This window comes from Thalassospira lucentensis MCCC 1A00383 = DSM 14000 (assembly GCF_000421265.1).
Classification (GTDB): Bacteria; Pseudomonadota; Alphaproteobacteria; order Rhodospirillales; family Thalassospiraceae; genus Thalassospira; species Thalassospira lucentensis.
Genome location: NZ_ATWN01000006.1, coordinates 115,344 through 230,686 on the forward strand (window position 1 = coordinate 115,344; position 115,343 = coordinate 230,686).

Genomic DNA, 115,343 nt, shown 5'->3' on the forward strand with positions numbered 1-115,343 from the left:
ATGAGCCGCACGACAAACGCATCGGATGGTCGCAATGGCGCAGACCGCCTGTGGTCGATTGCGTGGCAAGTCTGTCGCCGGGAATTACGCGGCGGCTTGTCCGGCTTTTGGATTTTCCTTGCCTGTCTTGCACTGGGCGTCGGCGCAATTGCGGCCGTGGGAAACGTTTCGGAATCCGTTCTATCGGCACTTGAGCGTGACGGGCGGAAGCTTTTGGGTGGCGATGTTGAGTTGCGCCTGACCCATACGGATGCCACCCCCCAACAGCTTGAATGGCTTAGCGATAATACCGAACGGGTTGGGCAACTTGCGACCATGCGGACCACCGCCTATGGCCCCGATCAACGCCGTTTGGTTGAGCTTAAAGCCGTTGATGATGCCTATCCGCTGTTTGGCGAGATGGAACTGGCCGATGACATTCCCTTTGCCGGAAGTCTTGATCAAAAAGACGGTGTTTGGGGGGCTGTGACCGAGGCCGGATTGCTGGAACGCCTTAAGATCAAGGTTGGCGATACGGTGAAACTCGGTGACATCGACGTGCAAATTCGCGGCGTCATCACCACCGAACCCGACAAGGCCGTTGGCTTTTTCAACTTTGGTCCGCGTTTAATGGTGTCCAAGGATGCATTGATGCAAACTGGGCTGGTGCAGCCCGGAAGCCTGATCCGCTATTATTACGCTTTGGATTTGAATGACAGTGAAACACCGACCGCGTTTCGTGAACGGCTTGATGAACAGTTTGAAGATGCCGGGTGGCGCGTGCGCGATACCGCCAACGCCAATCCGGGACTGCGCCGGTTTATCGAACGGTTGACCCTGTTTCTGACCCTTGTTGGATTGTCCGCCCTTCTGGTTGGAGGGATTGGGGTGGCCAATGCGGTGCGCAGCCATATCGAAAGCAAAACATCCGTGATCGCCACCTTGAAATCGGTGGGCGCATCGCATGGGCTGGTGTTGCGGATTTACTTCCTGCAAATCCTTGTACTGGCCGTTATCGGCATTACGATTGGTCTTTTGATCGGGGCAGTGACCCCGGCCGTTGTCGCCCCGCTTCTGGCCGGACGGCTGCCGATTGATGTCACATTGGGCCCGGCCTTGCCGTCGCTGCTTATTGCGACCAGCTTTGGCATTCTGACCACATTGGTCTTTGCCCTGCCGTCGTTGTTGCGGGCGCGTGAAATTCCCGCCGCACGTTTGTTCCGGGCCAGTGCCGGATTGCTGGGTGGCAGCCCGGTACGCAAACGCGACTTGCCCTATATCGGCGCGCCACTTGTGCTGTTGCTGATTTTGACCGTAATGACCGCCACTGATAAGACCATCGCCCTTGGCTTTATCGGCGGGTCGGCAGCAGCGATTGTGATTTTCACCTATGCCGGGCGGGCAATTGTATCCTTATCGAAACGGTTCACCACCGGACGCAACGCCTTTTCACGGCTTGCCCTCACCAACCTGCATCGACCAGGCGCCAGCACGGTTCCGGTCGCCCTGTCGCTTGGGCTTGGTCTGACACTTTTGGTGACTATTTCGGGGATCGAGGGCAACCTTGATAACGAGATTAATGAGAACCTGCCGGAGTCTGCCCCGGCGTTCTTCTTCCTTGATATTCAACCTGACCAGATTGAGGCGTTCCGCACCCAGCTTCTGGCAAAGGATAATGTTTCGGATGTCGAACAAACACCGATGTTGCGCGGGCGTGTCACCGCAGTTGATGGCGTTAAATCCGAAGATGTCGGACCGGGCGATGATCGTTGGTTCCTGCGCGGGGATCGTGGGTTGACCTTTGCTGCCGTACCGCCGCCCGAAACCAAACTGGTACGCGGCGATTGGTGGCCGTCAGATTATAATGATGCCTCCAAACCGCTGGTATCGATCAGTGCGGACATCGGCAATGCCTTTGACCTTCAGCCGGGCGACACATTGACGGTGAATATCCTCGGGCGCGACATCACCGCCGAGATCGCCAATTGGCGCGAAATCGAGTGGCAGAGCCTGCGGATGAATTTTGCCATGGTGTTTTCGCCGGGCCTGATCGACAAGGCCCCCTATAGCCTGATTGCCACCGCCCATATGCCACGCGACATGGAAGAACCGGTGGATCGCATGATTGGGATCGACTTCCCCAATGTGTCGGCCATCCGGGTGCGCGAAGCCCTTGAAGCCGCCAATGCCATTCTGGCCGGAATTGGTACCGCGCTTAATGCGACGAGCATGATCGCGATTGTTGCCGGTGTGCTGGTGCTGGCCGGGGCGGTTGCCGCAGGGCGGCGCAAACGCATCTATGATGCCGTGGTGCTTAAGACACTGGGCGCAACACGGGCCAACATCCTTTATGCCTATGCGCTGGAATACGGCATTCTTGGGCTGGCGACCGGGGTTTTGGCCGCGCTGGTGGGCTCCATTGCCGCATGGTCGGTGCTTGTGCTGGTGATGGGGGCGTCCTGGACGCTTCTACCCGCGACAATACTGGGTCCGATTGCCATCGGGCTGTTTGCCACCCTGTCAGCTGGTTTTGTCGGCACGTGGCAAGCGTTGCGCAGTCCAGCGGCACCGTTACTGCGTAACGAGTAACACAGCACGCACATGAAAAGGGCCGGTCACATCAATGACCGGCCCCTTTTGGTTTAGGGCAATGCGCATTACGCCAAATCGCGCAAAGCCCGCCGAACGACCTTGCCTGTCGTCGTCATGGGCAGTTCATCAAGAAAGGCAATTTCGCGCGGGTATTCATGGGCGGCCAGACGGGTTTTAACGAACTGCTTGATGTCGTCTTCAAGCTCGGCACTTTGGGCAAAGCCATCGGCCAGAATGACAAAGGCCTTTACGATTTGCCCGCGCTGGGGATCAGGTTTGCCTATAACCCCGGCCATCCGGACAGCCGGATGGGCAATCAGGCAATCTTCGATCTCGCCCGGACCAATCCGGTATCCCGCTGAACTGATGACGTCATCGTCGCGTCCGACAAAGCGGATATAGCCGTCTTCATCGACACAGCCCATATCGCCGGTCAGCAACCATTCACCGATGTATTTTTCCTGTGTGGCGTCTGGATTGCGCCAATATTCCAGAAACATCACCGGATCGGGTGCACGCACAGCAATCCGGCCCATCTCACCAGCACCCAGCACATTGCCATCCAGATCAATCACCGCAACATCATGCCCCGGCACTGGACGGCCCATGACACCGGGCTTGGGATCCATGATCGACTGGCAGGAACTAACCACCATGTTGCATTCGGTCTGACCATAAAACTCGTTGATCGTGACACCGAAAACCCGATGTCCCCAATCAAGAAGTTCCGACCCAAGCGTTTCACCACCACTTGCGATAGAGCGTAAATTACAGTTGAATTTTTGCGCCACATCATCACCCGCCGCCCGCATCATCTTTAACGCGGTTGGCGGCAGGAAGGTATTGCGCACGCCGAACTGCGCAATCAGTTCAAAGGCAGCCTCGGGGGTGAATTTTTCAAACCGGTGGGCGACGACTGGCACCCCGTGATGCCAAGATGGCAGAAGCACATCAAGCAACCCACCGATCCATGCCCAGTCGGCGGGCGTCCACATGACGTCATTGTCCTTTGGAAAGAAATCATGTGACATTTCGACACCGGGCAAATGGCCCAGCAATACCCGGTGCGCATGAAGGGCACCTTTGGGCTGGCCGGTGGTTCCTGATGTATAAATGATCAGGGCTGGTTCATCGGCACGGGTTTTAACCGGCTCGAACTGATCACTGGCCTCCGCCGACAGGGCCTTGAAATCAAAACAACTATCGGGCGCACCATCAATCACATAGACATATTCCAAGGCGGGTAAAAGATCGCGAATTTCCGCAATTTTTGCCGCTCCTTCGCGGTCAGTGACAAGTGCCTTGGCCGCACAGTTGCCCAACCGGTATTCCAGCGCATCAACGCCAAAAAGGGTAAACAGCGGCACAGCAATGCCACCCATTTTATAGGTCGCAACATGGGCAATCGCGGTTTCGGGACTTTGCGGCAGTAAAATCCCGACCCGGTCGCCGCGGCGAATACCATGGCGGCGCATGACATTGGCAAAGCGGTTTGAAAGTCGTTTGATCTGGGCAAAACTGTAATCACGGCGGGACCCGTCCCGCCTGCGATACATCAGCGCCAGCCGATCCGGATCGTCGGCCCATTTGTCACAGACATCGACACCAATATTGAAATAAGTCGGCACATCCCAGACGAACTCCGAGCGCACCGTCGCGTAATCATCACGACAGACCAGCATGTTTCCTCCCTGTATCTGCCACTGTTATTTGTTTTTTGGCTGCGGCAGATTTTCGCAGCATGCTAGTGCCAATCAGAGAAAATTGGAAGGTCTGTCTGAGCAACGGTCAGCTCAGTACCCTCAGCGTGCGGGATCGAGCAGAAACGTAAAGTTGGCCGTTTGCCCGGCGTCGGTTACCGCATTGACATGGCAGCCAAGGCAGGTCGCATCACTATGATGCTGGATAAAGCTTTCAAGGGCACTGTTGGTTAGAAAACGCGGCACTTCGCCAACACCAAACGGTGCCCCACCCGGATTGCCGATCCATTGCGTGCCCAGCAGCATGTAATTTGCCCAAACCGTGCCTTCCAGTTTGGCTTGCCAGACAAAGTTGGCTTCGGCCGTTCCGGAAAACAATCGCCAACACCGAACAATATCGGGCGGCACCACAGCCCCCCCCGACGCTGTGCGGGCATATGGTGCATGATCATCCCACCGAAGGTCCGCTTGAACGGACTGATTGGCCCGCCCCCCTGCCCCGGTTCGGCCCCCATAAAAAAGGAACCCGTCGGTCGGGGTTTGGAGCCCGGCCGGATCGGGGGCCAGACAGCCATCGGCAAACGGTGTATCGGTGATGATGCTATTGGGGCGTCGCGCGTTGGCTGCCAGCGGCACCGTGCCAACATGTTCGAAACTCGACCAGATCCAGCGATCCCCATTGCCACTGGTCACACGTTCAACCAGATGCATTCCGACAAGCCCGACCGTCACATCAAGGCAGGCTGACTTGCCATCGAGAGTAACATCCCCATCCAAGGCAATGCGTGCCGCACGGGTGAAATAGCGATCTCCTGACAGTCCATCGGGCAAAATACGCCAGGCAAATTTCAAAAGCTGTGCGCCCATGACACTGTTTTTGCGCGCATCAACAGCCGCATCGGCAACCACAGCATCAGCAGAGTGAGACGCCGAAGCCGTCTTGATCACGCCTTTGGCAAAACTGCCGGTATTTGAAACGCGGGTGTTGGGACCATGCCCCATGGGGAAAGCAACCGGTTGCCCGGCATTGGCAAACTCCAGACGTCCGGATTCGTGGTCCAGTCCGTTTTGACGAATGTAATTGGCCGCGACCGGGTTGATGCGGGTTTCATACAAAATGAAATTCCCGGCCTGATCGACCAGAATGTCACCGCTTGATTGGACATGACTTGCCAGCAGCAGGGCCCCGTCGGGCAGACCATCCCGGCAGGCCGGGTTTGGCATGGCAACCTCGGAAAACAGATCCCGTCTGGTGGGATATGTTTCCCACCGCGCAAGACCGTTCCCAGTTGGATCAGACGAGGTTACGGCAACAAAGGACTGCCAGGAAAACCGGTCAAAAGGTCGTTGGGCTTCGTAGGCCAAAAATCGGTAAATGAAACTGGCGTCAAATTCAGGCACATCGACCGGCGCAACAGAACAGGGTGCGGCCTGATCGGGATCAGCACAAAATTCGGATTGAGGATATTTGTCGGTAAAAACCGGAATGGCGCCCGAATCCGGGTTCGCCGTCAGATTGGCATTCTGGGCCCGACCGCCATTTGGCAAGACAATACAAAACAACGCCAAACCCGCAAGCGCAGCCATGCTTAAACCCGATAAACGCCAAGACAGGCGCTCGGTGATAAGGTTTTGAAGTCGCTTAACGTTTTTGATCAAACTTGGCCCGGACATGGCAGATTGAGCCTTTGTGTCTTGCTATCACTGCGCGATTACCCCCTGCATTCAAGCATATTAGCGCTTTTTTGAACGATTGTCGCGTCCAAGCGCGAAGTGAACAAGATCACAACATATATTCCCGCAAGGGGCATCAATCGGGCAAACCGTTGCTTTTCGTGGAAATTCTGCCATATTTTGACCATTGCAGGATACTATCAGTATTCTGCTCACAATTGGATCAAAGAGGGATTTCAATGGCTTTTGAAACGCGTCAACGCGGCTATGACGTCTCGGTTGGCCGGTCGGCGGCCGAGATCGATGCAGGTCTCCGCGCCTATATGCTAAGTGTTTATAACTACATGGCATCCGCACTGGCTCTGACCGGTGTGGTCGCGATGGCAGTGTCCACCAGCCCAACCCTGATGCAGGCTATTTTCGGTACAGGACTGCAGTGGATTGTGATGCTGGCCCCGATCGGGCTGGTGTTCTTCCTGAGCGCGCGCATTCACAAAATGAGCTTTGGCGCTGCACAGACGACGTTCTGGATTTATGCCGCCCTGATGGGTCTGTCGCTTTCATCGATCTTCCTGGTTTATACCGGTGAATCGATTACCCGGACCTTCTTCATCACCGCAGGTACTTTTGGTGCGATGAGCCTGTTTGGCTACACCACCAAGAAAGATCTGTCGGGCTGGGGCAGCTTCCTGTTCATGGGTCTGATCGGCATCATCATTGCCATGGTGGTCAACATCTTCCTCGCGAGCACGATGTTGCAGTTCATCATCTCGGCTGCTGGTGTACTGATCTTCACGGGCCTTACCGCCTATGACACCCAGCGCATCAAGGAAGAGTATCACGAACATGACGACACCGCGACTTCGGGCAAGAAAGCCCTGTTCGGTGCCCTGCGTCTGTATCTTGACTTCGTGAACCTGTTTATCATGTTGCTGCACTTCTTCGGCGCAAGCCGCGAGTAGAATGCGTCACGCATTCGCAGTCAGAAACCCCGCAGTGCAAGCTGCGGGGTTTTCTTTTGCCTGCATGAAATTTGTCCCAAGGGAAACCGTCGCGACATCGTAAAAACAGGATGCCCAAGATCAAGCCAATGATCGATCAGGACCCGGTGGATTCCTGATTGTTCTCACCCCCGGTCGCATCCATCACGGCCTTGCGATGGGACAACTGGGACAGCATGTTTTCCGCCCGCGTATAGCCACCCGATGCGGCGCGCGCAGCACCCTTGGCCCCGGCATCGGTAAAAGCTTCGTACGCTTGCGAGAAGCTGACACGCGCCAGCCCCGTCATCTTTGAATCTTTGCCCTGGCTGCCATTCATCAGTTGAACCGAGGCCAGTGCAAACATTGTCCGCCCCCAGATATAGGGCTGATCACGCCGGGCACAGACCTTGAGCGATGCCTGATACACAGGAATGACCTGTTCATCGGGAATATGGATATCATTGATCAGGGCCGATGCGACGATGGACTCCGCCAGACCATAAGCCGCAATTGCATACAGTGCCGCATGCGACCGGTTGCTGATCATGCCAATTGCCCGGCGAAACTGCACGACACCACTATCGGCGAGTTTGGCGTTTTCGGTTTCTTTGGCATGAGCAACCAATGCTTCGCCCCCCCGGCAAATCGCCGTCGCACAGTCGGCGGCCGATCCGCCAGTCAATTCAAAGCGCCGGACAAGGAACTTCCAAAGTGCGATGGCCAAGGTTCCCGTACTTGCCTGCATGTTGCTGACCAACGACCAATTCACCAACCCGCCATAAAGCGCAAGAATGGCTGTTTTCTGGCAATCGACCTTGTCAAAATCGCTGATTCCGGCAATGAGTTCCTCGGTACTGGCTTCTTTGACGACGACTTCCTTATGGTGCAGTTTTTCGCCCAGCAGCCCCGATGGCGCCGCAGCCTTCACGACAGCCTTCTCGACAGGTTGATCCCCGGCGGCCTTAAGAATTTGACGGATTTGGGGTTCAATCACGCGCATCGCCGTCGCGCAATATTTGCGATCACCGGTTTCAGCCAGAACGTAAGCCGCAAAGGCATAGGCCGTTGCCACGCCGGGCCCCGCAGCATCAAACGTATCGCCCTTCTGAATGCGTTCCTGAATATCTTCAAGGTGCGAGGTCAGGCGCGCCATCTGCTGGGACCGCATTTCACTGCCGCGCGCCTGATGAACAAGTTCCGCGGAAAGTAAGATACGCAGGGCTTCTGTCGTATCGTGATGTTCAGGCAGCTTGAAACAATGGGTCAGCGGCATGATCAGGCCATAAAGCGACGATGCCAGTTCATCGCTGATCAGGTGAACTTCAAGCTGGCCGGTGGCATCGTTTTGCCTTCCCCAGAACATTGCTTGTGCATCACGCTGATGGGCAACGTTCAATGCGCCAAGCTTAGTCTCACGTATGGCCTGAAAGGGATCCGCAACATCGGGGTTCGGCGCAAAAAACTGATTTACCAGAACGACCTGACTGTCTGGAATCGATGCAAGACTGCGCGAAAGAATATTGGCAATGGCATCAGGCTGTTCCGGGCTGGTCGGTGTTGCACCCCCTGCAGCACTCGCATTAGCAGGATTGGCATTGGCAGGGTTAGCACCGGAAAAGCGCGCAATGGCATAGCGGTATGACGGTTCCGGTTCTGACGTTGTCACATCAGAATCAGATGTCACAACGTCGTCAGTATGCCCGTTTGCGTCTTGGCCTGCGAACAGCGATTTGATCGCAAGACCAACGACAGACCAGAAACCAGCCATTACATCCCTTATCCGTGATCATGCATTGCGAATTGGAAAACAAAAGCCCGACAAAGAGTTACGGGACCATTGTCTGCCGCGAGTCAATTGGGGTCAATGCACTCAATACCGGTTTTCACGATACTGAAGGATAGGAGTTCGCCACCCGAAAACATAATCAATACTGACAAATGTCTGATAAATCGGCATTATTTTATGTTTTAGTTCCAAGGGCGTCTTCGTTGTCGACGGGCATTCTGATTGCGAGACTGTGTCTGCCACGGCCCAGAATGGGCAGGTTGATCAGCTGTTTGATCTGTCACCGGAACAGTCATGGCCTTAAGACGGGCAATGCGGTTGGCCATATCGGGGTGGGTTGAAAACAAACTGTCCATCCCCTTTCCCGACAGTGGGTTGGCGATATACATGTGCGCGGTTGCCGGGTTACGTTCTGCATCCTGATTGGGGATGGTGTGAACGCCTTTATCAAGCTTGTTCAAGGCACTGGCCAGCCATAACGGATGGCCGCAAATCTCCGCGCCCATTTTATCGGCTTGGTATTCGCGGGTACGTGAAATCGCCATCTGAACCAACATCGCGCCAAGCGGGGCCAGAATGGCGACCAAAATCATGCCAAAGCCGCCAAGCGGATTGTTGTTGTCGTTCCGATGACCGCCAAAGATACCGGCAAACATTGCAAAATTCGCCAAGGCAGAAATGGCACCGGCGATGGTCGCGGTAATTGTCATGGTCAGGGTATCGCGGTTTTTAACATGGGCCAGTTCATGGGCCATGACCCCGGCGATCTCGTTCCGATCCAAAAGCTTGAGCAATCCGGTGGTTGCCGCCACGGCCGCATTTTCCGGATTACGCCCGGTGGCAAAGGCATTGGGCTGTGGATTTTCAACCACATAGACCTTGGGCATCGGCAAACCGGCATTCTGCGACAATTCACGCACCATCGAAACCAGTTCCGGTGCCGTGCGGTCATCGACCTGGCGGGCGCTTCGCATCCGAAGCAGCATCGCATCCGAGTTCCAATAGGCAAACACGTTCATCGCACCAGCAAAAAGCAAGGCGATGATCATGCCCTGCTGCCCGCCAATCATCATGCCGACCACGCCAAACAGCGCGGTCAACCCGGCGAGTAACAAACCTGTACGGATGTAATTCATGCTCAAGCGCCCTTCAGACAACGACATCGGGCAAAAGATAGGCATAAGTATTCACATGGCAAGGCATGCCGAAGAAAGGTGAGATCGAACTCACATCATGTCGTGCTAGGGCAGCGGACAGGCTTTGCGTAAATCCTAGTGAATCATCTTTCGATCAGGCCCGTGGGCGGAAATCAAAACACGCTATCAGAAAAAGGAAGAAACAGCCGGACCTACGGGGGTCGGGGGGGGGAAGTTGGCCCGGCTGTTTCTGCAACGATTCCGTTTACTCCGCAGACTGATTGGAATCAGCCCCATCGAGTGAACGGACTTCGTCGCGCCGGCCAATCATGCGCACGAGCACATAAAAGACCGGAGTCAGGATCAGGCCAAATATCGTCACACCCAGCATGCCCGAGAAAACGGCAATACCAATCGCGTGGCGCATCTCGGCCCCGGCACCACTGGACAGAACCAGCGGCACGACGCCCATGATGAAGGCCAGTGATGTCATCAGGATCGGGCGCAACCGCAGGCGGCTGGCCTCGATCGCAGCCTGAAGCGTTGTGCGGCCCTGATGTTCAAGTTCGCGGGCGAACTCGACAATCAGGATCGCGTTCTTTGATGCCAGTCCGGCGAGAACAAACAGACTGATCTGGGTGAAGATGTTGTTATCCCCGCCAAACAGATAGACACCAAAGACAGCAGAAAGGATGCTCATCGGGACGATCATGATGACCGCCAGCGGCATGGTCAGGCTTTCGTACTGGGCCGCCAGAACCAGGAACACCAGAAGGATACAGATCGGGAAGATATACATTGCTGTATCGCCCGCCAGAATCTGCTGATAGGTCAGCTCTGTCCACTCATAGGACATACCCGGTGGCAAGGTTTCATCGAGTATCTTGATGATGGCGGCTTCTGCCTCACCACTGGAATAACCCGGTGCCGCATTGCCGTTCAGATCCGCCGACCGGAACCCGTTGTAGCGCATGGCCGTATCGGGCCCAAACGTTTCGGTAACGGAAAGAACACTGCCAAGCGGCACCATATCGCCATCCGCATTACGCGTTTGCAGACGCAGGATGTCTTCGGGACTGGATCGATAAGGCTTATCGGCCTGCGCAATCACCTGATAGGTACGGCCAAATGTATTGAAATCATTGACATACATTGACCCCAGATAGACCTGCATGGTTCGGAAGATTTCATCAACTGGAATGCCAAGTTGCTGCACCTTTGTACGATCAAGAGACGCCTGAAGCTGCGGGACGTTGATGTTGTAGCTTGAGAACACACCGGTCAGTTCAGGTGCTGCCCATGCCTTGGCCAGAACCTGTTTCATGGCATCATCAAGGGCGCGATACCCCTGATCGGAGCGATCCTCCACCTGCAGCTTAAACCCGCCAACCGTGCCAAGACCCTGCACCGGCGGTGCGGGGAAAATGGCAACGAAGGCCTCATCAATCGCTCCAAACTTCTGTTGAAGTTTGCCCGCAATCGCCAAGCCCGACAGATCGTCACTTTTGCGTTCGGCAAAGTCGGTCAGGGTGACAAACACAATGCCCGCACTTGAACTGTTCACAAACCCGTTGATCGAGAGCCCCGGGAAAGAAACGGCACTTTCAACACCGGGTTCCTTAAGCGCAATGTCAGACATTTCACGAATGACATCTTCGGTCCGGTCCAGCGTTGCGCCCTGTGGGAGTTGGGCAAAACTGACAAGATACTGTTTGTCCTGAATTGGGACAAAGCCGTTCGGCAATATCTGGAACCCCTGATAGGTCAGGGCCAGCAAGCCGACATAAAGCACCATCATGATTGATTTCACACCCAGAAGGCGCTTAACCCCCCCGGCATAAAGATCAGTACTACGGTTAAAGAACCGGTTGAACCCACGGAAGAACCAGCCAAAGACAAAGTCCATGCCGCGTGTCAGCCAATCCTTTGGCGCATCATGACTGCGCAACAAGATCGCCGACAGAGCCGGGCTTAAGGTAAGGGAATTGATCGTCGAAATGATGGTTGCAATCGCAATGGTCAGAGCAAATTGCTGATAAAACTGGCCGGTCAGGCCACTGATAAAGGCAATCGGCACAAACACACCGGTAATCACAAGCGAGGTTGCGATGATCGGCCCGGTCACTTCGCGCATGGCCGCAACCGTTGCATCGCGCGGCGACAAGCCGCGTTCGATGTTTCGTTCAACGTTTTCGACAACGACAATCGCATCATCGACCACGATCCCGATGGCAAGGATCAGACCAAACAGCGACAGCACATTGATCGAAAAGCCCATCAACAGCATCAGCGCAAAGGTCCCGATGATCGAAACCGGCACAGCCAGCAGCGGAATAATTGACGCCCGCCATGTTTGCAGGAAGATCGTGACCACCAGAACAACAAGGGCAATGGCCTCAAGCAAGGTCATGATCACAGATTTGATCGAGCCGCGTACAAAGACGGTCGGGTCATAGACAATGCTGTAATCAAGGTCCTCGGGGAAGTTCTGCTTGAGTTCCTCCATCGCGGCCCGAACGTTGCTTGAGATATCAAGCGCGTTTGAGCCGGGCGATGCAAAGATCGGCAGGGCGACGGCGGGCTTGTTATCAAGCAGGGAGCGCAGCGCATATTGCTGTGCCTCCAACTCGATCCGTGCCACATCGCCAAGACGGGTAATCGTGCCATCTTCACCGCGTTTGATGATGATGCTTCCGAACTCTTCGGGTGTTTCCAAACGGCCACTGATGTTGATCGGCAACTGGAACTGCACGCCGGTGTCATAAGGTGCCCCGCCAATGATCCCCGCAGCAACCTGAACGTTCTGGCTTTGGATGGCGGCAACCACCTCACCCGCCGTCAGGTTACGTTCGGCAACCTTGTCCGGATTGAGCCAGACACGCATGGCGTAATCGCCCGACCCAAACAGCCCTACCTGCCCGACGCCGCCAATACGTGCCAGACGGTCCCGCACATTCAGCGTCGCGTAGTTGCGCAAATACAGCATGTCATAGCGTTCATTGGGCGACCGCAAATGCACGACCATGGTCAGGTCGGGTGACTGTTTTGATACAGTCACGCCAAGCTGACGCACGACATCGGGCAGACGCGGTTCGGCCTGCGATACGCGGTTCTGGACTTTTTGCTGCGCCAGATCCGGATCGGTCCCGATTTCAAATGTCACGGTCAGCGACAGGTTGCCATCGGTTGTCGCCAGCGAGTTGATATAAAGCATCCCCTCAACCCCGTTGATTTGCTCTTCAAGCGGGGAGGCAACAGTTTCGGCAATCTCGGCGGGGTTTGCACCGGGAAATTTGGCTTGGACCACGACGGTTGGCGGCACGACTTCCGGGTATTCGGAAATCGGCAAACGCCACATGGCAATCAGGCCAGCCAAAAGGATAAGAACGGACAGGACGCCGGCAAAAATCGGGCGATCCACGAAAAATCTGGATAAGTTCTGCATGACGGTCAGCCTTGCTTATGCGCGCAGTAAAGCACCCCTCAGGATGCTGAGGCCTGCAGAATTTCGGGGGCGACGGACATACCGGGACGAACCTTCATGATGCCGTTCACAATGACAAGTTCACCAATCTCAAGACCGGATGTGACAATCCGCATGCCGTTGAGTTCTGACCCCAGCATCACCTGACGGTAGGCAACCGTGTTGTCGGGCTGAACGACATAGACGAATTTACGATCCTGATCGGTGCTGATCGCCTCAGGCGGGATCATGATGACCTCTTCCTTGGCAAGCGTGCCAAGTTCCAGACTGGCAAAGGTGCCCGGCAGAAGGGTGCCATCAAGATTGTCAAACAGTGCCCGGGTCCGGATGGTGCCGGTGCGCGCATCAATGCGGTTGTCAAAGCTGTGTACGTGACCAGAAACATGCCGGCCGTTCGACAGCGTCATATTGACCGGGATGCTTTGCGCGGCATCATCAATCTTGCCACTGGCGCCAAGGCTGGCAAAGAAGGTCTGCTCATCAAGGTCGAAATCGGCATAGATTTTCCCGGTTGAGACAATGGTGGTCAGAACCGGGGCGTTTGGACCGGCATTGACCTGGTTGCCAACGGTCATTTCGACACGGCTGACACGCCCGTCAATCGGGGCTTTGACATAGGCGTGATCAAGTTCGATTTCAGCCAGTTCAAGCTGTGCCTGCGCACGGGTGACCTGACTTTGTGCGACCTGATGGGTGCTAAGCCGTTCGTCATAAACACGTTTTGACACCGTGCCATTGGACACCAGCTTTTCCGCACGTTCCTTTTCCTTGGAGGCCAGCGACAGGTTTTGACGGGCAACGGAAAGTTCTGCGCGTGCTTCATCGACTGCGGCCTGATAGCTGCGCGGGTCAATCACGGCAAGAATATCGCCCTGCTTGACCAACTGACCGTCTTCAAAACCGATTTTGACGATCGCACCACTGACCTGCGGGCGCAACTGGACTTCTTCGACAGCACTCAGACGGCCGGAAAAGTTGCTCCAGAGACGAACAGAATTACTTTTTACATCGGAAACGGTGACCGGTGTTGCCATGGGTGCGGACTGAACCGCGACCTCATCGGCGGCGGAACCGGTGACATGCAAGCCATATCCACCGGCGGCAACTGCCAGCGCCAGAACGGCCGCGGGCAGCAATATTTTGCGTTTTGATCGAGACTGCATCTTTCCATCTTCCAAAAGCGTGAGCCGCACATATTGCGGACTGTTTGACCGATAGATGCATACCGATCGGTTTGCTTGCAAGGGGAAGAAGGCAAAAAAGTGGTTATTTTTTAAATTATTTTAGAACGCATCCGAAACATCAGGCCGCGTCAGAAGAGCTTACATCCCTGAATTTACATTGTAAATTGAGGATTCGACAGATGCCTTCACGCAGATCAGACCGAACAGTATCAAGATCATTAAAAACCTTGCCATAGGTCAAAAGCCCGTGGACATACTGGAAAATCATGCGCGCCAGTGTTGTGACGTCTCCATCCTCGCTGAGCATGCCCTCGCCTTTGAGACCACGCACCATGGATGCAAGGTATTTGATCTGTTCTTCGGCCAGTTCGCGTGAGCAATCCTGAATTTCGATGTCTTCGGGGCCGACCTGACCGCCTGCGGTGAAAATCGGACAGACACAGACTTCGCTTTCACCGGGGATTGCGTATTTTTCCTGTTTGCTGCAGACCAGATCGATATAGCGGTTCAGTTGCTCAATCGGGGAAATATCGGGCGAAAAGATCGAACGGAGCTCGTCCTTGCCCTTTTCCCAATGCTGTCGCGCAGACGCGGCAAACAAGGCGGCCTTGCTGTCAAAGTGATGATAGAACGCGCCCTTGGTGACACCGGCATGTTTGCAGACGTCGCTGACGCCGATATCGTGGTAACTACGGGTCGTTAACAGCTCCATGGCTGTCTCAAGCAGCTTGATCCGGGTTTCTGCAGCGTTCCTCATGGCTTTGACCTAATTTTTTTTATGTATGTAACGAATATACGAACCGGTCGGTATTTTTCAAGTAAATGACCGGATATATTGTCACTTCATCATGTAATAATGGCAACAGGATGACAGTAATGTTTGCAAATTCAAAGCGCTAAGCCGTGATGAGTTAAAAACGCATAGCAGCCGTCATAGCGGTATTTTCCGCCGTTCTGCGACACCACATCGGCCAAATCTGCCCGATGACCACACAAAAGAAAGGAGGGCCCGAAACGCGCCCTCCTGACATAGATACTGACATAAACTGTGACGCGTGATCAGGCGCCGGTCAAAGCCCTGATCTGACGGTTGGCAACCGTGATCATGGAAAGATCAATCTGACCTGCGGCCCGCAGTTCATTGATCAGTTCATCACAGCGTGCACAACCCCGTTGATGGGCATCCACCCACTTATCAACCAGTTCGGCACCCGATGCGCCCTTTTTGCCCGCACCAAGAACCGCACGGGTCAATTCACGCTGATGACCATAAAGATCGTCAACCACCGCCGCACGGGCGAGTTTCTGCCAATGGGTTTCGGCTTCGATTGAATCGGCGGCTGCCCGCATCAGGCCAAGCTGGAACCGGGCCCCCACTGCAAAGTAGGTGGCCCCGACTTCGATCACATCCCGGCCCGTGGCCTCGGCAATACGGACGACATCACAAATCGCCACCATCTGCGCCATGGATGCCACGCGGCGTGCCAAATCTTCGGGCACACCCTGTGCGACCAGGGATTGTGCCTTTTGATCCAGCGACGTTCTGAAACCGGCATCAACCGGCACGATATCGTCAAAGGCATCAATCACCTTTGACACTGCCGGGCGGAACATCTCGATCTTGGCCCCAACATTAAGTTCCTCGCAATTGCGCAGGAACCATTGGGTGACATGATTGACCATCCGGTTGATGTCGCGGAACATGCCGATCTGAAGCTTGGCCAGAACCACGTTATCAAGGGCCTCAATCCCGGCCCAGATATCACGCAGACCAAACACCGCACGGGTAATCAAATACCCGCGCGACACATCCACAGCCGAAAGACCCGTGGCTTCCATCATGTCATGAACAAAGGTGCCCCCGACCCGGTTGACCAGACTGTTGGTCGCAACGGTCGCAATGATTTCACGCTTCAACCGATGTTCTGAAATCGCATCGGCGTATTTCTTACGCACCGGCGTCGGGAAATAGCGCACCAGTTCTTCGACCAAAATCGGATCGTCTGGCAAATCAGATTCCAGCACCTCGTCATACAGCCAAAGTTTGGCATAGGGCATCAGAACCGAAACTTCGGGCCGTGTCAGGCCTTCGTGGTTGCTGGCACGTTTTGCAAGTTCTTCGTCATCAGGAAGATATTCGATCTCGCGGTTAAGCCGTCCTTCGCGTTCCAGCATCCGGATCAAACGCACCTGTGCATCGAGCACATCGGCACTTGCCGCATAGGTGTTCGAGATCGCCTGACTTTGCAGATAATTGTCCCGCAGAACAAGATCACCGACCTCATCGGTCATTTCGACCAGAAGCTTGTTGCGCTGCTTTTCGGTCATGTCCCCGGCGGCGACAACTTCGCCAACAAGGATCTTGATGTTGACCTCATGGTCCGAGCAATTCACACCCGCAGCATTATCGATGGCGTCAGTATTCAAACGACCACTGGCATGGGCATACTCGATACGGCCCCGCTGTGTGGCGCCAAGGTTGGCCCCCTCACCAATGACCTTTGCGCGAATTTCACGGCCATTGATGCGAATGGCATCATTGGCACGGTCGCCTGCGTCGGCATTGGTTTCCATCTGCGATTTGATATAGGTCCCAATCCCGCCGAACCACAGAAGTTCAACATCGGATTTCAGGATGGCCTTCATCATATCAGCGGGTGTTACCTTGCCCGTCTCAAGGCCCAGCAACTTGCGGACTTCTGGCGACGGATCAAGGGTTTTGGCTTTGCGATCAAAAATATCCCCGCCTTTGGACAGGGTCTTTTTGTCGTAATCGCCCCAGCCGGATCGCGGCAGATCGAACAGGCGTTGGCGTTCAGCAAAGCTTTTTGCCATATCCGGGTCCGGATCGACAAAAATATGCATATGGTTGAAGGCGGCGGTCAGTTTGATTTGCTCAGACAGCAACATGCCGTTGCCAAACACATCGCCTGACATATCGCCAACACCGGCCACGGTGAACGGGGTTTTCTGGATGTCCTTGCCCATTTCGCGGAAATGACGCTTGACAGATTCCCACGCCCCACGCGCCGTGATGCCCATTTTCTTATGGTCATAGCCCTGCGAGCCGCCCGATGCAAAGGCATCGTCAAGCCAGAAGCCATAATCACGCGCCACACCATTGGCGATGTCTGAGAACGTCGCAGTCCCCTTATCGGCGGCAACCACCAGATAGGGATCATCTTCATCAAGACGACGTACCCGTTCGGGGGCAACAATATCACCGGCAACAATATTGTCGGTGATATCGAGCATCCCGCTCATCAGTATTTTGTAACAAGCAATGCCTTCTTCAAGGAAGGCTTCGCGCGTACCATCGACCGGAGGGCGTTTGACAACAAAACCGCCCTTTGACCCGACAGGTACAATCACCGCGTTCTTGACCATCTGGGCTTTGACCAGACCGAGAATTTCGGTCCGGAAATCTTCTTGACGGTCGGACCAGCGAATACCACCACGGGCAACCGGCCCCCCGCGCAGGTGAACGGCCTCGACCCGCGGAGAATAGACAAATATTTCGCGCCACGGACGCGGAAGCGGCAAATCTTCGACCATGCCCGAATTGAATTTAACCGATAGGTACGGTTTGGGATTTCCATCCGCGCCGTACTGGAAGAAGTTGGTGCGCAAGGTTGCCTGAACCAGATTAAGGAAGGCGCGCAAAATGCGGTCTTCGTCCGGGTTCATCACATCTTCAAGCTTGGTAATGATATCGCCTTCGATGGCTTCGGCCTCGGCCGCCAGCCCCGGATCGCGATCCGGGTCAAAGCGGGCAACAAACAAGGACACAAGGGCCGATGCCAATGTCGGATTATTGGCAAGGGTCTTGGCCATATAATCCTGCGAGAAGGCCGATCCCATCTGACGCATGTAGCGCGAATAGGTGCGCAGGATCACGACTTCGCGCCAATCCAACCCGCCCAGCAGGACAAGACGGTTAAAGGCGTCATTTTCCACTTCGCCGTGCCACATGCGGACAAACAGTTCCTGGAACTTGTCACGCACGTCATGCAGGTGGAATTCACCATCCACAACCACGCCGAAATCATGGATACGCACATTGATATCAACGTCGCGCGGTTCCACCGTGAACGGGTTCTCGGTGATGACCTTAAGCCCCATGTTTTCAAGCATCGGCAACACATCGGACAGCGGCACAGGCATGCCCGGATTATAGATTTTAAACCGGAGCTCGTTCTCGGCCGCCTCAATCGGGCGATACAGGTTCACCCGGATATCAAAGGCCTTCATCACGTCTTCGATGCGCTCAACATCAAGTGCGGCACTTTCAACCGTGAAACGATCACGATAGTCGCTTGAGAAGCTTTCGCCGTATTTGCGATACAGTGCTAAGCCACGTTCTTCGCCCATTTCACGCACAAGAACCTGACGCAACGTATCGGCCCAGTCGCGTGCAGTTTCAACAAGCTGACGTTCGATGTCGGTCACATCGTATTCCGGCAATTCACCCGGCGTGGTTTTCACCAGCAGGTGCAACCGCGCAAGCGGACTGTCGCCAATCAGGGTATAATGAGCTGAAACCTTGCCCTCAAAGGCGTCTTCAATGACCTTCTGGAACTTGATCCGCAATTTGGTCGAGAAACGATCACGCGGGCAGAAAAGCTGACAGGAGACGAACCGTTCAAACGCGTCACGCCGGACAAAAAGCGCAATCCGTTGGCGTTCCTGCAGGTGCAATATCCCCATGCAGGTATGATACAGATCATCAAGTTCGACCTGGAACAGCTCATCACGCGGGAAGGTTTCAAGAATATTGACCAGTGCCTTGGCGTCATGACCGGCGGGCGGGAAGCCGGCGCGGGCAATCGTTTCATCCAGTTTTTTGCGCAAAAGCGGGATCAAACGCGGGCTGAGGTTATAGGCAACTGAGGTAAACAGGCCGACGAACAGATGCTGACCAATCACCTTGCCTTTGGTGTCGAACTGTTTGACGACAATGGTATCAAGATGAACAGACCGATGAACTGTCGATTGTTTATTGGCTTTGGTCACCATCAAGAGACTGGGTTTGGTGACAAAATCCTTTACCTCGTCTGACAGGTTGCCGATCTGGCGCAACTCGTCAAAAACATGCGTGCCTTCGCGCGCCAGAATGCCCAACTGGTTCTGAACACTTACGTCACCACCGGCCTTTTTGGCGCCACCGCCAAATTTATATTCGCGGTAGCCCAGGAAGGTGAAATGGTCGTTATGCAGCCAGCCCAGGAATTCCTCGGCTTCCTTACGATCATCGGTCGGAATGGTTTTCGGGGCTGTTTTAATTTCATCCAGAACGTCGGTGACTTTGCTGAGCATCTGTTTCCAGTCACGCACAGCAAGACCGACATCGGTCAAAACATCATCAAGACGTGCGCGTACTTTATTAAGCACGGCTTCGTCGGTTTGTTCGTCAATCTCAAGATGCATGACCGATTCACGCGGCGCATCGGAGTCTTCGACCGAGGCAACGACGTCAAGTTCTCCCTTGCCGTCGCGCTTGATCCGCATGATCGGGTGAATGACCAGATGAACGGTCAGATCAAGGTCATGCAGGGCGGATGTAACCGAGTCGACCAGAAACGGCATGTCCGTATTGATCATCTCGATCACGGTGTGATCTGATTTCCAGCCGTGCTCTTCGAGATCAGGGTTATAGACCCGGATCTTGGCCGCATCAGCCGAAGGACGCTTTTGTGCGAATTTGTAAAGCGTCAACGCCGCGCCATAAAGCGAGTCGATAGATCGACCCGCCACGTCGTCGGGCGGAACATCCTTGTAAAAAAGGCGAACGAACGCTTCTGCATCCTTCGCCATTTTGCCTTTTAAACGCTGTTGGATTTGTTCGACAACTTTGTCGATGACTTCCCGTTTCGGGTCGTCTTTACGGGCTTTCATGTCCAATTTCCCTTTTTCCCGGTCCTGTTTGCCAGAACCGAAACACTGACCTTTTGCGGTCAGCATCACACACCACGGATGTCACATTTAATTGGGAAGGAAATCTGGGGTTTTCCAAGGTTGGAGCATATGGAATTCCGAAGATTTCCTCCAAGGCTACACATAGCGGATGATCTGCCTAAAAACTATGCTTCTGCACAAAAAAAATTCATTTAACCAACAAGCTAGCCTTTCACCGAAACATTAATTGTCTGGCTGCGATGTCACAGAATTTTGTTCTTTTTGCATCGCAAGATCGAGTTAAACTTGGAATACTGCCCCAAGCGATTATCATCTTCGCAACCGCACAATGAAAATTCGGAGTCTCATGATGCTTGCAGGCAAAAAAGGCCTGATTGTCGGTATTGCCAATAAAATGTCCATCGCTTGGGGATGTGCCCGCATTTTCAACCGCGAAAGCGCTGAACTGGCGATCACCTATCAGAACGCAAAAGCCGAAAAGTATGTCCGCCCGCAGGCCGAAGAACTTCACGCCCCGATCATCTGCCCGCTTGATGTCTGTGACGAACAGCAAATGGACATATTGTTCGCACAGATCGAGAAACAATGGGGAAAGCTTGATTTCGTACTGCATTCAATCGCCTTTGCCCCGGCAGATGACCTGCATGGGCGGGTGACGGACTGTTCACGCGACGGCTTTTTGATGGCGATGGATATTTCGTGCCATTCGTTTCAGCGCCTTGCCAAACGGGCAGAGCCGTTAATGACCGATGGCGGCGCACTTTTGACGGTGACCTATATGGGCTCAGAGCGGGTGATTGATCATTACGGCGTCATGGGCCCGGTCAAGGCGGCCCTTGAAAGCACAACCCGTTATATGGCGGCCGAGCTTGGTCCGAAAAACATTCGCTGCCATGCGATTTCACCGGGGCCACTTTTAACCCGTGCGGCATCAGGCATTGCCGAGTTTGAGACATTGATGGATCAGGCAACCCGTCGTGCGCCGGGCCGCAGATTGGTCACCATTGATGAAATCGGCGAGCTGGCAGCTTTTCTTGCCAGTGACCGCGCCCGGTCTTTGACCGGGGATGTCGCTCATATTGATGGCGGTTACAATATCATGGGTTAACGACGCTTTATCGCGCCTCATGTTAGCGACGCTTTATCGCGTCTTGGGCCCGTGGCGCGACACGTTTGATCTGGCGCTGTAACGCAAGTTTGGTTTCGGCATCAGGATCAGGGGCCATTGCGGCAAACAGATCGGGCACGTCACCGCCGTTCAGCGCGACCATGCGCTGTTCGGTTTCGGACTGATGTTCAACGCCCCCTTCGACCAAATGGCAAAGATCAAACCCGGCGGCCTTTAGTGGCGGGGCAATCAGCAACGTCCGATGACAATCAAGCGGATCCTTTTCCGCACACATCAGACAGATGCGATATTTTTGCGCACCGCTGATCAAACGGGCAATGCCATCCTGAAATTCCGGAAGCTGTACCATCAGATCATAGTCCAGCTGCCCGTCAGGATAGAGCTCAGGCACTTGCGGCTTGCCACCCATTACATCCCCCATAAAAACATAGGCAACGCCCTGTGCCCGCAAAAAGGGGCCAAAACTGTCGGCATCAAACGCCGTCCAGTAGCTGGATCGTTTAAACGTCCGAACATCGGCCACGGCCGTAATGCCGTGCGCCTTAAACAGCGCAAGCAAACTGTCGCGGTCATGACCGGCATAGCCGACCGTGAAGATGGTTTTCGGATCGGGTCCGGGTACGTTTGGCGGAGCATCCTGCATAGGGTGCAGCACACGATAAAAAGGCCCATAGCGCAAGACGGAAAAGCAAAAGGCCGCCCCGAAGGACGGCCTTTGAAACTTTCATCATGGAGCGGGCGAAGAGATTCGAACTCTCGACCCTAACCTTGGCAAGGTTATGCTCTACCCCTGAGCTACGCCCGCATCATCATGAAAGCTGATGCCTTTGGAAAGTGACCTGATGGAGCGGGCGAAGAGATTCGAACTCTCGACCCTAACCTTGGCAAGGTTATGCTCTACCCCTGAGCTACGCCCGCATTCATCAGTATTTCCTGCCCCTGTGGAGCGGCGCGGATAATAGCCCAACAAAGAGCGATTGCAACCCTTTTTTCCACGAAAGTGCCACATCGGAAATTTTGGCGGTTTTCCTTGACTTTACTGGGTCCAATCGCCGAAATCCGACCATCGTTGCGCAAATTTGCGTCCGGTTTTCAACTTGGGTATCTTCTGGCATCACATCCACAAGGAAAACAGCATGAGCGATCCATCAACCCTGCTTTTCGAATATCTGGAAAAACTGGAAATCGAAACCACGACTCACAGCCATGAGCCGCTGTTCACAGTTGAGGATTCGCAGAATTTGCGCGGCGACCTGCCCGGTCTGCATTCCAAGAACCTGTTTGTCAAAGATAAAAAGGACGCTCTTTGGTTGGTGGTGGCCGAGGAAAACACGCAAATCCGTATGAACCATCTGCACAAACGGCTTGGATCGGCACGCCTTTCGTTTGGTAAACCAGAACTTCTGATCGAAACGCTTGGCGTGACACCGGGGTCGGTAACGCCCTTTGCCCTGATCAATGATCAGGATCGCGTGGTTAATCTGGCACTTGATGCCAAACTGGCCAGTGGCGACAAATTGAACTTTCACCCCTTGCGGAATGACCGAACCACGACAATTCAGTCTATGGACCTGTTGCGGTTCGTCTCGTCACTGGGCTATGACGCAAAGATCATTGATTTTGAAAACGAATTAGATGACCAATCGTCTAACTAAACGTCTGAGAAACCTTTTAGTCCTTTATATTGACGTATAATACACGCCTAATATTGCCATTACACCTCTTGTCGGACGGCAATGGCAACATCATCTTAAATCCTGAATTAGTGAGTTAAAGATAATGTCCATCATTCTTGACGCGAACGCGCCGGAAGCTGCCACCAACACGACGCCCGACCTGATCAAGGACGGATCTGTCGAAACTTTTGTGCAAGACGTCATCGAACCGTCTATGGAAGTGCCTGTTGTTGTTGATTTCTGGGCACCTTGGTGCGGTCCATGCAAAAGCCTGACGCCGACGATCGAAAAAGTCACCCGCGAAGCCGGTGGACGGGTGAAGCTTGTCAAAATCAATATTGACGAGAACCAGGAACTGGCAGCGCAGTTGCGCATCCAGTCCGTCCCGACCGTCTATGCCTTTAAGGATGGCCGTCCGGTTGATGCATTTCAGGGCGCACAGCCCGAAAGCGAAGTGCGCGCATTCTATGAAAAACTTGCTGGCGGCCCGATTGAAAGCCCGATTGAAGCCATTCTTGAACAGGCGGCCACAGCCCTTGCCGAAGACGACCACACCACCGCACATAGCCTGTATGTCAGCGTGCTTGAACGTGAACAGCAAAACGAAGTCGCCATTGGCGGCATGATCCGCTGCATGGTTGGCATGGGTGAAATTGAAGAAACCCGCCACTTCGTTGACAACATGTCTGATCTTGATCGCCTCAAACCCGCGATTGCGGCTGCCATCAGTGCGCTTGAACTGGCTGAAACCGGATATAGCCCGGAAGACCTTGAAGCCGCGCGCGCCAAAGTTGCGGCCAATCCTTCTGATGTGCAGGCACAATACGATCTTGGCATGGCCTGCTTTGCGACCAACAAACGCGAAGATGCCGTCAAAGCCATGATCACCATCATTCGCACCGACCGTGAATGGAACGAGGATGCCGGGCGCACCCAGCTCCTTAAATTCTTTGAAGCATGGGGCCCATCAGACCCCGCCAGCGTCGCCGGACGCCGCGCATTATCAACGGTGTTATTTTCATGAGCATATGCGGTCCCTTCGATCCGATGTATTCGGACTTGCCAAACACCATGCCGATTTTCCCGCTGGGTGGCGCTTTGCTGCTGCCGCGCGGGCATCTGCCGCTTAATGTTTTTGAGCCGCGGTATCTTAATATGGTGACGGATGCATTGGGTCAGGACCGCATGATTGGCATGATCCAGCCAAGGCCGGATCAGCGTGCCAGCCTTTTGGTTGATCAGGATAATCCGCCGGTTTTCAACACCGGTTGTGCGGGACGCATTACCGCCTTTAGCGAAACCGATGATGGACGTTTTTTAATCACATTGACCGGTGTTTGCCGGTTCAATGTGGTGGAAGAATTGCCCGAGAATGAGGGCGGTTACCGCACTGTACGCGGTGATTTCAGCGCATGGAAAGATGACCTGGACATTCCCAGTGTCGACGCACCGATCAACCGTGATCGCCTGCGCACTGCCCTGGAAGTCTATTTTGCGCAGCATTCCTTAAGGTCATGCTGGGATACACTGGCCGACAGCGATGATGAAATGTTGATCACCACCATTTCGATGGGCTGCCAGCTTAGCCCGCTTGAAAAACAGGCTTTGCTCGAATGCACAACCCTGTATGATCGCGGCGATATGCTGACAACCTTGCTTGAAATGGCGGCACATGCCAATCCAAAGCACGCGCACAGCAATTCAAACTAAGCCAAACAGACCTGTCACACGACGCCCACCAAACCGAAGGCCACATTATGACCGCGACCCACAGCCCGGTAGACCCGAAACTTCTTGAAATCCTTGTCTGCCCGGTCACCAAGCAGGCACTTGAGTATGATCGCGACAATAACGAACTGATCAGCACCAAAGCCGGTCTGGCCTATCCGATCCGTGACGGCATCCCGATCATGCTGCCTGACGAAGCCCGCGCAATCGACGATTAAGGCAGCTTAACTTCATGGCCAAAGACGGTTTCACACCTGATTTCACACCGGTTGAAATCAATTATCTGCGCGATGAACACATTCTGGAAATCGTCTGGGATGATGGTGTTTCGTCGCGCTTTAGTGCGGAACTGCTTCGGGTTGAAAGCCCATCGGCCGAGGTGCAGGGCCACCATCCGTCGGAAAAGAAAATCATCCCCGGGCGGCGCCATGTCGGGGTTATCGATATTGTTCCGGTTGGCAACTATGCCATCCGCATCAGTTTCGACGACCTGCATGACAGCGGACTTTTCAGTTGGCACTACCTGCGCGAATTGCACGACACACAAGATACCCTGTGGGCAGATTACCTTCGTGCACTCGAGGCCCGCGGCCTGTCACGCGACCCACGCAAACCTTCCTGACACCCGCCCCACACCCATTCCCACTTACCGAAAATACAAAAACGGCCCCGTCAGATGACAGGACCGCTTTTAGGATTTTTCGTTCTATACCGGCCGGGGAGGCTGCGTCGCCGCCCTCTGGCACATTCGATCCGCTTTCGAGAAGACTTAGAAGCGATACCCAACACCGACACCAAAGACCCATGGATCAAGATCGACATCAACTTTGGCAGGCGATGCGCCGCCAAGGTCTGCTGTAACATCGGTATTGAGAAAGAGCTTTTTCACATCGACGTTCAACGACCACGGGCCTGAGATGGCATAATCAAAACCGGCCTGGAACGCATAGCCAAAGCCATCGTCGTATTTGATCGAATTCGCGGCACCGGATTTCTCATTGTAGAACATGGTGTAGTTCAAACCCGCACCAACATACGGACTGAAACGCTGATCAGCCATAAAGTGATACTGCAAGGTCAGGGTCGGCGGCAAAAGATTGACCGAACCAAGGTCAACATCCGGATTCTGCCATTTCACATCATGCTTGGTGGTTGCGGCAATAAGCTCCAAAGCTATGTTATCGGTCAGAAAGTAGGAAAAATCGACCTCAGGAACGTAGTCGTTATCCACCTTGGCTTCGCCGGTTGCAATATCCCCCGTAGAGGAGTCTTCCTGCGGAACCACCCCGATGACACGGCCACGGATCAGAAAATCACCGGCCTGTTTGGCCTTAAAGCCTGCGTCCTGTGCCTGAGCGGCACCACCGGCAACCATGGTTACGCCAAAAATTGCCGCCACAGCAGCCGACAACATCAGTTTATGGGAAAATGTCATGTCCTGTCCCCTGTCATTAAATTTAACTCGAGGGGAACCTGCGCCTAAGCCATTGCTGACTTGTTGATACATATCAACAAGGGTTCATAAAAAAAGACAACATTTTGAATGACTTTAAATGACCATCAAATATTAAACCCAGACGCGTGATAGAAACACCCTATCTCTACCTTTGCATCTCTTTTAATCACATTGGGTCAGAGGGCACGACGCAGATCGCCTAGCTAAAGGGACTTTCCCTGCATCAGTTTGGGCAGAGTCCCGGCATATCCCATGGCATGTGACATGAATGTTTTCTTAAGCGGCGGGATTTTCTGAACCACGGCAAGGCCAATGTCACGCGCCCAGCGGATCGGGGCGATATCATTGGAAAACAGCCGGTTGGTCACATCTGTTACCGCCAGCATCACCGTATTATCAAACCGGCGCCATTGGGCATATTCGGCCAAAACATCAATGCTGCCAATATCACGCCCCAGACGACGGGCATTAACCAGAATTTCGGCCAATACCGCAACGTCACGAATGCCCATATTAAGGCCCTGCCCGGCAATCGGGTGCATGCCGTGCGCAGCATCCCCGATCAGGGCGATCCGGTCATCGGTGTAGTGATAGGCGTGCTGAAGCCCCAGCGGATAGCAAAAGCGCGGGCCAATCACTTCAAGATCACCAAGATAGCCATCAAAGCGACGGTGTAATTCGTCGGTAAAGGTTTCTTCATCGAGATTAACCAGATAATTGCCAAGGTCCGTGCTTTCGGTCCAGACAATCGAACACCGGTTTTCTGTCATCGGCAGAATGGCAAACGGACCCGCAGGCAGGAAATGCTCAACCGCAAGGCCGTTATGGGGCTGCTTGTGCTTGACCGTGCACACAACTGCACTTTGCTTATAGCTCCAGTCATATGTCTTGATCCCCGCCCAGTCGCGCAGCATGGAATTGCGGCCTTCTGCCCCGATGGCAAGTGGCGCACGCACCGCACGCCCATCGGCAAGGGTGATGGTCATGCCGCCCTGATCGCGCGCGATATCCTCAACCCGTGCCGGGGCCAACATCTCGATCAGGTCGTTTTCGGCAATGGCCCGGTACAAGGCACCGCGCGTCACAAGGTTTTCAACGATATAGCCCAGTGGCGCGTCGCCAAGATCAGCATGATCGTAATGCAGGAACAGCGGGCTTTGACCATCGGCAATGCGGATATCAAGGATCGGCTGGGCCGCGTCAGCCATATTTTTCCAGGCACCAATAACCTCAAGTACGGATTTTGATGCGGCGGCAATTGCGCACGTCCGGCCATCATAATTGGCACTCAGGATGGTTTTGGGATCGGCAAAGTCAATCACCACTGATTTCATCCCGCCGTGCGCCAGCGACAGCGCCATGGCCGCCCCGTTCAGACCACCGCCCAAAATAATGACATCAGTCTTCATCACGTCCTGATCATGCATGGCCCAAAATCCCTATCCTGTGGGGTCAGACCGACAGGTGAACCTGTTTTGTCTGACCTTGTATCCGTTTGGCACATGTTTACCCGGCGTCGCCATAGCGGGCAAGAAAATGCAGGAAATTATACCCCTGCGAACAAGGCCGCAGTGTGAGCAACACCTTAAGGAGAATACGCGATCCGTTGGCGATTGGGCCACTCCCTGCGGGGTAACTTTCCAAAGTCGGCACTTTATCGACAACCCTGCGACAGAGCCTTGACCTAAAACAGATTTTTCTGACGCTTTGGTTGATTAAAAAATATGCACATTTTTTAAACAACCTTAGATTCTGTGCATATTTTAATCCTGCGCCTTGCCATGGCCTCCTGATCCCCAATGCCTAAATTAGACATTTTTTCATTATAAAACAAACACTTACATTTATTATTTTGAGTCTGGCACGATTCTTGGTTTGAGGGTTGAGACTGCGAAATCGTGATTACCACGTTGGTACTCAACGGATATGCCGGGAGGTCGCACAATATGAAACTTGTTACTGCTGTCATCAAACCGTTCAAACTCGACGAAGTCCGCGAGGCGCTTAGCGCACTGGGCGTTCAGGGGTTAACGGTCACCGAAGTAAAAGGTTTTGGCCGTCAGAAAGGCCAGACCGAAATTTATCGTGGTGCTGAATACATGGTCAGCTTCCTGCCGAAAGTGAAGCTGGAAGTCGCCATCACGGATAATCTGGTCGATCAGGTTGTCGAGGCTATCACCAAAACAGCTCAAACCGGGAAAATCGGGGACGGAAAGATTTTCGTTCTTGATGTGAGCCAGGCGGTCCGTATCCGCACAGGCGAAACCGGCGACGACGCCCTGTAAGTCCAGAGACAAGGGGAGACACAATGAATATTCCTATGAAGAAAACCGGCCTTGCCGCTCTTGCAGGCACCGCCGTTCTCGCAATCGCTTCTCCGGCCTTTGCTCAGGACGCTGGCGTTTCGGCCGAGACTCAATACATTCTGAACAGCTTTAGCTTCCTGTTCAGTGGCGCACTGGTCATGTGGATGGCAGCTGGCTTTGCCATGCTGGAATCCGGCCTGGTTCGGACGAAAAACGTTTCTACCATTCTGCTCAAGAACATCTCGCTCTTCGCGGTTGCAGGCATCATGTACTACCTTATCGGGTATAACCTGATGTACATGGATGTAACCGGCTGGATCGGTTCTATCAGCCTCTGGAGTGCTGATGATGCAGCTGCTCTTGCAGGTGATTTCTCGGGCGGTTATTCCGCAACATCTGACTGGTTCTTCCAGATGGTGTTTGTTGCAACCGCAGCGTCGATCGTTTCAGGTACTGTTGCTGAACGTATCAAACTGTGGCCGTTCATGATCTTCGTCGTTGTTTTGACCGGCGTTCTGTATCCGATCACCGGGTCCTGGACGTGGGGCGGCGGCTGGTTGGCCGAAATGGGCTTTGCTGACTTTGCTGGCTCGACCATTGTTCACTCGGTCGGCGGCTGGGCTGCTCTGACCGGTGCAATCATCCTTGGTGCACGTAAAGGCAAGTATGGCGCTGACGGATCGGTTCATCCGATGCCGGGCTCGAACCTGCCGCTTGCAACGCTTGGTACTTTCGTTCTGTGGCTCGGCTGGTTCGGCTTCAACGGTGGTTCCCAGCTTGCGATGGGCACGGGTGCTGATGTCATCGCGATTGCCAACATCTATGGCAACACCTCGATGGCGGCTGCTGGTGGTGTTGTTGCCGCAGCGATCCTGACCCAGATCCTTTACAAAAAGGTCGACCTTACCATGGCACTTAACGGTGCACTGGCTGGTCTGGTCTCGATCACGGCCGGTCCGGATACCCCGACCATCGGTTCGGCGATCATCATCGGCGCAATCGGCGGTGTTCTGGTTGTTGTTGCAGTTCCGCTGCTCGACAAACTGAAAATCGACGATGTCGTTGGCGCGGTTTCGGTTCACCTTGTTGCTGGTATCTGGGGCACGCTTGCTGTTCCGTTCACCAATGACGGTGCATCGTTCGGTGTTCAGCTGACCGGTATCGTTGCAATGGGTGCCTTCACCATCGTTGCCTCGAGCATCGTGTGGTTGATCCTGAAGTTCACCGTTGGCATCCGTCTTTCCGAAGAAGACGAAGCAATGGGCAGCGATGCTGCTGAGCTTGGCCTCGAAGCTTATCCGGAATTCGGTAAAGGTTCGCAGCGCTTCTAAGCGATACGATTTCCTGACGGGTACCGTGTTCGCACGGTACCCAGCCTGTCAGACCACTGACCCGCCCGGCGTCTTTCGCCCGGCGGGTCTTTTGTTTGTGTGCTGCCTTTTTGGGCAGCATTTTGATCACTGCAAAGGCAGAACCGGTTTTGAGCCAACCTGCCTCATCCGCCATTCCCCTGATCGAAAAAGCATCCTCACGCCTAGAAGAATATCGCCTGCACCCGGTTCAAATGCCTGTTGGCACAGAAATTGATCATGGCAGCCCGAACCAGAGTCCGACTGCCCCGGCAAGAACGGACCGAGAGGAAACGCTTTTTAATAAACGGGGGGATGCCTTATGGAGGCTTTCCAGACTGCCTCGGACGTGTTTTTCGTCCTGATGGGCGCCATTATGGTGCTTGCGATGCATGCCGGTTTTGCCTTCCTTGAAGTTGGCACCGTGCGCAAAAAGAACCAGGTCAACGCACTGGTTAAAATCATTGTCGATTTTGCGGTATCGACCATTGCCTATTTCTTTGTCGGGTATGGCGTTGCCTATGGGGTGAATTTCTTTGCCAGTGCAACCGTTCTTTCCGGCTCCGCCATGGTCGATGGACAGCATCTGTTTGCCTCAAGCGGCTATGACCTTGTTAAATTCTTCTTCCTGCTGACCTTTGCGGCGGCCATTCCGGCCATCATTTCAGGCGGCATTGCCGAACGCGCGCGGTTTTATCCCCAACTGTTCGCCACTGCCATTCTGGTCGGGGTTTTCTATCCATTGTTTGAAGGCATGGTCTGGAACAATAATTTCGGGTTTCAGGACCTGATCGAAGCCACCTTTGGCGCGCCGTTTCATGATTTTGCCGGATCAATTGTTGTCCATGCCGTGGGGGGCTGGATCGCACTTGGTGCGGTCATCTGCCTTGGTGTGCGGCGCGGACGCTATAGCAAAACCGGCAGTCTGATTGGGATTCCGCCATCCAACATCCCGTTCCTGGCCCTTGGGTCGTGGGTTTTGTGTGTTGGCTGGTTTGGCTTTAACGTCATGTCCGCCCAATCGGTTAGCGGCATCACCGGGCTTGTTGCGATTAATTCACTGATGGCAATGGTCGGCGGCATTTTAACCGCCCTGCTGGCCGGGCGAAATGATCCGGGCTTTGTCCATAACGGCGCACTGGCCGGACTGGTGGCAGTTTGCGCCGGATCGGACGTCATGCATCCGATTGGCGCCCTTGTTACCGGCGGGCTGGCCGGGGCTTTGTTTGTCTGGGGCTTTAACCAGTGTCAGGCGAAATGGAAAATTGATGACGTGCTTGGCGTCTGGCCGCTCCATGGGATGTGCGGTCTTTTGGGCGGCATTGCCTGTGGCGTCTTTGGCCTCGAAGCCCTTGGCGGTATGGGTGGCGTATCATTTGGCGCCCAGTTGGCGGGATCGCTGGCTGGTGTTGTTTTTGCCGTCATTTCCGGGTTTGCTGTCTATGGGATATTGAAGAAAACCATTGGCATTCGCCTGTCTGAAGAAGACGAATTTGATGGCGCAGATGTATCGATCCACAAGATCGGTGCGTATCCAGAGGATGACTTGCGCGCCAGCTAGTCGCAAACCTCCAAAGACATAACCATAAAATCAAAAGCCCGGAAAGCGCACCTTTCCGGGCTTTTTACGTTCAGACACGCCACTTCTTAAATCTTTCTTTGCACTTTTGGCATAGGGGTAGAGTGAGGGGAAATTGCCCATATTAAACCAACATGCATCCGCATCATGGCTTTCGCACTGATGCGCCACAGATCAAGCTGGAATGACGTCAACCATGTTTAACGAACGCCTCGATCAATTGCCTGCTTATCCATTCCCAAGATTGGCGGCCTTGCTTGACGGTATTGAACCGGGACAATCACCGTTGGTGATGTCAATCGGCGAGCCGCAGCACGAACCGCCGGCGATGATCACCGATGCGATGGTTAAACATGCAAACCTTTGGCACAAATACCCACCGGGTGCCGGTACGCCGGAACTGCGTGAGGCAATAAAAAACTGGCTTGATCGCCGGTATGATCTGCCCACCGACATGCTTGATCGTGATGACCATATCCTGCCCGTGGCGGGCACGCGTGAGGCGCTTTATCTGATTGCGACCACTGTCATCCCGCAGGACACACCCGGCCCCAAGCCCAAGGTCCTTTTGCCCAACCCGTTTTATCAGGTCTATTGCGGGGCTGCCGTACTTAATGACGCGGAAATGGTCCCGCTTGCAGCCGGTCCTGAAAATGGCTTTTTGCCCGATCTTGATCAGATCGATACCGAAACGTTAGACGCGTGCCGCCTGTTTTTCCTGTGTTCACCGGCCAATCCGCAAGGATCTATTGCCTCGCGTGATTACCTTGAACGCATCATTGCACTAGCCCGCAAACATGATTTCGTGCTGGCGATGGATGAATGTTATGCTGACATTTATGATCGATCCGCACCGGTAGGTGCGCTTGAAATCTGTGCAGCACAGGGTGGAAACATGGATAATGTCCTTGTGTTTCACAGCCTGTCGAAACGATCGAGCGCACCGGGATTACGATCAGGTTTCGTCGCAGGCGATCGCAAAATCGTCAAACGGTTCACCGCACTGCGCAGCTATTGTTCGGCCACCATCCCGATGCCGGTAATGGCCGCATCGGTCGATCTTTGGAACGATGACGCCCACGCGCGCGAAAACCGTGATCTATATCGGGCCAAAATTGACATTGCCGAGGAAATCTTTGGCAACCGGTTCGGGTTTTATCGTCCACCGGGGGGCTTTTTCCTGTGGCTTGATGTTGGCGATGACGAGGCCGCGACCAAGAAAATCTGGCGCGAAGCCGGGGTCAAAGTCATTCCGGGCAGTTATCTTTCGATCACCGATGCCAAGGGAAACAACCCGGGCAAACAGTTTATCCGCATCGCGCTGGTGCATGATTTGGCAACCACGCGCGACGGGCTGACACGCATTGCACAGGCACTGGAAAACTGACGTTACCCGTGCCGACATAACACCGACCAAATGATCGACGACACTATCGCGCAAGATACCGACCATAACCAGTTACGGACACCCAGATGAGCAGTCAGTCAAACATTCTTGGAACCGCCTTCATGCCCGGCAGTCTTGTGATGCTGTTGAAACGAAGCGGTTTGCGAATTTGCGGACTTGGGCTGGTCCTTTTGGCCATTACCCTGTTCATCATGCTGATCGGGTTCCATCCCGGTGATCCGTCGTTTAACCATGCCAGTGACCGGGCGACGCTATTTAATCCGCTGGGTATCGTCGGGGCGTATGGCGCGGACTTGATGTTGCGCACCCTTGGTTTGGCGTCCGCATTGCTCACTGTGCTGTTGCTGGGCTGGGGCATGCGGCTGATTGCGGTTAAACCGTTTAACTGGATGTGGGTACGCTTCCTTGTCTTGCCGCTGGCACTGTTGCTGGTGGCGACCTCCGCTGCTGCCATCGAACCGGGCATGCATTGGCCGTTAACAGTTGGCCTTGGCGGGTTTGCCGGTGATTTGCTGCTTTCGAAATTGCAAGCCGGCTTTGCCATGATCGGCATTCCCGGGGCGCGTGCGCTGATTGCCTTGGCCTCCATGGTGTTGGGCATGGTTTTGACCATCTTTTGCATGGCCTATTCGCTGTCTGACTGGGCGCGCCTTGGGGGTGTTCTTTCCTATGCCGCCGGTAAGGTCGTATCAGGCACCCGGGCCGCCATTCCGGGATCAACCAACGATGAACCGGGGACCAAACGCACGGCACGGTCGCGGCAGGAACCATCGATGGATAGTGGCAAAGGCAAAATGGGAACCTCCATTTCCACCCGCCGGTCCGAACCGCCCGCTGGTCACACCGGCGATGACGACGGATATGACGAGCTTGACGACGACGTAGATCACGAACCGCCGGTTCATATCGTCGCCGCACCGGCGGCAAAACTGCAACCCAGTGACAAGGCTTCCGCCCAGCGTCAGGCATCCTTTGACCTTGGATCAGAAGAATACCGTTTCCCGCCGCTTGATCTTTTGAGTGAGCCTGACCCGGCCGACGCCAACCAGATTGATCAGGAAGCACTGGCGCAAAACGCCCGTCTTCTGGAAACCGTGTTGCAGGACTTTGGCGTCAAGGGCGAAATCGTTCAGGTCCGCCCGGGCCCCGTTGTGACCCTCTATGAACTTGAACCTGCAGCCGGGGTGAAATCATCGCGCGTGATTGGCTTGGCCGATGATATTGCACGCTCCATGAGTGCGATTGCCGCCCGTGTTGCTGTGGTACCGGGTCGTAACGTTATCGGGATTGAATTACCAAATTCGCGGCGTGAAACCGTGCATTTGCACGAAATTCTGGCATCGAGTGATTTTGAAAAAAATACCGGCAAGCTTAATATGAGCTTGGGCAAGGATATTGGCGGAACCCCGGTGATTGCCGATCTTTCGAAAATGCCGCACTTGCTGATTGCCGGGACCACCGGCTCGGGTAAATCGGTTGGTGTGAACGCAATGATCCTGTCCTTGCTGTATCGCTTAAAACCCGAAGAATGCCGCTTCATCATGATCGATCCGAAAATGTTGGAGCTGTCGATTTATGACGGTATCCCGCATCTTCTGACCCCGGTTGTCACCGACCCGCACAAGGCGGTTGTCGCGCTTAAATGGGCGGTGCGCGAAATGGAAGACCGCTACCGCGCTATGAGCCAGGTCGGGGTGCGTAACATTGCCGGGTACAACAAACGCATCAAGGAAGCGGCGGCCAAGGGTGAACAGCTTACACGGCGGGTTCAAACCGGGTTCGACCCGGAAACCGGCAAGCCGATCTTTGAAGATCAGGAACTGCCGATGGAGCCGCTGCCGTTTATCGTCGTGATTGTCGATGAGATGGCCGATCTTATGCTGGTGGCGGGCAAGGATGTCGAAGCATCGATCCAGCGACTGGCGCAAATGGCCCGTGCGGCTGGCCTACATCTGATCATGGCGACACAGCGTCCGTCGGTTGACGTGATCACCGGCACGATCAAGGCCAACTTCCCGACCCGTATTTCCTATTCCGTAACGTCCAAGATCGATTCCCGTACCATTCTTGGTGAAATGGGCGCCGAGCAGCTTCTGGGTCAGGGCGATATGCTTTACATGGGCCAAGGCGGCCGTTTGCAGCGTGTCCATGGCCCGTTTGTATCGGACGAGGAAGTCGAAAGCATCGTCAAGCACCTGCGTGATCAGGGCGACCCGACCTATCTTGAAACCGTTACCGAAGAACCCGAAGAAGACCCGGTTGCCGCCTATATGGCAGGCGGCAATGCTGGTGCGGGGGGCGGAAATGGATCAGACGATGATCTGTACAATCAGGCGGTCGGGATTGTGCTTCGCGAGAAGAAAGCATCCACCAGCTTTATCCAGCGCAAACTGTCGATTGGCTATAACCGGGCCGCACGCATCATCGAACAGATGGAAGAAAACGGCGTCGTATCCGGTGCCAACCATGTTGGCAAACGCGAAGTGCTGATGGAAAATATGGATGGTTCGCCTTACGAGTATTAATCAGAGCACATCTTTGAACGGATGAACGAAAAGAAGGCGACAGATATGTCCGCCTTCTTGCGTTAATTGCGTTCCGTCTCAGCCACTTACCAGCAATGCGTTCTGGAATTCGTTGCTGCTGCGGCATTCAATTCCGGGTCGATCCAGTCACAGGATGCACCTTGTGTGCTGGCTGCAGCACTCATCTCCTGATCAATGTCTTCAGCCGCATTTACATTCTGCGCCAACAACACCCCACCATTGATCTTCCAATTGGCCATGACATCGCCGGTGGTATTTGCCATCACGTTCATATTTCTCATCCCTGAATTGCATAAGAAAGAACTTACTTTCCAATGAAAATATAACCGGACAGACAAGTCAATTGGGGAATACAGGGCGTCACGCGTGTGCGGCACGCACCATCCAAACAGATGTAGGAATACGGCGTGGTTTAGAGCACCACCATATCGATAAACACGAAGTGCTGATGGAAATATCGATGGTTCGCCTTACGAGCATTCAAGTCCGTGGCATTTGAGAGGGGTGGGCCATTGTCACGGCCCACCCCTTTTCAAAACGTCAGCTGGCGAAGTCGATGTCCGCACATGGCAAGTCTGCAAGACCACCGTCAGTCGACCCGGTTAGGAAGCTGCACACCTGAACTGATGCGATCCTTGCGCAGCACTGATTTCCAAAGCAGTTACCCGCTAACCGCACCGAAGTTGAGGCCCGAGGGACCCAGCAGAACTTTGGATTTCCGGATTAAACCCAGTCGGGCAGCTCGGACCACCGGTCGTGCTTGCCGCAGAGGCCAGATGCTGATCAGAACGCACAATGGGTGCGTTCATCGGATCTGTCAATGCGCCACCACTCGCCTGCCACGCACTTAATTTGTTCGCGACTCCTTGAACTGTGTTTTCCATACATATAACCCTTGATTTCTGTTTATTCAGAATAATAGCGCTTTGATTGAATATCAGGACACGAATCCTGTCAACTTGTGCCTTTATAAAACCCTGAAATTCAGCCAAATCATGCCAGTGTCAGTACAGGTCTGATTTCCCTTGGGGCGCCAATTTCAAGAAGCGCCTGTCCAATGCCCGGCAAACCTTGCATCAAGCCGGTCTGAAAGTCGCGGTCGCGCGTCATCATCCCGACAGCATCGCCGTGATCAAGCCGATTGATCCACGCAGATAAACGATGATTGAAATGATGCTCCAGATCATCGGCGCCACACCCGAGTTCCAACGCATATCGTAACATTGAAAACCGCCCGGCATGACCACAGCATAGATTATCACGTCCGCCGTCCTGTCTTGCCAGAACCGCTGCAATTGCCGTTTCAATTTCGTCGCGAATGGTCGGGTCATCCAGCACATCAAGGGCCGCCATCCGGGCAAATCCGATACCTGCTGCCCCGTGACACCATTGGACCGGATCACGAACCGGTTTTTCGCCGCGCAAATCGGGCCATCCATTTTCGACCGGATCAAACAGGCTGCGTTCAAACGCAAGACCACGTTTGGCCAAACTCAGAAATGCCTCATCACCGCAGGCCTGATAGAGTTTCAGAAGGGCCAAAACCGACTCGGCTGCGCCATGGGACATGCCTGCCAGCGCGCGATCCCCAATACCTGTCCATGCTGCCGGGTCTGCGGGAAGATGTTTTCCGCACATTATTGCCCGATCCAGCACGGCCTGATCGCCGGTGTCACGGTAAAGCGCCAGCAATCCCAGTATCGCCCCTGACACCCCGCTTATGACATCAAGTGCCTTGTCCGCATCAACAGCGACATCATCAATCCATTCGGACATGCGGACGGCTTCATCGCGCAATTCAGGTGCATCAAGCAAGTCGGCACAGCGTACCAACACATAAACAAGGCCGCCAAATCCCTCAAACCCACCGACTGACCCCAGCTGAGCTGTGGTCGCGCGCGGGGCTTCAAGTGCTGCCAAAGCCAGTGTTTTCCACTCCCCAGCCGGATCAATCGCATGGCATCCGGCCAAGAAAATGGCCACTCCGGCCGTGCCTTCATAAAACTGCTCGCCCATCGCGGTGACCTGAAGGGCTGCGCCATCCGGTGTGGCATCTGCGGTCATCCAGCACGCAGCGCCATCACACAGGATCGCCTGATTGGCAACATATCGTGCGATGGACAGTGCTGATTGGCGGGCGGCGGCCGCGATATCGTTGCAAAGGGGCGTATCTGCCCATGGTCTGTGCGGCGGCAGGTCAGTAAACCGCGTTGAAAGAACAAACTGACGAATGATTGCACAATCATATTCCAGATTGGCTTTTAGGTCAGCGAGGCGATCACGAAGGTTGGGTAACACGGCCGACGCGGTAAAATCGGTGGAAACAAGCATGCCATCGGCCCACACACCATCCTGATCAGTCTTGCCGCTAAAAAGTGGCACGTCCATTCTGGTTAATGCTGTGCGTTCGTGGGCAAGAATACCCCAACCCGGATAGTCATCAATATCCCAACGCGCACGACGTGCGAGTCTTTCGAAATGCAGGCTCCAGACAAAACCATCCTGCTGATTTTGCGGCGTACGGATGGTGTATTCGAGTTCCTGATAATAGGCGGTTGGGCGCAACACATGGCGAATGCGCACATCCTTAAATCCACCAAGCGGCCCGTCTTTGGCAAGGAACGCAGCGCTGTTATCAGACAGGAAATTAATGGTGTCGCAGAACCCGTCGATAATCTCTGTAACGTGATCAGCCGCATCGGCTGGTTGCCCACCAAAGGTAATGCCCAAGCCGGCAAGTGGCTTTTCCTCTGTGACGGTTTCAAAGACCATATTGCCCTGATTAATGTTCATTAACCGGACATCGCGCACCGGCTTTGGCACGGATGAGGCAAGCCCCCCGTCATCAACCCAATGCCCGGCAATGTTTTTACGTTGCGCCAGCAGCCCCACAGCAATCACGCCTTTGCCAAAGCTATGGGTCGCAAGCTCCTTTGCATGCAGCGCCGGAGTTCCGCCCGGCAGATGACGCAATTCCGGCTGAAACAGTGTTTCCAGATCAATGACCACAGGGCGCCCATCTGCAATCACGACGTTTTCATGATGCATGTCACTGCCCTTCAGACAGTAAAGCAGCGCAAGCAACTGACCAGATGCGCGATAGAAAACTGACGCCCGGTCCGATGACAGGGCTGCGTCATGGTCGACATAGGCCATCCAGCCATAATCTGGCAGGCACCAGGTTTGCACAGCACCAAGCCGGATGTCCGAGCCGTTATTGACCAACCAGTCCGACAGGCACTTCCAGGCCTGCTCTGCACCGATTGGGCGCGGCTTATACACAAGCTTGGCCCCTGTATCGAATTCAAGGATCAGGACTGAGCGCCCATGATCGTGAGAATCTGAAATCCCGCCGGTAATCGCCCGAACAGCTGTCACACCCCGAAGTTCCGGGAAATGGTCCCCAAACGCGGCCATATCACCCACCAAACGGTCAATAAACTCGCCTACTGTCGCAATCCACTGATCGACAATGGTTGCCAGCAGGCGGATCATGACAGGGCGGTTTGACACCAGATTGGCAAAGGGTCCGCTGCGCAGTGCAGATGTGAAGGCGTCATAGACTTCTGGCCCGGATGTGTCTTCCGGCTCGATACCAACGGCCTTACGAAACGACTCAAAGCTTTCATAAAGTGTGTGCGTATAAACCTTGGCCAAGCGCCGGATCAAAATACGATCAAGGTCGTGTCTTGCATCCGCACTCAGTAGGGCCGCATCAAAACCCTGAACCCTTGCCCGTGCAGCAACGACAACCGGCCAAATCAAATCTGCAAACGGCACGTGTGTCTGGATATCAGGGGGGGCAGTCCCCGGTGGCATCACCGCCACCAGATACAATCGCGTCAAACACCCAACGCGCGGTCGCAAGCCATTTCGGAGGTTCTTCCCCGGCACGGAGCACAACATCGCCAAGATACGGGGCAACGTCATTTGCCTTTAGACCGTCTCTGGCAAGACGTCGGGTAAACAGGTCAGCATCCCCGTTAGAAGCAAATTCACACCATTGCTGCAGAAATCGCTGATGAGTATCGGCAAGCTCAGATTCAGATGCAGAGTGTGCTTCATCTTTGCCAGAGTCAGGAACATATTTTCCAGAAAGACGCTCATCTATGGTGGCGGCCTTTGCCGCGATTGATGCCCAAAACGGACCGATATCCATCTGTTCCCCTTGACCTTTTGGCATATTAAAGCGCTGATAGTTAAAGCTAAGACCCTAATTGTGACCTTAAGCCAAGAGAAGTTTTGAGCAACATGCAACTTGTCGCCATCACGCGGGAAAACATCGCGCCCTATGTCGCGTTGCGCATGGAAATCGCCGACGAAGAAGGACGGCGGTACTACCAAACCATTGATCTGGCGACCGCCATTCTGACGCAAGGCAGTGACTATGTGCTTCAGGACGAAGACGGCAAGATGCAGGCGGCTGTCACAATCCGGCGTAAAGAAACCCGTGAGGACGGCCTTCTGGTGATGATGTCGGCCGAAGGCAAAGACAAAAAACCCGAAACAAATGCAAGCTTACTGCGCGCAGTTCTTGCGACGGAAAACACGAATATCGCCACGCGTGACACCCGTTACCACGTTTACAACCCGTCTGAAGTGACTTTGCCGCACACAGAAATGACAGAGATGGGGTTTGCCGAGATACCCGGAACCTATCGCTATAAGCGTGAACCCGGGCCACCCCGGTCCGGTGAATTCCCACATGCGGACCGGGCGGTTGAACGCGGATATAAAACACTTGTGATTGACGATTCTTATGTCGCTTCTGATCCGGAAATCTTTGAAAAGTTGGCGGACATCTATAACCGCGCCTTTTCAAATCGCGAAAGCGTTACCCCATCCACACCTGAGCGCATGCGCAAGAACTATGAAGCTGACGCCAATGATATCATCATCGCCAAACTCGGTGATGAAGTTACAAGCAGTATTACCCTCAGCTATCTGGGAGATTCCGTTCTTTCACCGCAATATACCTGCATGCGACGCCACTGGGGAACCGGGTCGGTTGACCTGATGTGTCGACATCTGGCCCAGTTGGTCGCAGACCGGTGGAACGTTCCGATTATTGGCTATGCCGAAGCAAGAAATGCCGCGTCGTGGAAGGCGCTTGAACGGTTCGGGCTAACGCGGGTTGAAGAACTCATGATCTGGGAACGCCGTATTCCGGCAGGCGAAGCATTTACGATATAGACCCGTACACATGAAAAAAGGCGGGCTGAAATTCAGCCCGCCTTTTTAAGTTCTGGTCCGATCAAGCGATCAGATCGACTGGTTGATCCAGTCAACAAGTGCGCTTTTCGGGAGTGCGCCGACTTTCATCGCTGCAACTTCGCCGCCCTTGAAGATCATCAGGGTAGGGATGCCGCGCACACCGTATTTTGCCGGGGTGTTCGGGTTTTCGTCGATATTCACCTTGGCGATCGTGAGCTTGCCGCCCAGTTCACCGGCGATTTCATCGAGATATGGCGCAATCTGCTTACACGGACCGCACCATTCTGCCCAGAAATCGACCAGAACCGGGTCGTTGGAACCCAGAACGTCGCTATCGAACGAACCGTCGGAAACTTTAATCGTGGTCATACTTTCAGTATCCTAGTTGTTACGAGGCTTGGGGTCGTCCCCCACACACCTCGATCCGCTGTATGAGGCCAAGGTAGGCAGCACTGACGCAAACGTCAAGCGCATTGGGCGATCTGCTGCGATGTCACCGGCGCAAAGCCAAGACTTCTGCAGAGTCGCAGCCTTTAGCCAAAATTCAGAACATGATCGGGAAGCTCAACCATCCACGGCCCGTTGGTCCAGAGGATAAAGCACCTGACATTCTTGCCCGGATACATCTGCCGCAAAGCCGCACGATAGATCGACATTTGACGGCGGTATGCCTTGGGCGTGCCCTCCACATCGCGCGGCGGCGGGCGGTTGGTTTTGTAATCGACAATCATGACCTCATCGTCGCACACCACAAGACGGTCAATCTGGGCGGAAACAACATCGCCACCCACAACACCGACCAACGGCACCTCGGCGCGCGAGCCTATGGCAAAGACCGGGGCAAAGTCGGGATTTTCAAAAATGCGAAGGGTTTCATCGGCAATTTCGCCCTGCTGATCGGGCTCAAGACCATGGACCGATTGCGCAAGGAACCGTGCGGCGGCTGCACGGCGGGCGTCCACTGGAAGGTCTGGCAACAATTCCAGAAGCTTGTGGATCAAAAGACCGCGTTTAAAGCTTTGGCCCTGATCACCGCCCAAGGGCGACTGGAAAACCTCGTCGTCTTCGATCATTTTACTGGGTGCCAGCGGCTTGGGCGGGAAGGTTTCAACCGGTGCCGTCGCACGGATCAAAGTTCGTGCACGGGGCTGTTCCTGCGCATCATTTTCCGCCACACGGTCTGGTTTGGGGGCCTGACTTTGATCGGTTTGCCATATCCAGCCTTCACCGGCCCAGCCCGACCCGGAATAAGCGCCAAGATCAATCTGTTCGGACTTGGCATAGCCTTCCATCGCCTGCTCACACAGATTGTACCAGCAATGATCCGGCGCCTTGCGGCGCCCCTGCCAGCCACAGATATAAAGCCGGTCTTCGGCGCGTGTCAGGGCGACATAGAGCAACCGGTTATATTCCTGATCGCGTTTCACCGCGATGGCATCGCGCAGCCGCGACACCACATCGGTTTCCAGTGCCACACGCGGCAACCAGAACATCAGATTACGGTCTTCCTGCCAAAACAGGTTCGGGGCCTGTGTCGGTACCTGCATGGTATCGGGCAGGAACACAATCGGCGCCTGTAGCCCCTTGGCCCCATGCACGGTCATAATGCGGACTTCATCGCGCCCGCTTTGTTCAAGGTCACGCTTGATTTCCGCATCGCCCGCCATCAACCAATGCAAGAACCCTTGCAAGGTCGGGGCATGATCGGCCTCATACCCCATGGCAAGGTTGAGGAACTCATCAATCGGGTCGTTGGCCTCAATCCCCAGCCGCCCGACCAGGCGCGCACGCACCCCACGGGCATCTTCGCCCCGCCCACCCAGCAATTCGGCAAACAGTTCAAACGGGCGTTCGTAATCGACCCGCCCCAGCCATTTGAACAAAAATCCATAAGCGCGTGCAAATGGTGAGTCGTCCTCAACAATGGCGGCCTTTTCACGCAGCGCATGCCAAAGGGTTCTGGGCCGGTTGTGGGCAATTTCAAACAACTGATCATCATCAAGCCCGATCAACGGACTTTTCAAAACTTCGGCCAGTGTCAGATCGTCCTCGGGCATCAGAAGGAACCGACCAAACGCCACCAAGTCCATTACCGCCAACTGATCGGTGATTTGCATACGGTCAACACCGGCCACCGGCACGTTCCGTTCCTTAAGCGCCTTAACCACTTCATCGACAAAGGCGGTCCGGCGGCGCACCAAAATCATGAAGTCACCGGCCCGCACCGGACGCCCGCGTGACGTCAGGATTTCGCCTTCATCAATCGCATGTCGAATGCGCCCGGCAATAACCCGGGCCAATCTGATTTCCGGGTCTTCAAGGCGCACAATCCGGGTGGGTGGCGTCCATGGGTCTTCAGGCGTGCGTTCTTCGGGTTCGACCGCAGGCCAAAGTTCAATCCGGCCGGCCTGCCCGACGCGAAACGGGCTGTGGGCGACATCATCGCCTTCATCGCCAACGCCCTGTTTGGCAACCGGCCCGGCAAAGACACGATCCACCGTGCCCAAAACCGCATCGGTGGACCGGAATGAGATGTTCATCGGCACTTCGCGCCATGCAGCTTCGATTTGCTGGGCCCGTTCGCGGAAATAGCGTCGCATTTCGGCGAATTTTTCCGGATCGGCCCGCTGGAAGCTGTAAATCGATTGTTTCGCATCCCCAACGGCAAAGATGGTGCGGGGTTTATCGGCATGACGCCCGGCATCGATAAAGAATTCTTCGGCCAGAATACGCACCACTTCCCATTGTTCGGGGTTGGTATCCTGCGCTTCGTCAATCAGGATGTGATCAAGGCCTTCGTCGAGTTTGAACAACACCCAGCCCGCCATGCCGGCCTGACGTTGCAGCAAACTCAGGCTGGTCAGGATCAAATCATCGTAATCAAGGCGGGCATGCAGGGCCTTTTTCGTCGCATAGCGGTCCAGCATCGCATTGCCAATGGTGATCAAGGCCGCCGTCGCCCCGGCCATCGCCGCAGCCTTACGCAGGCGATCAATTTCAATCAGCCGCGCGCCTTCGTGCTCAAGCGCATCAGCCCCCATCGGGTGGTTTTCCGCCGCCCCCTTGGTGATCAGTTTGGCACGCGGTTCCCCCGCAGCGGTAAAGAACACATTGCGATACTCACCAAATACCGAAAGCCGGTCTTCGACATTGGTTTTTTCCAAAAACTGCGCCAAGGCTGGCACACGTGCCTGATCGGTCTTGGTTCCGGCCTCAAGGGCGGCTAACCCACGCATCAAACCATCGCGGTCAAAGGCATCGTCTGACAGGGCCTTTCGCAAAATCGCGTCTTCGCTGACCCCGACCGGCACACCAAGGGCCGCATAGACCGCATCGCGCATGCGATCCGCCCCGCCAAGATTGGCCAGCATGCGTTTAAGACGGCCCCGTTCGCGGGCAAGCTCGCTCATGACCTCGCCAAAGGCACCTTCACGAACCTGTCCGGTCACAACCGAAAGCGCACCTGCCAAACCCTCATCGCGCCCGGTTCGGGCAAAGGCCAAGACTTCTTCCTGCACGGCGGCCATGGTTTCGGCGGCTGTTCGGTCATCCATGATTTCAAAATGCGGTGCGAGCCCAGCTTCAAGCGGAAAACGCCGCAACAGCGACTGGCAAAAGGCGTGAATGGTCTGAATTTTCATACCACCCGGCGCATCAAGAACCCGTGCGAACAATTGCCGCGCGCGCATGGTTTCGTCTGAGCTGGGGGGGGCTGCACCCGAAAGACTGGTCAGATCGTCATGAAGGGCGCGGTCCTCCATCGTGGCCCAATGCCCCAAACGCTCATTAACCCTGTTGGCCATTTCGGCCGCTGACGCCTTGGTAAAGGTCAGACATAAAATCCGATGGGGTTCGGTGCCAGAGAGCATCTGACGCAAAACCCGGTCTGAGAGAACCTTGGTCTTGCCCGCCCCGGCCGATGCCGACACCCAGACAGACGCACTTGGATCAGACGCGCTGCGTTGTAAGACATTGGGATCAGTTCCACGCATTTCGGTCATGACTTATCCTCAGGCACAGCCTTGATGTTAGCGCTAACATCGCCATCCTCGACATTCTCAACATCTTCGCTGCCCATCCATTCGCGCCGACGTGAAAGATGAACATAGTCGGAATATTTCGGCGCATGGTCAGGATGCGGCACGCTGAGATACGGTGTCGCCGGATCGGCAAAGGCCGCGGCCAAATCATTGACCCCATCGACCGCCTCATGTGCCAGTGCGGCGGGCGTGGTTTTCATGCGATTGGTATTGATCTCGACAATCTCGCCGGCTGGATCACCGCCGGAAAGCTTCCAAAACGCCATTGACGCCGGGGGACCCGCAGGCACATCGCCAAAGCCCCCCTTTTCGGCAATCGCGGCTTCAAGGGGTAATTGCGGCGCAAAGCCGTTTGCCACATCCCCCTGACTGGGCGGTGCGCCGGTTTTATAATCAATGATCGCAATGCCCCCATCGCGAAGCGCGTCAATCCGGTCGGCACGGGCATACACCTGAAACCCGCTTGGCGTATCAAGGGTACCTGATTGCTCGGTATAGGATTTACGCACATCGCCGCGCCGGGTGGCTTCGGTCTGGATGAACCATTTGGCAATCCGTTCGAACCGCGGCCACCAGAACGCCCAAAGCCCCGGTCGGGCGGCCAGGGGTTTGAATACGTCGCGGCCAATGATCAGCAGTTCCTGTTCACCGTCGGGCGGTAAATGATCGGGATGGCGCGCGATGAATTGATCAAGGGCGTCATGGATCAGATTGCCATAATCGGCGGCACCGGGGTCTTCGTCCACACCGTCAAGCTTGCGCAGCCCCAAAATATGCCGCGCATAGATCGCATAGGGATCACGCATCCATGTTTCGATCTGGGTGACGGACAAACGTTGCGGGCGGGCCGACACCGGCGGTTTGGGGGCCGGGCGACCAATTTTACGGCGCATCTCGTCGGCGGGTTCATCAAGTGTTTCGGCCAGTGCGCGCCATTCGGCGGCATCGGCGGTTTCCATGGAAACACCGGATTTCCGCAGAATGTTTTCAATGCGTAACAACCACCGCGATGGCACGGTTGGTGTGCCTTCAACACGCAAAGCACGCGTCATCACGACATTGGGCGAACAAAAAAGCTGCTGAAAATCATGGGCCGATTGCCCGACCCGGTGTTCGGGGGCAGGCAGGCCGAATTTTTGGCGCATCGGGCGACTCATCCATGGGTCGGCCCCGGCTTCGGGGGGCCAGACGCCTTCGTTCAGACCGCCAAGGATTGTCAAATCGGCTTGCTGCATCTGGGCTTCGACCGTGCCCCAGATAAACAGGCGCGGATGTTTGCCATAACGCGGGCGCACCGCCCGGTCCGCCATCAGCGCATCCAAAAATGCGCCATATCGGTTGCCTGGCATGGCCACGAACTCGCCAAGGGCATTGAGCAATTCATGGACGAAATCGGCCAAGGCCTCGCCCGCCTCCCCGCGCCACAGGCGATCCGCACCGGGTTGGGTATCACTGGCGGCCAGGGCTTCGGCGGCCATGATGTGGCTGCGCAAGGCACCGACTGGCGACAGCGTTTTATCGGCATTCAAATCGGCAAGCGGGGTGAGGCATTCCGCACAGCGTGCCACCAGATCGCTCAACCGCGCATGATCATCGCGGGTGCGTTCAATCCGGGCATGGGCATGTTCCGAACCACTGTTTTTCATCCGTTCAATGAACTCGTCGCGCCAGCCATCAAGGGCCGTTTGCAACCCATCCAGCCCCGGCCCCGGGCGCGCCCCGCGCAAGACATGCTGTTCAAGCAAACGGGTCAACACACGAAAGGTTTCAGGCGGAAGCCCCGCCGCCGACAACGGATGTTTCAGCAATTCAAGCAACGGTACAGGCGCGAATTCTTCCTGTACCGCGCGTACCACCAGACGCAGATAAATCGCCGGTGCGGTGTCATGAAGCGGGATCCCCGCCGAGTCATCAATTTCAACTTCCCAGCGGCGAAGTTCAGTTGCCACACGCCGCGCAAGGCCACGGTCCGGGGTCACCAGCGCACAGGTCATGGCGGGATTTTCAAGGGCGTCGCGCATCATCAGCGCAATGGTGGTGGCTTCTTCGCGCGCACCCGAACAATCCACCCGCAGTACGCCGCCCAAAACGTCTGGGGCGAACCCGGTAATGTGACGCCAATGATGGGTGGTTTTGGCCGGGCGCAGGGCTTCGCGCGCCAAACGGCGGCGTTCAATCGTGACATTACTGTCGCCCCCCAACGCAGGCCAGGGCAAAACACTATCCGCACTGCGCCCGATATGGCGCAATGTCTTGTCCAAAAGATGCTGGGGATGGGCCGCGTCATCTTGAATGGCGGTCCAGTCTTCATGGCTAACCCCCGACATCAGGCCGGGCAAAACCACGCGCCCCTTGGGCATGGCAAGAACCGCCGCCATCAAATCGCGCAAGGCCGGGAACGGCCCGGTGGAGCCGACAATCAGAACCGGTGTTTGCGGAATATTGTCCTGCCACAGTTCAATCTGTGCCTTGATCAGCGCATTACGCCGCATCGCCCGGTCGCTGACGTCCTGAGTTGCCAGAATACCCGGCCAATGCAGGGTCAGGATTTGCAGGAATTCTAACGTCAGTTGCCAATGTTCGGCGAATTCCTCGGGGACTAGACCTTTGAGATCATCAAACTGGCAGTTTTCCGTTTGAACCTGATCAAGAAACCGGGCCAGTTCCCCGGCCAGACGGGCGGCCTGATCGGCGGTTGGTTTTTCACCGCGATGATCCGACCGGGTCATGATCAGGCGGGTCAGCAGCAATTTGCGTTGCAAATCCGGGATGGCTGGCGGCAGATCAAGGGCAGCCTGTTGCCCGCCCGCACCATAAACCGCCAGTTCATCCTCGTCCGCCTCGCCGAGTGGGCGAATGGTCGGCAATAACGTCACCGCCCCGCCCGACTGGCGTAAAAACGCATCGCGCATCACCTTGGCCGACCGGCGATTGGGCACCATCAAAACGTAATCGGGCAGTGCATCGGGCTGATCGGCGGTTTCGGCCATCAGCTGTTTGGCAATCAGGTCGGCAAAGGCCTCGCCCGGCGGGATAAAAAACAGATTTTCGGGGTTCGCCATGTCCTGGGCGAAGGCATCAGATGCGTCCATATAATCAAACAGGTCGGCCATTATAGCTCCCCGACTGTTGCCTGTTTGGCCCGTTCATCTTCCAATGCACCCGCAATGATCGGTTCGGCCTCGGCAAGTGCGTCTGGCGTACCGATATGGAAATGACGCCCGTCATGCACCAGACCATAGCATCGTCCAGCCGCAAGGGCCTTGTCATAAACCACATTCAGCGAAAAGGACCCATCAGGCGTATTTTCAAACAAACGCGGCGATAAAACCTGCACACCGGTAAAGAAATAGGGTGCGGACGGCGCGTCCCCACGTCGTTTTAACCGTCCGTCAACCTGCCAGAAGAAATCGCCCGCCCCGTCATAACCAAACGCCCCCGACACGGGATAAAGCGCCAGCAACGCATCCATATGTTCGGGATCAAAAGCCGCCATCAACCGATCAAAAAGCGGTTCGGCCCCTTCGGTCCAGAACACATCGGCATTGGCAACCAGCACCACATCACGATCAAGCATCGGCAGGGCCTTTTTCACCCCGCCACCGGTTTCCAACAAATCGGATTCCGGCGATGTCAGAACCTTGGGCGCGCTGCGCATTCCGACATGATCAACAATCATCTGTCCCAAGTAGTGGCTGTTGACCACCGCCTGATCGAACCCGGCATCGGCCAATTTGTCGAGCACATGATCAAGCATCGGTTTGCCCGCAACCGGCACAAGTGGCTTTGGCATCGTATCGGTAATCGGGCGCATGCGTTTGCCAAGACCGGCCGCCAGTACCATCGCCTGTGCTTTCTGTGTGCTGCCGGTCATTGAGGCGCCTTTTTGTTTGAATGCGTTGGGCTCGGGCTAATGTTCGGGGCCTTGCGGGCATCATAAGGAATGTGGGTTTCCACCCAGTGATGCAAGGCAGGCAACCCATCGACCGCCCCGCGTAGAATAAGATCCCAGCAGCGCGGGATAAAATCGAAATAGCGCGTTTTTCCGGCCTTGATCGCAAGCCAGCCAAACCGGCCCAATATGCGGAAATTGCGCACCATCGAATTGGCAACATAGGCCGTTTCGAAATCGGAATGATCAAGATTTGGGAAGGCCGCCAGATAGAACTGCTTCATCCGGCTTTCCAGATCCGGGCTGATGTCGTGGCGCACATCGCGCAACAGCGACGCCAGATCATAGGGACGTGGGGCAATGGCGGCGTCCTGAAAATCAATGATCCCGCAATCATCCCCGCCATCGCCGTTCTCGACCAGCATCAGGTTATCGACATGATAATCGCGGTGAATGATCGCATCCCCAACCCGCCAGCACAGCGGCAAAACATCATCAAGCAACCGATCAAAATCGACCATCGCAGCATCACGCTTCTGCGCATCTGGGATGATCAATGGCAGATAATCGGTTTTGAAACTGGTCAGCATGCGCCGGAAATTGTCGGGCCCATAGGTCACCAATCCGCAATCGGCCACTGCGCCAGCATCACAAAACCGATGCAGCCCAATCAGCTGATCCACCGCACGCAGATAAAGCCCGTCCTGCCCGACCCCATCCATCATCCCGCCCGACTGAAGCGCACGGGTAAAGGTGACATCACCAAAATCTTCGATCAGGACAAGCCCGCGTTTCACATCAGACGCATGGATTTTTGGCACCCGCCATCCGGCGCGTTCAAACAAGGCCGTCGTCTGTAACACCGGCTCAACCGATGCCGGACGTTCCGGGTTTTCGTAAATGCCGTGTGGGTCAACATGGATCGCACTGGGCGGAAAATCCATCAAAAGGGCGGTGTCATGTTTGCGTTCAAGCCGAAAATATTTCCTCGCTGACGCGTCATCGACCAAGGGCATGACCTGTGCCGTCTGCCAACCACAAGCGCCCAGAAAATCCTGACGATCTGCGTTGCGCCGCCCCTGTTCGACTGTCGTGCCCGTCATTGGGTTTTCCCCGTCATATTGGCAATCCGCGATTCCCAATCTGCGCCATGGGGTTCAAGCACAAACACGCGCGCATCCTCGTTCGGTCCGGGTTCGATATGAATATCCAGCCGGTTTTGCGGGGTCAGATAATCCAACCGGTCAGGCCATTCGATCAGGCTGACCGCATCGGCAAAGGCATCTTCGATATCAAGCTCATGGACTTCTTCCGCGTCAGACAAACGATAAAGATCAAAATGCCAAACCGGCAGGGGATCAAACTCGTAAACCTGCACCAGCGTAAAGGTCGGACTTGGGACTTCTTCATCCGGGTTCCCGGCCACTGCGCGCACAAAGGCCCGGCAAAACGCGCTTTTTCCCATGCCCAATGTGCCATGCATCAGGATCACATCCCCCGCCTTGGCGATGGATGCAAGCTGCGCGGCAAGGGCTTCGGTCCCGTTTTGATCACTGACAGCGACTGTCTTGCTCATGATGTCCGTTTATCGATTGGCAAATGGATGTTGTATGGTCCCCTTTTGTAGGGGGTGAAGCCGCCCGTTCGCAATGATTTTACGACGTGGCGATAAAGGTCACATCAAAACCGGGCAGTGGCGGCAAATTTGGCCGGTTTACATTGCGATATTCTGCCCCAAATGCTATTTCGCCCATATTCGTTTTCCCGCTGATCGCCGGGCTCAGGGTCTGGACCGAGCCCCAAATTCGATATTATTTGGATGGAATAAACATGTCAGACGCCTCAACCAGCACAGATATTGCTATTATTGGCGCAGGCCCGGTTGGGCTTTTTGCGGTTTTCGAAGCCGGTATGCTGGGGCTTAAATCCCATGTGATTGATGCGCTTGGAATGGTCGGCGGCCAGTGCAGCGCGCTGTATCCTGAAAAACCGATCTTTGATATTCCGGCCCACCCGCAGATCGCCGGTCAGGACCTGATTGATCAGCTTGCCAAGCAGGCTGCTCCGTTTGAGCCGACGTACCATTTGGGTCAGCAGGTCACCAAACTTGAAAAACGTGATGATGGCCGCTTTACGCTGACCACCAGCACCGGCAAGGTAATTGACGCTGGTGCGGTTGTCATTGCGGCAGGCTGTGGTGCCTTTGGCCCGAACAAGCCGCCGATGGATGGTCTTGACGATTACGAGGATTCCGGCGGGGTTCAATATTACGTCAAACGCCGGGCTGATTTTGCGGGCAAAAAGGTTGTGATTGCCGGTGGCGGGGATTCGGCGGTTGATTGGGCATTGTCGCTGCATGATGTTGCCGAAAAGGTCATGGTGGTCCACCGTCGCCCGAAATTCCGTGCCGCCCCGGACAGCAGTGCAAAACTTCAAGCATTGGCCGAAGCCGGGAAGATCGAGATGGTCATCCCCTATCAACTCAAGGGCCTTCGCGGTGAAAACGGTGTGCTGTCGCACGTGGTTGTCGCAACGCTTAAGGGCGAAGAACGCGAACTTGAAGCCGATCACCTTTTGCCGTTCTTTGGCCTTGCCATGGAACTTGGCCCGATTGCCGACTGGGGCCTGAATGTCGATAAAAACCATATCGGTGTGACACAGGCGACCATGGAAACCTCGGTTCCGGGCATCTTTGCCATTGGCGATATCGCCCATTACGAGCATAAATTAAAACTGATCCTGTCGGGCTTTGCCGAAGGGGCAAGTGCGATCCATGCCGCGCGCAGCTACCTGTTCCCGGACAAGGAATTCCACTTCGAATATTCGACCACCACAGGTGTTCCGAACGAATAACCCAAAGGCATTTCAGGAAAGCGCACCATGACCACAAATACCCCGATCCATGTTGGTGGCTGTCTTTGTGGCGCGGTGCGCTTTTCTGCATCTGGCGACCCGGTTGGTGCCAACCACTGCCATTGTGGCATGTGCCGCAAGGATAGTGGATCGGGTGTTTCCACCTTTGTCAGCTTTCGGACCGATGCCGTCACATGGGACGGCACACCGACCGATTACGAAAGCACACCGGGTAAATATCGCGGATTTTGCCCCAAATGCGGGTCCAGCCTGACATGGTGGAGCCGCGAAAGTGCTGACACCATAGATCTGCGCCTTGGCAGCTTTGATGACCCGACCCCTTTTAAGGCGAAAAAACATCTTTGGGTCAGCACAGCCCTGCCCGAATTTTCCGGACTTGATCCCGACATCGATCATTTCGATCAGGGCAGCTAAAACATCCCCTGCTTAAACCTGACCTCTTGAAACACTTCAAAAATAAGGGCTTTTGGCTCTGGCCCTTAAGGTGCATTCATGTCAGGCTGCTAAACTCCACTGACAGTCAAAATCTGCACACACCACCATCAAGGGGGCCTTTATGAGTGACCAACGTCAGGAAGACCAAAAGAACCCGAGCTTCATTACAAATATGCATAAGCTGATTCTTTTTGGCTCAGGCACCTTGCTGCTGGGAACTTTGCTGTTGATGGTGACGTTTCAGGCCGCAATTGAAATGATGATGTATGGCCGTTCGGCGGGCAGCTTTGTGGTTGTCATTGGCACAGCCGTCGCCATCGGCCTGCTTGTTGCCGGCTCGACCATCATTTCGAAATGGGTCTCACGCAAAGTGCAGGCGATCCTCGAAGAATAAACTGTCCAGTTGATCCCCTCCGGTAGCCCGGTGCATGGATCAGGGTCAGACCACATCGACCTTTAAGAAGTCGGCAAGCACACCAACAATCATTGCATGATCCTCGGCGGAGGCCAGCCCCGATACCGTAATCGCCCCGATTACACCAACACCGGAAACCCGGATCGGGAAGCTGCCGCCGTGATCGGCATACTCAGCGAAATCAAGGCCATGATCGGCAAGCGTTTTACCCTTGGTTTGCAAGGTCACGCCAAACCGCATCGAACTTTCATGTTCGCGTAAGGTCACATTGCTTTTACGCCGTGCCCAGCCGTCATTTGCCGGTTTGGCACCGGGAAGGGATGCGTGAAACAGGGTGCGGTCCGGGGTGCGGATATTGATGGCAACCGGTGCGTTTTGCGCCTGAGCCACCCCCACCAGTTTGGAACCGATTGCCCATGCTGTGTCTTCGTCAAAGCGGTCAAACACCAGTGCTTCTTCCTGTTTGATCAGACGGTCAAGCTCCATGGGTCGGCTCCTGCGATATGTGTTGCGGTTGGATCATCCATAGCGCAGCGAAGGTACTTCTGAAAACAGCAAAGAAAAAAGGCTCCAACCCCAATGGGATGCAGCCTTTGTTTTGATATCGAAACTTCGGCAATCGCCTATTTATCGTCGCCCATCTTAAGCGCATTGATAAAGGCCGACTGTGGAATTTCCACCTTGCCGAACTGACGCATCTTTTTCTTACCGGCCTTCTGCTTTTCCAGAAGTTTACGTTTACGCGACACGTCACCGCCGTAACATTTTGCCGTCACGTCTTTGCGCATTGCCGATACGGTTTCACGGGCAATCACCCGCCCGCCAATGGCGGCCTGAATGGCGACCTTGAACATCTGGCGCGGAATAAGGTCCTTAAGACGTTTGCAAATCTCGCGACCGCGATATTCAGCCGCCGAACGGTGAACCATCAATGCCAGCGCATCAACCGGATCTTCGTTGACCAAGATGGATACCTTAACCAGATCGCTTTCGTCATAGCCTGCAATTTCGTAATCGAAGCTGGCATAGCCACGCGAAATCGATTTCAGACGGTCATAGAAATCAAACACCACTTCATTGAGCGGCAATTTATAGACCACCATTGCGCGGTTCCCGACATAGGTCAGGTCGAGCTGAACACCACGGCGTTCGGTACACAATGTCAAAATCCCGCCAAGATAATCGTCTGGCACCATGATCGATGCCTTGATCCATGGTTCTTCGATCTTGGCGATCTTGGTGACATCGGGGAAATCTGCCGGATTGTGCAGCAGGATTTCTTCGCCCTTGCTCATGGTGATCTTATAGGACACCGACGGTGCGGTCGTGATCAGATCAAGCTCGAACTCGCGTTCAAGACGTTCCTGAATGATCTCAAGATGCAGCAGACCAAGGAAACCACAGCGGAAACCAAGACCAAGGGCGGTCGAGTTTTCCGGCTCGAACTGGAACGATGCGTCATTGAGATGCAGCTTTTCAAGCGCATCACGCAGGGTTTCATATTCGCTGGTATCGACCGGGAAAATGCCACAGAACACAACCGGAATGGACGGTTTGAAACCGGCCAGCGGTTTGGCGCACGGGCGTTTGTCTTCGGTTATGGTGTCACCGACTTCGCATTCGGCAACAGTTTTCATACCGCAGTTGATAAAGCCGACTTCGCCCGGCCCCATTTCTTCGAGCGCGATCGGTTTTGGCGTAAACACCCCGACACGGTCAATGGTGTGGGTGACCTTGGCGTTCATGAAACGGACCTTCTGGCCGCGCTTAAGCGTACCTTCCTTGACCCGCACCAAAATCATCACACCGAGATAGGCGTCATACCAGCTATCAACCAGCAAAACTTCAAGCGGTGCCGTCGCGTCCCCGGTCGGGGATGGAAGACGGGTTACCAGTGCTTCAAGCACGTCTGGCACACCAAGGCCGGTTTTGGCCGAAATCATCACTGCATCGCTGGCATCGATGCCAATCACTTCTTCGATCTGTTCTTTGACACGGTCGGGTTCTGCCGCAGGCAGATCAACCTTGTTCAGAACCGGAACGATTTCATGATTGTTTTCAATTGCCTGATAAACGTTGGCCAGCGTCTGGGCTTCGACACCCTGTGCGGCATCCACCACCAGAAGTGATCCTTCGCAGGCGGCAAGAGAGCGCGACACTTCATAGGCAAAATCGACGTGACCGGGCGTATCCATCAGGTTGAGGGTATATTCAACCCCATCCTTGGCGGTGTATTTCAAACGCACGGCCTGTGATTTGATGGTGATGCCACGTTCACGTTCGATATCCATCGAATCGAGAACCTGCTCAGCCATTTCACGGTCGGTCAGGCCGCCGGTCAACTGGATCAGACGGTCGGCCAGGGTCGATTTACCATGGTCGATATGTGCGATGATCGAAAAATTACGAATATGCTTAAGGTCGGTCATATGGCTGCTTCTGGCACTAAAGTTGGCTCGCATTCGGCCAAGGGGCAAAACAATATCGAAACGCTGTGATTGTCGTTGTCTGACTGTTGCGAAACCCGTCACACGCAAGGTTCAGCCGAAAGCATCCATCCCGGTCTGCACACCATGTTCTGGCAGCGACGCTGGGATGAAACACATCGTCTAAACGATGTGACACTTACAGGAAAACCCGCCATATGTGATCCGCAAAGCAGTCAGGAAATTGAACAAACAATTCCCCCGATCAATCACCAGCGGGTTTATAGGGGTTTTTGCCTGCAAATAGAAGCGTTGTGTTGCAAATGCCCACCAGTGTTTTGCAATGCCATCACGACCGAAGACCACCTCGATCCACCTGCCATTGCGTCAAAGGTGCCACCGCACTCATCAAATCCCTGTTTGCAGACGCAATTTCTTTGTCGTTACATAAGATTTAGACCATCTACGCGCTTTTCAACCGCAGAAAAAGAACATAGGTTTTAGTCAGAGCTCACCCCATCTAACAAGGATGAGCCGAAACAGTCCGAGTGGGAACGCCTGCCAACATGTTCATGACCTCAATCGAGCAAACCCTGTCTCGTCGCAGCTTGGCAAAGCTGCGCAAAAGGCTGGCGCTCTTGACCATGACCGGCGTGTTTGTCCTGCTGTTTTCGTTCTTCTTCATACAGAAAACACTGTATGACAGCGCCGTTGACCAAGCCAGCAGCCAACTTGAAGCAACTGCATATCGTTTGGGGTTGATGCTGTTACAAAACAGCACAGTCGATCTGCAAAAGATCGTTGATGATAATTCAGACATCACAGTCGGATTGCTCAATGGGAAGCTTGATCAGGTTAGTGGGTATATCCCGCCACACCTGATTGGCGATCTGGCGGAATACATTGTCAATCAACCTGCAGATCGCGATTCATTGCTGTGCGTCCATGGGCAACAGGTCATGATTCTGGCCTATAGCAAGCTGCCTGATCTTGATCGGATCCTGGTTGCCTATACCCCACGATCAAAACTGATGGAAAACTGGCGCCAGGCCATCATTTTGCACGCGCTTTTGTTTGTCATGGCCATGACCATCCTGTGCGGATTGGCGATCTGGCTGTGGCAACGCCTTAAGCGCCAGCATTTGCGCGCCGCCCATTTGGCCGAACATTTCAGCGAGACGGAAAATACCCTGTCGGAATGTGGCTGTGCGGTCATAAGTTGGCCGGTCGATACTGCTGATGGGAAATTAGTCACACAAATGAACTGGCCCGAAATTCTTGGCCCGTCGAATGAAAACATCAAACCGCTGCTAACCGAATTCCTTGACCGGTTAACGCCATCCTCAATGGCAAGACTGCGGGGACCGCTGATTGACAATGTCTGGCCGGATGCGCGGATTGGCGCGATGGTCGATATTCGCATTGATGCCAACAACACCCAGCGTTTTTATCTTATGGCGCATAGGTACCTTGAGAACGAACGTGATTTCATTTCTGTTCTATTGCTTGAAACCGCGGCACAGCAGGAACTTTGCAATCCGTTCGAGACCTATTTGCGTCACACACCCGAACCGTCGATTGCAGTTGATACTGATGGAATTTTGCACGGGTTTAGTCCGGCGTTCGAAGAACTGGTTGGGACACGTCTGTATAATCTGATCGGCCAGCCATTTTTCAAACTGTTCGAGCCCGAAGACCAGCAAATCGCCCTGGCCTCATCACGCGCCCTTACCGAAAAGCGTGATTCGGGTGATACAAAGCAGATCCTGCGCCTCAGGGATCGCAACGACAATATCCGCTGGCTTTCGTGGCATGCCATCGGGCCCTTTGACGGCATGACCTTTAGCAGCGCGCGCGATGTCACCGAGTTTGTGGAAAATGCCAACAAACTGCGCGACACCCTTGATCAGCTTAAACGCAGCAACGAGGACCTCGAACAGTTTGCCTATGTTGCATCACATGACTTGCAACAACCGTTACGCATGGTCGCAAGCTATACCCAGCTTTTGAAAAAACGCTATGCCGGGACGCTCGATCAGGAGGCCGACGAATATATCGACTATGCGGTCGATGGTGCCAAACGCATGCACAAGCTGATCAGCCACCTTCTGGAATACGCCAAAACCGGCACCAATGAAGATTTCAGCACAGTTGACTGCAATCAGGTCCTCAACGAAGCACAGGCAGACCTTAAAACAATCATCAGTCAGGAACATGCCACCATAACCCATAACGAACTGCCCAGCCTGATGGGTGACCGCATTGGTCTTTCGCGGCTGTTCCAGAACCTTGTGTCAAACGCGATCAAGTACCGGCGTCCGGGCGTCCCGCCCCATATTGACATTACGGTTGAACCCGATACGCCGTCGGGTGATTTCTGGCGTTTCTCGGTGCGTGACAACGGCATTGGCATTCACCCCGAACATGCCCAGCGTATTTTCCGTCTGTTCCAGCGCCTGCATAAGGACGAGTTTTCCGGAACCGGGCTTGGCCTGTCGCTATGTCGGAAAATTGTCGAACAGCACGGCGGGAAAATCTGGCTTGATACCACCCGCCCGATCAGTGATCCGGGCGCCACATTCATCTTTACACTCCGTGCCAGCCGGTCTGAATAAGAGCGGCTAAAACCCGGCATCAAATGGCAAGCATATTGCTTGGTGTGTAGGTATAGGCGTGACGCAGGGAAAAAGCTGCCTCGCTCTGGCACCAAGGGAGTTACGGAAAACATGATCATAAGCTTTGCCCGCAACCGTCGTTCGATCCTGACATCTGTCGCAATGCTGGGGCTACTTACGCTTGCTTCCTGTGGCTCGGACATGCGTACCATGAATAACAACCACATGCAGACCCTTGCCAACTTCTTTGCCCAGCACGAGCCGGGGGAGCCGTTGCCACGTGGATGGCGGCGTTTGGATGGCAGGGAAATCAACTACCGTTTTGCAAACGAAACATATGCCATCTATTCGATTGACGAGGATGAGCAGCTTTTGGTTTTGCATCTTTATGACAATGGTGTCGGGCGCCTTGATGCCGATGACGATCGCGAACAATGCACATGGAACAGCATGGCCGATCAGCTCAGCATCGAATGCGATGACACCGATATGGAATGGCACATCTTTAGCAACGGGCCCGAGCTGGTCGCACTTGACCTCGACGAGGAAGAATATGCCATCCTGCGTAAGCGTCCCGGTCGGTAAATTTATCCCGGCCTTTTCGCGGTCGCCACACTTTGCACGCCCGATAAAAAAAACGGGCCGCCAGAAAGCGACCCGTTTTTAAATGTTTTAGTGTCTTTGGCGCCCAACTAGGCCCGCAAAGATCCGCCGGTTGCTTTTTCGACAGCCGCGACAACGTTTTTGCTGACCGTATCAATTTCTTCTTCGGTCAATGTTGCCTTGGTCGGCTGTAACGTAATCGAAAATGCCAATGATTTCTTGCCATCTTCGATGCCTTTTCCGGCATAAAGATCAAAGATCGTCACATCGACAATCAGGTTCCGATCTGCACTGCGCGCGGCCTTAATGATGGCTTCGGCCTTCACATCGCTATTAAGCAAGAAGGCAAAGTCACGCTCAACCGACTGGAAGCTTGATGCATTAAGCGCCGGACGGGCCGTACCTTTTTTCTTTGGCATCGGCACGTTTTCAACAAACAGCTCAAACGCCACGACGCGACCTTTAACACCAAGCGCCTTAAGCACTTTGGGATGCAGCTCACCGAAATACCCAAGAACGTTTTTCGGACCCAGCTGCAAGGCGGCTGACCGTCCCGGATGATACCAGCTTGGCGCACCATCGGTATTTACCTGCACGTTGGCCGCATTGGTCCCAAGGGACTCAAGCAGCGCTTCTGCATCGGCCTTAACGTCAAACACATCAACGTCACGGCGCGAGCCGGTCCAGCTGCGTGCTGTGGTCGCACCAGAACGAAGACCCGCCGCCACAAGACGCTGATCGCCCGGCTGATCGCCAAAGAATTCCGGCCCAACTTCAAACAAAGCCAGATCAGCAAACCCACGCGCGTGGTTCCGCCCCGCGGCTGCGATCATGTTGATCAGCGCATTAGGCCGCATCACATCAAGGTCGGAACTGATCGGATTGGCCAAATACAGGCCGTCTTTAAGCTCACCAAACAGCTTTGCCCAACGCGAGTCGGTAAAGGCCCATGTCACGGTTTCATACAAACCGCGTGACGCCAGAACACGACGGGTCAGACCAACACGTTTTTGCATCGGCGACAGGGCCGGTACCGGCAGGCTGGTTTCACGTTCCAACGCAACAGTCGGGATCTTGTCATAACCGACAATTCGCAGGACTTCCTCGACCAGATCAGCTTCGCCAATCACGTCTGGACGCCACGTCGGTGCGACGGCGGAAATGACCGGGCCCGAACCACTGACCTCAAAACCAAGCGATGTCAGGATTCCAACAACACGATCAGCCTCAACCGCAACACCGCCAAGCTCACGAATGCGATCAATACGCAGATCAAAGCTGTTGCGCGGGTTTGGCACCTCACCAGCTTTGACAACGTTCGAAACTTCACCACCACAGATTTCTGTAATCAAATGGGTGGCGACTTCCATGCCCCAAGCAATCGATTGCGGATCAACGCCACGTTCGAAACGATAGCGCGCATCGGAATTGATCTGAAGCTTACGGCCGGTCTTGGCAACGCTGATCGGATCAAACAGGGCGCATTCGACAAACACGTTTACTGTGTCTTCAAGGCACCCGGTTTCTTCGCCGCCAATGATGCCTCCAATGCCAAGTGCCTTTGCCGTGTCGGCAATGACCACCATGCTGTCAGAAAGCTGGTATTCCTTGTTATCAAGGGCCGCGATTTTTTCACCATCAGTCGCATAGCGCACATTGATGTCACCCGACAGTTTATCGGCATCAAACACATGCAACGGACGGCCCAGATCGTGGGTTACCAGATTGGTGATATCAACAAGGGCCGAAATCGGGCGCAGACCGATGGCCTCCAGACGGGCTTTGAGCCAATCCGGGCTTTGAGCATTTTTCACGCCACGGATATAGCGACCATAAAATGCCGGAACCGCATTATTCGATGCAATGTCGTCACTGATCGTGACACCAACCGGGCTGTCGAATGTACCGGTGACCGCTTCCTGACGCGGATCGGTTTTCAACGTCCCGATACCGGCTGCGGCCAGATCACGTGCAATACCACGCACACCGGTGCAATCGGGGCGGTTCGGGGTCAGGCCGATTTCAAAAATCGTATCATCGGCACCCAAGATACCCGCAACGGGTGCGCCAATTGGCGCATCATCGGGCAGCTCGATAATACCGTCATGATCGTCACCAAGGCACAGCTCACGGGTTGAGCACATCATCCCCTGGCTTTCGACACCGCGAATTTTGCCCGGTTTCAGCTTGGAACCATCAATCGGAATGATCGCACCGGGCTGAGCCAAGGCAACCTTGATGCCTGTGCGCGCGTTTGGTGCACCACAAACGACCTGAATGATTTTCTCGCCGGTATTGACCCGGCAAAGTTTCAAACGGTCTGCATCCGGATGCTGTCCGGCTTCTTCGATATGGGCAACACGAATGTCGGCAAGGGCTGCTGCACGATCGGTAAGCCCTTCGATCTCAAGACCAATATCAGTCAGTTTTTCGGCAATCACCGCAACTGACGCATCGGTATCAAGGTGCTGTTTTAGCCAATCAAGTGTGAATTTCATAATCTCAGCCCCTTACCATGTTCGGTACATCCAGCGGCACGAAACCATAATGTTTCAGCCAGCGCAGATCGGTATCGAAGAAGGTACGAAGATCGGGAATGCCGTATTTCAGCATGGCAATACGTTCAATCCCCATGCCAAAGGCAAAGCCCTGATATTCTTCCGGGTCAAGACCACAGGCCGACAGAACCCGCGGATGCACCATGCCGCAACCAAGAATTTCCAGCCAGTCGTCGCCTTCACCAATCTTGAGCTCCCCGCCTTTGCGCGAACAGCCGATATCCATTTCGGCACTCGGCTCGGTGAACGGGAAGAAGCTTGGACGGTAGCGCACCGGCACATCATCAAGTTCGAAATAGGTTTTCACAAACTCAAGCAGACAGCCCTTGAGATGCCCCATGTGCGTTTTTTTGTCGATCACCAGACCTTCGACCTGATGGAACATCGGCGTATGGGTCATATCGCTATCGGAACGATATGTGCGCCCCGGTGCGATAATGCGGATCGGCGGGGTTTTGTTCTGCATGGTTCTGATCTGCACAGGCGATGTATGGGTCCGCAGCACAAGGCGCGACCCGTCTTCGCGTTCAGGCAGATAGAAAGTGTCCTGCATTTCACGCGCGGGATGTTCCGGCGGAATGTTAAGGGCGGTAAAGTTATGGAAATCGTCTTCGACGTCCGGCCCTTCGGCCAGTGCAAAGCCCATCTCGCCAAAGATCGAGACAATTTCGTCAATCGTCTGGCTGATCGGGTGAATACGGCCTGCCGTTTCATCAGGACGTGACGACAGGGTAACGTCGATCCGCTCACCCGACAGGCGCGCCTCAAGGGCGGCATCTTCAAGGGCCGTTTTGCGGGTATCGATTGCGCCTGCAACCTGGTCTTTGACCGCGTTCAGCGTCTGACCAAATTCACGACGTTGATCGGGGTCCATCTTGCCAAGGTTTTTCATCAGGCCGGTAATACGGCCTTTCTTGCCAAGGGCGCTGATGCGGACATCTTCAAGTACAGCCAGATCGGCCGCATTTTCGACTTCCGCCAGAACCTCTTCGCGCAATGCTTCGATGTTTTCCATAACTTCCGACGCTTTGGCTTGGGTTTCAAAAACAAAAAGAACTTAAAATAAGAAAGGGGACGGCCAATATGGCCGCCCCCGATCAAATCAGGCAAGTGCCTATATAAACCTTATTACAAAGGTTTATTAGCCGAGTGCAGCCTGCGCCTGTGTAACCAGAGCTTTGAAAGCTTCAGGTTCACGCACTGCGATGTCAGCAAGCACCTTGCGGTCCAGTTCAACGCCAGCCTTCTTAAGGCCGTTCATGAACTGCGAATAGCTCAGACCGTTTTCACGTGCACCGGCGTTGATACGCTGGATCCAGAGTGAACGGAACTGGCGTTTCTTAACGCGACGATCACGGTATGCATACTGCAAACCTTTTTCCACAGCCTGAACGGCAGTACGGAAAGTATTCTTGCGGCGGCCTCGGTAACCCTTGGCAGCATTAATAACCTTGCGGTGACGGGCGTGTGAAGACACGCCCCCTTTTACACGAGCCATTTAACTCTCCTTAACCTTAACCGTACGGCAGGAATTTTTTGACAATGCGGGCATCGGCGTCACAGAGAATCTCTGTACCACGCGACTGGCGCTTCATCTTGGTAGGTTTTGCAGTCAGCAGGTGGCGCTTGTTTGCCACGTTGCGACGCACTTTTCCGCTTGCAGTCAGGCTAAAGCGTTTTTTAGCACTCGCTTTGGTCTTCATCTTGGGCATTTTTCTATCCTTGCATATGCAATGAAAACGAAATCCCCTACGGCGGCTGGGCATGCCCTGAAAGTTCATAACAAACTTTCCAGCCTCACCACCTGTTTCGGGGACGGGTGGTTATAGACTCAGCATTTGCCTTTTTCAAGGACCAATTCGCCCCTTTGCCCTTGCTTTTTGCGGCTCTGCCCCGCCATTGTGCATTCGACAGATCAAATAAACCCGCCCAGTTTCATTCTCTCGCCTCTATATCACAGGTCGCATGGCACAAATTACATCTATCATCCTGCCCTTTTTCAGCCTGATTGCCCTTGGCTGGATTGGCGGAAAGACCAAGATCGTCTCAAGCGAAGGTATGCGCGGCATCAATGGCTTTGTTTTTTACTTTGCCTTGCCTGCCCTTTTGTTTCGTGCCCTTGCCAGCCGGACACCATCAGAGATTTGGCAGCCCGACATTTTGCTTGCTTACGGCGGGGCAACGCTTCTGGTTTATGGCGCGACACGGCTTATTGCAAAACGTGTCTTCAAACTCGACCCCGCCTGCCAGACGCTTTTTTCCTTTGGCAGCACCATGCCCAATGTCGGTTTCATGGGCTTACCCCTGATCATTGGGTTGCTTGGAACGCAGGCGACTGTTCCCCTGATTGTCGCCCTGTCGTTTGATCTGATTTTCATGTTGCCACTTTCGCTGTTCCTGCTTGAAACAGCGAAACATGCCGATGGCACAAACCCATTGGGCAAAATCCTGCGCGGGACGTTGCTTAATCCGGTTGTCATCGCGATTCTGACCGGCGTTGCGGCCAGCATTCTTGACCTTCGTTGGCCAGATGGTGTGGATTATCTGCTGGAACTTCTGGGACGCAGTGCCGGGCCAGCGGCATTATTTGCCATTGGTGTCGCACTTTTCGGCCGTCCGATTGCCGAAAACCGTGCCGAGCTTGCCGTCATGAGCATTGCCAAACTGGTTGCCCATCCCGTGGCCGTCTTCATTGCATTTTATAGTCTGGGAACCGTTTCCGGGCTGGAGGCACAGGCTGTTTTACTGCTTGCAGGCTTACCAACGGCGGGGAATGTTTTTGTCATTGCGACAACCTATGACCGCTATATCGTTAGAAGCTCGTCAATTGTTCTGGTGACCACAGCCGTCGGCGTTATCAGCTTTTCGGTCCTGACATTATATATTGATCCGCTGATCGCAGCCCTTCGACCGCTTGTCCCATAGATACACTTCACCATCGGCTTAGACCGACAGGGCTGGCATTCAAACGCAATGCGTGAAGGTGCAGGTTACAGGTGAACCATCAAACCGCAGTTTTGATGTTATGGGCGCGGCCGATCCATTTTTCGACTCGTGTCATCAGCTTTTCGCGATTGACCGGCTTAAGGACAAAATCGTTGCCCCCGGCTGCAACACCGCCGCGCAGGTCTTCTTCACTCTGACGAGCTGTGACATAAATGATCGCGCAGGCAAGATTGGGGAAATGGGTCCGCACATTAAGTGCGGTTTCAAACCCGTTCATGTCGGGCATCATGATATCCAGAAGAATGATGCGCGGCCTTGCCGACTTCAGGAGTTTTAAAAGGTCCTTGCCAGAGGAAACCCCCTGAAACTGATAACCGCCGCTTTCGACGATTCGTTTCAGAAGAACCAGACTTTTCGGGTCGTCATCAACACCAACGATCAGAAGATCATTTACGGCTGGCATGGCATTCCCTCTTTGGCTTGGACCTCTTTGGGCAGAACGGCAAAACGCCGCGTCTTAACGCGGCGCCAGTACCATAATCATAACACGACCTTCCATCTTCGGCATCATTTCCGGCTTGGAAAGATCTTCAAGATCCCCCGAAAAGCGCTGGAGCATGCCAAGACCAAGATCCTGGTGGGCCATTTCACGTCCGCGGAAGCGCAACGTAACTTTCACCTTATCACCACCGCCAAGAAACTTCTGCGCGGCACGCAGTTTGACGTTGTAGTCATGGATATCGATGTTCGGACGGAGTTTGATCTCCTTGACTTCGATAACCTTCTGTTTCTTTTTGGCTTCGTTCTGCTTTTTGCTTTGTTCGTATTTGAACTTGCCGTAGTCGATCAACTTGCACACTGGCGGTTCGGCATTCGGAGCGACTTCGACAAGGTCGAGTCCAACTTCTGCTGCCTTTTCAACGCCTTCACGCACCGTCATCGGATCCGACATATTGCCTTCAGCGTCGACAACACAGATCAAACGGGCTTTAATATCCTCATTGACGCGCGGACCATCCTTGGTCGGCTGCATCGGTTTGCGTGGTCGTGCTATGGATAATCTCCTATGGTAATCAAACAAATCGGTCAGAAAGAGTAATATGGAAAACCGCGTTTCTATGAAACCGCGTTTTTCACTAGACCTGCACTAGCATATCCCGGTGCGCTCAGAAAGCAATGTTTTTAGGCAAGTCAAAACCTTTCAAAGCGCCAATTTCCGCGCTTTTGAATTAACGGTGTGCTTATTGTGCCATTACCGGTTTTTTATTCGTCCAAATCAAGACGACGGCGCACTTCTTCCATCACACGATTAACGGTTAATTCCCGCAAGTCACTTTCGCGAACGGTGCTAACGGCATTTGCGCCAATTCCGCGCGGTGCACTTAATTTTGGATCCGATTCGCGCGAAAACAGGACAATGGATGGCGCCCCTGCGGCGGCGGCAATATGCATCGGCCCCGTATCATTGCCGATAGCCAAAACCGACCGCGCACCAAGCGATGCTATATCAAGAAATCCGGTCCGCCCCATCAGATTGCGGGCCTTGGGGCACATGGCATCAATCTTGCCCAGGACGTCGCTTTCCTTCTCGGTTCCGATCAGAACCGGCGTTAAACGATAATCAGCAAGTTTCTTGGCCAAAAGCCCAAACCGTTCTGCGGGCCACCGCTTTGCCGGACGATGCGGTGCGCCCCCCGGACAAATCAGAACGAACGGACTGCGAATGCCAAAACGATCCAGATCAATGTCAGGTCCGGCAAGAACGGGAACAGGAACCTTCGAAATACCTGCATATTCAAGCTGGTCAAAAATTCGATCGAGCGCATGCATGCTATCGCGTTCGGGATTTGCATGCGGGTGTGAACATCCACGTGCGATTCCGGACCACTCGGGCTTTGGGCTTGGCCAGAACAATTTGTAATAGAACCCGGACCGGTCCGAGGTTTGCAAATCATAAACGCGGTCAAAATTACCGTTGCGCAGAAAACGGCGCAGAGCAAAAACTTCGCGCAGATTGGTCAATTTTGGGCGGCGGTCGATGGCAATCGCATCAAAAAATCCACTGGCTTTCATCAGATCGACAAACGGCCGTGTGGTCAGAACCGTGATATGCGCATCAGGATGGGCAGCACGGATCGCCGCAAACGGCCCCATTGCCAGGATAACATCACCCAGTGCAGAAAGCTTGATCACCAGAATACGCTTGCCCGTTGCCGACGCATCCGTCGCCAGTTCTTTACCGGCTGTTGTAACAACCGGATCAACTGGCATACTCATGATATCGTCGTTCATGCTGCATTCCTGTGAACGCGCTTAAGCGCCTTGGCATAAACGCCAAGTGTCTGTTCGGCCATCTGTTCAAGCGAGTAATGATCGATCACATGCTGACGCCCCTTGGCCGCAAGGGTCGCGCGTTTTTCCGGCGTCATACTCAGAACCTGAACAAGTGCGCGTGAAAGCTGTTCGACTTCATTGGGCGTAACAAGCCACCCGGTTTCGCCCGGAAGAACCGTTTCCATCGCCCCACCGTGCGCGGTGGAAATAACTGGACGTCCCATTGCCTGTGCCTCGGACGGAATACGACCAAACGCTTCGGGTTCAATCGACGGGCAGGCAACGACATCGGCCAACATATAGGCCGCAGGCATATCGGCACAATGGTCGACAATATGCACGACATCTTCAAGCCCAAGCTTATTCGTAACCTGCAGCACTTCGTCGCGGTAACCGGTTCGGCCCTGATCTGATCCAACAATCAGACACCGTACACGGCGATGCCCAAGGGCCTCAAGAACCGCCGGCAAGGCACGGATGAGGAAACCATGCCCCTTCCAGCGCGTGATTCGGCCCGGCAGCATAATCACATATTCTTCACCGTTCAGACGCCACAGGTTCGACAGTGCGATAAGCCGTTCCTGACTGACATTTTCAGGGTTAAAAAGATCGACATTTGTTCCGCGTGGAACAATGTTCAAGCGATCTGGTTCAACCTTGTAATACTTGTTGATGTGGTTGGCGATGTGCTGGGAAATCGCAATAACCTGATCCCCCATCGTCATGATCGCGTTATAGCGGCGCTTGAACGGATTTTTATACCCGGAATACGTCCCGTGGAACGTCGTCACAAACGGAATTCCGGCCTTGCGCGCTGCAAAATAGGCACTCCAGGCCGGTGCACGCGAACGAGCATGGATGATATCCACACCTTCGTCCGAAATAAGCTTAACCAGTGCGTCGATATTCTTGCGCATGGTCAGGATGTTTTTTGACTTCAGCGGTAAATTGATATGCTTGGCCCCAAAGCGGTCCAGTTCGCGCTCAAGCCGTCCCCCCTGGGATGCGACAAGCGCCTTGCCGCCACCGTCCACAATCGCGCGCGCAATATCAACGGTTCCACGCTCGACCCCACCGGCATCAAGCTCTGGCAAAACCTGTAAAATTACGGCAGGACGATAGTCCCCGCCTTGCGCTCGGGGCTCTGATCGATAGACTGCTTCAGTCATTACTTCTGACGCGCTCATGCAACTCCAACCACCAACATCCAAGGACTCCGCCCCGGATGACACATGACATGCCCACACCGCAGCTTGAAAAACCCCAATATCTCAACCGGCCCGATGGATTAAAAATCGCATACCATCACACGCCCGGCAAGCAATCTGACACTCAAGCCGCCAATTCCCGGACTTTAAAGATGCCGGGTGTTATGTTCCTTGGCGGTTTCATGTCAGACATGACCGGTACAAAAGCAACGCACCTTGAGGAGCATTGCATCCGGCAGGGGCTGGGTTATACCCGCTTTGACTATGGCGGTCACGGACAATCGTCAGGCAAATTTGCCGATGGCACAATCGGCCAATGGGCGGCGGATGCCATTGCCGTTCTTGATGAAATTACCACCGGACCACAAATTCTTGTCGGGTCATCGATGGGCGGCTGGATCATGTTATTGGTCGCCCTTGCCCGGCCAGAACGGGTTGCCGGACTTGTGGGGATCGCGGCCGCACCTGACTTTACCGAAGACCTGATGTGGGCACAGTTTAGCGAAGATCAGAAAAAATCGATTATGGAAGACGGCGCCTTGATCGAACCCACTGACTATGGCGACGATCCCTATACCATCACACGCAATCTGATTGAGGATGGCCGCGACCAGCTCGTTTTGCGTAAACCGCTGGAAATCAAATGCCCGGTGCGTCTGGTTCAAGGCATGCAGGACCCCGATGTACCGTGGCAAACCGCCCTTCGCCTGACCGAAGCACTGGTAACCGACGATGTCCGCATTGATCTGATCAAGACCGGCGATCATCGATTGTCCGAACCGGATCAGCTCGACGTCATTACCAAACATCTCGATGAAATTTTAGCAAAGGCGAAAGGATAATCCAACCGCCTTTGCCATCGCCAAGTGTCAGGCGAGGACGACTTGGTTGTCCTCGACCTTAACCGCAACCGGTTCAAGCACATCGCCTGTGCAGGGACCAGAAACACATTCACCGTCTTGGATGCGAAACCGTGCACCATGGGTCGAACAGATGATTTCATCACCAAAGTCGCTGATGAACTCATCAGGTTCCATATCAAGGGGCACGCCAACATGCGGGCAGCTGTTCACATAGCCAAAAACATCCGCACCACTGCGCACGACGAAAATGCCCGTCCCGCCAAGATTAACACCCTTGGCACCTGTCGCATCAAGATCTGTTAGCGCGCACAAAACTGTGCCTGCTTCGGGCAAGTCGCTCATGGCGCGACACCACCCATTTCACAAATCGCCACCCAGGACGCATCATCAATCGGCATGACCGACAAGCGAGATTGTTTGAGCAAGGAAAGGTCGGCAAACCGTGGATCAGCCTTGATATCGGCAAGGGTCACCGGTGATTTCAGCGGCTTGACCGTTTTGAAATCAACCTGAACAAATTTGCCCTTCGCATCCGTCGGATCAGGGTAAAATTCCCGCACCACTTCAACGATGCCAACAATGCGTTTCTCATTCACTGAATGATAGAAAAACGCCTTGTCGCCAACCTTCATGGTACGGAGATTCTTGGCCGCCTGATGGTTGCGCACACCATCCCACCCCTCGACATCCTTCTTGACCTGATCGTCCCACGACCAGCTTCCCGGTTCGGTTTTGATCAGCCAATACGCCATGGATCAGAAGACCTTTTTAAACGGACGGATCACAACAGATTCAAAAAGACCGGCCTTGGCATATGGATCATTGGCGGCAAATTCGCGCGCATCTTCAATCGCATCAAACTCGATGATAAAGACCGAACCATTCATGCCTTCCATATCAGGATCAAGGGTCGGGCCCGCCGCAACAATACGCTCGGCAAAACCGCCTTTGATATAGGCCAGATGGTCATCACGGTTGGCTTTACGCACGTGAAGGTGACCGGGTTTATCAACACAACGGATATAGAAATGCATGGACGGGTTCCTGCTTCTTTATGGGTTCAATACCCGTAAAGTGACAGAAGGTTGCCCCATTCTCAAGCTGAACCAATCGCCAATGACCTGCTTGTGGTCAGTACGTGCGAAAAGTCTACTGCGCTGTCTCAAGCTCATCACGGAAAGGACGCTGCAAAAGCCCATTGATCGTGCTGCGCAGATCGCGGCCATGATTGGCAACCTGATCAACTGCCGTGCAAATCGGCATTTCGACCTGATATTTCATCGCAACTGCGGTAATTGAGGCCGCTGTATAAACGCCTTCAGTCACCGAACGGCGTTCGCCCAGAATATCAGCAGACTTTCGCCCCTGTCCAAGGGCAACACCAAACGTGTAATTGCGTGATAATGTCCCAGTACAGGTCAGGGTCAAATCCCCAAGCCCGGCAAGGCCCAGCATGGTTTCAACCCGCCCGCCCATGGCAACCGCAAGCCGTGACATTTCAGCAATGCCACGCGTAATCAAGGCCGCCCGCGCATTATCGCCAAGTTCAAGCCCGGCAACCACGCCGCTTGCAATCGCCAGAACGTTTTTGATCGCACCCGCCACTTCAACACCGGCAACATCCGTGCTGAAATAGGGGCGAAATTCCGGCGTGCCAATCAGTTCGACAAGGCGCTTGCCCAAACCACGATCTTCGCAAGCAAGAGTAATGGCCGCAGGCAACCCGGTGGCAACTTCCTTGGCAAAGGTTGGTCCTGAAAGAACCGCAACCGGCACATTGCCCAGCGTTTCAGTCACAACCTGCGCCATCAATGCCCCGGTTTCCTTTTCGATCCCCTTGCAGCAAATCACAGCCGGAAGGTTATCGGTCCAATGGGCCGCAAGCTTGGTCAGGGTTTCGCGCAAATGCTGGGCCGGTGTCACCAATAAAACCGCATCCGCATCGCGCAACCCGTCATAGGCCGTGGTTGCCCGCAATGCGCCGGGCAACGACACACCGGGCAGATAAAGATCATTTTCGCCATTGGCGTTGATCTGCTCGGCCAGATCGGGATTGCGCAAAATCAGTTCAACATCCGCACCCGCACGGACGGCCTGTATGGCCAGTGCCGTTCCCCAGGCGCCGCCACCGATAACTGTAATGCGCTTTTTCATGATCTGTTTTCCGGGCAAAATATGAGGTCGTTTTTAATCGAATCGATTTATGCCTTAACCCCGGCGCCCGGGCGCTTGGGCGCTTGGGGGTCCAGCGGCCAGCGCGGGCGTGGCTTGAAATCAAGATCATCACGTTCGCCCAGACGGAACCGTTCCAGCCCGGCCCATGCAATCATGGCGGCATTATCGGTACAAAGATCAAGGGGTGGCGCAACCAGCTTCATGCCGGCCTGATCGGTAAGCTCGACCAACCGTCCACGCAGATATTTATTCGCCGCAACCCCGCCTGCCAGAACAAGCGTGTTACCCGCCGGATAATCTTGCATGAATTGAAACACAGCGTTGCGCGCCCGATCAATCAGGGTATCGCCCACCGCACGTTGAAAGGATGCCGCAAGGTCGGCTTTGACGTCCTCGGTTTGCTGTTCAACCGGGAAACCATCCATGTAATTGCGAACCGCCGTCTTAAGCCCGGAGAATGAAAAATCACACCCCGGACGGCCGCGCAAGGGACGCGGCAGGCCAAACCGGTTCGGGTTGCCCTTTTCCGCAATTTTTTCAAGCGCCGGACCACCGGGGTAGCCAAGCCCCATCATCTTGGCGGTCTTATCAAAGGCTTCGCCGACCGCATCGTCAATCGTCGTGCCAATCCGTTTATAACGCCCGACACCCTCGACAATCAGCACCTGACAATGACCGCCTGATACCAGCAGCAATAAATAGGGAAAGGCAACATCGTCGGTCAACCGCACAGTCAGCGCATGACCTTCAAGATGATTAACCGCCATGAACGGCTTTTGTGCGGCAAAGGCGATGGCCTTGGCGGTCATGGTCCCGACCATCACCCCGCCAATCAGGCCCGGTCCGCCTGTACAGGCCACCGCATCAAGATCATCAAAATCAACCCCGGCATCATCCATCGCCTCGGCGACAAGCCGATCAAGATGCTCAAGATGCGCGCGTGCTGCAATTTCGGGCACCACGCCGCCATAGGGGCGATGATCATCAAGCTGGGATAAAACGCGGTTGGACAAAATTTCGCGCTTGTCATTAACAACAGCAGCGGCCGTTTCATCACAGCTTGTTTCGATACCAAGTACGATCATGCTTTTGATCCGGTCAGGGGTGCGCCGAAACCCTCGGCTTTGGGATGACAATACTACGCTTGGGGATGATGTAGCGGAAACTTTACCTGCTTTCCACCCCCGACGGGCGCATTTGCCATATGCAGTTATCGCGTTTCAGGTCTATTTTGACAGTCTCAGGGGCTTGTTTCGCCGCCCATTTACCCAAGCCTCGCAAAACTATCGAAACTCTCTCTAGGCCGACATACGTCAATGAAATCGCATTTTCTGACACTATAATAGCAACGTCAGACCAATCGATTTTTACCAAGACGCAGACCGCCGCACCCCTTGTTTTCAAACAACTTTAAGACTAAAACTCCTGTCATGACAGATACAGCAAAACTTCGCATTGGCACCCGTGGTTCACCCTTGGCATTGGCACAGGCCCACGAGGTCCGTGATAAACTGGCCGCCGCCCATCCCGAACTTGCCAGTGAAGGTGCGATCGCCATCACGGTCATTACGACAACCGGCGACAAAATCCTGGATCGCGCATTGTCGGAAATCGGCGGCAAGGGACTGTTTACCAAGGAAATCGATGATGCCCTGATGGGGGGTGACATTGATCTTGCTGTCCACAGCATGAAAGACGTTCCGACAGTCCTGCCTGATGGCATGATCCTGCCGACGATTTTACCGCGTGAAGATGTGCGTGATGCATTTATTTCGCTGAAATATAAAAGCTTTGCCGAAATGCCTGCCGGTTCCGTGATCGGATCGGCGTCGCTGCGCCGTCAGGCCATGATCCTGAACAAATATCCCGATCTTAAGGTCATCACATTCCGCGGCAATGTGCAGACCCGGCTTCGCAAACTTGGCGAAGAACAGGTCGATGCGACCTTGCTGGCGATGGCTGGTTTGAACCGTCTGGGCCAACCCGAAATTGCCACCGCCCCGATTGCCGAAGACGATATGCTGCCCGCAGTTGCCCAAGGGGCAATTGGCATCACCATCCGCGAGGATGACACACAGGCCAAAGACTGGATATCCGCCCTTCATTGCGAAAAGTCGGCGATCCGTGTGGCCGGCGAACGCGCAGCCCTGTTCGCGCTTGATGGCTCCTGCCGCACCCCGATTGCCGCCCTTGCCGAGTATCATGAGGATGGCAGCATGCGGTTGCGGGTTTCAATCGTGCGCCCGGATGGCAGCGAACGGCTTGATACCGAACGCCATATTGCAAAGCCAGACATGGCAACCGCATCTGCCGCGGGAAAAGATGCCGGGGAAGAGCTTAAACAACGCGGTGGTCCGGACTTTATTTCGGCCTGACTCGCAACATAACGGGACAGAAAATGGGACCACTGGTTTTAAACACCCGGCCCAAAACCGATTCCGCCGATCTTGAAGCATCCCTTCAAACGCGCGGCTACCGGGTTCTGTCTGCACCGATGTTGGAAATTGAGTTTCCAGCACAAACCAGGCCTTTTGACCCGACCCCGTATCAGGCCCTCATTTTTACATCCGCCAACGGGCTGCGGGCCTTTGCCCGTCTGTCACAGGATCGCTACCAAACGGCTTTGTGTGTTGGCGATGCCACTGCCCGTCTGGCCGCCGATATGGGGTTTAACCGGATCGAAAGTGCCAATGGCGATATCCACGACCTCGCCGCGTTGATCCGGGAACGGATTAGTCCCGCAATGGGCCCGCTTTTCCATCCCGCAGCGCGCAAGACGGCAGGTGATCTGGGCGAAATCCTGCGTGACGGCGGGTATCAGATTGACCGCCAAATCGTCTATACCGCCCACGCCAGCCAGACCCTGCCACAACAGATTTTAGATGCCATCACTGCGCATCATATTGATGCAGTTTTATTTTTCTCTCCCCGCACAGCCGAAACCTTTGTTAAGCTGGTCAAAAGCTACAAGCTGGAAGGGGAACTGACAGATACCTGTGCAATTTGTCTCAGTCCGGCAGTGCAATTGCGAACTGCCGACCTTACATGGCAAAGAACGTACGTTGCATCAAAGCCAACACAGGAATACCTTCTTTCTATACTAGATCAGTCATTTTCCAGCGTGTAACTGCGCTATGGAACAACCGCAAACTGCAATGGTCCGATCGTGAAAAAACCAGAAACGCCAAAATCAGACGCTTCCGCAAAACCGGTCGACACCCAGAAATCGACCGAGACCATCTCTGTCGATAGTAGTGGCAATGCCAGTTCGGATGCGAAACCCGCATCAAAGCCAACGACGGCCCAGACAGACACCCAGACAGGCACAAAGTCCGACACACAATCTGGTGCAAAACCCGATACGGCAAAATCGCCCTCCCAGCCGGGATCAAAGCCGACAGACAAACCTGGCGCAACATCATCGGCAACGGCCAAACCGGAAATAAAACCGGCATCGGCCCATCGCAACAGCCAATCCAGTGACAAAAGCAGCAAAACCGATGGTCCCGCACCAGAACGCAAAGGTTCCGGCGGCAAGGCGCTTTTGCTGTTTGTGATCATCATTGTCGGTGCCATTGCCGCTGGCTGGTTGACCCGTGCGATCTGGTGGCGCGATGCAGAGCCGGTTTTGAGCCAATATGTCCCGACGGTTATTCTTGATGAAATAACCCCTGAAGGGTTCAAGGATGACGGTGCAATCACAGCAACCAATGCACCAAGTCAGCCGGAAATGCCTGATCAGAACGATCAGAACGATCAGAACAATACCATCCCGGCCCCGGATGAAGACGCAACCATGGCCGAAAAAGACGATGGCATGGTCATTGAAGAAGACAGTCTTCCCGCGGTTGACGGTGATACAAATAGCGTTTCAAGCGCATCACCCCTGCCGGATGGATCGGTTGTTGTTGATCCGGAACTGACCGAACGCCTTTCGCGGCTTGAAGGCACAATTGATGCGTTGCGCGAACGCCTTAACAGCGAACGCGGCGGCACGTTGAACAACACAGTTGCCCGCCGTATGGCGGAAATTGAAACCCGCACTGCCCCCATCGAAGAACTAGCCCGCGTCGAAAGCGAACTTGCCGGTGTCGCCAACGAAATGCGTGAAATGTCGGCACGCCTGTCAACCATGGAAGAAGAAGTCCGCGCAACCGCTGGCCTTCGGGTTGAAAGCCGCGGACAGGCAATTGCCATGGCTGTCACCATCCTGCGTGATGCTTTGCAGCGCGGTGGGCCATTTATCATCGCCCTAAATCAGCTTGAACGCAGCAGCGGCGATGACCCCCTTATTGCTGAACAGATTACCACCCTGAAACCGCTTGCCGATCAGGGGGCACCGACCATCGAAAAACTGCGTCAGTCCTTCCCGGTCATGGCACAGGAAGCCGTTCAGGCCGCCACCGATGATCATTCGGGCAGCGTGCTTGATGCGACGTGGGCCAACATTAAAAAACTGATCCCGATCCGCCGTGTCGATGCGGCAGGCGAGGAATCACTTGAAGGGCGTCTGGTAACGGCTGAAAACGCGCTTGAGCATGACGACCTAGATGCCGCCATTGCCGCCCTTCAGGGTGTTGAAGGTGACCATGCATCGGTCGCGGTTGCCGACTGGTTGGCGGCTGCGGAAAATCGTCAAATTCTCAACAGCGCCATCGCATCCCTTAGTGCGCATGCGATTGATCTTCTGACCGGGTCGGAGGATAGCCAATGATCCGCCTGCTGACCTTTATCCTGATTACGGCCGTCTTGGTGGGCTGCACTGTCTGGTTTGCCGATAATCCCGGCAGAATGACGGTGGTCTGGCTTGGCTATCGCTTTGACGGATCGATTGGCATGGTCGCCTTGGCCCTTTTGGCCCTGACGGCCATATGTGTTCTGATCTGGCGTGGCTGGACCATCATTGCCAATTCACCGGGCTGGGTCGGTCGTCTGCTCGGCAGTCGCCGGCGCAAAAAAGGCCAGCAGGCCCTGACCATGGGGTTGTTGGAACTGGCATCGGGCGATGTGCGTCAGGCCCTTAAACATACCCGTGCGGTGGATCGTTATCTTGAAGACGATACACTGACACGGCTGTTGACCGCACAGGCAGCGGAACTTGACGGCAACAACGATGCGGCCAAGCGCCAGTTTGAAGCCATGCTGGAAAAACCAGACTCGGCGTTCTTTGGCCTGCGCGGCTTGCTGCAATTATCACTTAAGACCAACGACCGCGAAGACGCCCTTGATTACGCCGAACGTGCGCACCGTTTACGCCCGCGCAATCCGGCGGTGATTGTCACATTGTTCGACTTGCTGCTGACATCCAAACGGTGGGACCGCGCGCTTAGCCTTTTGGTTGATGCGCAAAAGGCCGAGGTTTTTGGTGAAAAGGAACTGACACGTCGTCGTGCACTTCTGATTACCGCCAAGGCCGAAGACGCCATCGCGTCAGGTGAAAATGCCGAAGCTATCAAACTCCTGCGTAAGGCATTGAACTCGGCAGATGACTTTACCGGTGCGGCTGTTTTGCTGGCCGGGCTTTATCGTGACCTGAAACAGGAAGCCAAAGCCCGCGACGTTATCCTGCACAGCTGGCGCACAACGCCATCTGCCGCCCTTAGCGCGATCTATCTTGATACGCTGACCGGTGATCCGCTGGCACAGGTCAAATCAGTTGAAAAACTGGCTGCCACCAACCCGGACCATGTCGAAAGCCAGATTATTCTGGCCGAGGCCGCCCTTCTGGCCGATTTGTGGGGCATGGCGCGCAGCAACCTTGAAAAGGCCATGACCCGTAAGACCGAAGCCCGCCATTACCGTTTGCTGGCCGATCTGGAATTGCGTGAAAAGCAGGATGGTGCGAAGGCCCGCGACCTTCTGGTTAAGGCAAGCCACGCCAATCCGGACCCCGATTGGCGCTGTGGGGCCTGTGGGACTGAAACGGATCGCTGGGTGGTATCCTGCCCGTCCTGTCATTCGTTTGGCAGTGTTGAATGGCGGAGCCCCCTTCGCGTGCATCAGGCGCCGACATCAACCGCGCCCGATGCAGGCAATCCGCCGTCAAAGGACGCCGCAAAAGACCCGGTTGCCATTGGACAGAATGCCACCATCATTGATCACAGCAACGATGATGACGGCAACGGCAACAGTGCCAACAACCCGCAAGAAGGCAATCAACCTGCCCTTTAAGACGTCCAATTGGTCAATTTAGCCTAAGCAAACCTATCAAAACAAAAACCCCGGGGACGAACCCCGGGGTTTTTTAATGCCAAAATCACCGTCGCACTTAGTGGCGGAAGTGACGCATGCCGGTAAACACCATAGCAATGCCGTGCTCGTCGGCTGCTGCAATGACTTCTTCGTCACGCATCGAACCACCCGGCTGGATCACCGCCGTGGCACCGGCTTTGACCGCTGCCAGAAGACCATCGGCAAACGGGAAGAATGCATCAGATGACACAACCGAACCCTTGGTCCGCACGACATCTTCGCCTGCATTTTTGCTGGCTTCTTCGGCTTTCCACGCGGCAATGCGCGAACTGTCAACGCGGCTCATCTGCCCCGCACCAACACCAACGGTCTTGCCGTCTTTAACATACACAATCGCATTTGATTTGACGTGTTTGCCAACGCGGAAGGCAAACAGAAGGTCATTAAGCTCGGCCTCGGACGGCGTGCGCTTGGTAACGACTTTAAGTTCGTCACGTTTAACCCGACCCGCATCACGGTTCTGAAGCAAATATCCCCCCGCCAGCGAACGCAGCGTCATGTCTTCACCTTCCGGATCGGCCATGCCACCGGTAATAAGAACACGCAAGTTCTTCTTGGACGACAGAACTTCACGGGCGGCATCATCCGCATCCGGGCAAATCACCACTTCGGCAAACAGTTTGGCGATTTCTTCGGCGGTCGCTTTATCAAGGGTCCGGTTGACCGCAATGATACCACCAAAAGCCGACACCGGATCACATGACAGCGCCTTGTGATAGGCATCAATCAGGCTTTCGCCCTCTGCCACACCACACGGATTGGCGTGCTTGATGATGGCAACAGCCGGTTTTTCATCAAATTCGGACACCAGTTCAAACGCGGCATCGGTGTCGTTGAGGTTATTAAACGACAGTTCCTTGCCCTGAAGCTGGGTCGCGGTCGAAACACCCGGACGGTTTTTACCATTGGTGTAAAATGCGGCCTGTTGATGCGGGTTTTCGCCGTAACGAAGGGTTTGCTTCAGTTCGGCAGAAACATTCAAACGCTGCGGGAAGGTTTCACCCAGTTCACCGGCAAACCAGCTTGAAATCGCCGAGTCATAGGCGCCCGTGCGGGCAAATGCCTTGGCGGCCAGAACGCGGCGGGTTTCCGCCGTCGTGGCACCGGCATTGTCGTTCATTTCCGCAACGACGCGGTCATAATCGGACGGATCAACAACAACCGTCACCGACTCATGGTTCTTGGCCGCCGAACGGATCATGCTGGGCCCACCGATATCGATGTTCTCGATGCAGGTATCGAAATCGGCACCCTTGGCAACGGTTTCTTCGAACGGATAAAGGTTCACACACACCAGATCAATCGGCGCAATGTCGTTGTCTTTCATTGCCTGCATATGGCTGGCAAGCGGACGACGGCCCAAAAGGCCCCCATGAATTTTCGGATGAAGCGTTTTAACACGACCATCCATGATTTCAGGAAAACCGGTGTGATCGGCAACTTCCTTAACCGGGATACCGGCCGCTTCAATCGCCTTGGCAGAACCACCGGTCGACAGGATTTCAACACCCTGTTCATGAAGGGATTTGGCAAATTCGACCAGACCGGTCTTGTCGGAAACGGAAATAAGCGCGCGCGCAATACGAGCAGTCATTGGGTTCGCTTTCATGCATCAATATGTGATGAAGGTCGCGGACCCATTGATGATATATCGGCCCAATGCGATACCGTGCTGTATGGCTGCTCGTGCATACCGATGGTATCAATTGCGGGCGAACCGGCCTTTTGGCAGAAACCCGGGCCGACACATGATCAATGAGTCCGAACCATGTTTCGCGCGGACCTTTAGCATGTGCAGCGCAAAAAGTGGACCCCGAATTCTTGCATGGCCGGTTTTATCAAACCGACCGCGACACCTGCCTGGCCCATAAAAAAATGGGGCAGCCCAAAAGCCACCCCGTCCAATCATCGGCAAACATCATATCAGGCGACGTTTTTCTTCAATCCCAATGCATCGAATGCCAGATCAAGTGATCGTTGCTCCGTCGCACCATACAGCATCAATTCGTCCCGGACCGGCGCGCCCAATGCCTGTTCAAACTCATCCTGATTGGAGTGGGTCTGATAATTTTTCTGCGCATCTCCACCAAGATTCGATTGAAAAATACCCGCCGCACTCACAGGCAGGAAATCCTCATAAATGATCGGATCTGCACGCAGATATCCTTGATCAACCAACTCATGCGCCGTTCCCGGCAATTTGCCTTTGCGCGCGGCATCCAAACCGGCCTTGGTCGGGCTGTATTTAAAGAAAGCCAACCCTTCAACCCGAAGCGTTTCATAATCATCGGGGAAGGCAACGAACCGTTCGCAAAGCTCGGTTTCGTAATCGCGCGCATTTGATCCACCGGCATTGATCTGAACAGCCTGCCGGACGGATGCCAAAAGCGTGTCATAGAGCGCCCGCCCCTTGGCCGTCAGGGCAACGCCGCGCTGTTCAATCTCGCCAAAGCGGGCGGTGTGGGTTCCCGGTGTGCCTTTTGGGGTGTCGCCCACGAAATAGACCTGTTCTTCCAGCGCCTTGAAACTGGTTTGGCGCAGAAGGATCGGGCAGTTGCGGGTCGGCGGGCCTTCGACAACCGCCTTGGGTGAAATGCCCCTTTCGGGCATGGCTTTCTGAACCGCATCAATATCCAATGTGCGCGGTGTCAGATGATTGATATGCGGACCTTTGAAACACACCACATCGGCAATCAAACGATGGGCATCATGCATTTTCTGATACGATTCCAGTGATACTGTCGCGTCACTGTGCCAGCGGAATGTTTCAAGCGCCTGGGTCACAAACTGTTCGGCCTGCACCTGCGTCAACCCGCCATTCTTTTCCGCCAGATAAATCAGCTTGATCGCATCGGCGGTGAAAATATCGCGCGCCGCCAAAATCTGCTGGGCGTCATGGCGCAGTTTTTCATCTTCGATCAGTTCAAGCCGCAAAAGGGATGTAAAAACCCGAAACGGATTGCGCCGCAGTGCCGCGTCATCAATCGGACGAAACGCCGTCGAATGAACCGGCACACCCGCCACTGACAGATCATAATAGCCCACCGGATGCATACCCATCACCGCAAACAGGCGCCGCATGGTGAACAGTTCTTCGGGCTTGCCCAGACGGATCGCGCCGTGGCGTTCGACATCCAGTCGATCCAGCTCATCATTGCTTTCCAGCCCTTCACGCAACGCTGCGTTTACCGCAAGGCTGTCCTGATTAACATCGGCCACCAGTTCCAGAAGTGTTCCATATTGCGGCACTTCGGCACGGTACATGTCCGACATGGCGCTGGAAAACATCGAACGGATTTCATCGGGATGGACAAAAGCGTCTGCCGACATGGAGGCCTCCAAAGAACGGGAACGGACTGGAATTTCGGAATGCCTTATCAAAAAGGTCATTCCTGTTTGTCATTTTGATCGCAAGATATTGGCGTAAAACACCCGTGACAAACGACGATTCCGCACGAGTTCATTCGCAATGAGAATGAACTCTTATGAGGCATCCCAAAAAATGGAAAATGGTGTCACTGGAAAGACGACTAGGCCGATCTTCCCGCGGCCTGATCCAGAGTGCTGCCATCCTCGGCAGACGGACCTGTTACAGCTTTGGCGTTATCAGCAAAGATCGATTTAACCCCGATTTCGGGTGGCTGGAATTCCGGCACCAACTGACTGATCAACGCCAAAGTGGCGTGGGTATCGCGACTGGTTGCACTGGTTTCAAGCGCTTCAAACACCTGTTTGATCAGGTCATAATCAACAACCCGTGGGGCGGCCAACATCACACCGTCCGTCTCGGTTGGTTCGGGCGGTTCCGAATCGTGGAACAGTTCTTCATAAAGCTTTTCACCCGGACGCAGGCCGGTGACCTTGATCTCGACATCCTTGCCCGGCTGCAATCCCGACAGCAAGATCATCTGACGCGCAAGATCAACGATTTTGACCGGGCGCCCCATATCAAGAACAAAGATTTTACCGCCTTCTGTCACACCGCGACGGCCAAGTTCAGCCGATTGCAAAACAAGCTCAACCGCCTCGGCAATGGTCATGAAGTAACGTGTGATGCCCTCATGGGTGACGGTCAAGGGCCCCCCGGCTTCAAGCTGGCGCTTAAACAGCGGCACAACCGATCCGGTCGATCCCAACACATTGCCAAACCGCACCGTGACAAACCGCGTAATGCTACGCTGATCTTCGGGCAAGGTTTCAAGTGCCTGACAATAACATTCGGCCAACCGCTTGGACGCGCCCATGACATTGGCCGGATTAACCGCCTTATCGGTTGAAATCAAAACCATCGTCGCAACATTGGCCGCCCGGCAGGCCTCGGCCACATTGCGCGTCCCCAGTGTATTGGTCAGGATACCTTCGTTGGGATTATGTTCGACCAGCGGCACATGCTTATACGCCGCCGCATGGAAAACAATTTCCGGTTTGACGTCATCAAAAACAGTATCAATCCGTGTGCGATCCCGAACGTCACCCAGAACGCTTTCACGTGGCAAGTCCGGGTATTTTTCCGCCATTTCCATATCAATGGCATAGAGATTATATTCCCCGGCATCGACCAATGTCAGGCTGGCCGGGCCATAGGACGCAATCTGGCGCACCAGTTCGGACCCAATCGATCCACCTGCCCCGGTAACAAGCACGCGCCTGCCGCCAATCATGTCGCGGACGCGGTCACGATCCAGACGCGCCTGCGGACGGCCCAGCAAATCCTCAATCGCCACCGGGCGGATTTGCAGCGGATCGGCAAGGCCTTCGCGCAAATCACCCAATTTGGGCAAACGGGCAAACGTCATGCCATATCGGTCGGCAATCTCAAGCCATTTGGCATTGTCAGGATGACGCAGCGCATCACCGGTCAAAACCAAACGGCGCGGCACACCGTGGCGTGATTTTTCAAGTTTCTGAATGGTTTCTTCAAGCTGATCAACCGTCGCCAGCACATCAATATTGTGCATGTTGCGCCCGACACGGCTTTCCGTCAGCGCGACAATCCCAATCACCTTGAACGGGGTGTCGGCAGATCGTTGTGTTTCACGGATGAAGGCTTCTGCTTCGTCCCCGGCCCCGATCAACAGAACCGAAAGACGCCGCGTACCTTGACGCACCAGCGCACGCGCAGTCGATTTATCCTTGGCGATGCGATAGGCCAACCGCGACCCACCCAGCAACGCCATCAACAAAAACCACTGAATAAGCGGCGCAGACCGCGGGATCCAGTCCAGACGCGTCGTCAGGAACAAGACGATAAACAAGACCGCCACGGCAACGCTGACCGCCTTGGCAATCCGTGTCAGATCATTAAGCGACGCATAGCGCCAGATACCGCGATAAAGTCCAAAAAACCAGAAGGATGACGCCGCAATCAGGGTAAACACACCAGCTGAAAACAGGATATTGTCAAAGGCATAAAACTGCACGCCCTCGCCAACCCGCAAATACAATGCCAGCGGGAAAGAAAGTGCGGCCATGACAATGTCATGACCAAAGGCAATATGGCTTCGCTGTAAAATGCGCGACATGCGGTCCCTTACCGGCAATTTTCTGTTTTTATCTGTTTTTAAAGGATACCCGCTTCACCCGAAGACGGATAAGCCTTTCTTTTCGCGCCCACCTGAAAACAAGTCAAGCACTCCGCACAGGCCTGTTTTTACTTACGGTTCCGCACGTCCTTTGACCGGCATGCGCAACATCATGCCCACCAGCCCAAACACCACCATGGCGGCTGCCACAACCCGCATCCAGCCCGGCGTATCAAACTCGGTAAAACACACCGCAATCAACACCAGATTGGTAATCCCGATCATCGCCGAGACGGTCGAATGTTTAAGCCCGCGCTGGGTCGCCTGTTGATAAAAATGCTCACGATGCGCCTGCCAGACCTTTTCGCGGCGAAGGCCACGCTTGATTAAGGTTATGGTCGCATCAAACAGGTAATATGACGGCAAGATAAGCGCGACCGCCCACGCCCCTTCGGCGGCCAGTTGCAACAGAACCCAACCCAGAATAAAGCCAAGCGGGATTGACCCAACATCGCCCAGAAACAACCGGGCCGGATGCCAGTTCCAGATCAGGAACCCCGCCATGATCGATGTGACACCAAGCCCGATATAGCCAAGCCCGATGAACTGCGGCAACGGGATCAACAGGGCGAGGATAAACACACCAAGTCCGATCGACCCGGCCTCAACCCCGGTAATGCCATCAATCCCGTCCATGAAATTAAACAGATTGATGAACCAGACCCACGCCAGCACGACCAAAACATGATCAAGCCAGTCCGGAACGATCCCGCCCAGAACCGGCTTATCCATGGCAAAAACACCAGTGATCACCGCCAGAAACTGACAGGCAAACCGTATCGCTGCGGATAAATCACGCCGGTCATCGAGCCAGCTTAAGACGCCAAGTCCGGCCCCGGCGGCAAGCATCAACCAGGGACCAATATCGCGCACCCCGGTATGGATAAACACCGCCGCCACCAGAACAATCAAAAGCGGGGTCACCGCCAACCCACCGCCACGCGGGGTCGGCACGGCATGACTGGACCGGTGGTTGGGCATGTCCAAAATCGCCTTGCGCCGCAAATACACCAGCACCGCCCACGTCAACAACATGGCACCGATCAGAAAAATACTGGAAAAGGTCGCAAGTCCGGCAAACGTCATCGTTTGGGTGATCCCTTGTTTCGGTCCTGATTGGCCCATGGTTTGCCCGTGGGTTACGACCGGCACGCCATCAGCAGATTGTTGCGTCTGGAGTAGCCGGGACCTGTCCCCATCGCAAGGCTTTTCAACCCGGCATCGTGGTGATTGGCAGGTCAGCCATGCCGACCCAACAGATGCTTGGTGCTTTACACTTGGCTATCGCCGCCTTAACTACAGTCATAACATAAAACCGGAGATACCCCTTTGACTGAACGCCGTTCCCGTCCCGCCCATCGCAATGCATCCCGCCATCCTGCGGTCGAGGCACCCGATCCACGCATGCTGGCGCTAAAAACGCTGCAGGAACTGCGTGGCGGCGAAGTGACACTGGACGAACTTCTGTCAAAGCATGGCTATGGTCTGCCGTCACTGGATCGCAATTACCTGCGCCATTTGCTGGGCACCACATTGCGCCATATGGGCGAAATTGATGCGGTTCTGGCGCCGCGCTATCAACCGCCACAGGACCGGGTTGCCGCCCGCCTGACCAACATCATGCGCCTTGGCGTTGCACAGTTGTTCTTTATGGACACATCCGATTACGGTGCGGTCGACAGCACAGTCAACCTGACCCGCGATGCCGGATTGCATAAATATGTGAAGCTTGTGAATGCGGTCCTGCGCAGTTTGCAGCGCGATGGCTTTGAATGGCCCGAAGGCGTCGAAGACTGGCAGCTTAACATCCCGGCATGGCTGCGCGGATCATGGAAAAAGGCCTATGGTGCCGAAATCGCGCAAGGCATCGCCGAGGCCAGCCTTGGCCACGCCATGCTCGATCTGTCGATCAAGGACCGTTCAGAATCGGAAGATTGGGCCGAACAGGTCGATGGCCTTGTCCTGCCGACCGGATCTGTCCGGCTTGAAAGTGGCCGACGCATTCGCGACCTTCCGGGCTATAAGGACGGCAAATGGTGGGTACAGGATGCGGCAGCCGCCATCCCGGCCACCCTGTTTTCTGCCTATAAAGACAAAACGATCTACGACCTTTGTGCCGCACCGGGTGGCAAAACAATGCAATTGGCGGCCCTTGGCAGCAGCCCGATTGCGGTTGATAAATCCGAAGGCCGCCTCAAACGCGTTTACGAAAACCTTGAACGTGTGGAACTGGGGGCGGCCGTGGTCACCGGGGATGCCACCGATCTGGCTCCTGACACCCCGCCCGCCGATGCGGTGTTGCTCGATGCCCCCTGCTCGGCAACCGGCACCATTCGTCGCCACCCCGATATTTTGTTACGTCAAAACGATAAACTGATGCGATCGCTTTTGCCGATCCAGACCAAACTGCTTAATCAGGCTGACAAGCTTTTGAATGTCGGCGGTGAGTTGATCTATTGCACCTGTTCGCTGCAACCCGAAGAAGGCGAGCATCAGATCAAATCGTTCCTGGCCGACCATCCCAAGTATGAACGCAAACCCATCACCGCCGAAGAACTCGGTGGCTGGGATGAGGCCATCAATGCGGATGGCGAATTGCGCGTTCTGCCGGTCCATATGCAGGAATACGGCGGCATGGATGGCTTTTTCTGTGCGCGACTTGTCAAAAAGGGCTGATTTCGCAGCCAAATGGGCCACCCAACCACAAACAAGGCTGCCATAACCGTCCATTCGGATGACAGGGCGGGTTTTTTGCGTTAAGACAAGCGCCAAATTCCCATATCCCACAGTGTTTCAGGACCCGTGACGCATGACCACGTCGAACATTAAAATTGCCCCTTCGATCCTTTCGGCCGACTTCGCCCAGTTGGGTGTTGATGTCCGTGCGGTTGACGCCGCCGGTGCGGATTACATCCACATTGATGTGATGGACGGCCATTTTGTGCCCAACATCACGATTGGCCCGGACGTGGTCAAGGCGCTGCGCCCGCACAGCGACAAGGTGTTTGACGTGCATCTGATGATCGCCCCGGTCGATCCCTATATCGAAGCCTTCGCCAATGCCGGTTCCGACATCATCACCATCCATGCCGAAGCAGGCCCGCACCTGCATCGCAGCCTGCAACTGATCAAGTCGCTGGGCAAAAAAGCCGGTGTGTCGCTCAATCCGTCAACCCCGGAATCTGTGATTGAATACGTCATGGACATGGTTGATCTGGTGCTGGTCATGACCGTCAATCCGGGCTTTGGTGGTCAGAAATTCATTCCAAGCCAGCTTGAAAAAATCAAACGCATCCGCAAGATGATTGATGCCACCGGGCGCGACATCGACCTTCAAGTCGATGGTGGCGTAAACCCGGAAATCGCACCGCAGGTGATCGAAGCTGGCGCGAATGTTCTGGTCGCAGGCTCGGCCACCTTCAAAGGCGGTCCGGGCGAATACGCCAACAACATCAAGGCAATTCGCGGCGCCTAAGCCACATACACCCTCGCATGTTTTTTATCAGGGCCGGAACCTCATCGTTGGTTTCGGCCCTGATTGCGTTTTATGCGCATTTGAAATCACCGCATAAGGGTTTGATAAATTTTTTCTATCACCCCATTAGGTCTGCATACTTGACCTAATTTGCGTTATCGCAAATAGATGCCCCCATGAATGAAATCTTTATTGGCAAGAAATCATCGGCTGCGGGTGGATGGGGTGCGCTGAAAAGTTGCGGCAAGCAGCTTTTGCAAAGCGGCAGCGCCCTTAGCGGTGCACGCACGATGCTTAAGGCAAATCAGCCCAACGGTTTTGATTGCCCCGGTTGCGCGTGGGGCGATCCCGAGCATGGATCATCGTTTGAGTTTTGCGAAAACGGTGTCAAAGCCGTGTCGTGGGAAGCAACGCAAAAGCGCGCCACACCGGCATTCTTTGCCAACCATACGGTTTCTGAGCTACGCAAGCTTTCCGATTATGAGCTGGAACTGAACGGCCGCCTGACCCACCCGATGCGCTATGACGCGCAAAGCGACACATACCTTCCGGTCGCGTGGGAAGATGCCTTTGCCGAAATTGGGGGCATTCTTAAAAACCTGAATTCCCCCGATCAGGCCGAGTTTTACACATCCGGCCGGGCCAGCAACGAAGCTGCTTATCTCTATCAATTGTTCGTACGCCTTTATGGCACCAACAATTTCCCCGATTGCTCCAACATGTGCCACGAAGCAAGCGGCATTGGCCTGCGTCAGGCAATTGGCGCTGGCAAAGGCACGGTCCTGCTCGAAGATTTCGAAAAGGCAGATGCCATTTTCGTGCTGGGACAAAACCCCGGTACCAACCATCCGCGCATGCTGGGTGATTTGCGCCGGGCCGCCATTCGTGGGGCTGAAATCGTTGTCTTTAACCCGGTCCGTGAACGCGGACTGGAACGGTTTTCCGACCCGCAAGCCAAACTTGAAATGCTGTCAGGCGGATCAACCGACATCGCCAGCCATTATTACCAGCCCCTTCTAGGCGGTGACATGGCCGCCGTGCGCGGCATGAGTAAGGCCGTGTTTGCCGCCGAAGATGCCGCCATCGCAGCTGGCCTTCCGCCCGTGCTTGATCATGATTTCCTTGATGAACATTGCGAAGGCTTTGCCGAGTATCGCGCCACTGTCGACGCCACAAGCTGGGACGAGATCGAAGACCAGTCGGGCCTGTCCCGGCACGACATCGAACAGGCGGCAAATGTGTATATGTCGGCAGAAAAGGTGATTTGCACTTGGGCCATGGGTGTCACCCAGCACCTACATTCCGTGGCCACCATCCGCGAAATTTCCAATTTCATGTTCCTGCGCGGCAATATCGGCAAACCCGGTGCCGGCCTCTGCCCGGTGCGCGGACATTCCAATGTGCAGGGCGACCGCACCGTTGGCATCAACGAAAAACCCGCCGATGCCTTCCTTGATGCACTGGAAAAGGAATTCGGCTTCACCGCACCGCGCAAACACGGCCACAATGTGCTGGGTGCGATTGGCGCGATGCTGGATGGCAGTGCCAAGGCCTTCATCGGGCTTGGCGGCAATTTCGCCCGCGCAACGCCCGACAGCGCACTTGTCGCCAAGGCACTTAAAAACCTGAAACTGACGGTCAACATCGCGACCAAGCCCAATCATTCACATCTGATGCCAGGCGAGGTCAGCTTTATCCTGCCGTGCCTTGGGCGGACCGAAATTGATCTGAATTCAGCCGGTCAGTCACAGGTCGTCAGCGTCGAAGACTCGATGAGTATGGTCCACGGGTCGGCGGGCATCAACCGCCCGGCATCGCCGCATCTATTATCCGAAGTTGGCATTATTGCCGGGATTGCCGAGGCAACCCTTGGCACCCAGACCGTGTCATGGCCTGCCCTTGCCGATGATTACGAACGCATCCGCAGCCATATCGAAGCCACCATTCCGGGCTTTGACGATTACAACACCCGCCTGCGCACGCCACGCGGGTTCCTCCTGCGCAACAGTGCCGCACACCGGGAATGGAACACACCGACCGGCAAGGCCAATTTCTTTGCCGGTACCCTTCCCGCCAGCACGGTGCACCAGCAGGCCCGCACAGCACAAACCCGTTTCGCGCTTCAGACATTCCGTTCGCACGATCAGTACAACACCACCGTTTATGGTCTTGATGACCGCTATCGCGGTGTGTACGGCGGACGCAACGTCATCTTTATCCATCCCGATGATCTTGCATCACTTGGCGCACAATCTGGCGACCGGGTGAATGTCATTGGCGAATATAATGATGGCGTTAAACGCGTTGCGCCTGATTTCCGGTTCGTTTCATACGATATCCCACGCGGCAGCGTTGCGGGCTATTACCCGGAACTGAATGTGCTGGTACCGCTGGGCAGTGCCGGCGATCAAAGCGACACGCCAACATCAAAATCGATCATGGTGTCGTTTCAAAAGGATGCGGCGGCGTGACCGGGACTGTGTCCGACACCGCGCCCGAAACTGCCCCCGAAACCCCGTCCGATAGCGAACAATTCATGGATCTGGTTGCGCGCCTTATCACCGCGCAACCGGAACTCACCCCGATACAGGCGGGCATCATCATCGCAGCAGAGCAAAATATTGCCCGCGACAGCCGCACATTCGCCCGCCTTCTCGGTCTTGCCCATGCGCTTGTCCTGCGCGAGATCACCACACTTTGCGATCAAAACCGCCTGACCATCACCAAACAGGATGCACGCACCCTGCGAACGTTTTACGAGATAATCTGAACCCTAATCTCCTCTGAGCGCAATCATCGTTTGCTAAATAATTGATATAAGAGTATCATTTAAACATGAAATAACGGGTTAATTGATATGGTAATATTACTTGAGTCATTTTCACCAGAACAAAGCGCACGCAATGTCGGGCTCGCGGCCAAGCAATTGCGCCTTTCACAGAACCTGACACGCAAGGACCTGGCCTCACGTGCGGGTGTCCCTGTTCCGACCTTGCGCAAATTCGAAGATACCGGTCTGGCACCGTTCCTGACCGTTATGCGTCTGGCGCACGCGCTCTCTCGCGATGCGGTTCTGGGGGAAATTTTTGCGCCTGCTGATGATCTTCCCAGCAGCATTGACGAAATGCTGGAAAGCGAAAATACCAAGCCCCGCCAACGTGCAAGGCGCAAAACATGACCGATCTTGAACCGTGGAAACTTGGCGCGCCCTTGACCATCACGATGGAAGATGTCGCGACCGGCAAGAATGGCGCCACGTCTTTGCCGATTGGCAGGCTCGCCTGGTCGAGGGAACAGCGCCGCGCGATCTTTGAACCCTCAGCAGAGGCCGTGCGCACCGCCGTCCCCCTTTCCCCGTTCAGCATTGATATAAAATCCGGTGTCAGTGCAGGGGATCACACCGAGTTTGGTGGTCTGCACGGTGTATTTGCTGACAGCTTGCCCGACGGATGGGGTCGTTTGCTTGTCGATCGCGAGGCCGAATCACGCGGCCTGCGCCGCAGCGACCTTACCCCCGTTGACCGACTTGCGATTGTTGGCGTGTCGGGCATGGGCGCTCTTGCATATCGACCGGAAGCCGACCGGCAACAGGACAAGGCCGATATGGACCTGGCCCTTCTTGCCGATGCGGTACAACGCATTCTGGGCGAGGCCCGCGAACCAACCATCGCCGATGCCGTGAAACTCCGTGCGGCCCTTGGCGGTTCTGGCGGTGCCCGTCCGAAAATCGTCTGTCAGATTGCCGAACAGGGCGGGGATAACGCCACATTGCGCCCTGCCAATGCCAAACCCGACCCGGAATTCGGGCACTGGCTTGTAAAATTTGCAACCAAAGAGGACGGCCCATATGCCGCCCAAATCGAACATGCCTATGCCCTGATGGCGGCATCAGCCGGGATCAATATGCCAGAAACACGTTTGGTCAGAGCCAAGGACGGGCGATGTTTTTTTGCCATTCGCCGGTTTGACCGTGACGTGATCAAAACACCCCAAAAGACCGTCTTGCGCCGATGGCATATGCTTTCGGCATCCGGCGCACTCCAAAGCGAACACAGCAAATTCGCCTTTGGCTATGAACTCCTTCTGACATGGGCATGGAAGCTCACCAAAGACCAGATCGCCGTCGAAGAAATGTTTCGCCGTGCGGCCTTTAATGTAATGGCGCATAATCGCGACGATCACGGGCTTCAACATCGTGCAATGCTTGACATGGATGATGCAAAAACGTGGCGATGGCGCGTCTCACCGGCCTATGACCTTACCCCGTCCGATGGACCCGGTGGCGAACACAGCCTGACAATCGCGGGGGCTGGCAAGGACATTACCCGTGATCACCTTATGAAACTTGCCGAACAATCGCCAATTCCGGCAGGCCGGGCAACCACGATCATTGATCAGGTGTCAGAAACTGTCGCGCGCTGGAACGAATTTGCAGAACGCGTCGAGCTTCCCCGCGCACCATGCAACAGCATCACGCAACTCCACAGCATCCTATAGGCCCCGAAAGCACAAAGGCCCATATCCGATCAGAAATCGATACACCGCCCCTTGCTTTCCCAATCGCCAAAGCGGGTGGGTTCCGGGCCTTTCGGGCCGCCGATTTCGCGCTGTTTTGCTGCGGCTTCCTTTGCGGCCTTGGCTTCGGCAAGGGCGTTGATCGCGTCCTGAGACAAGGCCGGGGCCATATCAGCACCCGCGATCTCTTCGTTCTTTTCTTCACTTGTTTTCGGTTCGGCCTTTTCTTTTGGCTCTACCTGATGAATGACGGTCTCGCGAAACTTTCCGGTCATTCGGCTTCTCCTATTTTAGGGCCTGCACCCTGTAATTCACATTTGCCCAAGAAATAGCGTCCTGACCACCGTTGGGCAAGCCTGCGTATGGTGCAGCCGAACCGCGCAAAATGCATGGGATTTCAATCCTTTGGAATCAAACGTGGAATCGTATTCTGGTCTGATGGAAAAATTTGGCGAAAACTGACTCTTTCCGTGTGCCCTCAAAGCCGCTATTTCAGGCATACGAGCAAAACAAGGAGAAACCATGCGTCCAATTCCTCAGCGTATCGCCGAAGAACTTTCGGTTCGCCCCGAACAGGTCATTGCCACCATCGAGATGCTCAATGAAGGTTCGACCGTTCCGTTTATCGCCCGCTACCGCAAAGAAAAAACCGGCGGGCTTGATGACACCCAATTGCGTACGCTGGAAGAACGCCTGAGGTATCTGACCGAACTTGAAAGCCGCCGGTCCTCCGTGCTTGAAAGCATCCGCGAACAGGACAAACTCACCCCCGAGCTTGAAGCCGCCATTAACGAGGCCGACACCAAGACCCGTCTTGAAGATTTGTACCTGCCCTATAAGAAAAAGCGCCGCACCAAGGCCCAGATCGCCCGCGAAGCCGGGCTGGAGCCGCTGGCCGATGGTTTGTTTAGCAACCCGACCCTTGATCCGGAAACCGAGGCGGCAAAATACGTTGACGCGGAAAAAGGCGTCGAGGACACCAAGGCCGCCCTTGATGGCGCGCGCCAAATCCTGATGGAACGCTTTGCCGAGGATGCCGACCTTGTCGCCAAGCTGCGTAACCTTTTGTGGAATGACGGTGAAATCACCGCCAGCGTGATTGAGGGCAAGCAGGCCGAGGGGGCAAAATTCTCCGACTATTTCGAACATTCGGAAAAAGTCAAAACCTGCCCGTCGCACCGCGCACTTGCCCTGTTCAGGGGGCGCAACGAAGACATCCTGCAACTTAAACTGACCTTGGGTGCCGAGGACGAAGCCCGCCCGCGCAGTCAGGCAGGCCGGGCCGAAATCATGATCGCGGCCCACGTCGGGATTGCCGACAAGGGCCGTGCCGCGGATAAATGGCTTGTCGATACCGTGCGCTGGACCTGGCGGGTCAAATTGTCACTGTCGATCGAGCTTGATCTGTTTGGGTCGCTGCGTGACAGTGCTGAAGAAGACGCAATCAAGGTCTTTGCCAATAACCTCAAAGACCTTCTTTTGGCCGCTCCTGCCGGGCAAAAGGCCACCATGGGTCTGGATCCGGGTGTGCGCACCGGGGTCAAGGTTGCCGTGGTGGATGCCACGGGCAAACTGGTCGATACCGCGACGGTTTACCCGTTCCAGCCGCGCAATGATGTCGACGGTGCGATTAACACCATGGCCGCCCTTGCCGCCCGTCATAAGATCGAGTTGATCGCGATTGGCAATGGCACGTTTTCGCGTGAAACCGATGACCTTGCCGGGCAGATGCTTAAACGCTTCCCGGCCCTGACCGCGACCAAGGTCATTGTGAATGAGTCGGGTGCATCGATCTATTCCGCATCGCAATTTGCCGCCGAAGAATTCCCCGATCTCGATGTATCCTTGCGCGGGGCCGCATCAATCGCGCGCCGTTTGCAGGACCCATTGGCCGAACTGGTCAAGATCGAACCAAAATCCATCGGGGTTGGGCAGTATCAGCACGACGTATCGGAAACCAAACTGGCAAAATCGCTCGATGCCGTGGTTGAGGATTGCGTGAACGGGGTGGGTGTTGACCTCAATACCGCATCAATCCCGCTTTTGACCCGTGTGGCGGGGCTTAGCGAAACACTGGCGCGCAATATCGTCGGATATCGCGATTCAAACGGCGCATTCCAGTCGCGTACAGACCTTAAAAAGGTCGAACGTCTTGGTCCCAAGGCGTTTGAACAATGTGCGGGCTTCTTGCGCATTCGCGGGGCCACCAACCCGCTCGATGCATCTGCCGTTCACCCGGAAGCCTATCCGCTGGTCAAAAAGATCGGCGCACAGGCTTCAAAATCGCTTGCCGATCTGATTGGCGATTCGGCCTTTATCAAAACGCTGCGCGCCGAAGATTACGCCGACGAGACATTCGGTGTGCCAACCATCCGCGACATCATTGCCGAGCTGGACAAACCCGGCCGTGACCCGCGCCCGGAATTCAAGACCGCCAAATTCACCGATGGTGTCAATGAAATCAAGGACCTGAAAGCAGGTATGAAGCTTGAAGGAACCGTCACCAACGTCACCAATTTCGGCGCATTTGTCGATATTGGCGTGCATCAGGATGGCTTGGTCCATATTTCCCAACTGGCCGACAAATTTGTCGAAGACCCCCGTCAGGTGGTCAAGGCCGGTCAGATCGTTTCGGTCACTGTGATGGAAGTCGACGCGCCGCGTAAACGCATCGGGCTGTCGATGAAATCGGCGCCGGATTACGAAGGCACACGCGAACGCCGAAATGACAGCCAAGCCGCCGCCCCACGTGGCGGGCAGGCACATTCAGGCACCCGCCCCAACCACAATCGCGGCAATACTGGTGGCGCTGGTGGTGCTGGTGGCGGACATAATGCACGCGGAAATTCTGCGCGGAATTCTGCTGGTGGATCATCTTCTGGGTCATCTGGCGGCGACGCTGGTGGTGCGATGGCCGCAGCCCTGAAGGCCGCGATGGAACGCCGTAAATAGGCACTGCGCATACGCGCACCCCGCGTTCTAATCGGAATATAAAAGGCGGCGGGATATGGCATACACCATCCCGCCGCCTTTTTTACGGCATTCGGATATAACGCACCATACATAGGGCGAATTGACACAAAGCACGGAAAAACCCATGTTGCAGGTTCACCAAGGGGAGCCTCGACAGGAGGCTGAGAAACTGCCCCGTGCAATCAAAGCACATGCGCAGTGACCCGTTGAACCTGATCCAGTTCATACTGGCGTAGGGACGGTGCGAACGTTGCCAACATTTTAAACAACGTTCTCCATCATTCCGACTTCGAACTGGGTCTCCAACGCTGCGACACAAGACGCATTGGAGCCTCGATATGACGACCGACCTTACCCAAACCACAACCGATCTTTATGAACGCATGCGTGCGACCAATCCATTGGTCCAGTGCATCACCAATTATGTTGCGATGAACTACGCCGCCAATGTCTTGCTGGCGGCGGGTGCCTCCCCCGCCATGGTCCATACGCCCGAAGAATCCGGTGAATTTGCCGCCATCGCCAGTGCATTGACCGTCAATATCGGCACCCTGTCGCCCAACTGGGTTGAAGGCATGATTGCCGCGGCAAAATCGGCCAATGATGCAGGCAAACCATGGGTGCTTGATCCGGTCGCGCATTTTGCAACCGGATATCGTCAGGGCACCACAACCGAACTCCTGAAACTCAACCCCACCATCATTCGCGGCAATGCATCGGAAATCATCGCCCTTGGCGGCGGACAAAGTGCCGGTCAGGGTGTCGATAGTGGCGATCCGGTCGAACAGGCCGAAGACGCCGCACGCACCCTTGCCACCGCGCAAAAGGCGATTGTGGCCGTCACCGGCGAGGTTGATTTCGTTACCGATGGCACGCGGTCGGTGCGCATTGCCGGTGGATCGGACCTGATGCCAAAAATCACCGCCATGGGCTGTGCGCTAACCGCCCTTACCGGCGCCTATGTCGCCATTGCGCCGGATCAGGCGTTTGAAGCCACCGTTGCCGCCCTTGCCAATTTTGCCGTTGCAGGCGAAATCGCCGCCCAATCGGCAAACGGCCCGGCATCGTTCATGATCGCCTTTGTCGACGGGCTCTACACCCTTGATGCTCCAACCTTTAAAGCCAACGCCCGGATCACTGCCCAATGAAGACCTTTGACCTTTCGCTGTATCTGGTTCTCGACCCTGATCTGTGCCGGACCCATTCGATGGTTGAAACCACCATGGCCGCAATCGCCGGTGGGGCAACGATTGTTCAGCTGCGCGACAAGAAAGTCGGCACCGAGGGCCTGATCCGGATCGGACGGGAATTGATGGATGCCATGGCGGGCAGCGGTGTGCCGTTGATTGTGAATGACGATATCGATGCGGCCATCGCGATTGGCGCCGATGGGCTTCATGTTGGTCAGGATGACATGCCGTCACGAACCGCCCGCGAACGTCTTGGCCGCGACAAGATCATCGGCCTTTCAATTGAAAATGAAGCCGTCGCCCGCAAAGTTGACCCGGCGATTGTCGATTATGTCGGCGTCGGCCCTGTCTTTGCCACCGCGACCAAACCCGATCACAAACCCGCCATCGGCTTTGACGGTTTGGCGCAGCTGATCAAGATTGCCAAACTGCCATCCGTTGCCATTGGTGGACTTAAACAGGATCATGTCGATCCGGTTTTTGCCGCCGGGGCCGACGGGCTTGCCGTGGTATCGGCCATTTGCGGGCAACCTGATCCCGAGGCCGCAGCACATAAAATCGCAACCGAAATTATGGCCACAAAGTCGGCATTGACCCCTTGAAATCTGGCGAATGTGCCATGTGACCCAAAGATATTTGCATGATTCTGCCCAATGCCCGTTTCCGTAAATGGTTGCGGGCATTGAATGTTTTGGTCCATGCATGGCTGCCCATCGTCCAAAGCACGAACCGGCACGGAAATGCCTCAATTGCGCCGCGAATTCTTCTGCTTCGGGGGGCATCTTTGGGGCATGGAAAATGCACAAACGCGCGAGGGATATCATGTTGAAATCTTTGCGTAGCAAACCGGTTGCCATTGCCCTCGCCTCTATCTTCATGGGCGCGACAGCCGCCTTGGCTGCAATCAAGATCGCCCCGAAACCGACGACAGACAGTGTGACCGTCTATTCGGAAATACCCCAGGGTCAGGTGATTCTAAGCCATCAGGACGGCACGATTGCCTTTAATCGAAATTGCAAAAGATTCCCCTGTCAGCTTGATATCTCATCGCTGTCAAAGGGTGAATACGATGTCATGATCCGCAATGGCACCGACATCCAGCAAATGGTCGCCTTGTACAAGGAATAATTTACAAGGAATAATTCCCGATCAACCCGATGGTGGCATCGTCCCCGTCCCCATCCCCATCCCCGATGCCGGGTGGAAAATTTGCACTCTTTCGGGAACGTTTTTCCATCTGACAAGTTCATCATACAGGGTTGGACAATCGCCCGTTGCCACACGCGACATTGCATTAAAGCGCTGTTGTCCTAGATAAAGGCCACAGACATCTTCTTTGCCGCGATGATGAAAGCCCGCAACAAAGGTTTACAACAGGTTGCACGGGAATTTAACTTTCACCCAGCGCGCAAAAAGGGATATGTTGCGTTACCGCACAGACCAATAATGAAAGTCGAGGAACTGTATCATGGCATTTGAACTCCCAGCACTTCCGTATGCACACGACGCGCTTGCACCCGTCATGTCGGCTGAAACCCTTGAGTTTCACCATGACAAACATCACAACGCCTATGTTGTGAATGGCAATAAGCTGCTCGAAGGGTCGGGCCTTGAAGGCAAGTCACTCGAAGAAGTCGTTGTTGCTTCCTATGGTGACGCGGCCAAAGCCGGTCTTTTCAACAACGCTGCCCAGCACTGGAACCATATCGAGTTCTGGAAAATGATGAAGAAAAATGGCGGCGGCAACCTTCCGGGTGAACTGGAAAAGAAAATCGTCGAAGATTTCGGCTCTGTCGACGCCTTCAAAGAAGCCTTCGTACAGGCCGGTGTCACCCAGTTCGGTTCGGGCTGGTGCTGGCTGGCAATGGACAAATCGGGCAAACTGGTTGTGACCAAAACCCCGAATGCGGAAAACCCGCTGGTCCACGGTCAGACCCCGCTGCTCGGGTGTGATGTTTGGGAACACTCCTATTACATCGATTACCGCAATGCGCGCCCTGACTACGTCAAAGCGTTCCTCGACAGCCTGGTAAACTGGGAATATGTCGCAGAACGTTTCTCCAAAGCTGGCTAATCAAGCCTTACGCTTTGAGACAGAATTAAAGAAAGCGGCTCCTTCGGGGGCCGCTTTTTTATGCGTGATTGCGATCCCGACCTAATTGGCGAAGGCAATCAAAAGAAAACCCCGCCGGAAAACCGGCGGGGCTTGGATCGTCACTGATCGGGCGAGAAATCAGATATCGAATTTAATCCCCTGCGCCAACGGCAACTCACGGGAATAGTTAATCGTGTTGGTCGCGCGGCGCATGTAACCTTTCCATGCATCCGAACCGGACTCGCGTCCGCCACCGGTTTCTTTCTCGCCGCCAAACGCACCGCCGATTTCCGCACCCGACGGGCCGATATTGACGTTGGCAATCCCGCAATCAGACCCGACGGCAGAAAGGAACAGTTCGGTTTCACGAAGATCGGTCGAGAAGATGCAGCTCGACAACCCTTGCGGCACGTCATTCTGAAGCGCGATGGCTTCTTCAAGCGTCTCATAGGTCATGACATACAGGATCGGTGCAAAGGTCTCATGCTTCACCGTGTCCGTCTGACCGGGCATTTCAACCACCGACGGAGTGACATAGAACGCATTCGGGTATTTGGACTCCAGTGTGCGTTCACCACCATGCACCGTCCCACCATCTGCCTTGGCCTTGGTCAGGGCGGCCTGCATGTTGGTGTAGGCATCTTCGTCAATCAGCGGCCCCACCAGCACACCGTCTTCAAGCGGATCACCGATGGAAACCGATTTGTAAGCCGCGATGATTTTCGGCAACAACTCGTCCTTAACATCCTTATGGACAATCAGGCGACGCAAGGACGTGCAGCGCTGACCACAGGTACCAACAGCCGAGAACACCACCGCACGCACCGACATGTCGATATCGGCTGACGGGGTGACGATCATGGCGTTATTGCCACCAAGCTCAAGGATGGTGCGGCCAAAACGCTGGGCCACACGCGGGGCAACTTCGCGGCCCATGCGGGTCGAACCGGTTGCCGAAATCAGCGAAACATCCCGGCTGTCGGTCATGATTTCACCGATTTCACGGTCGCCAACAACCACCTGATGCAGGTTGGCCGGGGCATCGCCAAATTTCGCGATCGCTTTTTCAAGGATCTTCTGACAGGCAAGGGCGGTAACCGGGGTTTTTTCCGATGGTTTCCAGATCACGGCATTGCCGCACGCCAGCGCAAGCGCGGTGTTCCATGCCCATGGTGCCACCGGGAAGTTAAACGCGGTAATCAGGCCAACAACGCCCAGCGGATGCCAGTTTTCCATCATTTTGTGGCCCGGACGTTCGGACGCAACCGTCAAACCATAAAGCTGACGCGACAGACCAACTGCGAAATCGCAGATATCAATCATTTCCTGAACTTCGCCAAGACCTTCCTGATAAATCTTGCCACATTCAAGTGACACCAGACGGCCCAGTGGTTCCTTGGCTGCGCGCAGTTCTTCGCCCAGAATACGCACCAGCTCACCACGGCGCGGGCCGGGCACCTGACGCCATGCGCCAAACGCCTTTTTGGCATTGCCGATGATGTCGGTCATTTCGGCCGACGTGGTTTCGGGCACGGTCGCAAAGGTTGACCCGTCAACCGGGGTCCGGACGTTCAGCGTACCACTGGCGATTTCGGCGTCAGACAGACCAAGCTCGGTCAGGATGGATGTGTAACTCACAGTAAAACTCCCTTCTTTTAAAACTCTTTGGCGATCATCGCCGACCGCTCAATCCGCAATTCCGGCCAGTTCAGGCAACAATTTGCCGATAATGGCAAAGGCCTCATCGACCTGATCAAACGGAATGGTCAAAGGTGCCAACAGGCGCACCACATTGGCGTGTTCACCACTTGGCATTAACAATAGCCCGTTTGCGCGGGCCCCTTGCAATAAGGTTTGCAGACGCTTGGCCGATGGTGTGCCGTCATCTGCAATGATTTCAAAGGCGCGCATCGCGCCAATTCCGCGCATGTTGCCGATCACATGCCCACCGGGCAGATCGCGCAACCATGCAATATGGGTCGCGTATTTCTCGCCAAGCTGTTTGGCCCGAACAAGGATCTTGTCATCGCGCAAAACATCAAACACCCCGGTCGCCGCCGCACAGGCCACCGGATTGCCCGAATACGTCCCGCCAAGCCCGCCCGGGGCCAGCGCATTCATCACATCTTCGGCCCCGGTGATCGCCGCCAGCGGAAAACCCCCACCGATCCCCTTGCCCATGACAAGGATATCGGGCGCCACCCCGGCATGCTCCATGGCAAACATCTTGCCCGTGCGGGCAAAGCCCGACTGAATTTCATCGGCAATCAAAACCATGCCGTTGGCATCACACAGACGGCGCAGTTCAATCAGGAATGCCGCGTCACAGGCGCGAAATCCGCCTTCGCCCTGCACCGGCTCAATCACAATTGCGCCGACCGATCCGACATCCGCTGACACCGAAAACAGCCTATTAATCGCCTCCATGCCATCCTCAACCGATACACCGGTTTCGGGGCAAGGATATGGCAAATGCCAAACCGGCCCCGGAAGCGGGCCAAGCCCGGTTTTATAAGGCTTGGTTTTCCCCGTCAGCGCCAATGTCGCAAGCGTGCGCCCATGAAAACCACCTTCAAAGGCAATCACCCCGGTCCGCCCGGTAAAGGCACGCGCGAGTTTAAGTGCGTTTTCCATCGCCTCTGCCCCGGAATTGGTCAGCATGGATTTTGCCGGACCTTCAATCGGACAATTGGCCGCCAGCCAGTCGGTGACCGCAACATACGGCTCATGAGGCAGCGCGTTAAAGCAGCTATGGGTAAAACGGTCGCACTGCTTGGCCACCCGCTCCATCACCACCGGATGGCGATGACCCACGGTTAAAACACCAATCCCGCCAATAAAATCGATATAGCGGTTGCCATCAACATCCCAGGCCTCGGCATTCAATGCCCGATCCAGATAGACCGGATGAAGATTGCGCACACCAGACGACACCGACCCTGTCTTGCGATCACGGAGCATGGTGCTGGCGTTTACTTCTGTGGTGCGATCATCACGGGGCATGTGGGGCGTGCTCCGGCCATTTGGGTTAAAGGGTTGATTTCGCAATATCATTTCGAAACCGAATTAAATTAAATAACATTGAGCTCAAGCACCGGCGCATTGTCGCGAATGCGTTGATAGCCAAACACCGACAGATCAAGGGTTTCATAGCCCCCCGTTGTGATCAGTTCAGCAATACCGCGCCCGACTGCCGGACTTTGCTGCAATCCGTGGCCGGAAAATCCGTTGGCGAAAATGAAATTCGCAACATCCGTATGGCGGCCCAAAATCGCGTTCTGATCGAGCAAGTTATAGGCATAATGCCCGGCCCAGGCATTGATGACCTTGATCGCCTCAAACCGTTCGCACCGTTCATACAGACCCGGCCAGATGATGTCGTCAAACAGGCTGTGATCGACGTCAAAATCCCAGCATTCCGGGTCGCGCTCCTTGGGCGGGGCGATGCCGGTGATGAAAAATTCGCCTTCGGGCCGGACATAAAGCCCACTTGGATCAATCAGCATCGGGCAACTGGCATTGATGTCGGCCGCATCCCGGCAATCAAACACGAAAATGCAACGTTTGCGCGGCTCGACCGGAATTTCAAGACCCGCCATTCCGGCCAGTTTGGAACACCCGGTTCCCGCCGCATTGACAAGCTGGCCACAGCCAAACCGGCGACCGTCTTTTAACACAACACCGGTAATCTGATTGCCATCGCGCAGGACCTCGACCACTTCACCGTCGATATACTCCGCACCGCGACGGCGCGCCTGTTTGCGGAACGACTGCATCAGGCAATAGGCATCAAACCACCCCTCGCCCGTGCGGCCCCAACAGCCCGCCGCCAAATCCGATGTCGTCATCCATGGGTATTTGGCCGCCAGCTCATCGGGCTCCATCCAGACAATATCGCCGCCAAATTCGGTCTGGGTCGCATGGTTATGGCGCAGGATATCGCGCCCGTCATCGGTCGCCAGAACCAGATAGCCCTTTTCATGCAGGGAAATGTCAACGTCCGGGTCAAGGTCACGTTTCAGATTGCGCAAAAAATCAATGCCATAACCCGACATTTCAATATTGATCGGGGTTGAAAACTGCTGGCGGATCGATGCGGCTGACAAGGCGGTCGAACAAAATTCGTAATTGGGATCTTTTTCGATCACCAGAACCCGGCCCTTGAAATCATCCCGGCCGGTCAGATGCCATGCGATGGAACTGCCAATAACCGCACCACCGACAATGATCACATCGTAATTTTGCGCTTCTGAACCCATTCTCGCCTTCTACCCGATAAACTGTGCAGGCCTTCTGGCCGTTCTTTATATTTCAGGATGCGCAGGATGACCAAAAAAGGGTCTTGAAAGGGTTTCTCCTTCCAAATAATTATCAATTCCCGATCATCATGCGCTCTGGCCCATGACCCGAACGCTTCATCTGGCGGTGCGCGGGGGGCTTGGAACCGTTTAAAACGGTACGCCTTGGAAGAACAGCAAACAAACGATATATTCGCACCACATCATTCCATTTAGTCATGAACCGGAATTTGCCCCATGCGTCGCGTCCTGCCATCCCTGACCGCCCTGCAATTCTTTGAAAGTTCGGCACGCCATCTTTCCTTCACCCGTGCCGCCGAAGAATTGAACGTGACCCAAAGTGCGATTAGCCGCCAAATCCGTGCGCTCGAAGAATATCTGGGACGTGATCTGTTTCGCCGCATCAAGAAACGTCTGAAACTGACCGCAGCAGGCGAAGCCTACGCCGCACAGGTGCGCGATCTTCTGGATCGGGCCGAGGCCGCAACCTTGCAGGTCATGGCCTATTCCGATGCGGGCGGGATGCTCACGGTCGGGACATTACCGACATTTGGCGCACGCTGGCTGGTGCCGCGTCTGGGCGATTTCAAAGCCACATGGCCCGATATTCAGTTAAACCTGATCACCCAGACCCGCGAATTTAATTTCGACCGCGAAGGCATCGATATCGCCATTCATTTTGGCGATGACAATCTGCCGGGCTGCAAGTCCCATCGTTTGATGGGCGAAACCCTGATCGCGGTCTGCGCACCCAAAATACTGAAAGAAAACGACGATTTACCCATTGCCCGTGAACGGGTGCGCAATTGCACATTGCTGCAACATTCAACCCGTCCGCGCGCATGGCAGGACTGGCTGGCTGCAACTGGCGTTGCCGTGGTCGATGAGTTGGCCGGTCCCCGGTTTGAACATTTCCACATGGTCATTCAGGCCGCTGTTGCCGGACTTGGCTTGGCCCTTTTGCCGGAATTTCTGGTACGTGAAGAACTTGAAAGCGGGCGGCTGGTTGCCCCGTTTGATGTCTCAATCCCCAACCATCACGCCTATTACGTTGTTTATCCGCAGGAAAAGGAAAACAACTTTGCCGTGCGGGCCTTTCGCGACTGGATTCTCAGTTCCTCACAGAGCATTGATTAATAAAACCCATCTGAAAACGGGGCGGAAATGCTTGCCAAGCAATCTTGTTTAGAAAAACCTGAACCTGCCGCCACCTTGAACTGTGCCAGCAAATCCCCAAATCAACGAGTCAACCAACAGCACGTCAAAATTCAACTTCGGGTCCACATATGAAGTATCAAACCATGGCTTCAGTCAAAGATGCGCCCACCGACACAGTAACCTTGGACAAACAGTCATTCCTGACTGAAATGATCCGCGACCTGAGTGGCACCCTGCAAGATGTGATCGGGATCGAAGAAGCATCCGGCATGATCAGCATTGTTGGCGCGACAATCGGGAAAGACCTGAACGCGCAATATCGCCAACAGTTCGCAACAGATCAAATGACAGTCGATCAGGTTTGCCATACCCTTGTCGACTTAAAACGCCGCATTGACGGCGGGTTTAAAGTCACCGAAGTCACCAGAGAAGCCATCATTCTGGAAAATACCGCATGTCCGTTTGGCAAGGCGGTCATTGGGCGCAAGTCAATGTGCATGATGACGTCAAACGTCTTTGGCAAGATTACCGCTGAAAACCTTGGATATGCCCGGGTGGAACTTAAGGAAACAATTGCGCAAGGCGACAAAGGATGCCGTGTTGTGATCAAATTAAATCCGTCAGATTCCATAGATGAAATTGATGGGCGTGAGTATTTCAGGGAAGATGACTGAAGACCTTCCCCCACACGTCAGCCAAACAACAATGTCCCTGATTTCTGCGATCAGTGACCCTGTGGTCGTATGCAAGGTTACCGGCGAAATCGCATTCCTTAATCCGGCTGCCCGCCGTTTCCTTCAGGACACCGGAACGGGCGGTTCTGATGCTGTTGAAGATGCAAGTATTCTCGATCTTTTCCCAGACAACGTCTCGAACTTAAGCAAAGTTATGTCGTTATGCCGAACTCAAAGCGGAATATTTCCCGGCAGCTTGCATATCGCACATACCGACGAAAATGACCGAAACCAATCACGTTTACCATTTCAAGGATCGATGCTTCGGCTGCAAGGCCATCAGCCAAGTCACGTGCTGCTGCGCTTCATTGCGTCCAGTTCCGTATCCCGGCACCAGTTTGAAGAACTCAATGCGACCTTGCGCAAAAAGAACAGGCAGCTTCTTTTTGAACGCGAAAAGTCGCGAAAGGACACGCTGACCGGCCTGTGGAAGCGTTCCACCCTGTTTAGCGAACTTCCGCGTTACATTCAGCGCATCGAGGATCAGGAAAGACCAACGTCTTTCGCGGTTATTGATCTGGATAATTTCAAAGAAATCAATGACCTTCATGGTCACCCTTGTGGCGATAAGGTCTTGGCATGTTTGGGGGAATTGCTTCTTCAGGAATGTCGTTCCCTTGACAAAGTTGCAAGAATTGGCGGTGAAGAATTCGCATTGATCCTGCCCAATACCAGCTTCTTGGAAGCCGATAAAGCATGCCAACGCATCAGAGAACGGATTAAACAAACCCATGTCCAATACGAGGGTCACGAAATCCAGATAACCGCAAGCTTTGGCCTGACAGAGATTACAATCGGCGAGGCAGCAGAAGAGGTCTATAAAAGGGCTGATTATGCCCTATATGCGGCGAAAAAAGCCGGTAGGGACAAAGTCGCGGTGATTGAGCCAGGATCCAGCAGATCACGCATCACACAGGCTGAAAATATCCAGATATCTAAAGAACATCCATAGATGACCTGATCATTGATGTGTGCCTGTTGGCGTGAAACAGGCAAACATCGCAAACACGAAATTGTGTTGCTGATCGAGGTCCTCAACCCTAAAGTCAACATTCTAAAGTATAGGGTTTGCTGTTCTGACGGTCAGCCATAAAGACCAAAGTCGGGAACAGGTTAAGAGGGGATAGGGTGTGTCGCTGCTTGAGGATCGTCTTGAACGTTACAATGTTTTGCCCGCAACCTTTGAGATTTTGCACAAGGCATCTCGTGATGTTCAGGGTGGGTCGGCAACACGGGCCGCGCAGTTCTACGAAATCATTTCGCAAAACCCGCCCCCACATCAGGCTGTTATTGATGATGCGGTCCGTAAAGACCTCACCAACAGCCTGCAAACCCACTGGCAAAACCTGTTTGATGGCAAACTCGACGACGCGTTCGTCCGACAATCGATTGAAATTGGTCGACGCCACGAAGAATACGGCATTACCCCAAAGCTTTACATTGCCGCTTATAACGCCGTTACCGATGCGCTGATTGAAACCATCATTTTGAAATTCCGCTGGCGGGCATCGGATGCCGCCCGGATCGTCACGTCCCTGACATCGGTGATGTTGCTTGATATCGAACTGACCCTGACGGCCTATTGCGATGCCAGTGCGCACAACCGCCACACCACGTCGGAAAATGCCTTTGCCGATCAGCAGCTCGATCGCACCATGGACCTGTCGGTCGCGATTAATGAAAGTGCGATTTCCAATGCCCGGATGATGAATGTCATCGAGGATGTTGACCGCCGCGCGCAATCAATCTCGGCCGCCGTCGATCAGATGGTATCAGGCATCAGCAACATTGCCGAAAATGGCAAGGTTGCTGCGGAAAATGCCCAAGATGCCATCGAAGTCACCCGCACCGGACAGGAAACCGTGCGCGAAGCCGTTTCAAGCATGGCCGAAATCGCCCATGCGGTCAGCGATGCGTCCAAACGGGTCGATGTTCTGGCCGAGGCATCGCAAAAAATCGGCGAAATCGTTGAACAGATCGAAGCCATTGCATCGGAAACCAACCTTCTGGCGCTTAACGCAACCATCGAGGCCGCCCGCGCCGGTGAAGCGGGTAAGGGCTTTGCCGTGGTTGCCAACGAGGTCAAAGCCCTAAGTCAACAAACCGCGCGTGCCACCGAAAGCATCCGCGAACGCATTGCCAATCTTCAGGGCGAAACAGATGGCATTGTCGATGCCATGAACCTTGGCACCGATGCGGTATCACGCGGACAGGATGTCATGGGGGAAGTCGCCCGCGAAATCGGCGAAATCGGTTCCAAGATGGAAGACACCACCCAGCGCATCGCCGATATTTCCAATATTCTGGATGAACAAAACATCGCAACCGATGCGGTGCGCGATGGCATCACCGGTATTGCCAATCAAACCGGCGGTCAGGTCAGCGCGATCCGGTCGGCCATTGAAACCGTTGGCGAGGTCGAAGGCCTGATTGATAAACAGGTTGCCGAACTGGTGCAATATGACATCCCCAACCGCACGATCCGAAGTGCGCGGGCCGAACATGCCGTTTATTTCAAAACCGTCGCCGAAGTTCTGGCCGGGCTGACCGATGCGGACAAGGTCGAGATGGGGACGTCTGATACCTGCCGGTTTGGCAAATGGTATGACAGCCCGGCGGCCGATCCGTTCCGCAAACTGCCCGGATTTGCGGCCGTCCGTGCCCCGCACGAAGCCCAGCATACCGCGGGTCACGCGGCCCTTCGTGCCTTTGCCAATCGCGATCAGGACGCCGCCGAAACGGCCTTTGCCCAGATGGAAAATGCAACGCAGGATGTTTTGGCCGCGCTAAAACAACTGGCCGAAGAAGCCCGCGACGTTCACCCCGATGCCGCCTGACTGACCAGCACAGCCCCACCATCTGGATCGGGAATGGCCCGGATGGGGCTTTTAAACACAGTCGAAAGCAAGTCGGGGGTCATGACGTCCTGAACCGCTCCTTGCGCGACCATTTCGCCAGCTTGTAAAACAGCAACCCGGTCGGCATAGGCCGTGACCTGATTAAAATCATGCAGAATCATCAAAACCCCCACCCCGTTCTGGCGAGCTTCGCGCCGCGCGACCGAAAGCAAGGCATGCTGATGGGCAACATCAAGTCCCGATGTTGGCTCGTCAAGTAACAGGAATCTTGCCCTAACCGGGGCGTGATCCCCATCCATCCCCCATACCTGCACAAGTGCCCGAGCAAGATGGACGCGTTGCTTTTCCCCACCCGACAACGCCGGATAGGCACGATCTGCCAGATGCCCGATATCGGCAAGGGCAATGGCCCGTTCGACCAGTGTCTGGTCATGCATGCGCGTTGATATCTTGCGAAACGGCGACCGGCCAAGGGCCACGACATCGCGCACGGCAAAGGGGAATGTCATTGACGTTGCTTGTGGCATCACTGCACGTTCCTGCGCCAACGTCAGGGCCGGCAGCTTTGACACATCGTGACCGTTCTGGGTGACTGTCCCGTCGGCAACGCCGTGTTCACCGGCAAGAACCTTTAACAAGGTTGATTTTCCCGCCCCATTTGGCCCCAAAACCGCCAAAACTTCACCGGCGGCCAATGAGACGGAAATATCGCGCAACAAATACCGCCCACGGGCCAGAAAACTGATGTTGTGCGCCGTCAGGGTCATATCCGCCGCCTTTTCTTTTCACGCATCAACAGACCCAGGAAAAACGGCCCGCCGACAATCCCGGTGACAAGCCCAATCGGCAATTCGGCAGGCAAAACAATGATCCGGGCGACCGCATCCGCCCCGGTCAGGATCGCCGCCCCGCAAATCGCCGATGCGGGCAGGACATAACGGTTATCGGGCCCGGTGACCAAGCGCACCAGATGGGGGGCAACCAGCCCGACAAAGCCGATAATGCCCGATACCGCCACCGCCGCCCCGACGACCAATGCGGTCACCACGGTCGCCCGGCGTTTCAGACGTTCAACCTCGATCCCAAGATGGCGGGCTTCGGCCTCGCCCAGTAAAAACAGGTTCAGCGACGTCCCCAGACTGACAAGATATCCCGCACCAAGGGCTATGATCAGCAAGGCCGGTCCGTCCGCCGGTCCATTGCCCGAAAGTGCGCCCATTTGCCAGAATGTCAGACTGCGCAACTGGGCATCGTCGGCCATATAGGTAAAGACACCCACCCCGGCAAAGGCAATGGCATTGATCGCCACCCCGATCAGCAACATGATCGCCGCGTCGGTATGCCCGTCCTGACGTGATAAAACCCGAATCACCCCGGTTGCTAAAACAGCCCCGGCGAATGCGGCCACCGGCACCCCATAGGGGCCCACAACCGGGTAATAGCTGCCCAGAACAATATGACCGGCAACAATCATTGCCACCGCGCCAAAGGCGGCACTGGCCGAAACCCCGATGATGCCGGGATCGGCAATCGGATTGCGAAACAGGCTTTGCATCACCGCACCCGCAAGGCCAAGGCCCGCGCCGATGACAATCGCGCGCAGAATCCGGGGCAGCCGCAAATGATCAAGGACACGGGCATCAAATTCCTCAATCCCCGTTCCCATCAAACCCATGCGGTGCAGGATGTGATGGATGACATCGCCCAGATCAATCGGGGCACCACCCGTCCCCAGCGATATCACCGTCACCACCAACAGCCCCAATGCCAGAAACATCAGAACCATGACGGACCGATTGATTGGTATGTGCATCCAAGGCGATGCCACCATCTTCTTCACGCCACTCACTGTGCCTGTTCAGCCTGATGCAAAGACGTCGCCAAAGCCCGGATTTCCGATGCCGATGACGGACCAAACCCCAAAATCGTCGACGACGACACAGTCAGGACATGACCCTTTTCCACGGCCTTGTTCAGGCCAAGAACCGCATGATTTTTCAATCCGTCAATTCCGCCCAACTGATCGATTGTTGATTGGGCGACCAAAACATAATCCGATGTATCTGCGGCAATGATTTCCGATGACACCGGTTTAAAACCGTCAAACGCGGCCATGGTATTGCGCCCGCCAATCAAATCGATGATTTCAGCTGCGGTTGTGTTTTTCCCGGCTGAAAGCGGCTTGCCATGACCGACCGCCATCAAGAAAACGATGCTTGGGTGATCGTTGGTGGCAAGGCTGGCCAGACTGGCAATATCGTCGTTCACCTGTTTGGTCAAAAGGGCCGCTTCATCCTGACGCCCCAAGGCTTCTGCCACCATGGCAATCGCATTGGGCAGGTTTTCCATCCGATCAAGCGACGGCAGTTTGACGATCTTGATGCCAAGATCGGTCAGCTCCTGTAACACCGGGTCGGGACCGGACTTTTCCACCGCAACAATCAAGTCAGGTTTCAGGCTGATGATGCCCTCTGCTGCCAGTTGGCGCATGTAACCAACTTTGGGTAAACTCGGCACCGGGTCTGGCCGCGTACTTGTGGTATCGGTCGCAATCACGCTGCCCCCGGCGCCAAGGGCAAAGACAATCTCGGTCGCAGGTGCGCCCACCGTGATCACGCGTTGGGGCTGCTCAGCCGAAAATGCCGGCAGGCACAAGCCAATCAACCCGATGACGGCCAGCGTAAATCCAAAAATCGCGCGCATCATTTACTCCGCCACTTTGGCCGCTGCTGATGAATAGCGCGGCAGGCCTTCGGCCAGTTTTTGCCAATCGGGATTTTCCGGGTCCTTGGGTTTGCGCTCACCACAGAAAATCACGAAATTGTTTAGCTCTGCGTCATAAAGCTCGACCGTGGTCACCTGACCTTCGCGGATCGGTTTGCGCACGATCCAGGCTTGCGCAATCAAATCCATCCGCAAATGCAGGGTAAAACTCGGATCCATGATGTTGATCCAGTCGCCCATTTCACGAATGGTATTGATCGGACCGGTATGGATTTGAATGGCACCACTGTTACCGACAAACACCATGATCGAAAGGTCGCTTTTGGCAGCCGTTTCCAAAAGCGTTTTAAGCGCGTCATTGCTCAGCCGTTCGGCGAATTCTTCGCCAACCAGTCGCAAGCCCTGCTGACGGTCAACATTGAAATCTTTCAACAAACCATGGAACTGATGGACATCGGTCATGCGGCGCCAATGGGCACGCAAGTTTTCGACATCAACATCCCCATCCTTGCGGGTTACGGGCTTGGGCAAGGGTGGCAGGACCTCAATACCCGGTGTTTGGTTTTTGGCCTTAAAATCGGCAATCAGGGTGTCATAGGCAGCTTCATTGGAATGACCGGTCAAAAAGACTTTGTGAATGGCCGTGCCATCGTGATCAAAGAACTGGAAACTGCGCCGACGCCCCGCCCGCGGATTGTGGGTTTCCACCGCAAATCCATGCCCCCAACGCCCCAGAAACAGGCGCAGGTCAATATCACCATTGAGCACAAGACCCATTTCACCGTTGATGCTGACCTTGCCAAACGTGCCGGTTTTTTCATGCACGACATTGACGTTGCGGGTGAGTATCTTGACCTCGCCCAGTTCTTCCAGCCGGGAAATCAGATCACCCCAGTCCGCATCAAGACGCGTAACGTTCTGCCCAATGCCTGCGGCAACCAGTTCACCCTCGGTCAAACCAAGTTCGGCGGCAATATCGACGGCATAGCCTTTTGCCTCACCGGCAGAGAATGCCGACCAGGCTTCATCGGCTGTTTTAAAATTGTTTTGTGTCATGGCGTTTAAGACCCTCCTTAAAGATCAGACGATGCAGAGGCGGCATCGTCTGATCGGCGGTGATTAGAATTTCATGCTTGCGGAAATTTTGACGTTGCGGCCCGGCTCATACAGGGTCGCGGCACTGGTGCGATATTTCTGATCGAGGATGTTATCCACACCGAAATTAACAGTCAGACCGTTGACGACCTCATCCGCATGCCAATTGGCAAACAGATCAAACGTCGCATAGCCATCGCGCTCATCTTCGTCGTCGGGAACACGGTTTTGTGCGTCAACCATATTGGCACGACCACCAACTTCGACACCCTCGTCAACAAACCGGTAGCCACCGGAAACCGAAACCTTATCGCCAGAAATATTGGACAGATATTCACCGGTTCGCGCGTTTTCGCCACGAATACGGGCTGCGGCAAGACCCGCAAAAACAACACCGGTGTCATAGGTCAGCTCGGCCTCAAAGCCCTTGATTTCGGCTTCTGGCAAGTTGCTGCTGGTTGTCGTGCCCCCGGCAATGTCGGTCGACTGTTCGATGTAATCTTCGACCTTGTTGCGGAAGTACGAAACCTTTGCCCGCACGGCATCGCCGCCAACGATCAGGTCATCTGTCTTGAAGTTTGTGCCAAATTCCCACGTTTTCGCCGTTTCGGCATCAAGGTTCGGGTTCGGGACAAAGAAGTTGTTATTGCCCGGCCCCATCGAGAAATGGAGCCCGTCATTATAAAGCTGATTGAGCGTCGGGGCGTTAAAGGCTTCGGCATAGCTGACATAAGGCTGCATCCAGCTTGTCACCTGATAACTGGCCGAGAAGCGTGGGGAAACGGCCTGATCGGTACGGTCTTCCTGTCCATCTGCCGAAAGATCAAAGGAATCAAACCGGACCCCTGCCCCGAGTTCGAGGCGCTCGGTCACCGCATAGGTGTTGTCGATGTAAACGCCTGAAATCAGCATTTCCGCATCCGGGAACCAACCCGGTGTTGGCTCCCCATCCCGGCGCCCTTCCTGACTGTCGCGGAAAACCTCGCCGCCGACCGTTGTGAAAAGCTCCCCGCCGCCAAGGTCAAAACGGACGGTGTTGCTGCCTTCCAGACCAACTGTCTGAAGTTCCCGCCGATCATCGCGACCATCACTGATGCGGACTTCATGGATGTCGTTGTCCATGCCATACAGCCGGACTTCTGCATCGACCCAGTCATTGGCACTGTCATCGTATTCATACCCAACAACAGCCGTGGTCTGCGTACTTTCGCGGTCCGTCAGATTGGAGGTGCTGGTACCATCAGGTGCGGACGGTAATTCATGATCATCGCTATATCTTTGAAGCGATAGGGTCAGGCGACTGACGTCATTGATATCAAGCCCGGCCTTGAATAACCCATTGATGTAATCATCGTCGGTATAGGGTTGTTCTTCGCCGTTACCGGCCTCGAAATCATCGGTGTTCTTGCGCGTCACACTGACAAGAATGTCGGAATTGTCGGTCGGGCGACCATAGGCCATGCCGTTCCATGTCATCCCGTGATCCACAGAGGTATAACCAGCTTTGACGCGCGCACCGATGTTTTGACCGGGTTCAAGCATGTCGTTGGCATCGACTGTTGTTAAAGCCAGCACACCGCCAAGTGCGCCCGTCCCCTGCATGGTCGATGCCGGACCGCGATACACCTCAACCTGCTTTACGACCTCAGGATCAATAAACAGACCGCCCTTGTGCCCGACATTCAGGTTTGCCCGCGCCCCATCGACGCGGATGACAACCCGATTGTCTGTCAGACCACGAATGATCGGCATCTGAACTGTGCTGCGCGGACCACCAGAGACCTCGACACCGGGCATCCCGCGCAGGATATCGCCAAGATTGTCTGGCTGACGGCGTTGGAGTTCTTCCTGATCGACAATGGAAATCGATGCCGGGGCATCAATCACCGATGTGCCTGTTTTGCTGGCCGTGACCGAAATCGCATCCAGCACAATTGTCCGTTCCGACACAGGTTGCGCCGCGTCATCGGATGTCTGATCGGTGGTTGTTTTTGGTGTTTCGTCGGTGGCGTCCTGTGCGTGTGCTGAAACGCAAAGCGCAAGCATGGATACCGTCGCCATAAGCAGGCGCGCAGAAGTCGTTCGAACCATGATGTTCCCCTGTAAGGCAGCTTTGGACCATTTATTGGCTGGCTGGCTGGCTTGTGCAGGGCACTGGCGCGCTGGCTGGCGGAAGGCGTGATGTGAGAAGGATTGCGTCGACTGACGCTGTTATTTCGTAAGGATCAGTTTGTTATTCGATGTCAGGCGCAGGTGATATTCATCCCCCTGATGAATAATGATAATTTCCCGATCATCCCCCATCAACTCGCTGACTTGCATGTATTTGACCGCGCCGGATTTGTCGTCTCTTGACGGTCTGGCTGCGATGTGGGGCATCGCAAACTCCTTGTTTGTTTCTAATGTAATTGATAATGATTTGCATTCTATATGCCTGTTGCGAATGCAAGTCAAGAACACCTTGTGATGATTGTCACACACATCAAAACACCCCGGCATGAGGCCAATTCATGCCGGGGTGTTTTATCTCTGGTCACGCAGTGCGCGGTTTTATTCTCCGCCAATTTTCTCAGGCGATCCGGCACGCATGGCGGCACATATCTGGATCGCAACCACGACAAACAGGAAGTACAGGGCAACCTGCCAATCGCCCAAAAGATCATGCAGCGCCCCGAACAAAACCGGACCAATGGCCGCAAACAAATAACCGACCGACTGGGCCATGCCGGAAAGACGGGCCGAGGTTTGCGGGTCCGCCCCGCGCATCCCAACCAGGGTCAGGGCAATACTGATCATGCTGCCCTGACCAAGGCCAAGACAGACCGCCCAAAGATACGGAAGTTCCGTCGTGGCAAAGACAAAGCCGGGCACCGCAATGATCAAGGGGATGTGCAGGCACAACATCGCCAGTTTTTTATTGCGGAATTTTGAATAGATCAGCGGGGCGGCAAAGGCGGCCGGAATGCCAAACACGTTAAACAAAGTCAGAAGCGTTGCGGCTTCGGCCTCGGAAATACCGCTGTCGATGAAGACCTTGGCCACCCACGCAGTGCCAGTGTAAAACATCAACGACTGACACCCGAAAAACAGTGCCAGCCACCAGGCTTCGACATTTTTCCACAGCGATATTTTGACCAGAGATGCCGGCGCAACCGCCTTATGGCGATAACGCAACATCGGCAGCCAACAGATAAAGGCAATCGCGGCAAACACCGCCCAGATACCAAGTGACCAGCGCCAATCCCCATCGGCCGCATTGCGGATCGGAATGGAAATAAACGCCGCAACCGTGGCCCCGGTTGACATGGTAAACGTGTAAAGTGCTGTCACCAGTGCCACACGGGTCGGAAAGCTGCGCCGCACCAACGACGGGGTCAGAACATTCAAAACGGCAATCGCCGCCCCCAAAATGATCGTGCCAACCACCATGATGTCATAGGCACCACTGGCGCGCAGCCCCTGCCCGACGGCAATGAAAAACAGCATCGCAAGCAAGGTCGCCTCAAGCCCGAATTTTTGCCCCAGCCGGGGGGCAAAAATCGACAAAACCCCGAAACTCAACACCGGCAAGGTCGTTAACAGACCAAGCTGGGTTCCCGAAAGGGCAAGGTCGGTTCCAATAATCTCGGCCAGCGGGCCAAGACCGACAATGCTGCCGCGCATATTGGCTGCCAGAAGCAGGATCGCGATCAAAAACCCGATATGGGCACCAAGGCGATGAAACCCGCGCCCGGCATTATTTTGCGGTTCATCCGTGGGGGCAGTTTTGTCAGTCATCGGGGGGCTCCGTCTGGATCAGGGATGATCCGGGTAAGGTCGAAGGGTGGCGCGCATGACCATACTGGCTTGCACAGATTGAATGCAACAGGTTCTGGAAACGGTCTTGGCAATGGTCTTGACCCTGAGGTCTGAGCCGAATGCGCTGTGCGTTAAATCTGATCGATTGTGCCGACGTGAGTTTTCTGTGACCCAAGATTCCTTGCATCGTCTGTCTCCCTGAGATGCGGCCAAACGCAAAAAACCCGCAAAACATGATGTCTTGCGGGGTGCGGTGCAGGCGGTTTTGTCCTGTTGATTTGTCCCTTATGTCACAAATAAAAGAACAAATCAAGAACTTTTGGAAATTTTAGCATCACCGCGCCGGGGACGGGAACAGAAACAGCGTGATATCAGCGCCTCAAGGCCCTGCATCATGGTCCCTGCATCAGGCATGGAGCTTATAAAACCACCCCCCACAGAACACGCAGGGCAACGACAACAAACAAAACCGCGATGATGCGTTCAATCCATGCGGCATGGTCGCGCAACCATGGCAGAACCGCGCCATGCGAAAGCCCGATCGCCACCAGACAGTACCAGCCCGCATCAATCGCCGCAGCGGTGAATGCCAGCAGGAACTTGCCGCCCCATTCAAATTCCGGCGAGACAAACTGACTAAACAGGGCGAGGAAAAACAGCGCGATTTTGGGATTGAGAAACGCGATCATGAACCCGTCGCGTGCGGCCTGCATGACCGACCCGGATAGTTGACCGGCCCCATCGACGTTAAACTTTTCCCCTGATCCGGCCGCACGCCATGCCTTGATGGCAAGCCAGATCAGATATAGCGCGCCGAGAATGCTGACCGCATTGTGAAACACCGGCACGGTTTGAAACAGGATACCAAGGCCGGTCATGGTGATGACGGCATAAAACCCGATGCCCACCCCATGGGCCAGCGCACAGGCAAAACCGGCTTGTCGCGATTGCCCCACCGAATAGCGCAACACAACCGCAAGGCTCGGCCCCGGTGTCATTGCCCCCAGAACACAGATGGTTGCAACCGACAACCACGCCGCAAAGCTCATGACGTTTCCTTTAAATGGTGCGGGCACTTTGTCCCGCGATGTATCGCGACGTTCTGTCAGCTTTAATTGACCGCAAAGCTATCTTTTTGGCTGAACCGTTTCAACGGAAATGAAGCGCCGGATCATGCATAAGCATGTCCCCCTGTCATCGACTGTAAAACAGGGTTCAAAGTGTTGCTTTGACAATCAAAACGCCCTTTTACGCGGCACATTTGACGTTTCATGCATCTGGCCCCATCGGCTTTTCCCTAAAAAATTTGCCAATTCAAACACTTGATGTGTCTTGCCTTTGGATCGCCTTATCTGCCCGATTTTCCGCGCAAAGGCGCCCAACCCTGTTCCCAATTCTGGTTCAGCCTGTCGCAATGACACGGGTTAAAACAAACGGGAAGGGTATCGAAAATGCGACAGGCAGCCATGATTGTCGTCCTTGCAGGTGCGCTGGGCCTTTCGGGCTGTAGCGGCCTGAATGACCGTAATCAGAAAATGCTAAGCGGTGCGGCCATTGGTGCGGGTGTCGGTGCGGTCGGAACCGTGCTTACCGGCGGGTGTGTTACCTGCGGCACGGTGATTGGCGGGGCGGTCGGCACAGGTGTCGGTTACATCATGCATGAAAACGAAGAGGCCCGAAAATGATCAAGAAGATCATTCTGGTGGCAACAGCCATAAGTCTCTCGGCACCGGTCGCCATGCCCTCAACGGCGAAAGCCGACCCGCCACCTTGGGCTCCTGCGCACGGGTATCGTGACAAGCATGCCTCAAAGCATGGCCATAAGCGGCACTATGACCGTGATTATCGCACGAGCCGGGGGGATTTGTTTGTTCCGGACGGCAATTTCCTGCGCTGTAACCGCGATGTGATTGGCGCGATTGTTGGCGGGGGTGCTGGCACCGCACTCGGATCAACTATTGGTAAGGGTGATGGACGGGATGCCGCAATGATTGGCGGCGCCATTCTTGGCCTATTGGGTGGGTATGCCCTTGGTCAGAACCTTGATCAGGCCGACAGTGCCTGTACCGGTTATGCCCTGAAGCAGGTTCCAGACGGGCAATCGGTCCATTGGCGCAATCCGGAGTCGGGCCAACCATATCAGATGGTCCCGCAACGCAGCTGGGAAACCAGCGAAGGCCGTTATTGCCGCGAATATACCGCGACCACCGTCATCAGCGGAAAACGACAGGAAAGCTATGGCACGGCCTGTATGCAGCCTGATGGATCGTGGCAGATCGTCTCGTAATCACGCGGCCCCCTGATCAGATTACATGACGGCTATTTATGCTTCAAAAGCCCGGCAATGCCGGGCTTTTTTGCATTCCGGGCTGGATGTTTTTCATCTT

The 115,343-nt window shown here is 54.8% G+C and carries 94 protein-coding genes, 2 tRNA genes and 1 riboswitch (1 of these 97 only partly in view); of the genes, 43 read left to right on the top strand and 53 right to left on the bottom strand.

What is annotated here, in order from left to right; all coding sequences use genetic code 11:
* Window positions 1-4: the 3' portion of an ABC transporter ATP-binding protein gene (locus K355_RS0113545; RefSeq protein WP_022732691.1), read on the top strand. It extends 743 nt beyond the left edge of the window; 4 of the gene's 747 nt are visible here — the last part of the coding sequence; its start codon lies off the left edge, out of view; it ends in the stop codon at window positions 2-4.
* The gene (locus K355_RS0113550; protein ID WP_022732692.1) at window positions 1-2,568 is read left to right on the top strand and encodes an ABC transporter permease; all 2,568 of its coding nucleotides are present in this window, start codon (window positions 1-3) and stop codon (window positions 2,566-2,568) included. Before K355_RS0113545 ends, K355_RS0113550 begins: the two co-directional genes overlap by 4 nt.
* Before the next feature lie 68 nt (window positions 2,569-2,636).
* On the opposite strand, the gene K355_RS0113555 is transcribed toward K355_RS0113550, so the two are convergent.
* Entirely contained in the window at window positions 2,637-4,253 is a 1,617-nt protein-coding gene (locus tag K355_RS0113555; protein WP_022732693.1) for an acyl-CoA synthetase, read from the bottom strand.
* 120 nt (window positions 4,254-4,373) lie between these two features.
* Window positions 4,374-5,858 carry a hypothetical protein gene (locus tag K355_RS0113560; RefSeq protein WP_028791597.1) on the bottom strand — a complete coding sequence of 495 codons (1,485 nt, stop codon included), beginning with the start codon at window positions 5,856-5,858 and terminating at the stop codon, window positions 4,374-4,376.
* Window positions 5,859-6,184: 326 nt separating this feature from the next.
* Between K355_RS0113560 and K355_RS0113570 the strand changes: the two genes are divergently transcribed.
* Entirely contained in the window at window positions 6,185-6,907 is a 723-nt protein-coding gene (locus tag K355_RS0113570; protein ID WP_022732696.1) for a Bax inhibitor-1/YccA family protein, read from the top strand.
* Between the two features lie 136 nt (window positions 6,908-7,043).
* Here K355_RS0113570 and K355_RS0113575 read toward each other — a convergent pair whose 3' ends face one another.
* The 6 genes from K355_RS0113575 to K355_RS0113600 all read right to left on the bottom strand — a co-directional run bounded on the left by K355_RS0113575 (window position 7,044) and on the right by K355_RS0113600 (window position 20,413).
* Entirely contained in the window at window positions 7,044-8,696 is a 1,653-nt protein-coding gene (locus K355_RS0113575) for a hypothetical protein (protein WP_022732697.1), read from the bottom strand.
* 200 nt (window positions 8,697-8,896) lie between these two features.
* Window positions 8,897-9,850, bottom strand: a complete 954-nt coding sequence (gene htpX / locus K355_RS0113580) for a zinc metalloprotease HtpX (RefSeq protein WP_022732698.1) — start codon at window positions 9,848-9,850, stop codon at window positions 8,897-8,899.
* Window positions 9,851-10,115: 265 nt separating this feature from the next.
* The gene (locus tag K355_RS0113585) at window positions 10,116-13,295 is read right to left on the bottom strand and encodes an efflux RND transporter permease subunit (protein WP_022732699.1); all 3,180 of its coding nucleotides are present in this window, start codon (window positions 13,293-13,295) and stop codon (window positions 10,116-10,118) included.
* 38 nt (window positions 13,296-13,333) lie between these two features.
* On the bottom strand, window positions 13,334-14,497 hold the full coding sequence (locus tag K355_RS0113590; protein WP_022732700.1) for an efflux RND transporter periplasmic adaptor subunit: 1,164 nt from the start codon (window positions 14,495-14,497) through the stop codon (window positions 13,334-13,336).
* Between the two features lie 139 nt (window positions 14,498-14,636).
* The gene (locus K355_RS0113595) at window positions 14,637-15,275 is read right to left on the bottom strand and encodes a TetR/AcrR family transcriptional regulator (protein WP_022732701.1); all 639 of its coding nucleotides are present in this window, start codon (window positions 15,273-15,275) and stop codon (window positions 14,637-14,639) included.
* A 302-nt stretch (window positions 15,276-15,577) separates the two neighbouring features.
* Entirely contained in the window at window positions 15,578-20,413 is a 4,836-nt protein-coding gene (locus K355_RS0113600) for an NAD-glutamate dehydrogenase (protein WP_022732702.1), read from the bottom strand.
* 370 nt (window positions 20,414-20,783) lie between these two features.
* Between K355_RS0113600 and fabI the strand changes: the two genes are divergently transcribed.
* Window positions 20,784-21,542, top strand: a complete 759-nt coding sequence (gene fabI / locus K355_RS0113605) for an enoyl-ACP reductase FabI (RefSeq protein ID WP_028791598.1) — start codon at window positions 20,784-20,786, stop codon at window positions 21,540-21,542.
* A 22-nt stretch (window positions 21,543-21,564) separates the two neighbouring features.
* Here the strand turns inward: fabI and K355_RS24010 are convergent, their stop codons facing one another.
* The 3 genes from K355_RS24010 to K355_RS0113620 form a co-directional block, all read right to left on the bottom strand.
* Window positions 21,565-22,206 carry a DUF488 domain-containing protein gene (locus K355_RS24010; RefSeq protein WP_022732704.1) on the bottom strand — a complete coding sequence of 214 codons (642 nt, stop codon included), beginning with the start codon at window positions 22,204-22,206 and terminating at the stop codon, window positions 21,565-21,567.
* Window positions 22,207-22,293: 87 nt separating this feature from the next.
* A tRNA-Gly gene (locus K355_RS0113615) sits at window positions 22,294-22,368 on the bottom strand.
* A 38-nt stretch (window positions 22,369-22,406) separates the two neighbouring features.
* Window positions 22,407-22,481: transfer RNA gene (locus K355_RS0113620), tRNA-Gly, on the bottom strand.
* A gap of 218 nt (window positions 22,482-22,699) precedes the next feature.
* On the opposite strand from K355_RS0113620, the gene K355_RS0113625 reads away from it, so the two are divergent.
* The 5 genes from K355_RS0113625 (at window position 22,700) to K355_RS0113645 (ending at window position 25,589) form a co-directional block, all read left to right on the top strand.
* Window positions 22,700-23,218 carry a prolyl-tRNA synthetase associated domain-containing protein gene (locus K355_RS0113625; protein WP_028791599.1) on the top strand — a complete coding sequence of 173 codons (519 nt, stop codon included), beginning with the start codon at window positions 22,700-22,702 and terminating at the stop codon, window positions 23,216-23,218.
* A 124-nt stretch (window positions 23,219-23,342) separates the two neighbouring features.
* On the top strand, window positions 23,343-24,263 hold the full coding sequence (gene trxA / locus K355_RS0113630; RefSeq protein ID WP_022732706.1) for a thioredoxin: 921 nt from the start codon (window positions 23,343-23,345) through the stop codon (window positions 24,261-24,263).
* Entirely contained in the window at window positions 24,260-24,949 is a 690-nt protein-coding gene (locus K355_RS0113635) for an LON peptidase substrate-binding domain-containing protein (RefSeq protein WP_022732707.1), read from the top strand. Before trxA (K355_RS0113630) ends, K355_RS0113635 begins: the two co-directional genes overlap by 4 nt.
* 47 nt (window positions 24,950-24,996) lie before the next feature.
* Window positions 24,997-25,185 carry a Trm112 family protein gene (locus tag K355_RS0113640; protein ID WP_022732708.1) on the top strand — a complete coding sequence of 63 codons (189 nt, stop codon included), beginning with the start codon at window positions 24,997-24,999 and terminating at the stop codon, window positions 25,183-25,185.
* 14 nt (window positions 25,186-25,199) lie between these two features.
* Window positions 25,200-25,589 (top strand): gamma-butyrobetaine hydroxylase family protein, encoded by a 390-nt coding sequence (locus K355_RS0113645; RefSeq protein WP_022732709.1) that lies wholly within the window; start codon window positions 25,200-25,202, stop codon window positions 25,587-25,589.
* A gap of 147 nt (window positions 25,590-25,736) precedes the next feature.
* Here the strand turns inward: K355_RS0113645 and K355_RS0113650 are convergent, their stop codons facing one another.
* Window positions 25,737-26,402, bottom strand: a complete 666-nt coding sequence (locus K355_RS0113650; protein ID WP_022732710.1) for an OmpW/AlkL family protein — start codon at window positions 26,400-26,402, stop codon at window positions 25,737-25,739.
* Window positions 26,403-26,626: 224 nt separating this feature from the next.
* Window positions 26,627-27,850 carry a UbiH/UbiF/VisC/COQ6 family ubiquinone biosynthesis hydroxylase gene (locus K355_RS0113655; RefSeq protein WP_022732711.1) on the bottom strand — a complete coding sequence of 408 codons (1,224 nt, stop codon included), beginning with the start codon at window positions 27,848-27,850 and terminating at the stop codon, window positions 26,627-26,629.
* 519 nt (window positions 27,851-28,369) lie between these two features.
* Here K355_RS0113655 and K355_RS0113660 point away from each other — a divergent pair.
* From K355_RS0113660 to K355_RS0113680, 5 genes are all read left to right on the top strand, one after another.
* Window positions 28,370-28,708, top strand: a complete 339-nt coding sequence (locus K355_RS0113660; RefSeq protein ID WP_007088725.1) for a P-II family nitrogen regulator — start codon at window positions 28,370-28,372, stop codon at window positions 28,706-28,708.
* A 23-nt stretch (window positions 28,709-28,731) separates the two neighbouring features.
* The gene (locus tag K355_RS0113665) at window positions 28,732-30,060 is read left to right on the top strand and encodes an ammonium transporter family protein (protein WP_022732712.1); all 1,329 of its coding nucleotides are present in this window, start codon (window positions 28,732-28,734) and stop codon (window positions 30,058-30,060) included.
* Window positions 30,061-30,400: 340 nt separating this feature from the next.
* Entirely contained in the window at window positions 30,401-31,639 is a 1,239-nt protein-coding gene (locus K355_RS0113670) for an ammonium transporter (RefSeq protein ID WP_022732713.1), read from the top strand.
* Window positions 31,640-31,853: 214 nt separating this feature from the next.
* Window positions 31,854-33,044, top strand: coding sequence for an aminotransferase class I/II-fold pyridoxal phosphate-dependent enzyme (locus K355_RS0113675; protein WP_022732714.1), 1,191 nt, complete (start codon window positions 31,854-31,856; stop codon window positions 33,042-33,044).
* A gap of 86 nt (window positions 33,045-33,130) precedes the next feature.
* Complete coding sequence (locus K355_RS0113680) at window positions 33,131-35,590, top strand: DNA translocase FtsK (RefSeq protein ID WP_022732715.1); 2,460 nt, start codon at window positions 33,131-33,133, stop codon at window positions 35,588-35,590.
* Between the two features lie 86 nt (window positions 35,591-35,676).
* Here K355_RS0113680 and K355_RS0113685 read toward each other — a convergent pair whose 3' ends face one another.
* From K355_RS0113685 to K355_RS25675, 3 genes are all read right to left on the bottom strand, one after another.
* Window positions 35,677-35,883, bottom strand: a complete 207-nt coding sequence (locus K355_RS0113685) for a hypothetical protein (RefSeq protein ID WP_022732716.1) — start codon at window positions 35,881-35,883, stop codon at window positions 35,677-35,679.
* A gap of 721 nt (window positions 35,884-36,604) precedes the next feature.
* Complete coding sequence (gene lanM, locus K355_RS0113690; RefSeq protein WP_162142302.1) at window positions 36,605-39,430, bottom strand: type 2 lanthipeptide synthetase LanM; 2,826 nt, start codon at window positions 39,428-39,430, stop codon at window positions 36,605-36,607.
* Window positions 39,405-39,770 (bottom strand): hypothetical protein, encoded by a 366-nt coding sequence (locus tag K355_RS25675; RefSeq protein ID WP_022732718.1) that lies wholly within the window; start codon window positions 39,768-39,770, stop codon window positions 39,405-39,407. The genes lanM and K355_RS25675 overlap by 26 nt, the downstream gene beginning before the upstream one ends.
* Window positions 39,771-39,853: 83 nt before the next feature.
* Here K355_RS25675 and K355_RS0113700 point away from each other — a divergent pair, with 83 nt between their 5' ends.
* Window positions 39,854-40,804 carry a hypothetical protein gene (locus K355_RS0113700; protein ID WP_147250372.1) on the top strand — a complete coding sequence of 317 codons (951 nt, stop codon included), beginning with the start codon at window positions 39,854-39,856 and terminating at the stop codon, window positions 40,802-40,804.
* Window positions 40,805-40,873: 69 nt separating this feature from the next.
* Here the strand turns inward: K355_RS0113700 and trxA (K355_RS0113705) are convergent, their stop codons facing one another.
* The 6 genes from trxA (K355_RS0113705) to tsaE all read right to left on the bottom strand — a co-directional run bounded on the left by trxA (K355_RS0113705) (window position 40,874) and on the right by tsaE (window position 50,333).
* Window positions 40,874-41,194 (bottom strand): thioredoxin TrxA, encoded by a 321-nt coding sequence (gene trxA, locus K355_RS0113705; protein WP_022732720.1) that lies wholly within the window; start codon window positions 41,192-41,194, stop codon window positions 40,874-40,876.
* 164 nt (window positions 41,195-41,358) lie between these two features.
* Window positions 41,359-44,826 (bottom strand): double-strand break repair helicase AddA, encoded by a 3,468-nt coding sequence (gene addA, locus K355_RS0113710; protein WP_022732721.1) that lies wholly within the window; start codon window positions 44,824-44,826, stop codon window positions 41,359-41,361.
* Window positions 44,823-47,978 (bottom strand): double-strand break repair protein AddB, encoded by a 3,156-nt coding sequence (gene addB / locus K355_RS24020; RefSeq protein WP_022732722.1) that lies wholly within the window; start codon window positions 47,976-47,978, stop codon window positions 44,823-44,825. Before addB ends, addA begins: the two co-directional genes overlap by 4 nt.
* The gene (locus K355_RS0113720; protein ID WP_022732723.1) at window positions 47,978-48,739 is read right to left on the bottom strand and encodes a nucleotidyltransferase family protein; all 762 of its coding nucleotides are present in this window, start codon (window positions 48,737-48,739) and stop codon (window positions 47,978-47,980) included. The genes addB and K355_RS0113720 overlap by 1 nt, the downstream gene beginning before the upstream one ends.
* Window positions 48,736-49,860 carry an aminoglycoside phosphotransferase family protein gene (locus tag K355_RS0113725; RefSeq protein WP_022732724.1) on the bottom strand — a complete coding sequence of 375 codons (1,125 nt, stop codon included), beginning with the start codon at window positions 49,858-49,860 and terminating at the stop codon, window positions 48,736-48,738. Before K355_RS0113725 ends, K355_RS0113720 begins: the two co-directional genes overlap by 4 nt.
* Window positions 49,857-50,333 (bottom strand): tRNA (adenosine(37)-N6)-threonylcarbamoyltransferase complex ATPase subunit type 1 TsaE, encoded by a 477-nt coding sequence (gene tsaE / locus K355_RS0113730; RefSeq protein WP_022732725.1) that lies wholly within the window; start codon window positions 50,331-50,333, stop codon window positions 49,857-49,859. The genes K355_RS0113725 and tsaE overlap by 4 nt, the downstream gene beginning before the upstream one ends.
* Before the next feature lie 254 nt (window positions 50,334-50,587).
* Here tsaE and K355_RS0113740 point away from each other — a divergent pair, with 254 nt between their 5' ends.
* The 3 genes from K355_RS0113740 to K355_RS0113750 all read left to right on the top strand — a co-directional run bounded on the left by K355_RS0113740 (window position 50,588) and on the right by K355_RS0113750 (window position 52,460).
* Entirely contained in the window at window positions 50,588-51,610 is a 1,023-nt protein-coding gene (locus K355_RS0113740) for an NAD(P)/FAD-dependent oxidoreductase (protein ID WP_022732727.1), read from the top strand.
* A 27-nt stretch (window positions 51,611-51,637) separates the two neighbouring features.
* A complete protein-coding gene (locus K355_RS0113745) occupies window positions 51,638-52,045 on the top strand; it encodes a GFA family protein (RefSeq protein ID WP_022732728.1) in 408 nt (135 codons plus the stop codon).
* A 142-nt stretch (window positions 52,046-52,187) separates the two neighbouring features.
* Window positions 52,188-52,460 (top strand): hypothetical protein, encoded by a 273-nt coding sequence (locus tag K355_RS0113750; RefSeq protein ID WP_022732729.1) that lies wholly within the window; start codon window positions 52,188-52,190, stop codon window positions 52,458-52,460.
* A gap of 45 nt (window positions 52,461-52,505) precedes the next feature.
* Here the strand turns inward: K355_RS0113750 and K355_RS0113755 are convergent, their stop codons facing one another.
* Window positions 52,506-52,967: a heme-degrading domain-containing protein gene (locus K355_RS0113755; protein ID WP_022732730.1), complete on the bottom strand. Its 462-nt coding sequence runs from the start codon at window positions 52,965-52,967 to the stop codon at window positions 52,506-52,508.
* A 137-nt stretch (window positions 52,968-53,104) separates the two neighbouring features.
* Window positions 53,105-54,910, bottom strand: a complete 1,806-nt coding sequence (lepA, locus tag K355_RS0113760) for a translation elongation factor 4 (protein ID WP_022732731.1) — start codon at window positions 54,908-54,910, stop codon at window positions 53,105-53,107.
* Between the two features lie 563 nt (window positions 54,911-55,473).
* Here lepA and K355_RS0113765 point away from each other — a divergent pair.
* Both K355_RS0113765 and K355_RS0113770 read left to right on the top strand, forming a co-directional pair.
* Window positions 55,474-57,522 carry a sensor histidine kinase gene (locus K355_RS0113765; protein ID WP_022732732.1) on the top strand — a complete coding sequence of 683 codons (2,049 nt, stop codon included), beginning with the start codon at window positions 55,474-55,476 and terminating at the stop codon, window positions 57,520-57,522.
* A gap of 111 nt (window positions 57,523-57,633) precedes the next feature.
* Window positions 57,634-58,107: a hypothetical protein gene (locus tag K355_RS0113770; protein WP_033368882.1), complete on the top strand. Its 474-nt coding sequence runs from the start codon at window positions 57,634-57,636 to the stop codon at window positions 58,105-58,107.
* A gap of 107 nt (window positions 58,108-58,214) precedes the next feature.
* On the opposite strand, the gene pheT is transcribed toward K355_RS0113770, so the two are convergent.
* From pheT to rpmI, 4 genes are all read right to left on the bottom strand, one after another.
* On the bottom strand, window positions 58,215-60,623 hold the full coding sequence (gene pheT / locus K355_RS0113775; RefSeq protein ID WP_022732734.1) for a phenylalanine--tRNA ligase subunit beta: 2,409 nt from the start codon (window positions 60,621-60,623) through the stop codon (window positions 58,215-58,217).
* A 4-nt stretch (window positions 60,624-60,627) separates the two neighbouring features.
* A complete protein-coding gene (pheS, locus tag K355_RS0113780; protein WP_022732735.1) occupies window positions 60,628-61,698 on the bottom strand; it encodes a phenylalanine--tRNA ligase subunit alpha in 1,071 nt (356 codons plus the stop codon).
* 126 nt (window positions 61,699-61,824) lie between these two features.
* Window positions 61,825-62,181 carry a 50S ribosomal protein L20 gene (rplT, locus tag K355_RS0113785; RefSeq protein ID WP_022732736.1) on the bottom strand — a complete coding sequence of 119 codons (357 nt, stop codon included), beginning with the start codon at window positions 62,179-62,181 and terminating at the stop codon, window positions 61,825-61,827.
* 16 nt (window positions 62,182-62,197) lie between these two features.
* On the bottom strand, window positions 62,198-62,395 hold the full coding sequence (rpmI, locus tag K355_RS0113790; RefSeq protein ID WP_022732737.1) for a 50S ribosomal protein L35: 198 nt from the start codon (window positions 62,393-62,395) through the stop codon (window positions 62,198-62,200).
* Window positions 62,396-62,648: 253 nt separating this feature from the next.
* On the opposite strand from rpmI, the gene K355_RS0113795 reads away from it, so the two are divergent.
* Entirely contained in the window at window positions 62,649-63,608 is a 960-nt protein-coding gene (locus K355_RS0113795; protein ID WP_022732738.1) for an AEC family transporter, read from the top strand.
* 79 nt (window positions 63,609-63,687) lie between these two features.
* Here K355_RS0113795 and K355_RS0113800 read toward each other — a convergent pair whose 3' ends face one another.
* The 4 genes from K355_RS0113800 to K355_RS0113815 form a co-directional block, all read right to left on the bottom strand.
* Window positions 63,688-64,092 carry a response regulator gene (locus K355_RS0113800; protein ID WP_022732739.1) on the bottom strand — a complete coding sequence of 135 codons (405 nt, stop codon included), beginning with the start codon at window positions 64,090-64,092 and terminating at the stop codon, window positions 63,688-63,690.
* A gap of 54 nt (window positions 64,093-64,146) precedes the next feature.
* The gene (gene infC / locus K355_RS0113805; RefSeq protein WP_022732740.1) at window positions 64,147-64,662 is read right to left on the bottom strand and encodes a translation initiation factor IF-3; all 516 of its coding nucleotides are present in this window, start codon (window positions 64,660-64,662) and stop codon (window positions 64,147-64,149) included.
* 230 nt (window positions 64,663-64,892) lie between these two features.
* Window positions 64,893-65,921 (bottom strand): glycosyltransferase family 9 protein, encoded by a 1,029-nt coding sequence (locus tag K355_RS0113810; protein WP_022732741.1) that lies wholly within the window; start codon window positions 65,919-65,921, stop codon window positions 64,893-64,895.
* A complete protein-coding gene (locus K355_RS0113815; RefSeq protein WP_028791605.1) occupies window positions 65,918-67,150 on the bottom strand; it encodes a glycosyltransferase family 4 protein in 1,233 nt (410 codons plus the stop codon). The genes K355_RS0113810 and K355_RS0113815 overlap by 4 nt, the downstream gene beginning before the upstream one ends.
* Before the next feature lie 50 nt (window positions 67,151-67,200).
* Here K355_RS0113815 and K355_RS0113820 point away from each other — a divergent pair, with 50 nt between their 5' ends.
* A complete protein-coding gene (locus tag K355_RS0113820) occupies window positions 67,201-68,013 on the top strand; it encodes an alpha/beta hydrolase (protein ID WP_022732743.1) in 813 nt (270 codons plus the stop codon).
* 27 nt (window positions 68,014-68,040) lie between these two features.
* Here K355_RS0113820 and K355_RS0113825 read toward each other — a convergent pair whose 3' ends face one another.
* The 5 genes from K355_RS0113825 to tsaD form a co-directional block, all read right to left on the bottom strand.
* Window positions 68,041-68,376, bottom strand: a complete 336-nt coding sequence (locus K355_RS0113825) for a Rieske (2Fe-2S) protein (RefSeq protein WP_022732744.1) — start codon at window positions 68,374-68,376, stop codon at window positions 68,041-68,043.
* Window positions 68,373-68,786 carry an EVE domain-containing protein gene (locus K355_RS0113830; protein ID WP_022732745.1) on the bottom strand — a complete coding sequence of 138 codons (414 nt, stop codon included), beginning with the start codon at window positions 68,784-68,786 and terminating at the stop codon, window positions 68,373-68,375. The genes K355_RS0113825 and K355_RS0113830 overlap by 4 nt, the downstream gene beginning before the upstream one ends.
* A gap of 3 nt (window positions 68,787-68,789) precedes the next feature.
* Window positions 68,790-69,068, bottom strand: coding sequence for a YciI family protein (locus K355_RS0113835; RefSeq protein ID WP_022732746.1), 279 nt, complete (start codon window positions 69,066-69,068; stop codon window positions 68,790-68,792).
* Window positions 69,069-69,183: 115 nt separating this feature from the next.
* Window positions 69,184-70,188: an NAD(P)H-dependent glycerol-3-phosphate dehydrogenase gene (locus tag K355_RS0113840; RefSeq protein WP_022732747.1), complete on the bottom strand. Its 1,005-nt coding sequence runs from the start codon at window positions 70,186-70,188 to the stop codon at window positions 69,184-69,186.
* Window positions 70,189-70,235: 47 nt separating this feature from the next.
* The gene (tsaD, locus tag K355_RS0113845) at window positions 70,236-71,294 is read right to left on the bottom strand and encodes a tRNA (adenosine(37)-N6)-threonylcarbamoyltransferase complex transferase subunit TsaD (protein ID WP_022732748.1); all 1,059 of its coding nucleotides are present in this window, start codon (window positions 71,292-71,294) and stop codon (window positions 70,236-70,238) included.
* Window positions 71,295-71,639: 345 nt separating this feature from the next.
* Between tsaD and hemC the strand changes: the two genes are divergently transcribed.
* The 4 genes from hemC to K355_RS0113865 are packed head-to-tail and all read left to right on the top strand — an operon-like array spanning window position 71,640 to window position 76,380.
* A complete protein-coding gene (gene hemC, locus K355_RS0113850) occupies window positions 71,640-72,584 on the top strand; it encodes a hydroxymethylbilane synthase (RefSeq protein WP_022732749.1) in 945 nt (314 codons plus the stop codon).
* 23 nt (window positions 72,585-72,607) lie between these two features.
* The gene (locus K355_RS0113855; protein ID WP_022732750.1) at window positions 72,608-73,336 is read left to right on the top strand and encodes a uroporphyrinogen-III synthase; all 729 of its coding nucleotides are present in this window, start codon (window positions 72,608-72,610) and stop codon (window positions 73,334-73,336) included.
* A 39-nt stretch (window positions 73,337-73,375) separates the two neighbouring features.
* Window positions 73,376-74,923 carry a COG4223 family protein gene (locus K355_RS0113860; protein WP_022732751.1) on the top strand — a complete coding sequence of 516 codons (1,548 nt, stop codon included), beginning with the start codon at window positions 73,376-73,378 and terminating at the stop codon, window positions 74,921-74,923.
* Complete coding sequence (locus K355_RS0113865) at window positions 74,920-76,380, top strand: heme biosynthesis protein HemY (RefSeq protein ID WP_022732752.1); 1,461 nt, start codon at window positions 74,920-74,922, stop codon at window positions 76,378-76,380. Before K355_RS0113860 ends, K355_RS0113865 begins: the two co-directional genes overlap by 4 nt.
* 97 nt (window positions 76,381-76,477) lie before the next feature.
* On the opposite strand, the gene purH is transcribed toward K355_RS0113865, so the two are convergent.
* The 4 genes from purH to K355_RS0113890 form a co-directional block, all read right to left on the bottom strand.
* Window positions 76,478-78,055 carry a bifunctional phosphoribosylaminoimidazolecarboxamide formyltransferase/IMP cyclohydrolase gene (gene purH, locus K355_RS0113870; RefSeq protein ID WP_022732753.1) on the bottom strand — a complete coding sequence of 526 codons (1,578 nt, stop codon included), beginning with the start codon at window positions 78,053-78,055 and terminating at the stop codon, window positions 76,478-76,480.
* 329 nt (window positions 78,056-78,384) lie between these two features.
* Complete coding sequence (hglS, locus tag K355_RS0113880) at window positions 78,385-79,791, bottom strand: 2-oxoadipate dioxygenase/decarboxylase HglS (RefSeq protein ID WP_022732755.1); 1,407 nt, start codon at window positions 79,789-79,791, stop codon at window positions 78,385-78,387.
* Between the two features lie 200 nt (window positions 79,792-79,991).
* The gene (locus K355_RS24025; protein WP_022732756.1) at window positions 79,992-81,983 is read right to left on the bottom strand and encodes a polysaccharide biosynthesis protein; all 1,992 of its coding nucleotides are present in this window, start codon (window positions 81,981-81,983) and stop codon (window positions 79,992-79,994) included.
* Window positions 81,984-82,115: 132 nt separating this feature from the next.
* Complete coding sequence (locus tag K355_RS0113890; RefSeq protein ID WP_028791607.1) at window positions 82,116-83,129, bottom strand: MraY family glycosyltransferase; 1,014 nt, start codon at window positions 83,127-83,129, stop codon at window positions 82,116-82,118.
* Between the two features lie 243 nt (window positions 83,130-83,372).
* Between K355_RS0113890 and K355_RS0113895 the strand changes: the two genes are divergently transcribed.
* The 6 genes from K355_RS0113895 to K355_RS24030 all read left to right on the top strand — a co-directional run bounded on the left by K355_RS0113895 (window position 83,373) and on the right by K355_RS24030 (window position 90,015).
* Window positions 83,373-84,719 carry an RsmB/NOP family class I SAM-dependent RNA methyltransferase gene (locus tag K355_RS0113895; protein WP_022732758.1) on the top strand — a complete coding sequence of 449 codons (1,347 nt, stop codon included), beginning with the start codon at window positions 83,373-83,375 and terminating at the stop codon, window positions 84,717-84,719.
* A gap of 133 nt (window positions 84,720-84,852) precedes the next feature.
* A complete protein-coding gene (gene rpe / locus K355_RS0113900) occupies window positions 84,853-85,518 on the top strand; it encodes a ribulose-phosphate 3-epimerase (protein WP_022732759.1) in 666 nt (221 codons plus the stop codon).
* 176 nt (window positions 85,519-85,694) lie between these two features.
* Window positions 85,695-87,989 (top strand): FdhF/YdeP family oxidoreductase, encoded by a 2,295-nt coding sequence (locus K355_RS0113905; protein WP_022732760.1) that lies wholly within the window; start codon window positions 85,695-85,697, stop codon window positions 87,987-87,989.
* Window positions 87,986-88,288 (top strand): hypothetical protein, encoded by a 303-nt coding sequence (locus K355_RS0113910; protein WP_022732761.1) that lies wholly within the window; start codon window positions 87,986-87,988, stop codon window positions 88,286-88,288. Before K355_RS0113905 ends, K355_RS0113910 begins: the two co-directional genes overlap by 4 nt.
* Window positions 88,289-88,375: 87 nt before the next feature.
* Window positions 88,376-88,696 carry a helix-turn-helix domain-containing protein gene (locus K355_RS0113915; protein ID WP_022732762.1) on the top strand — a complete coding sequence of 107 codons (321 nt, stop codon included), beginning with the start codon at window positions 88,376-88,378 and terminating at the stop codon, window positions 88,694-88,696.
* Window positions 88,693-90,015: a type II toxin-antitoxin system HipA family toxin gene (locus tag K355_RS24030; RefSeq protein ID WP_022732763.1), complete on the top strand. Its 1,323-nt coding sequence runs from the start codon at window positions 88,693-88,695 to the stop codon at window positions 90,013-90,015. Before K355_RS0113915 ends, K355_RS24030 begins: the two co-directional genes overlap by 4 nt.
* Before the next feature lie 29 nt (window positions 90,016-90,044).
* Here K355_RS24030 and K355_RS25940 read toward each other — a convergent pair whose 3' ends face one another.
* Window positions 90,045-90,308 (bottom strand): DUF1674 domain-containing protein, encoded by a 264-nt coding sequence (locus K355_RS25940; RefSeq protein ID WP_022732764.1) that lies wholly within the window; start codon window positions 90,306-90,308, stop codon window positions 90,045-90,047.
* 247 nt (window positions 90,309-90,555) lie between these two features.
* Between K355_RS25940 and K355_RS0113930 the strand changes: the two genes are divergently transcribed.
* From K355_RS0113930 to K355_RS0113955, 5 genes are all read left to right on the top strand, one after another.
* Complete coding sequence (locus K355_RS0113930; protein ID WP_022732765.1) at window positions 90,556-92,985, top strand: Tex family protein; 2,430 nt, start codon at window positions 90,556-90,558, stop codon at window positions 92,983-92,985.
* Window positions 92,986-93,137: 152 nt separating this feature from the next.
* A riboswitch (TPP riboswitch) is annotated at window positions 93,138-93,262 on the top strand.
* Between the two features lie 82 nt (window positions 93,263-93,344).
* Window positions 93,345-94,154, top strand: coding sequence for a hydroxyethylthiazole kinase (thiM, locus tag K355_RS0113935; protein WP_022732766.1), 810 nt, complete (start codon window positions 93,345-93,347; stop codon window positions 94,152-94,154).
* Window positions 94,151-94,798, top strand: coding sequence for a thiamine phosphate synthase (gene thiE / locus K355_RS0113940; protein WP_022732767.1), 648 nt, complete (start codon window positions 94,151-94,153; stop codon window positions 94,796-94,798). Before thiM ends, thiE begins: the two co-directional genes overlap by 4 nt.
* Window positions 94,799-95,018: 220 nt before the next feature.
* Window positions 95,019-95,324 carry a hypothetical protein gene (locus K355_RS0113945; RefSeq protein WP_033368932.1) on the top strand — a complete coding sequence of 102 codons (306 nt, stop codon included), beginning with the start codon at window positions 95,019-95,021 and terminating at the stop codon, window positions 95,322-95,324.
* Between the two features lie 340 nt (window positions 95,325-95,664).
* Window positions 95,665-96,270, top strand: coding sequence for a superoxide dismutase (locus tag K355_RS0113955; RefSeq protein WP_022732770.1), 606 nt, complete (start codon window positions 95,665-95,667; stop codon window positions 96,268-96,270).
* Window positions 96,271-96,429: 159 nt separating this feature from the next.
* Here the strand turns inward: K355_RS0113955 and amaB are convergent, their stop codons facing one another.
* From amaB to K355_RS0113970, 3 genes are all read right to left on the bottom strand, one after another.
* Window positions 96,430-97,929: an L-piperidine-6-carboxylate dehydrogenase gene (gene amaB, locus K355_RS0113960; protein ID WP_022732771.1), complete on the bottom strand. Its 1,500-nt coding sequence runs from the start codon at window positions 97,927-97,929 to the stop codon at window positions 96,430-96,432.
* A 48-nt stretch (window positions 97,930-97,977) separates the two neighbouring features.
* The gene (locus tag K355_RS0113965; protein WP_022732772.1) at window positions 97,978-99,294 is read right to left on the bottom strand and encodes an aspartate aminotransferase family protein; all 1,317 of its coding nucleotides are present in this window, start codon (window positions 99,292-99,294) and stop codon (window positions 97,978-97,980) included.
* 68 nt (window positions 99,295-99,362) lie between these two features.
* Window positions 99,363-100,550, bottom strand: a complete 1,188-nt coding sequence (locus K355_RS0113970) for an NAD(P)/FAD-dependent oxidoreductase (RefSeq protein WP_022732773.1) — start codon at window positions 100,548-100,550, stop codon at window positions 99,363-99,365.
* Between the two features lie 276 nt (window positions 100,551-100,826).
* Here K355_RS0113970 and gcvA point away from each other — a divergent pair, with 276 nt between their 5' ends.
* The 4 genes from gcvA (at window position 100,827) to K355_RS24045 (ending at window position 105,318) form a co-directional block, all read left to right on the top strand.
* Entirely contained in the window at window positions 100,827-101,726 is a 900-nt protein-coding gene (gene gcvA, locus K355_RS0113975; protein WP_022732774.1) for a transcriptional regulator GcvA, read from the top strand.
* A 164-nt stretch (window positions 101,727-101,890) separates the two neighbouring features.
* The gene (locus K355_RS0113980; RefSeq protein WP_022732775.1) at window positions 101,891-102,421 is read left to right on the top strand and encodes a methanogen output domain 1-containing protein; all 531 of its coding nucleotides are present in this window, start codon (window positions 101,891-101,893) and stop codon (window positions 102,419-102,421) included.
* On the top strand, window positions 102,381-103,433 hold the full coding sequence (locus K355_RS25150) for a GGDEF domain-containing protein (protein ID WP_081649523.1): 1,053 nt from the start codon (window positions 102,381-102,383) through the stop codon (window positions 103,431-103,433). The genes K355_RS0113980 and K355_RS25150 overlap by 41 nt, the downstream gene beginning before the upstream one ends.
* A gap of 178 nt (window positions 103,434-103,611) precedes the next feature.
* Window positions 103,612-105,318, top strand: a complete 1,707-nt coding sequence (locus tag K355_RS24045; protein ID WP_022732777.1) for a methyl-accepting chemotaxis protein — start codon at window positions 103,612-103,614, stop codon at window positions 105,316-105,318.
* Here the strand turns inward: K355_RS24045 and K355_RS24050 are convergent.
* The 8 genes from K355_RS24050 to K355_RS0114030 all read right to left on the bottom strand — a co-directional run bounded on the left by K355_RS24050 (window position 105,300) and on the right by K355_RS0114030 (window position 114,005).
* Window positions 105,300-106,106, bottom strand: coding sequence for a heme ABC transporter ATP-binding protein (locus tag K355_RS24050; RefSeq protein ID WP_022732778.1), 807 nt, complete (start codon window positions 106,104-106,106; stop codon window positions 105,300-105,302). The genes K355_RS24045 and K355_RS24050 overlap by 19 nt on opposite strands.
* Window positions 106,103-107,152, bottom strand: a complete 1,050-nt coding sequence (locus K355_RS0114000) for a FecCD family ABC transporter permease (protein ID WP_028791612.1) — start codon at window positions 107,150-107,152, stop codon at window positions 106,103-106,105. The genes K355_RS24050 and K355_RS0114000 overlap by 4 nt, the downstream gene beginning before the upstream one ends.
* Window positions 107,153-107,184: 32 nt before the next feature.
* Window positions 107,185-108,045 (bottom strand): heme/hemin ABC transporter substrate-binding protein, encoded by an 861-nt coding sequence (locus K355_RS0114005; protein WP_022732780.1) that lies wholly within the window; start codon window positions 108,043-108,045, stop codon window positions 107,185-107,187.
* Window positions 108,046-109,119, bottom strand: a complete 1,074-nt coding sequence (locus K355_RS0114010) for a hemin-degrading factor (protein ID WP_022732781.1) — start codon at window positions 109,117-109,119, stop codon at window positions 108,046-108,048.
* 63 nt (window positions 109,120-109,182) lie between these two features.
* Window positions 109,183-111,249: a TonB-dependent hemoglobin/transferrin/lactoferrin family receptor gene (locus K355_RS0114015; protein WP_022732782.1), complete on the bottom strand. Its 2,067-nt coding sequence runs from the start codon at window positions 111,247-111,249 to the stop codon at window positions 109,183-109,185.
* Window positions 111,250-111,369: 120 nt separating this feature from the next.
* Window positions 111,370-111,537 carry a hemin uptake protein HemP gene (gene hemP / locus K355_RS25390; RefSeq protein ID WP_022732783.1) on the bottom strand — a complete coding sequence of 56 codons (168 nt, stop codon included), beginning with the start codon at window positions 111,535-111,537 and terminating at the stop codon, window positions 111,370-111,372.
* A 171-nt stretch (window positions 111,538-111,708) separates the two neighbouring features.
* Window positions 111,709-112,935, bottom strand: a complete 1,227-nt coding sequence (locus tag K355_RS0114025; protein ID WP_022732784.1) for a CynX/NimT family MFS transporter — start codon at window positions 112,933-112,935, stop codon at window positions 111,709-111,711.
* Window positions 112,936-113,375: 440 nt separating this feature from the next.
* Entirely contained in the window at window positions 113,376-114,005 is a 630-nt protein-coding gene (locus tag K355_RS0114030; protein WP_022732785.1) for a LysE family translocator, read from the bottom strand.
* 402 nt (window positions 114,006-114,407) lie between these two features.
* On the opposite strand from K355_RS0114030, the gene K355_RS0114035 reads away from it, so the two are divergent.
* Together K355_RS0114035 and K355_RS0114040 are read left to right on the top strand one after the other, a co-directional pair.
* Window positions 114,408-114,641, top strand: coding sequence for a membrane protein (locus tag K355_RS0114035; protein ID WP_022732786.1), 234 nt, complete (start codon window positions 114,408-114,410; stop codon window positions 114,639-114,641).
* Window positions 114,638-115,243, top strand: coding sequence for an RT0821/Lpp0805 family surface protein (locus K355_RS0114040; RefSeq protein ID WP_022732787.1), 606 nt, complete (start codon window positions 114,638-114,640; stop codon window positions 115,241-115,243). Before K355_RS0114035 ends, K355_RS0114040 begins: the two co-directional genes overlap by 4 nt.
* Window positions 115,244-115,343: the final 100 nt, after the last annotated feature.

Excerpts from the sequence above, each read along its gene's own strand:
- K355_RS0113555 (WP_022732693.1), bottom strand. The coding sequence starts at position 4,253 with ATGCTGGTCTGTCGTGATGATTACGCGACGGTGCGCTCGGAGTTCGTC.
- K355_RS0114025 (WP_022732784.1), bottom strand. The coding sequence starts at position 112,935 with ATGACTGACAAAACTGCCCCCACGGATGAACCGCAAAATAATGCCGGG.
- K355_RS0113655 (WP_022732711.1), bottom strand. The coding sequence starts at position 27,850 with ATGCATGATCAGGACGTGATGAAGACTGATGTCATTATTTTGGGCGGT.
- K355_RS0113765 (WP_022732732.1), top strand. The coding sequence starts at position 55,474 with ATGTTCATGACCTCAATCGAGCAAACCCTGTCTCGTCGCAGCTTGGCA.
- K355_RS0113595 (WP_022732701.1), bottom strand. The coding sequence starts at position 15,275 with ATGAGGAACGCTGCAGAAACCCGGATCAAGCTGCTTGAGACAGCCATG.
- thiM (WP_022732766.1), top strand. The coding sequence starts at position 93,345 with ATGACGACCGACCTTACCCAAACCACAACCGATCTTTATGAACGCATG.
- infC (WP_022732740.1), bottom strand. The coding sequence starts at position 64,662 with ATGCAGCCGACCAAGGATGGTCCGCGCGTCAATGAGGATATTAAAGCC.
- K355_RS0113590 (WP_022732700.1), bottom strand. The coding sequence starts at position 14,497 with ATGCAGTCTCGATCAAAACGCAAAATATTGCTGCCCGCGGCCGTTCTG.
- K355_RS0113685 (WP_022732716.1), bottom strand. The coding sequence starts at position 35,883 with ATGAACGTGATGGCAAATACCACCGGCGATGTCATGGCCAATTGGAAG.
- K355_RS0113855 (WP_022732750.1), top strand. The coding sequence starts at position 72,608 with ATGGGACCACTGGTTTTAAACACCCGGCCCAAAACCGATTCCGCCGAT.
- K355_RS0113745 (WP_022732728.1), top strand. The coding sequence starts at position 51,638 with ATGACCACAAATACCCCGATCCATGTTGGTGGCTGTCTTTGTGGCGCG.
- K355_RS0113945 (WP_033368932.1), top strand. The coding sequence starts at position 95,019 with ATGTTGAAATCTTTGCGTAGCAAACCGGTTGCCATTGCCCTCGCCTCT.
- hemC (WP_022732749.1), top strand. The coding sequence starts at position 71,640 with ATGACAGATACAGCAAAACTTCGCATTGGCACCCGTGGTTCACCCTTG.
- K355_RS0113915 (WP_022732762.1), top strand. The coding sequence starts at position 88,376 with ATGGTAATATTACTTGAGTCATTTTCACCAGAACAAAGCGCACGCAAT.
- K355_RS0113930 (WP_022732765.1), top strand. The coding sequence starts at position 90,556 with ATGCGTCCAATTCCTCAGCGTATCGCCGAAGAACTTTCGGTTCGCCCC.
- K355_RS0113840 (WP_022732747.1), bottom strand. The coding sequence starts at position 70,188 with ATGAAAAAGCGCATTACAGTTATCGGTGGCGGCGCCTGGGGAACGGCA.
- K355_RS0114000 (WP_028791612.1), bottom strand. The coding sequence starts at position 107,152 with ATGCACATACCAATCAATCGGTCCGTCATGGTTCTGATGTTTCTGGCA.
- thiE (WP_022732767.1), top strand. The coding sequence starts at position 94,151 with ATGAAGACCTTTGACCTTTCGCTGTATCTGGTTCTCGACCCTGATCTG.
- K355_RS0113740 (WP_022732727.1), top strand. The coding sequence starts at position 50,588 with ATGTCAGACGCCTCAACCAGCACAGATATTGCTATTATTGGCGCAGGC.
- K355_RS0113725 (WP_022732724.1), bottom strand. The coding sequence starts at position 49,860 with ATGACGGGCACGACAGTCGAACAGGGGCGGCGCAACGCAGATCGTCAG.
- K355_RS0114015 (WP_022732782.1), bottom strand. The coding sequence starts at position 111,249 with ATGGTTCGAACGACTTCTGCGCGCCTGCTTATGGCGACGGTATCCATG.
- pheT (WP_022732734.1), bottom strand. The coding sequence starts at position 60,623 with ATGAAATTCACACTTGATTGGCTAAAACAGCACCTTGATACCGATGCG.
- K355_RS0113965 (WP_022732772.1), bottom strand. The coding sequence starts at position 99,294 with ATGCCCCGTGATGATCGCACCACAGAAGTAAACGCCAGCACCATGCTC.
- K355_RS0113665 (WP_022732712.1), top strand. The coding sequence starts at position 28,732 with ATGAATATTCCTATGAAGAAAACCGGCCTTGCCGCTCTTGCAGGCACC.
- purH (WP_022732753.1), bottom strand. The coding sequence starts at position 78,055 with ATGACTGCTCGTATTGCGCGCGCGCTTATTTCCGTTTCCGACAAGACC.
- K355_RS0113750 (WP_022732729.1), top strand. The coding sequence starts at position 52,188 with ATGAGTGACCAACGTCAGGAAGACCAAAAGAACCCGAGCTTCATTACA.
- rpmI (WP_022732737.1), bottom strand. The coding sequence starts at position 62,395 with ATGCCCAAGATGAAGACCAAAGCGAGTGCTAAAAAACGCTTTAGCCTG.
- K355_RS24010 (WP_022732704.1), bottom strand. The coding sequence starts at position 22,206 with ATGCAGGATGCTCCGCCAAACGTACCCGGACCCGATCCGAAAACCATC.
- K355_RS0113830 (WP_022732745.1), bottom strand. The coding sequence starts at position 68,786 with ATGGCGTATTGGCTGATCAAAACCGAACCGGGAAGCTGGTCGTGGGAC.
- K355_RS0113625 (WP_028791599.1), top strand. The coding sequence starts at position 22,700 with ATGAGCGATCCATCAACCCTGCTTTTCGAATATCTGGAAAAACTGGAA.
- K355_RS0113650 (WP_022732710.1), bottom strand. The coding sequence starts at position 26,402 with ATGACATTTTCCCATAAACTGATGTTGTCGGCTGCTGTGGCGGCAATT.
- addB (WP_022732722.1), bottom strand. The coding sequence starts at position 47,978 with ATGGCCGACCTGTTTGATTATATGGACGCATCTGATGCCTTCGCCCAG.
- K355_RS0113680 (WP_022732715.1), top strand. The coding sequence starts at position 33,131 with ATGAGCAGTCAGTCAAACATTCTTGGAACCGCCTTCATGCCCGGCAGT.
- K355_RS0113550 (WP_022732692.1), top strand. The coding sequence starts at position 1 with ATGAGCCGCACGACAAACGCATCGGATGGTCGCAATGGCGCAGACCGC.
- rplT (WP_022732736.1), bottom strand. The coding sequence starts at position 62,181 with ATGGCTCGTGTAAAAGGGGGCGTGTCTTCACACGCCCGTCACCGCAAG.
- K355_RS0113800 (WP_022732739.1), bottom strand. The coding sequence starts at position 64,092 with ATGCCAGCCGTAAATGATCTTCTGATCGTTGGTGTTGATGACGACCCG.
- K355_RS0113755 (WP_022732730.1), bottom strand. The coding sequence starts at position 52,967 with ATGGAGCTTGACCGTCTGATCAAACAGGAAGAAGCACTGGTGTTTGAC.
- K355_RS24050 (WP_022732778.1), bottom strand. The coding sequence starts at position 106,106 with ATGACCCTGACGGCGCACAACATCAGTTTTCTGGCCCGTGGGCGGTAT.
- K355_RS24025 (WP_022732756.1), bottom strand. The coding sequence starts at position 81,983 with ATGTCGCGCATTTTACAGCGAAGCCATATTGCCTTTGGTCATGACATT.
- tsaE (WP_022732725.1), bottom strand. The coding sequence starts at position 50,333 with ATGAGCAAGACAGTCGCTGTCAGTGATCAAAACGGGACCGAAGCCCTT.
- rpe (WP_022732759.1), top strand. The coding sequence starts at position 84,853 with ATGACCACGTCGAACATTAAAATTGCCCCTTCGATCCTTTCGGCCGAC.
- K355_RS0113640 (WP_022732708.1), top strand. The coding sequence starts at position 24,997 with ATGACCGCGACCCACAGCCCGGTAGACCCGAAACTTCTTGAAATCCTT.
- fabI (WP_028791598.1), top strand. The coding sequence starts at position 20,784 with ATGCTTGCAGGCAAAAAAGGCCTGATTGTCGGTATTGCCAATAAAATG.
- K355_RS0113835 (WP_022732746.1), bottom strand. The coding sequence starts at position 69,068 with ATGCATTTCTATATCCGTTGTGTTGATAAACCCGGTCACCTTCACGTG.
- htpX (WP_022732698.1), bottom strand. The coding sequence starts at position 9,850 with ATGAATTACATCCGTACAGGTTTGTTACTCGCCGGGTTGACCGCGCTG.
- K355_RS0114035 (WP_022732786.1), top strand. The coding sequence starts at position 114,408 with ATGCGACAGGCAGCCATGATTGTCGTCCTTGCAGGTGCGCTGGGCCTT.
- K355_RS0113720 (WP_022732723.1), bottom strand. The coding sequence starts at position 48,739 with ATGACCGGCAGCACACAGAAAGCACAGGCGATGGTACTGGCGGCCGGT.
- trxA (WP_022732720.1), bottom strand. The coding sequence starts at position 41,194 with ATGACCACGATTAAAGTTTCCGACGGTTCGTTCGATAGCGACGTTCTG.
- K355_RS24030 (WP_022732763.1), top strand. The coding sequence starts at position 88,693 with ATGACCGATCTTGAACCGTGGAAACTTGGCGCGCCCTTGACCATCACG.
- K355_RS0113820 (WP_022732743.1), top strand. The coding sequence starts at position 67,201 with ATGCCCACACCGCAGCTTGAAAAACCCCAATATCTCAACCGGCCCGAT.
- K355_RS25675 (WP_022732718.1), bottom strand. The coding sequence starts at position 39,770 with ATGGATATCGGTCCGTTTTGGGCATCAATCGCGGCAAAGGCCGCCACC.
- K355_RS0114030 (WP_022732785.1), bottom strand. The coding sequence starts at position 114,005 with ATGAGCTTTGCGGCGTGGTTGTCGGTTGCAACCATCTGTGTTCTGGGG.
- addA (WP_022732721.1), bottom strand. The coding sequence starts at position 44,826 with ATGACCGAAATGCGTGGAACTGATCCCAATGTCTTACAACGCAGCGCG.
- K355_RS0113675 (WP_022732714.1), top strand. The coding sequence starts at position 31,854 with ATGTTTAACGAACGCCTCGATCAATTGCCTGCTTATCCATTCCCAAGA.
- K355_RS0113810 (WP_022732741.1), bottom strand. The coding sequence starts at position 65,921 with ATGAACGACGATATCATGAGTATGCCAGTTGATCCGGTTGTTACAACA.
- K355_RS0113815 (WP_028791605.1), bottom strand. The coding sequence starts at position 67,150 with ATGAGCGCGTCAGAAGTAATGACTGAAGCAGTCTATCGATCAGAGCCC.
- K355_RS0113795 (WP_022732738.1), top strand. The coding sequence starts at position 62,649 with ATGGCACAAATTACATCTATCATCCTGCCCTTTTTCAGCCTGATTGCC.
- K355_RS0114010 (WP_022732781.1), bottom strand. The coding sequence starts at position 109,119 with ATGACACAAAACAATTTTAAAACAGCCGATGAAGCCTGGTCGGCATTC.
- K355_RS25940 (WP_022732764.1), bottom strand. The coding sequence starts at position 90,308 with ATGACCGGAAAGTTTCGCGAGACCGTCATTCATCAGGTAGAGCCAAAA.
- K355_RS0113560 (WP_028791597.1), bottom strand. The coding sequence starts at position 5,858 with ATGGCTGCGCTTGCGGGTTTGGCGTTGTTTTGTATTGTCTTGCCAAAT.
- K355_RS0113770 (WP_033368882.1), top strand. The coding sequence starts at position 57,634 with ATGATCATAAGCTTTGCCCGCAACCGTCGTTCGATCCTGACATCTGTC.
- hglS (WP_022732755.1), bottom strand. The coding sequence starts at position 79,791 with ATGTCGGCAGACGCTTTTGTCCATCCCGATGAAATCCGTTCGATGTTT.
- K355_RS0114040 (WP_022732787.1), top strand. The coding sequence starts at position 114,638 with ATGATCAAGAAGATCATTCTGGTGGCAACAGCCATAAGTCTCTCGGCA.
- K355_RS0113635 (WP_022732707.1), top strand. The coding sequence starts at position 24,260 with ATGAGCATATGCGGTCCCTTCGATCCGATGTATTCGGACTTGCCAAAC.
- K355_RS0113585 (WP_022732699.1), bottom strand. The coding sequence starts at position 13,295 with ATGCAGAACTTATCCAGATTTTTCGTGGATCGCCCGATTTTTGCCGGC.
- K355_RS0113970 (WP_022732773.1), bottom strand. The coding sequence starts at position 100,550 with ATGGGTTCAGAAGCGCAAAATTACGATGTGATCATTGTCGGTGGTGCG.
- K355_RS0113905 (WP_022732760.1), top strand. The coding sequence starts at position 85,695 with ATGAATGAAATCTTTATTGGCAAGAAATCATCGGCTGCGGGTGGATGG.
- K355_RS0113865 (WP_022732752.1), top strand. The coding sequence starts at position 74,920 with ATGATCCGCCTGCTGACCTTTATCCTGATTACGGCCGTCTTGGTGGGC.
- K355_RS0113600 (WP_022732702.1), bottom strand. The coding sequence starts at position 20,413 with ATGAAAGCCCGTAAAGACGACCCGAAACGGGAAGTCATCGACAAAGTT.
- K355_RS0113575 (WP_022732697.1), bottom strand. The coding sequence starts at position 8,696 with ATGGCTGGTTTCTGGTCTGTCGTTGGTCTTGCGATCAAATCGCTGTTC.
- K355_RS0113570 (WP_022732696.1), top strand. The coding sequence starts at position 6,185 with ATGGCTTTTGAAACGCGTCAACGCGGCTATGACGTCTCGGTTGGCCGG.
- K355_RS0113645 (WP_022732709.1), top strand. The coding sequence starts at position 25,200 with ATGGCCAAAGACGGTTTCACACCTGATTTCACACCGGTTGAAATCAAT.
- tsaD (WP_022732748.1), bottom strand. The coding sequence starts at position 71,294 with ATGATCGTACTTGGTATCGAAACAAGCTGTGATGAAACGGCCGCTGCT.
- K355_RS25150 (WP_081649523.1), top strand. The coding sequence starts at position 102,381 with ATGAAATTGATGGGCGTGAGTATTTCAGGGAAGATGACTGAAGACCTT.
- lepA (WP_022732731.1), bottom strand. The coding sequence starts at position 54,910 with ATGACCGACCTTAAGCATATTCGTAATTTTTCGATCATCGCACATATC.
- trxA (WP_022732706.1), top strand. The coding sequence starts at position 23,343 with ATGTCCATCATTCTTGACGCGAACGCGCCGGAAGCTGCCACCAACACG.
- K355_RS0113890 (WP_028791607.1), bottom strand. The coding sequence starts at position 83,129 with ATGACGTTTGCCGGACTTGCGACCTTTTCCAGTATTTTTCTGATCGGT.
- K355_RS0113670 (WP_022732713.1), top strand. The coding sequence starts at position 30,401 with ATGGAGGCTTTCCAGACTGCCTCGGACGTGTTTTTCGTCCTGATGGGC.
- pheS (WP_022732735.1), bottom strand. The coding sequence starts at position 61,698 with ATGGAAAACATCGAAGCATTGCGCGAAGAGGTTCTGGCGGAAGTCGAA.
- K355_RS0114005 (WP_022732780.1), bottom strand. The coding sequence starts at position 108,045 with ATGATGCGCGCGATTTTTGGATTTACGCTGGCCGTCATCGGGTTGATT.
- hemP (WP_022732783.1), bottom strand. The coding sequence starts at position 111,537 with ATGCCCCACATCGCAGCCAGACCGTCAAGAGACGACAAATCCGGCGCG.
- K355_RS0113660 (WP_007088725.1), top strand. The coding sequence starts at position 28,370 with ATGAAACTTGTTACTGCTGTCATCAAACCGTTCAAACTCGACGAAGTC.
- lanM (WP_162142302.1), bottom strand. The coding sequence starts at position 39,430 with ATGCCACCGGGGACTGCCCCCCCTGATATCCAGACACACGTGCCGTTT.
- K355_RS0113955 (WP_022732770.1), top strand. The coding sequence starts at position 95,665 with ATGGCATTTGAACTCCCAGCACTTCCGTATGCACACGACGCGCTTGCA.
- gcvA (WP_022732774.1), top strand. The coding sequence starts at position 100,827 with ATGCGTCGCGTCCTGCCATCCCTGACCGCCCTGCAATTCTTTGAAAGT.
- K355_RS0113825 (WP_022732744.1), bottom strand. The coding sequence starts at position 68,376 with ATGAGCGACTTGCCCGAAGCAGGCACAGTTTTGTGCGCGCTAACAGAT.
- K355_RS0113980 (WP_022732775.1), top strand. The coding sequence starts at position 101,891 with ATGGCTTCAGTCAAAGATGCGCCCACCGACACAGTAACCTTGGACAAA.